Source organism: Paraburkholderia sp. BL25I1N1 (genome assembly GCF_003002025.1).
In the GTDB taxonomy this organism is placed as follows: domain Bacteria; phylum Pseudomonadota; class Gammaproteobacteria; order Burkholderiales; family Burkholderiaceae; genus Paraburkholderia.
In genome coordinates this window covers 1-111518 of the sequence record NZ_PVZB01000029.1, presented here as the reverse complement: position 1 = coordinate 111518, position 111518 = coordinate 1, and the positions used below count along the sequence as shown (strand labels likewise).

Here is a 111518-nt window from a genome sequence, read left to right as displayed (position 1 = left end):
GCCCGGAGGGGTAATCAGGGTTTCGAGATTCTGTTCGTCGGACCAGCGCTTTACTTCCGGCTTCCTTCGGATTCCAGGTTGCCCGCAGCACCGTTACCTTTCGCTAACTTCCCCTTGTCGGGCCCGACGCGGTTTGGCCGAACCCGGAAGTTCGTCGCAAGCCGCACCGCCAACGGCGGCGAACTTCGGCTGTCGACCCAAATTTGCCGTTCGGACCGTCGCGGAACAGACGACCTCTTTCAACCAGCACTGCAACGACTGTCGCCAACAACCGGGAAATGAGCACCTCCGGAAACACCCGCGACTCAATGCGAGCGGGATTGACCTCGTGTACCTGGTCACCTGAACCCACAGTGCGACAGCGCATCGTCTATTGCGGGAAGAGAGTGCAGCGCTCCAAGCCTTCGCGCTTCTTTTTTCAGGCGCAGAAGTTCGTCGAGCAATGCCGCGACCTGGTTTCCCTGCCCGCAGGCGAGTAGCGCGCGCGCCCGTGCGACGACGAATGCGGAAAACGGCGACGGCTCGCGACGGGCGTACGCCTCAAGGGCCGCAGCATGTGCTGCAGCCGCGTCCCACCATCCGCGCTCGAGACAGGCTTCGATCGCGTCACGTCGAAACAGATAGTGATTGTGGCTCACCGCCCCGGCTGCAAGCAGAGCCTCGCCCTCCTCGATAGCCTGCTTGACGATGGCGACATCGTCGGTCGCGCGCGCGAGCGTGCCCAGATACGACGCGCCGAGGTAGGCCATGCCCGTCTCGCGGCTGATCGCCAGCGCCTGTGCGATATCGTCGAGCGCCTCCCGCCGGCGCCCGGCGACCCGATGCAGTTCCGCGCGAAACGCAAGCGCCTCGCCTTCAAAGCGCCTCGATTTCAGTTCGCGCGCACAGTTCAGCGCCGAACCGGCATGCTCCCACGCGCGGTCCCACTGTGCGAGATCGTGCAGGCAATGCCACGCGGCATGATGAGAGACGGCCAGCGCCCGCAGATGCCCGACCTTTTCCGCCGCCGCCACGCTTGCCAGGGCCGCGTCGAGCCCGGTGCTCGCCTTGCCGGCAAACCACGTGGTAATCGCGCGCATCGGCAGATTGGCGACCTCTATTCGTCCGAAGCCGTGGCGCTGACACAGCTCGATGCAAAGGCTAAATGCGTCATGTGCACTGATCATCCGTCCACGCATGTATTCACCGTCGCCAAGCCCGCCGAGCGCGGCCGCCTCCTGTTCGTAGTCGCACGCCTCGCGCGCGAGCGCAAGGCTGCGTTCATGCTCTCGCACGCAGCTGTCGCTGTCGCCGCGCGGAAAACAGAGATTGCCGCGCAGAAAGTGAATGCGTGCCTGTTCGCGCGAGAGCCGCTCGGCTGCGGCCACTGCGGCCGCGCAGTCGAGATCGGTCCACGCGCCGTCGAGATCGTCGATGACCCGCTTCACCGTAGCGCGTCCAATCCATGCGTGACAACGTTCTGCATCGGTCGTCGCCGCCGCGAGCGCCGTTTCGAACGCACCGAGTGCCGACGTCATGGCGCCGATGTCATGCAGGATGTTGCCGCGGAGCAATTCGAGTGCGACGCGGTCGGCACAGGTATCCGCTAATGCAAGCCCGCGTTCGACAAGCTGAAGCGCAAATTCATGGCGATAGCCGGCCGCCTGCGTGCGCGCCGCGTCGCAATAAGCACGAGCAGCGTCACGGTCGCCTGCCCGATCGAGATGTTCAGCGCGCAGTACGGTATCGCGCTGCGCAAACCACTGCGCGGCGCGTCGATGTAACTCGCGGCGTTGGCTCTTCAGCAGCCCATCATAGATGGCGTCGCGAATGAGCGCGTGATGGAATACGAGTCCGCTGCCCTGTCGACGCAGCAGGCGCGCCGTCACTATCGGTTCAAACGTCACATCCGTGCGTTCGAGAATGTGGCTGATGGCCTGCGGCTCGAAGAATTGGCCAAACACCGACGCCGCACGCAAGACGGTCTTGTCGACGGGATCGAGTCCGTCCAGCCGCGCTTGCACCAAACTTTGCACCGAACCTGGCACGCCCGTTTCAGCCGTTTTATCTGTGCTGCTGAGCAGTTGTTCGAGAAAGAGCGGATTACCCGCGGCCCGCTTGATGCAGCGCGCCACCACCTCGGTTGCACAGGAAAACGACTCGGCCATCAGGCGGGAGTCGCCGTCGTTCAAAGGGCCCAGATCGAATAGCGAGCACGGCGCGTTTGCCGCTGCGCCCGATGACGAGTCGAGCGGATCGCCCTGCGGTCGCGTTGTCAGGATCAGCACGGCCGCGCAATCCGCCGCTGCCAAGCTGAGTTCGACGAGGTCCTGCAGCGTCGATGGGTCCGCCCAATGAATGTCTTCAACGATGAGCAATCGAGGCTGCACGCGGCTCGCGCGTTGCACGAGTCTGGCCATCACGTCCTGCCGGCCTCGAACGCGCATCGCGTTGTTCATGGCTTCGTAGACCGCCCGGTGTTCGGGCGGCTGCGGCACCTCGATCAGATCGTTGAGGAAAAGCGCATCACCGGCGTCCGCCAAACCGTCGGCGATGGCTCGCGTCATGGCGGACTTGGCGGCTTCCTCATGGCTCGCGTCGTCGAACGCCAGGAGCCCACGCATAAGTGATCGGATCGCGTCGCGACCGGCTCTAGAACCGAAGTCGAGCACGAACGCCGTGTGACACACGAAGCCTAGTCCGTTTGCCTCGCGCTGAAATTCCTCGACCAAACGCGTCTTTCCGATACCAGGCTCACCCCGCAGACGAACGACGCGGCCGCGTCTCGTCTCCCGGCATGATTCGAGGATCGCCCGAAAATGGCGCAGTTCGTCGCGACGGCCAAAGAGTGGTCGACTGGCAGACGGACGTCGAAGGCCGGTGAGACGCCACACGGGAACGGGCTCGGCGAAGCCTTTCACGGCAAGTGCGCCACGGGCTTCGCACGCGATGCGGTCTGCCAGCGGGCGCCACAAAGTTTCCGAGACCAGGATTTCGCCCGGTCCGGCCGCGTCGGTCAGACGCGACGCGAGGTTGACTGTTTCGCCCGTCACGGTGTACTCGCGATGGGCCGCGCTGCCCGTGTCGCTTGCGACGACCTGGCCGACCGCAATACCGATGTGACTGGAGAGCGGGCGCACCAGCGTTCGAGACAGATTCGGCATCGCGTCGATGATCGCGAGTGCGGCCCGCGCTGCGCGCTCCCGATCGTTTCCGTACGAACGCGGCGCGCCGAACACCGCCATGACGCAATCGCCGACATGCTTGTCGATGTGCCCGCCATGTCGAACGACGATGTCATCTACCTGCTCGAAGTAGCCGCCGAGCACAACGAGCAATTCTTCCGGATCGAGTGCCCGGCTGAGATCCGTATAGCCGCAGATGTCGGCGAAGAGCACTGCGACTTGCCTGCGCTCGTCCGCCCGCGCGACAGGCTGGTCGACAGAAGCCTGTACCGTGGACGACGGTTTCTCCGCTATCGCCGTCAGCAGCCGCTTGCGATGCCCTAGCGAGCGCACGCCGAGCTCCTTCAGGTCCGCATCGCTGAGCTCGCGCAGCATCGCCCCATCGATGTCGTTGTCGGCAAATACCTGCATGTACTGCTCGAGCCCGAGTTCGCGCAGCCACAGTTCGATGTCCATCGCGTCACCGCCGGAACCTGTTTCCCGTTGAGCGCTTAAGAAATACAACGGCGCTCGCCTGTTTCAGTGTAGGCGTTGCGCGCACCGACGGGTGTACGACGGCCGTTTGACACGCGCAAGGACGACGGCGGATACTGGGTCGCGCGGCGCGCTGGCATGTCTCGGCGCCGCGCGTTGCGGGAGAGCGCCGTGAAGGAAGGTGCCACAGGTTCTGCGTCCGGGTCTGCGTCGGAATTCGCGTCGAACGTCGCCGGCCTGCTCGGCGACCTGGCGGCGGGCGCCGTCTCGACACTCGTCATGCTCTGCTACGCAATGAGCCTGGGCACGCTGGTCTTCAGCGCGGACCTCGCGCGCTATGCCCAACTCGGCGTGCCTACAGCGCTCGTCAGTTGTATCGTCACTGCGCTCGTGATCGCGCTGACCAGTTCGATGCGTCTGAATATTGCCGGGCCGGACAGCAACGCGACGGCGTTTCTCGCGGGTGTAGCGGCGGGCGTCGCCAGCAGCGCACGCGCCGACGGCGGCTCGCCACCAACCATTCTGCTGACCGTACTGATTTCGATCGCGCTGTGCTCGGTGCTGACGGGCATTGTGCTGTTCTCAATCGGTTCGTCGAAGCGCAGCCGTTCATTGCAGTTCCTGCCGTACCCCGTGGTCGGAGGGTTTCTCGCTGGCACGGGCTATCTGCTGCTCGCGGGCGCGTTTCGCGTGCTGACGGGCGCGTCGCCTCAATGGCATAGCCTCGGGCTTCTAGCGCATCTGCACTGGCTCGCATGGACACCCGCGCTCTTCATCGGCGTGCTCACAACCGCGCTTACGCGCCGCTGGCAGCACATTGCCGCACTGCCGATCGTACTCCTGTGCGGAATCGCGCTGTTCTATCTGCTGCTGCATCTCGCCGGACTGTCGATCGACGATGCGCGCAATATGGGCCTGCTACTGCCGCATGTGAAACTGCAATTATTCCCCGATCTCCATATCCCTGCGCCGCTCGCGCGCGGCGTGATCGACTGGGCCGCGATCGGCGCACATCTGCCTGAGACGCTCGTCGTGACATCTGCATCGGCGATCACGATCCTGATGAACTCGACGGCCATCGGCGCGGTAACGGGCGAAGACATCGACCTGAACCGCGAAATGCGCGCGGCGGGACTCGCAAACATCGCGAGCGGATTGCTGGGCGGCATGGTCGGCTATCAGTCGTACAACCGCTCGATGCTCAACGCGCGCGCCGGCGCGACGAGCCGGATGGCGGGCGTGTTCGCAGCGATCGCATGCCTCGTTGTGCTCGCTGCGTCACCCGATCTGGTCGCGCTGTTTCCCGTGCCCGTGCTGGTCGGGCTGCAACTCTTCATGGGATTGCGCCTGATGCTGCAATGGCTGGTCGGCGCGTATGCGCGGCTGAACTGGTATGAGTACGCGCTCGTGCCGGGCATACTCGCCGTAGTCGCGTTTTATGGCGTCGTTGCGGGTGTGATTGCGGGCGTGATCGCCGCGTGCGTGATGTTCGCGCTGCTGTATGGACGCGTCAGTTGCGTGCGAATGGAATTCGATGCTACTACGCGTACCTCGACAGTCGAGCGCAGTATCGAAAACGCCGCGCGTCTGCGCGAAGTCGGCGCGCAGCTATTCGGCGTGTGCCTGCAAGGCTTCCTGTTCTTCGGCACCGCCAACTCGATCCTGCAACGGGTGCGCGAACGCCTCGAAGTACTCGACGCATTGCCCGTGCGCTATGTCGTACTCGATTTCGCGTCGACCAATGGCATGGACGCATCGGTATCGATTGCATTCGTGAAGCTGCGGCAACTCTGCGCAACGTCGGGTGCGGATCTCGTGCTGACCGCGTTGCCCGTACGCTCGCGCAATCTGCTCGTGAAGACAGGCACGCTGCACTTACGGATACGCGAGTTCCCAACGCTCGATGCCGGTCTCGAATGGATCGAAGATCAACTGCTCGCATCCGATGCAGACACGGATCGCTCCGGCGAGCACGATTTTTATGCGACGCTCGCGCCGCACTTCACGCCGTGCGCGCTGGAGAAGTTGTGTGCATGTCTCGAACCGTGCGATCTCGATGCCGGGCAGCCGCTGTTCTCGTGTGGCGAGCCGGGCGATGCGATTTATATCGTCGAGCGCGGACGCGTCGCCGTTTCGTTGCCGCTGCTCGATGGCCGGCCGGTGCGGCTGCGCTCGTTCGGTCCGGGCACGATCGTCGGCGAAATGGCCGTGTACACCCAGACGGCGCGAAGCGCCGACGTGATCGCCGAAGCGCCGACACGCGTTCACCGTCTGTCGGTGCCCGCGCTTCTCACGCTCGAACGCGATGACCCGGTCACCGCGCAGCAGTTTCACCGCTTTCTGATCAAGACGATCGCGTCGCGACTCGCAGTCGCCGATGAAGCACTGCGCGCTGCTTGGTGATCGACGCATGAAACGAGGCCTGCCGCCTCGTGCCCGGCCTCGCCACCCACGCCCGCATACTGCGACATCGCGCCCGATGCGGGATGATCGATGCCCATCGGATCGTGCTTTTTCATCTTGCTGCCCTAAGGCATGCACCGGCTCGAAAAGGTGATGGTCGGCGGGTTTTTTTCAGTCCTCGCGCAAAATCCACCCCGCGATACTCCACCGAGTCTGCTCCGTAATTTCGAACTGCACCCGCCGTTGAGTTTTCTGCTGCATGGGCGTCGCACGCGAGACCACGTGGCCTCCTATGCAGATGTCCTGCACTTGCAGCCGCGTCAGGTCGCACGTGCGAAGCTAGCTATCAACCGCCAGGCTGAACAGTGCCAACTCACGAACATTGGACGACATCTGAAGTCTCGTCCGAATCGCCCAGATTTCGCGGAGCTCCAATGGCGGCTTCTGGCCGGTCAAGCTGCCCTTGTTCTATGGCCCAACTGCACCCGCCGGCCGCTGGAAGAAATACGCGTTTCAATATCGAAGGGGAGATTGTTGTGCGCTTTGAAGCCGACCCTCTTCGGCCCACTGCCGCCGCCTGAATCAGTTCCACTTCGGCGAAGCTTTCACATTACAGCAGCCCATCCGCGCAGCCACACGGCCGATGGCTATGCGCCAAGCCGGCAGATTGTGCTCTGCACGTATTCAATCCCTTGGGACCATTTCGTGACTTCACGCACAGTTGCTCGACTCAATGACGTTCTTCCCGTCTTCCAACTCAGTAGCGAGACCAATGCGGTGATCGTCATCACCCGGACGCGATGCGATATGCGCTTGCCCTGCCTTGGACGCCGCGAAGTGGAGTTTCGAATTCGACGACAGTGCGGCCAGCAAGAAGGTCGCGGACGCCAGGTGAGCTATAGAGCGCTTCCGAGATGCAAATCTCTCCGGCCTCAGCGAGAGACTGCACGCGCGCGGCGACGTTGACGGTCTGGCCGAAATAATCGAGATTGTCGTTCAGCGTCACTGCTAACGATGGCCCGCAATGCGCCCCGATCTTCAGAATGATCGCCGGTTCTCCACGCTCGCGATTGAAGCGTCCGATTTCATCGACAATCCTTAACGACGCGGAAACAGCGTCCGTTGGTCGACAGAAGACGGCCATCACAGCATCCCCAATCGTCTTTACTATCGCGCCGGAATACCGTTGTGCGACCATCTCGAGCAATGCGAAATGCTGTCTGACTAGCCCGTACGCATTCAGATCGCCGAGGCGTTCGTACATGGCCGTCGAACCCTTGAGATCGGTGAAAACAAATGTCACTTGCCGAATCCCGAGCCCCTCCTTCTCGTCGACGCGTTCCGAGCGGAACAGGCGCCGGAAGGTTTGTCGCGCCACTAGCGTCCCGCCGGAGAGATACGGTTCGAATTCGAGCGGCGGCTTGATGACTTGGGCGACGACCTCAGGAGGCCAATTGATCAGGAGCAGGGACCCGCGCTTGCTTCCCGTATTCCTCACCTCAACGACTACAGGGCCGGGCGGCACAACGGAGAGCGCCGGGGCAAACCGTTGCCCGTCATATCCCACCTGCAACAGCGTCGGCGACGTGACCGGTTCGCCGGCAATCGCAACCACGAGAGCGGCCTGTGTTTCGACATTCACGCCCGACAAGGCACCGGGGCCAAGGTCCGCCTGTAGAGTCGTCGTCGAGCCTGGCGGCAGAAACGTCAGGCCGCGCACCAGACCCCGCAAAAAGTCGAGAAACCGAACTTGTTGGCCGGCGAAACGACCGTCACCGTTAAATCGTAGCTTCCAATGGAAATCATCCACGGAAAGCGACTCGGGGTCGTGGAAGGTCAGCCTCCGGAGTTCGGGAGATATAGAAAATGTGACTTCGATGAAATCGTCCAGGTCGGTTTCGCCCGTAACGTCGCATAGTCCACAGACATAGTGGGTCTTGAGCGTGCGCAACGATCCGAAGCTATTGAGGACCATTCCTGACTGCGGACAAAGAACGTTCCAGTTCATCCCGAACAGCCCGTATCGCGCCGCATGAAGAAAGAGGTCGATGCATTCAGCCTCGCCTATGCCGCGATCACGCGCAAACGCCAGCGGGTTGACCCGGTAAACGGACAGATCGTCGCCGCTCCTGACCAGAGTCTCGAGCTTGGAAATGACACGCGGACTCCATGACCTCGCCTGCTCGATCTCGGTCATTTTGCGCTCGAGAAACTGATCGTCAATGTGCATCGTCGTGGCCGAGTCAGCGGCAAACAGTCAGACACGATCTCCGTGTCCGTCGCCTGATTTCCGGAGTACTTCCAGAGCGTTACTTCTCCTGCATCCCTTCACCTTGCCTACTTCCTGCGCGAATCGGTATAGCGCGAACAGCGACGAATTCAGTTCATGATCGGCCACCTCTTCCTGGCATCTCTACCTGAAGTCGATCCCTTGGACGGCTTTTTCGAGTATACCGCCAACTGACGCATCGCAATCTACGTGCTTGCACTTGGCTTTTGAATTGACAATATTCGTCAGGCCATTTGCGGAACCCCGGCAGCGCGCCCTGTTACGCCGGCTACCATCCAAGGGTATCGAGGGACAAAAACAAGGCGCCATCGCTCTATGTCAGTCAGGCGTCCGTTCTTCACAAGAACGGCCAGTTCCCGGCGATCGCTCTCTGCAGAATGCCGCAGCTCTGATGGTTGACGGTGCGTCATCGACACGGGTCGGCGGCTTATCGATCTCGCTGAGTGAGTCGGTGTTCAAGGTTCACTGCACGCGAGGGGGCCCGTCATCTCTGTGGATATGACGACATGTCATTCCGATCAAGCGTCTCAGCGAGCGGAATACGGAGGGTTAGCTGTGATCTTTCAAAAAGGATATTCTGTCGAGGTCGAGTCATATCAAAGCGATATCACGTCATGGAATTGCGTCACCTCAGGCACTTTATCGCGGTCGCCGAAACTCAACATTTCGGCCGTGCCGCGGCGCGACTCGGCATGGCGCAACCGCCGCTGAGTCAATCCATCATGCGCCTCGAAGAGTCGCTCGGAACCAGGCTATTGGAACGTACTCCGCGTGGCGTCTCGTTGACGACTGCGGGCGCGGCGCTACTCGCGGAAGCGAAACCTTTGATCGCACAAGCGGAAATGGCGGAGCGCCGCGTGCGCCAGGCTGCGGATGAGTTAGCCAGCCTTAGCATTGCGTTTGTGCCGATGTGCGCGATGCGCATCATGCCGCTCGCCATACAGACGCTGCGCCGGCAGTGGCCCGGCGTCGATGTCCGTTTGATCGAGCGCGGCAGCGCGCTCACGGCGGCCAGCGTGAAGAATGGCAGCATCGATCTTGGCGTGGTCGTCAACAGTGCGGCCGACGTGTCAGGTCTGGAAAGCTCCACAATCGAACGCATGAGGTTGGTTGCTGCCGTTCCAGCAAGCTGGCCATTGGCGCAGCAAGCCAGCATCCGGGTCGCCGACCTCGCGGCGTATCCGCTGATCATGTTTCCGCAACAAATGTCCCAGCCGGTGTTCGCGGCGTTTGAAGCCGCTCGGCGGGAAGCAGGTTTGTCTCCCAAAGTCACTCAGCAGGCACGGCATCCTTACACGATGCTCAATCTCGTAGCAAATGAGCTTGGCATTGGATTAATGCTGGACTCCGCGCGGCACCTTCCGGTGGAGGGCGTTGTTTTCGTCGACATAGACGATATTCCGACATCGTTCGATACTGAAGTTTCCCTCATCTGGACCGATCGGCCCCATAAGGCCTACCACCGGGCCATGCTCGATATCATTCGCGAACTCGCGGCCCCCACGCCCGACTGAGTCGCTCCAACGACAGTCCACTTGCAACTGTCGCTCGCAAGTCGGAGAAGGCTGGCGAACGCTGTTGAGTCATCGCGCGGACTGTTTTACTCGTCTTTTGTCACGCTGCGCTACGCAGCGTGCTCTCCTGTCATTTTTCCCTCCATCTGGCTTCCTGCCACTCATCACCGCCTTGACACTACTTGCCCAAGAGTTTATGTTTCCGAATGACGTTCATAAAATAACTGTTCGTATCGCGAGCAACCGGAGGAGCAATGAGTACATCGAAGTTAGCGAGCCTGTTCGATCTCGATGGGCGGGTCGCAGTCGTTACCGGCGCAGGGTCGGGCATCGGACGCGAGACAGCACTGCTGCTGGCGTCAGCGGGCGCGGTAGTCGTCGCAGCCGATCTTAACGAGGAGGGCGCTCTGCAAACAGTCGCGCAGATTGACGATGCGTCGGGCAAGGCAATCGCGGTCAAAGTCGATATTGGCGACGAAGCTTCGATCACCGGGATGTTCGATACGACGCATGCCAAGTTCGGCCGGCTCGACATCCTCGTCAACAATGCCGGGATCTATCCGAAAACGAGCTTCGTCGATACGTCGGCGGAGAAGTGGGACCGCGTGCTGCGAGTCAATCTGCGCGGAACCTTCCTATGCATGCGCGAAGCCATCAAACGGATGCAAGCCGGCAACGCGGGCGGATCGATCATTAATATTTCTTCAGTGGCGTCGCTGCAGCCCGTGATCTTTGATAACGGTGACTATGGCGCGTCAAAAGCCGGCGTGAACAATCTGACAAAAGTTGTCGCGCTCGAATTCGCTGCGGACCGGATCCGGGTCAATGCAGTGCTCCCCGGCGGCGTTGCGACCGAAGGCGCAGCGGCATCGACGAAAGTCCATCAAGCACACGGACCGATCACCCAGCCGGGACGTATGCCTTTGGGTCGGATCGGGAGCGCTGCGGACATCGCGAGCGCGGTCTTGTTCTTTGCCTCTCCGGCCGCCGACTATGTGACGGGCCAATTGCTCGCTGTCGATGGAGGATTTCAGGTTTCCTGAAGAGTACATAAATTACCAATCATGAACACCGCCGTAGGCCCGGCGGTGCTTACCCGTGTTGTAAGCAGCATGCGAAGCCTATGCATGGTGTCCTTTTGTCCCCGGTGCCGATAACTTGGTGCCGGGGATTTTTTATGCGGGAGCGCCGCGTCGACAGCGCGCTTCTCGAGCGGCCGCGACCCCGAGTCCGCCTGCGTCGTGCATTTGCGGGCTGCACTTACCAGAATTTTCAGGCTATGTTGCAGCGGCAGAAAAAATCGCTGGTAGTGAAAACACCGATCCGAATAATTGAACGGACAGTTGCATAACCGAACGTCCTCGCCTACGATGTTTATCAAGAGGTGTGCACGAGCACCCACCAGGCCTCGGCCGATCGGAGACAAGCTATGTACCTCATCTACAGCGATTTGAACGGTGATCTCGCGGACTATTCACTTCGTTCCGGAGTTCCGTGCGCGGACGTACCTCCTCCGCGTGAGAAAGCGAGCGAGTCGGCTTCTGTCAAAGCTACCGCAGCGCCTTCGCAATGGAGCACGCGGCTTCGCAGGATCGGTTCGTTGTGGCCCGCACACGGTCTGCTGAATCGCGCCGCACTACGTCCGGTCGACATATCCGAGGGAGAGCGTTCATGAGTCGAAGCACGCGCAAACTTTCCGGCGACGAACGCCGGATCATGCTCCCGATCCTGCTGCTGTCGATCATTGCGGTAGCGGCGTATTTTCTGGTACGGGATTGGCGGATGGAAGAACTCGGCCTCTCGGCGATTTTCGACATTGTGATGATTTTCGTCGTGCTCGGTGCTGCCGCGTTCTTCGGCGTCGTAAGTTGCATTGCTCGACGCGGTGGGGCAGGCGAGGATGGGCAGAGCGAGGGGTATTGTTTCCTCGGTGCACTGGTCGGCGCGATCGTGTTTTTTGTGGCCATTCTCAATTGAGCGGGGAAAATGAGACCAGAACTCGAACAACGTCTTGAGGAATTGCTCGATAGACAGGCGATTCTTGACTGCATACATCGCTATTGCCGGGGCGTCGACCGGATGGATCGTGAGTTGACCCTATCGGCCTATCATCCGGACGCAATTGACGACCATGGTACTTTCGTTGGCAATCCAGAAGAATTCGTGAGCTGGGCATTCGACTACCATAGCGAGCACCAACTATCGCATCATCACATGGTGTTCAATCATAGCGTCGATTTGCAGGGCGATGTCGCGCACACTGAAACGTATTGGCTTTTTTTCGGCGAGAATCGGTCCAAGCCTGACACGTTGGCGGTTGGTCGCTATATCGACCGCTTTGAGAAGAGGGAGGGAAAGTGGGCAATCGCTGCGCGGGTATGCATTTCGGAGGCGGTTAACGAGTCGACTCCTGCCAACTTGCCCGACGCGTGGCGCGAGGTGTTGATGAGCAACGGCAACAGAACGCGCGACAGAAGCGACATATCGTTTGACCGGCCTTTGAAGGCGCGTGATCCGGATCGCTTGCGAGAATACAGTTAGGAACAGTAAGGTGGAAATGTACGATGCGGGTTGCTGACCACCTCTCCAATGACAAAGTCGACCCAGTCCGGTCGACTTTGTCGTTCAGGTATTAGGTAGCTGTCCGATCGCGCCGTTGCCGATGATCGACAGGAACTCCCGACGGGTGGATGGATCGTTCCTGAATGAGCCGAGCATCCTGCTCGTGACCAACGACGTTCCAGGTTTGTGTACGCCGCGCGTGCTCATGCACTGATGTGCCGCTTCCAGAATGACGCCCACGCCTTTAGGCTGCAGTACCGTGTTCAATGCGTCGGCGATCTGCACAGTCATCTTCTCCTGAATCTGCAGTCGCTTCGCATACGTGTCGACAAGTCGCGCGAGCTTCGAAATGCCCACCACGCGATGATCTGGAAGATAGGCGACATGGGCACGGCCAATGATGGGCACCATGTGGTGCTCACAATAGCTTTCAAAGCGGATGTCTTTTAACACAATCATTTCGTCGTAGCCATCCACCTCCGAGAAGGTTGTAGCAAGAATCTGCATGGGGTCGGACAAATAACCCGAAAAGAACTCCCTATAGGCGCGCGCAACTCTGGCGGGCGTCTCTGCGAGTCCTTCACGAAGCGGATCATCTCCCGCCCATCTGATTAGCGTTCGAACTGCCTCTTCTGCCTCTGCTTTCGTGGGATGTTCTGTAATGGACAGATTGCCGTTGCTGTCGCGCTGATTCACGTAGCCTCCTTAAAGCCGTGCGCTGCGTTCCGTGTTCTGGTGTGACCTATGCGTCGCATAGACAAAGGTCTAAACCTGATTTAGGGCTGGCTGCCGGGTGGCAGCGTGGCGACCGGTGCGAATGTTGGTGAGACATCAAAAAGTGTATATAATTGTACATCGTTCGTAAATAGGAACGTCGCTGCATGGCCAATGCGACAATTCCCTGTAATCGATTATGGCTACGGCGCGAGCAATGCTTCGCTCCACGGAGGTCAAAGAATGAAGACACGCATCACCGAGCTACTGGGTATCCGCTATCCCATCGTGCAGGGAGGCATGATGTGGGTGGGTCGTGCGGAACTGGCCTCAGCGGTGTCGAATGCCGGCGCGCTTGGCACCATTACCGCATTGACGCAGCCAACGCCCGAAGCGTTGAGCATTGAAATCGATCGCGTGAGGTCAATGACGAACGAACCGTTTGCCGTGAACCTGACCATTCTGCCAACGATCAAGCCGGTTCCTTATCAGGAATACGTGCGGGTCATCATCGAGAGCGGCGTCAAGATTGTCGAAACTGCGGGGCGCAATCCCGAGCCCTATCTGCCCGCTTTCAAGGCAGCGGGTATCAAGGTGATTCACAAGTGCACGTCGGTACGGCATGCATTGAAGGCGGAGGCGATTGGCTGCGACGCGGTCAGCGTCGATGGATTCGAATGTGCCGGCCACCCGGGCGAAGACGATGTGCCCAATCTCATCTTGCTACCGGCTGCCGCCGCGCAATTGCGTATCCCAATGCTGGCATCAGGTGGCATTGCCGACGCGCGCGGCATGGTAGCGGCGCTCGCTCTCGGCGCGGATGGCGTCAATATGGGCACACGCTTCATGGCAACTCGGGAAGCACCCATCCATGAGAACGTCAAGCGCCAATTGCTCGAACACGACGAGCGAAATACGGCGCTGATTTTTCGTACCCTCAAGAATACGTCGCGGATTTTCCGTAATGCGGTGGCGGAGCAAGTACTCGAGTTGGAGCGGCGGGAGGGAACGACATTTGCGGACCTGAAGCCGCTCGTGAGCGGCGAACGTGGAAAGCGCATTTATGAAACCGGTGACACAGACGACGGTACGTTTCCCGCGGGCCTCGCGATCGGCCTGATTCACGATATTCCCACCTGCGATGAGCTTGTGAGCCGCATGGTCGCGGAGGCGCGCGAACTGATTCACCGAAGGCTGGCGACCATGATGGACAAGGCAAGCAACGAAACAGCCTGCGTGCTTTGAATGGCAATTGAGTACAACCGTCGATGACGAACAAGGAGCATACCGTGTCGGAAAGTCGTGAGAAGGGGCGTCAGGTCGTTCGCGAAATGTTGGGTGACGAGTTTCTAGGCGCAATGGACGCAGCGGCGGCATCCGGCGGATTTGGTGCAGATGCGGCTTCGCTCGCCCTCGAGAACGCGTTTGGCGACGCGTGGGCACGTCCGGGCCTCGATCGTCGTTCGAGAAGCCTCGTTACGCTGGGCATGCTGATCGCACAGCGTACGCCGTGGGAATTCAGTAATCATGTCCGCATCGGGCTAGCGAATGGTCTGACCGAGAAGGAACTGGAAGAGGTCGTCCTGCATGCTATTCCGTATGTGGGCTTTCCGGCCGTCAGCATCGCGCTGAAAGCCTGCAAGGAAGTATTAGGCGAGAAGGTTGCCACCGTTCAGGAATAGTCTGTGTCGGCATTGGTCAAGCGGGGGCGGTTGACTCCGCCGCTCCTTTCGATCGGGATCGTTGTCAGCCGGAATCGGTAGTCAACCGCGGCGAAGGCGACGTCGCCTCCTCAGCAAAAGATGCCGGGCAGGCCAGGATGTTCGCGAGCTTCAAGGCGCGCGAGATGAGCGAGCAGAGAACGCGTCGCGGCTGGCCACAACTTGCGCGGCACATCGTCGTACGCGCGTTCTACCCACTCGTCGAGAGTGCCCCGCGGCAAGTTTCTCACTACCGCGGCAATTTTCGCTTCGCGTTCAAGCCGGTGTGTTTTGATGCGTGCGATTTGTGCGCGCGCGGAGCCGAGCACGTGCCCGTGTGCCGGCAAGATGAATTCGACTCCGTACTGGTTGCACAGCATGTAGAGCTGATCGAGGGATTCGAGATATGCGGTCATATTCCCGTCAGGGGGATCGATGATCGTGGTTCGGGACGGGTCACACCACTTTCCCTCATGTGATCAGTATGGGCTAGCCTGCTGGGATCAGATGCGCTCGAAGATGGCCGCGATCCCTTGACCGCCACCAATGCACATCGTTACAAGCGCATATCGGCCGCCTATCCGTTGCAGCTCGTGAAGCGCTTTGACCGTGATGATTGCGCCGGTTGCGCCAATCGGATGACCGAGCGATATGCCGGAGCCATTCGGGTTGACACGCGCAGGATCGAACTGGAGTTCTTTGGTCACGGCGCAAGCCTGTGCAGCGAACGCTTCGTTAGCCTCAATGACATCGAGGTCTGCAATGGTCAGGCCGGCCTTCGCCAGCGCCTTCCGGGTCGCGGGAACGGGCCCGATACCCATGTATTGTGGCTCAACGCCGGCATGAGCGTAGGCAACCAGTCGCGCGAGTGGCCGAATACCTCTAGTTTCGGCCTCACTGCGCTCCATTAGAAGTACGGCCGCCGCGCCGTCGTTCAGGCTCGAGGCGTTGCCTGCTGTCACCGTGCCGTCCTTCTGAAATGCCGGGCGCAACTTGGCCAATTCATCGACTGTGGTGGTGGGACGGACATGTTCGTCCAGTTCGAACATCGTCGCGCCATTTTTGCTGTGCACCGCGACAGGAACAATTTGCTCCTTGAAATACCCTTCCTCGACCGCGCGTCCAGCCCGGCGATGCGACTCCACCGCCAGTGCATCCTGGTCCTCACGCGATACGCCATATTTCGCCGCAACATTTTCGGCTGTCACGCCCATGTGGCACGCGCCGAAGGGATCGGTCAGCGCACCCACCATCATATCGATCAGCCGGATGTCGCCCATTCGCGCGCCCCAGCGTGCGCCTGTGGCCAAATAGGCTGCGCGCGTCATATTCTCGGCGCCGCCGCCGATCGCGATGTCCGTGTCGCCAAGCCAGATCGCCTGCGCTGCCGAAATAATGGCCTGCAGGCCTGAGCCGCACAGGCGGTTCAGCGTCAGCGCCGGCGCATCTGTACCGATACCGCCTTCGATCGCCGCGACGCGGGCGAGATACATATCTTTGGGGTCAGTGTGGATGACATGGCCGAACACGACCTGTCCGACTGCGTCGCCTTTTAACTGCACTCGCGACAGGACTTCCCGGACAACCGTCGCGCCGAGTTGCGTTGGCGGGACGGAGGCAAGCGCGCCTCCGAAATCTCCAATCGCAGTGCGAACGCTGCCGGCAACTACGACTTCTCTTTGCATGACGCTCTCCCACCAAGCTGATGCTGCATGACCAGCGTTTAAAATGACGAACGATGTTCATAAAGTAGCTCAAATTTGATCGGATGTCCATGGACGGTTTTGCTATCGTTTGCATGAGGACGTTCGCCGGCGATGCACGCCCACTCGCGCGGCGGCGGACGCTTCCCGCGCCGCGGTGGTACCCGTTCACATCGGGTGATGCTGGATGGACGCATACGAAATTTCGCGATATTCTTGTTCTTGTTTCTGATCGATGTTCATTTATTGGTTCGCGTGTCTAGCGCGGGGATGGTCGGTAAAGGCGCGCAAAGCGGCAGCTATATGAACGGAAAAAGCTAACGACAGGATGACAGAGATGAACGCAGGTCCGCTTTCGCACGACCCTTTGATGGATGTGCCGTTTCGGCCGCTGCGCCTTGGCGGTATGAAGGCCACTGTTGAACAGCGCCCTGACGGTAGCGTGGTTTATGAGCTGGACGAACCGCTCGGTCCATACCCAGCGCGGCTTACTGAGCGTCTTGTGAAGTGGGCCGCGGTCGCCCCAGATCGGCCGTTGCTCGCACGGCGAACGACCGATGGCGCCAGTTGGGAGCATCTGACATATCGGCAAGCGCTCGACGGCGCTCGTGCGCTAGGCGAGGCTATGCTTGCCCGAGGCCTGTCGCCCGCGAGGCCGCTGATGATCCTCTCCGACCGCAGCTTCGAACATGCGCTGCTGGCGCTTGCGGCGCTGCACGTCGGCGTCCCCTATGTCCCGGTTACCCCTGCGTATTCGTTGCTATCCGAGGACTTTGCGAAGCTGAAACATCTGGCGTCGGTGTGTACGCCAGGGCTCGTGTTCGCGGATGACGGGGTGCTTTACGGTCGCGCGTTGCGCGACGTGTTCGACGATGTCGAATGTGTGGTGAGCGGGAGGTTGCCAGAGGGGCGTATGGCCTCATGGTTTTTCGACTGGCTTGACACGCCGGTCACCGCCGCGGTCGATGAGGCATTCGATAACGTCGGCCCCGATACGATCGGCAAGATCATGTTCACGTCCGGCACGACCGGGGCACCGAAGGGCGTGATTTACTCGCAGCGGATGCTGTGCAGTAACCGGCAACAGGTCGCGCAGACTTTCGCCTTTCTTCAGGACGCACCGCCAGTGCTGGTGGACTGGCTCCCGTGGCATCACACCTTTGGCGGCACACACAACTTCGGCATGGTGCTCTATGGCGGAGGGACGTATTACCTGGATCCGGGTAAGCCCACGCCCGAGCAAATCGGTCCGACACTAGATGCGTTGCGCGAAATCGCACCGGTCATCTACCTGAATACGCCTCAAGGACTGGCGGCGCTGATTCCACATCTCCGCTCGGACGAAGCGCTACGCAAGAATTTCTTCAGTAAGCTGGCACTGATTTACTACGGCGGCGCCAGTCTGCCTGAATACATCTGGGCAGCACTGGACGAGCTCGCGGTCAAGACGATCGGACAGCGCGTGTTGATCATGTCAGGGCTCGGCGGCACCGAAGCCGGGCCGACGCCGATGTCGGCGGCGTGGGATCCGCGACGGCAAGCCATTGCCGGGCTGCCAGTACCCGGCGTGAAGGTCAAGGTCGTGCCGGTTGGAGAGAAGCTGGAGATCCGTTATGCGGGCGACTGCGTGACGCCCGGCTATTGGAAGGACCCGGAGCGCACGCGCGCGTCGTTCGACGAAGAGGGCTATTTCTGCTCTGGCGACGCCGGTGCATTCATCGATCCGGAGCATTGTGAACTCGGGTTGCGCTTCGATGGACGCCTGGCTGAGAACTTCAAATTGTCCTCGGGCACATGGGTAAATGTGGCGGAACTGCGACTCGCGGCGTTGAACGCGTTTTCACCTTATGCACGCGACGTCGTAATCGCCGGCCATGATCAGGGCTTTCTTACTGCGCTGGTTTTTCCTGATCTGCAAGCGTGCCGCGCTTTGTGCGACGACCTGGTTGAGCCCATGCCGCACGCTGACCAGATCGTGGCCAGCGCTGGCGTACGCGAGCACTTCCAGCGCGGGCTCGATCTGCTGGCTACACGCCCCGGCGGTAGTTCGAGCCGAATCGAGCGGATCGTACTGGAAAGCGCGCATCCGACGCTTGACAACGGGGAGTTGAGCGCGAAAGGCGCCATCAGCCAGGCCAACGTTCTCGCGCGAAGAAGCGCTGTGGTCGCGGAACTGTACGAAGCGGTTCCCACGCGTCGCACGCTGCTTGCCCGAAGGGGCTCTCTTGCGAATGCCTCCAGCCCGCTCCGCTGAATTGAAACACAGGAAATTACCCGATGGATTTTCATGTCGATTCCGCGGACAAAGCCTTCCGCAAAGAGGTACGGGATTTTCTTAAGGCGCATCTGCCTGCTGATCTCGCCTGGCGCGGTCAGCAAGGATTTCTCGCGGGCGACGACGATGCGCTGCGCTGGACCCGTATCCTGCACGAAGCGCGCGGCTGGTCCGTGCCGCATTGGCCGGCCGATCTCGGGGGAACGGGATGGACTGCGGCGCAACGGTACATCTTTGAAGAAGAGTGCTACCTGGCGGGTGCGCCCACGCAAAATCAGGCAGGGGTGTCGCTCGTGGGGCCGGTGATTTGTGAATTCGGCAACGACGAGCAGAAGCGCCGCTTTCTGCCGCCTATCCAGCGCGGCGAAGTGTCTGGGCACAGGGCTTCTCCGAGCCCGGAGCGGGCTCCGATCTCGCCTCGCTGCGTACGACGGCGGTCCGCGACGGCGACCATTACATCGTGAACGGCCAGAAAATCTGGACCAGCTTCGGCGGTTATGGACAGTGGAACTTCGTGCTTGTCCGGACCGATGCGGAAGCCAAGCCACAAAAGGGCATTTCCTTCCTTCTGCTCGATATGAAGTCGCCGGGCGTGACGGTGCGGCCGATTGCGACGCTTGACGGTTGCAACCATCTCGCCGAAGTGTTTTACGACAATGTTCGCGTGCCGGTTGAAAATCTGATCGGCGAGGAAAATAAGGGTTGGGGCTACACGAAATTTCTTTTGTTCAACGAGCGAGCGTTCCTTGGTGCGGAAGCCCCGGCGCTAAAACGCTACCTGCGCAAGATTCGTCACTACGCGATGAAGGAACGTGCCGGTGATACGCCCCTGATCGAAGATGCGACGTTTGCCGCAAGGCTTGCCCAATACGAACTCGAAGTGCTCGCCATCGACATGGCAGTGCAGAAAATCCTGCATCAAGGTTTGGACGAGCGCAGTGGTGGCATGGCCGTTGGCTCGATGCTCAAGGTCCGAGGTTCCGAATTGCATCAGAAGCTCACTGAAATGCTGCTCGAAGTGATTGGCGACTACGGCGCTGTATTTTATGGCGATCCGAACGAAGACCACGCGCTCCGGGGCCAGACCTTCGTGGGACCGGATTACGCGCCAGGTCTCGCCGCCGAAGTGTTCTACCGGCGCGCATGCACGATCTACGGCGGCACGGCAGAAATTCAACGGAACATTATCGCCAAGGCGCTGTTCGGACTGTAACGGGCGATATCATCGACGGCGCGAGTCGGTCCAATCGATATGGCATCACTTCTCCGGCGGGCACGAAAGGACGCAGCATGAACTTTGATCTAAGCGACGAACAGCAGATGTTGCAGGACAGCGCGCAGCGCTTCGTCCAGAAAAATTATACGTTCGAGCACCGCCGTACGCTGGTTGCTCGTGGAGACGGCTTTTCGCGCGAGATGTGGCGCATGTTTGGCGAAATGGGATGGCTCGGCGTCGCGGTGCCCGATGCTTTCGGCGGCCCGGGTTTTACTCCGGTTGAAAGCGCGCTGATCGCCGAGCAACTGGGACGGGCACTCGTGCTCGAGCCCTATGTCATGTGCGGCGTGTTTCCAGCCGCGCTGGTTACCTATTGCGCGAGCGGCACACAACGAGACGATTTGCTCGCGCAAATTATCTCGGGTGAGGCGCTGGTTGCCGTCGCGCACAGCGAGCGCGACGCACGAGGCGACGTGTCACATGTGACGGCAACTGCCAGCGAGATGGGAGACGGCAACTGGAGGCTCGACGGTCGCAAGACGCTGGTCGTGGGCGCGCCGGTAGCTGATCGCGTCATTGTCGTTGCGCGCGTGGCCGGCGGTGTACGTGACGATGCGGGGCTCGCGCTCTTTGTAATCGATCCACGCGCACGCGGCGTGATGCTCGAGCCATACAGGTTGCTCGACGGCACGCCCGCGGCGGACCTGGTGCTCGAGGGCCTGACGGTCGATGCGAGCGCGGTGATCGGCACGCCCGGTGAGGCGTTGCAAGGTCTGCAGGCTGCAGTCGACGAAGCCATCGTTGCGAGTTGCGCGGAGTTGTTGGGCGATATCGACGACACAGTCGAACTCACTTCCGAGTACCTGAAGACGCGCAAGCAGTTCGGCGTGCCCATCGGCAGCTTTCAGGCGCTGCAGCACCGCATCGCCGATATGGCAATTGAGGCGATGCAGGCCAGAGCCACGTTGCACCGGGCACTGCGAGCGCTCACCGAAGGCGATGCGACGCGCAGCGTTCAGGTGTCGGGTTGCAAGGCTCAAACCATCCGAAGCAGTAAATTCGTTTCGCAGCAGGGCATCCAGTTGCATGGGGGCTACGGCATCACGGACGAGTATAAGGTCGGTCATCACTACCGGCGCACGTTAATCTCCGATGTGCTGTTTGGCAATATGGAGTACCACCTGAAATGTTACGCGCGGCAGATTCAGGCGGACGCACGCGCTCTGGCTGCATGACTCGAGGACGGAGAACATGGCGCAATCACAGGTACTGCTAACTGATTCCGACAACGGTGTTTTGACACTGACGCTGAACCGGCCCGATGTCCGCAACGCCTTGAACCTTGCATTGACGAGAGCGCTTGTCGATGCATTGACGCACTTTGAGGGCGATGACAGCCTCCGTGTTTTGATCGTCACTGGTGCCGATCCGGCGTTCTGCGCAGGGCTAGACCTTGGTGAATTTTCTGCTCCGGACGCGCCACGCGGCGAAGTCGCCGCGATGATCGACATGTGGCCACGACTGAGCAAGCCAGTCATTGCCGCGTGCAATGGGGCTGCGGTGACTGGCGGCCTCGAACTTGCAATGGGGTGCGATTTCATCATCGCTTCGGAGCGCGCTCGGTTTGCCGACACCCATACAAAGATCGGCGCGCTCGCGGGCGGTGGAATGACTGCGCGCCTGCCTCACATTGTGGGCTCACGCTGGGCCAAGCAGATCAGTTTCACTAGTGAGCCAATCGACGCCGTTACAGCCCTGCGGATCGGTCTTGTCAACGAGGTGACTTCGCATGCGACGTTGCTCGAACGGGCGCGCGCGCTTGCCGCAACGATAGCGAGCCGTTCGCCGGAATTGATCGGTACCGTCAAGCGAGTTATCGACGCCGGAGCGCTCGCTTCGCTGAGCGAAGCGCTGGAGATAGAGAAGGCTGCGCTGGCTGAACGCAAGGCAAAGACGCCCATGGCGTGGCAGACGGAGCGATAGTTTGAAAGAACAGGAGACTTGTCTGTACGCGCCGCGCAGAAAAAGGGAGAGAGGGAGGCGTCGTTGACGCCTCCTTTGTATAAGGCGAGTTACTTAACGTATTTCCGGAATTCCGGTTTCCGTTTTTCACGAAACGCATTACCGCCTTCCTTCGACTCATCCGTTTCGTAGTAGAGCGCGAGCGCCTGCATCGCGAATGCTCCGATGCCCCGGATGTTTTCGCTATCCACGTTGAACGAACGTTTGGCGAGCGCGATCGCGGTCGGGCTCATCTGCAGGATTTCGTCACACCACTTCTTCGTCTCGGCGTCCAACTGGTCGGCCGGGACCGCAGCGTTGATCAAGCCCCACTCGAGCGCTTCTTTGGCCGTGTATTTACGGCACAAATACCAGATCTCCCGGGCACGTTTTTCACCGATGATGCGAGCAAGATATGCCGTGCCGAAACCCGGGTCGACCGAGCCGACTCTCGGGCCGACCTGGCCAAAAATCGCTGTCTCCGAGGCGATGGCAAGGTCACAGAGGGTGACGAGCACGTTGCCGCCACCAATCGCGTAGCCGTTCACCCGAGCGATAACCGGTTTCGGAATGTCACGGATAACGCTCTGCAGTTCTTCGATCGGCAGCCCCACCGTGCCGCGGCCACCGTAGCCGTCGCCGGACTGATCGCCGCCTGTGCAGAACGCCTTCTCGCCAGCGCCCGTCAGCACGACGACGCCGATGTCCTTATTCCAGCCGGCCTTGCTAAACGCCTTGATCAGTTCTTCACAGGTGTTCGCGTTGAATGCGTTGTAGACCTTCGGGCGATTGATCGTGATCGTCGCGACTCCGCCGGCTTCGCTATAAAGAATGTCCTGAAATTCCATGGTTATATTCCAGTTGCGGATTGAATGAGCGGGAGGCGGGCGTTAGCCTGCCATCGTGAGGCCACCGGAGATGCTGATAACCTGACCAGTGATGAACGCGGCGTCGTCGCTTGCAAGGAACGCCACCGTGCCGGCAATGTCATCGGGTTCGCCCATGCGCCCGAACGGCACTGCCTTGACCAGCGCCGCCTTGATACGGTCGCCTTTTTCGCCCTGAGCGAGGTTGTCGAGCAAGGCTGTAGCGGTGGGGCCGGGGCAGACGACATTGATGGGAATCTGCTGCCGCGCCATTTCACGCGCCATGGTCTTCGAGAACGCGATGATGCCGCCTTTGCAGAACGAGTACACCGCTTCCATCGACGAACCGACGCGTCCGGCATCCGACGAAATGTTCACCACTTTTCCGCGGCCGCGTTCGGCCATCCGCTTCAGTACCGCGTGATGCATGTTCAACGGACCATACAGGTTGATGGCGACTACTTTGTCCCAGAACGGTTTCTCGGTCTGAAGGAAAAAGGCCCCCATGTCCCAGCCCGCGTTGTTGACGAGCATCTCGATCGGACCGAGTTCTTCCTCTACTTGCGCGACAGCCTTGTTCACGCCCTCGTGATCGGTGATGTCGACGCGATAGGCTCGAGCCTTGCCGCCCGCGGATTCGATTTCTGCCACCACCCGGGCAGCATTTTCTGTGTTCAGGTCAAATAGCGCGACGGTTGAGCCTTCTTCGCCGAAACGCTTGCTGATGGCCGTGCCGATACCGCCCGCAGCACCCGTAACAACAACGACTTTGTTCTTGAGACCTTTCATTTTTGAATTCCTCGCATGATGTAGTAGGGCGCGGGGACGCCCGTCAAGCTTTGGTGACTGTTTCAGGGGGGCGGATTGTCTGGGACGACGCGTGGCCGCTCAGCTGGGTTGCCTCATGTTCTGTGTATCCAGCCTCAATGAGCACTTCGATGCTGTGTTCGCCGAGATTAGGCGGCAGGTACCGAACATTGCCTGGCGACTCGGAGAAGTGCACCGGAATGGATGTCATGACCATCTCTCCTTCGGTCGGATGCTCATAGTGCTGAAAGAAACGGGTTTCCTTGATGTAGTGGTCTTGCATTAGTTCGTTTAACTCGCGGACAGGACCGTGCGGAACGTCGGCAGCTGCGAAAATGGCGTTCCACTCGGCCGTTGTTCGGGTCTTGATCGCTTCGCTCACGATGCCGTACAGCTCGTTGATGTTGCGCATGCGATCGGCAATGTGGCAGAAGCGTGGGTCGTCGAGCAGATGGGCCGCTTCGATCGCGCACAACACCCGCCGCCATTGTTCGTTGTTGACCGCAAGCAAACAGATGTGGCCGTCCTTTGTCGCGTAGGGGCGGCGGTGGGGCGAAAACATCCGTGTATAACCAAGCCCCGTTCCGTCCGATGAGCCAAGCGCGCCCTCCCACAAATGTTCGAAGAGGTTGAACTGAAGCATGGTTTCGAACATCGGCACCTGCACGCACTGGCCGAGGCCGGTGCGCTCCCGGTGATAGAGCGCCATGCTGACAGACGAGGCAAGCACGTATCCACAGAACTTGTCGACGATGACCGTCGGAAAGTAGCGGGGCGAGCCGTCGGCATCACGATTCATCGCGGCAATCCCGGTCTCGCCCTGGATCACGTCGTCGAAGGCAGGCCGATCCTTGTAGGGGCCGTCCGGGCGATAGCCGGGGCCAGATGCATAAATGATGCGGGGATTGCGGGCCTTGATGCTCTCGTAGTCGATGCCCAGACGCCGTGCCGCGCTGGGGCGCATGCTATGAATGAAGACATCCGCGGTTTCCACCAGTCGCAGAACGGCTTCACGGCATTCGGCCAGTTTCAGGTTCAGCGACACGCTCCGCTTGTTGCGGTTCATGATCGTATAGAACACCGCCATGTCGGGGTTGCGACCGGGGCCGTTCTTCCGGTTCTGGTCACCTTCGGGCGGCTCGATCTTGATAACGTCCGCGCCCATATCGCCGAGAAGTTGCGTGGCGACGGGCCCCAGCACATTGATGGTCAGGTCGATCACGCGCACGCCGGTCAGTGGGCCGGTTGGCTGCTGCAGAGGTTGCTGTGGGGTGTGCATGGTCACGCCTTGTATTTTTTTCCTTTCACCAGCCGCAACGGCGTGTACACCATGACTTCCGAGCCGTCCTGCTTGATCACGCGGTTGCGCGTGCGCACCAGTCCGAGGCCGGGGCGACCGTTGCTGGGACGGCATTCGATGACTTCACATTCGACATGGATGGTGTCCCCGACAAAGGTCGGACCTTTGATGTCGAGTTCCATGTTCAAAAAGGCGAAGCCGACCCCTTGCATCGTTGCCTGGGTCAGCAGGCCTTCCATGAAGGTAAATACGAGGGCGCCTGGTGCGACCCGTCCCTTGATTGCGGACGTCTCTTTCAGAAACTCCGTGTTAGTAAACAGCACCTCGAGCATGCCGGTAACCGAGACGAAATTGACGACATCCGCCTCCGTGACAGTACGTCCAACTGTCTTGAACTTGCGGCCGACCGGCAGGTCTTCCCAATGAACTCCCAGGCCAACTGTTTCGATCTCTTCCATATTTGTTCTCCCTCTCTCGTGGTGTCACGCGTCTGTAGGTCGGGCAGGGCGCTCGGTCTTCTTGACACGTCCGAAGACGCTGTCGGCGACGATGTTCCGCTGGATCTGATTGGTTCCTTCGATGATCTGAACGACCTTGGCATCGCGGAAATAGCGGTTGATCGGATACTCGTTCGAGATACCGGCGGCGCCGAATAGCTGCACTGCGTCGGTGGCCACCTTCATCGCGACGTCCGAGGCGAACATCTTTGCCATCGCCGCCATCGGAGCTAGCTCGCGTCCTGTCGCGCCGGAGTCGACCAGTGACGCGGTGCGATAGACGAGCTGACGCGCGGCCTCCGTCTGCGTGATCATGTCGGCCACCATCCAGCGCACACCTTGAAAATGACTGATCGTCTGCCCAAAGGCGACGCGGTCCTGAATGAAGCGAATGGTGTGGTCGATCGCACCCTGCGCGATGCCGACAGCGCGTGCCGCCACGATCGGGCGGCTGGAATTGAGCGCTTCCATCGCGACTTTGAATCCCTGTCCCCCCTCGGGGCCAAGCCGGTTATCGGCGTTGATCAGTGCGTCGTCGAAAAATAGCGGGCACGACGCCACGCCGCGCGCGCCCATCTTGTCTTCTTCTCGGCCAATGGTGAGCCCCGGCGTTTCACGGTCAACGACGAAGAGGTTTATGCCGAGATGGTTGCCTTCTTCATCAAGCGTTTTAGCGGCGACCAGCATGAAATCAGCAATGTGTGAATTCGTGCACCAGATCTTCGAGCCATTCAACACGTAACCGTCTCCGTGGCGGCGTGCGGTGGTGCGGATTCCGGACACGTCTGAGCCACTTTGCGATTCCGTAATGGAAAGCGCGCCGCGCAAGTCGCCTGACGCAAGCCCTGGCAACAGCCGGGCCTTCTGCTGTTCAGTGCCGCCCGCCAGAATCGCGCCGAACGGCGTCCATTGCACGACCAACAGGTATCCCGTGTTGTAGCAAACGCGCCCCAGTTCCTCGACCGCGATGCAGGCGGACATCACGCTGCCGGCGCCGCCATATGTCTCTGGAAAAGGAAGAGTGAAAAGACCCAGTTCTTTAAGCAACGCGTACATATCGTGCGGATATTCGGCTGTCCGATCGATCTCGTCCGCTCGAGGCGCCACTCTTTCCCTTGCGACACGCCTTACCAGGTCGCGGATCTGGATTTGGTCGTCTGTCAGTTGATAGGTCACGTTGAAAGTCTCTTGCTAATGATCCCGGGCCTGATAGGTAAATGGCGTTCGGACCTACGTAAAGATGCGACGTACGGCCGAGCGGCCCTGGAAAGTTGCTGATCTTCATAAAAATGAACACTGTTCGATAAAGTAAACGATGGCTTTGGGCTCGTCAAGCATGATGTCGGACGAACGGGGGTTTGCCCGTAGTGCGCTCCGCGCACTGTTCGGATGTAGTGAGAGCCTTATCGGGCGGCGCATGAGTACTATTCGCCACGGTTGACATGCCATCTGCTGCGTGTTTAGAATATGGAACGACGTTCGGCTATTTGATTCATATAGGTAAAACTAGCGCGACAGCCGGTTAGGTGCCGAGACCCGTAGGGGAATGCATTGGGAGGAGCGGGAAATGGAGTCTGTTTGTCCTGAAGTCGACTATCAGAAGTTTCTGGCCGAAGGCCGGTTGATGATCCAGCGCAGCCGCAGCAGCGGCCGGCACGTGTTTTATCCGCGGGTGGCCGAGCCGGTAACGGGCGCGCGCGATCTGGAGTGGGTCGAAGCGTGTGGCCGAGGTACGGTTTATTCCACTACCGTGGTGAGGCAGAAAGCGCCCACGCCGAGCTACAACGTGGCGTTGATCGACCTTGACGAAGGAGTGAGGATGATCAGCTGTGTCGAAGGCATAGAGCCGGACGCGGTGCGCATCGGCATGCCCGTGCAGGCAAGGATCGTATTCAGGAACGACGCGCCCTTGCTCGTGTTCGAGCCCGCCTGACGCCAGCTAACCGGCAGCATACGCGGAAGGCATCTGCTGCACCGATAAGAGACATCGCATGGAATTCAACTTACGTGGGCGTACCGCGCTGGTGGCAGGCGCGACATACGGAATTGGCGAAGCGCCGGGAATGTCGTCGCTGGATCTCGCCGCGCGTGCGTCGGTCGACGCGCTGGCACAGGTCGGGTTGTCTCCGGCCGATGTCGACGGCCTGTTCGTCTGCACGCCGGACGACATGTTGTCCGGCCTGACATTCGCAGAGTACCTCGGTATTCACCCGAAGTTCACCGACAACAACCGCAGCGGCGGCTCGGCATTCGAGATCTATGCGCACACAGCGGCGATGGCGCTGGTCACGGGCCAGATCGACGTCGCGCTGATCGCCTATGGCAGCAACCAGCGCAGTGCATCGGGCAAACTCGTGCAGTCGTCGCGGCCTTCTCCGTGGGAAAGCCCTTATAAGCCGATGAATCCCGTGTCGTCGTATGCGTTCGCCGCTGCAAGGCATATGCACCAGTACGGAACGACACGCCGGGATCTTGCCGAAGTCGCGGTGGCGGCCCGCAAGTGGGCCCAGCTCAATCCGGATGCGTACGTGCGTGCGCCGCTAACGGTCGACGACGTGCTGGGTGCGCGTCTGGTATCCGATCCGCTGTCCGTGCGCGACTGTTGTCTCGTGACTGATGGCGCGGCGGCCGTCGTGATGGTGCGCGCGGATCGCGCTCGCGATCTGACGGACAAGCCGGTCTATCTGCTCGGTGCAGCATCGGCCACGTCGCATCGGGAGATTGCGAACATGCCCGATCTTACCGTGACCGCCGCAAAGGAATCAGGGCGGCGCGCCTACGAGATGGCCGGCGTAAGCGCGAGCGACATCGACGTTGCGATGCTGTACGACGCGTTTACGATCAACACGATCCTGTTCCTGGAAGATCTTGGGTTTTGCCCGAAGGGCGAGGGCGGCCGTTTTGTGTCCGACGGCGGGATTGCGCCGGGAGGTCGTCTTGCCGTCAACACTAATGGTGGCGGATTGTCCTGCGTGCATCCGGGCATGTACGGCTTGTTCCTGATGGAGGAAGCGATGCGGCAACTCACAGGACGTGCCGGTGAACGGCAGGTTCCTGATGCGCGGCTTGCCATCGCGCATGGCAATGGCGGCGTATTGTCGAGTCAGGCAACCGTCATTCTCGGCACCGAAGAGACGTTGTGACGTGTGCCGGCCGGCCGGTGCCACGCGGCATGGAAGTCGCGCACCGATCTGGCTGAGCGGGTCAACAGGAGACAGACAGATGAGCGAAGAGACTATCGCCGACGCGACGCAGATCGTGCAGGTCCAACATGAAGGCGCGACCGCAATCGTCACGCTGAATTACCCCGAGCGGCGCAACGCGTTTTCACTGAAGATGCGCGAAACCTTGTATGCGCGTCTGCACCACCTGATGCATCACGACGAAGCTTGCCGGGCAATCGTACTGACGGGCGCCGGCAACACGTTCTGCGCAGGTGGCGACATCTCCGAGATGAAACCGCGCAAGGTGCTCGAGTATCGCGAGCGCAATCAGTTGCCGCTGGAAGTATTCAAGCTGATGGTGTCCGGGCCCAAGGCCATCGTCGCGGCCGTCGAAGGTTTCGCGTTTGGCGCGGGTCTTTCGCTTGCTGCCGCGTGCGACATGGTGGTCACTTCGTCGACGGCACGCTACGCCAGTGCGTTCGTCAAGGTGGGATTGATGCCGGATACAGGCCTTTATTGGTCGCTCGCGCAGCGCGTGGGCGGCGGCCGCGCACGTGAACTGATGCTGAGCGCGCGCGAATTCAATGGTGTCGAAGCGTTGCAGATCGGCTTTGCCAATCAGGTCGTCGAACCTGGTCGAGCGTTGGCCGCAGCGCTGGAAATCGCCAGTCAATATGCGGCGTTGCCAGCGGTCGCTACGGCGCATCTAAAAGCGGCGCTGGCCACCGGCATCCGTACGCTCGACGAAGCGATCGAAACGGAAGTCAACCTGCAGCCCATCCTGCGCCGTAGCCGCGAACACCAGGAGGCGGTCAGCGCCTTCATGGAAAAGCGCAAGCCGGTATTCGTGGCCGACTAGGAAAGCACATCATGAGCGAAAAGCACACGGACGAGAACACCGCGCCTGCATTGATCGAGGTCACTCGGGAAGGCACCGTGGCCGTTGTCACACTGAACAATCCCGGCCGCCGCAACGCGATGGGTAGGCAGATGCGCCAGTTGCTGCGCGACACGATGCACCGCCTGATCTCGGCCGACCCCGAATCGCGTGCGATCGTGCTGACTGGTGCGGGCGAGCACTTCTGCGCCGGCGCCGATATTTCCGAAATGACGAAGCGGACCATCCTGCAAAGCCGCGAGATTCTGGCGGAGTCATGTGTGGTGGTGCGCGACATGCTGGCGGGAGCGAAGCCGGTGGTGGCCGCCGTCGAGGGGATAGCGTTCGGCGCGGGCTTGTCGCTGGCAGTGGCCACTGATTACGTGGTGGCGGCATCGAATGCGCGCTTCTGTGCGGCATTCATGCGTGTTGGGCTGATTCCCGACACCGGCATTCTGTGGACGCTCCCTGAAAAGATCGGCATGGCGCGCGCTAGAGAAATGCTGACGCTCGCGATGGAAATCGATGGCATCAAAGCAGGCGAATTCGGCTTGGCAAACCAGGTGGTCGAGCCGGGCGCTGCGCTCGCTGCTGCTATCGAATTGGCCCGCAACTTGGGTGAACAACCGCCGCTCGGCGTTGCGTTGCTCAAGGCCGCGTTGACCGAGGGTGCCAACACCATGGAGTTGGCACTGCGCGCTGAAATCGATTATCAGCCGGTACTGCGTCTGTCCAAAGATCATCAGGCCGCATGTCGGGCGTTTTTCGACAAGACCACGCCGGTTTTTACGGGTCAATGAACGTTGGGGAATCTCCGATGAGTGTCGAGCGAAATGAAGCGCCGCATGGCGCGGACGACAGGAACGATATCGTGCAGGTGCGCCACGAAGGGGATGTGGCTGTCGTCACGATGAACTACCCCCAACGCCGCAATGCCTTCTCGATGAAGATGCGTGTTGCGCTGACGGACACCTTCCAGCGCCTTTTTCACGAGGACGCGGCTACCCGCGCGATCGTGCTCACCGGCGCGGGCGGCCACTTCTGCGCGGGCGGCGACCTGTCTGAAATGCAGGCAGTCACGCCGCCATTGCTTGAACTGCGTGAACGCATCGCCGTGGGCGTGCGGCTTTTCCGCTTGATCTACACCGGCACCAAGCCGGTCGTTGCTGCGGTCGAGGGAACCTGTTTTGGCGCCGGGCTGTCATTGGCGGCCGCTTGCGATTTCGCGGTGAGCTCCAGTGCAGCGAAATATTGTTGTGCCTTCACCAAGGTCGGTTTGCTGCCTGACACCGGCCTTCTATGGACGCTGCCGCAGAAGGTCGGTGGCGGCAAGGCGCGCGAACTCATGTTGAAAGCGGATGTGATCGACGCCGCTACCGCGCAGCGCATCGGCCTTGTCAGTCAGACTACGGCGGCGGGCGAATCGCTCGATGCCGCTCTGGAGCAGGCGGCCCGTTTCGCCAGCTACCCGCCGGTGACGCTGGCGCTGCTGAAGGCGAGCCTCGTCAACGCAGGCAATTCGATAGAAGACGCATGGCGCCTGGAAGTCGATCTGAATCCGCTAACGCGCCAAACCAGCGACCATGCGGAAGCGGTTGCCGCGTTCATGGAGAAGCGCAAGCCGGTCTTTACCGGCTCCTGAGCAAGTTCGCGCCCAACTCAATTTCGCCGTTTTTTTCAGCCACTGGATTTAAGAACGCACACAGACCATGTTCACGACCGATCTGCTGAAGGATAAAAGGATTCTGATCACCGGCGGCGGCACCGGTCTCGGGAAGAGTATTGGCCGGCGTTATCTGGAACTCGGCGCGGAACTGGTCATTTGCGGCCGTCGCAAGGAAGTGCTCGACGCGACCGCCGACGAATTTCGCGCAGCTATCAACAATGCCCGTGTGACGACGATCACTGCCGACGTGCGCAACGCTGATTCGGTCGAATCGATGATGGACACAATCTGGCGCGATGGTCCGCTTGACGTGCTGCTTAACAATGCCGCGGCCAACTTTATCGCGCGTACCGAAACACTGTCGGCGCGCGCGGTCGATGCGGTGTTGGACATCGTGCTGCACGGCAGCTTCTATTGCACGATCGCCGCGGGCAAGCGGTGGATCGAGGCAGGCCACACAGGCAACGTGATCAGCACCGTGTCGACGCCCACCATGACCGGCTCCGCCTTCACCGCACCGTCGGCGGCGGCGAAGGCCGGCGTGCTTGCGATGACCCGTAGTCTCGCCGTCGAGTGGGGACCGAAAGGCATTCGGCTGAACGCCGTGGCACCAGGTCTGTTTCCGACAGAAGGCGCGTGGGAACAACTTTACCCGCCGGGGTCACAGGTTGAATCGCAGGATCGCAGTGTTCCGTTGCGGCGTTTTGGCGACCATCAGGAACTGGCTGATCTGTACTCGTATCTCGCTTCCGAGGGGTCCGGTTACATCACCGGTGACATGATCGTGATCGACGGTGGCCGCTGGATGCAGGGCGTGGGCGGTCCGACATTTCGCGCGATGCAGGATTGGAGCGACGAACAGTGGGACGCTATGCGTGCCCACGCGCGCAAGGGATGAGCATGGGACCGCTCGCTGGCGTCAAGATCATCGAACTGGCCGGTATCGGCCCCGGTCCGATGTGCGCAATGTTGCTCGCCGACCTTGGTGCAACGGTGCTCCGAATCGACCGGCGGCGACCTGTCAAACTCGGTATCGAGCGACCGTTGCGTTACAACCTGCTACTGCGCAATCGCAGGACGATCGCACTGGATCTCAAGGAGCCGGCCGCGATCGAACTTGTGCTAACCCTCGTGGAGGGCGCCGACGCGTTGATAGAAGGTTTTCGTCCGGGTGTGACCGAACGTCTTGGACTCGGCCCGCAAGCGTGTCTGGCGCGCAATCCGAAGCTCGCCTATGGGCGGATCACCGGGTGGGGGCAGGACGGTCCGCTCGCACAATATGCCGGTCACGATCTGAACTACATTGCGATCACCGGCGTGCTGAATGCGATCGGCCGATTAAACCAGCCGCCGTCGATCCCGCTGAACCTGATCGGCGATTACGCGGGCGGTTCGCTGTACCTGGCAATGGGGCTGCTCTCGGCAATCCTTCATGCTCGCGGTGGCGGCGTGGGGCAGGTGGTTGATGCGGCGATTGTCGACGGCACGGCGAATCTGGCGACGACCTTTTTCGGCATGCAGGCGGCGGGCATCTGGCGCGACGAGCGCGGCACCAATATCACCGATTCGGGTTCGCATTTCTATGACGCCTACGAGTGCGCAGACGGCAACTGGATTACGGTTGGCCCAATCGAGGACAAATTCTATCTGGAGCTCCTTCGACTGCTTGATATATCGCCGGACACGCTTGGCGCCCAGCTCGACCAGCGCAACTGGCCGGCCGCACGAGCCTTGTTCGCGCTCAGGTTCAAGACGCGCAGCCGTGCGCAGTGGACCACGCTGCTGGAACACTCGGACGCGTGCTTCGCTCCTGTCCTGTCGTGGTGTGAAGCGCCAAACCATCCGCATCTGAAAGCGCGCGGGACTTTTGTGGAAATCGATGGGATCGTGCAGCCAGCGCCCGCCCCGCGTTTTTCGTCGACGGTGCCGGCAATGCCGACGCCACCCGAAGCGCCAGATCCGGCGACTATCGAGGCAGCGCTGTCGGTCTGGCTGGATAGGCAAAGTATCGACGAACTGAAACAGGCAGGGACGCTGGCCTGAGAGACCGCTGAGCGGGACAAAAACAATGGACGGCCGTCAGCGCCGCGGTAACGAATCGAGACGAGACACCATGGACCTGCGATATACCGACGAAGAACTGGCGTTCCGCGATGAAGTGCGAGCCTTTTTCAAGGAAGCGTTGCCTGAAGACATCCGCGTCAAGGCGGCGCTGGGACAGCGCTACTCGGCGGATGATCTGCGCCGCTGGCAGCGCATTCTGTACGAACGCGGCTGGGCGACGCCGGCGTGGGATAAGGCGTGGGGTGGAACTGGCTGGAGCGCGGTGCAGCAATACATCTTCAAGGAAGAACTGCACATGGCGCCCGCGCCGGAAACGCTTTCGTTCAATGTCACCATGATCGGCCCGGTGCTGATCGCGTTCGGCAGTGACGACCAGAAACGCGACTTCCTGCCACGTATTGCAAGTCTCGAGTACTGGTTCTGCCAGGGTTTTTCGGAGCCCGGTGCCGGCTCGGACCTGGCGGCGCTGAGGACCCAGGCGGTCCGGGAAGGCGACCACTACGTGATCAACGGGCAGAAGCTGTGGACCTCGACGGCCCATCACGCGGACTGGATGTTCTGCCTCGTGCGTACCGACGCGAGTGGGAAGAAACAGCAGGGCATTACTTATCTGCTGATCGATATGAAAACACCCGGCTTGACGGTGCGGCCGATCATCACTATCGACGGTCATCATGAAACCAATGAGGTGTTTTTCGATAATGTACGTGTGCCTGTCGCAAACCGGATTGGCGAAGAAAACAAGGGGTGGGATTACGCCAAGTATTTGCTCGGCAACGAGCGCAGCGGCATTGCGCGTGTCGGCGTGTCGAAGATGCGTATCCGCCACGCCAAAGATCTCGCGAAGCGCGTTCCGTGCGGCGACGGTGTGCTTTGGGACAACCCTCAATTCCGCGAGCGTGTCGCGTCTATCGAAGTCGAGTTGAAGGCGCTGGAAATCACGCAGATGCGAGTGATTGCGGAAAGCACCGCACGCGGTAGTCACACGCCGGACCCGAAGACGTCGATTCTGAAGATCAAGGGGTCGGAGCTTCAGCAACTCGCGGCAGAACTGCTTCTGGAAGTGGCCGGGCCTGACGCGCTGCCGCTCGATCTGGATTTCCTGCGCGGCGTAGGTAAGCCGATCCGGGACCCAGACTGGGCACTGACTATTGCGCCGAATCACTACTTCGCGCGCCACGTTTCGATTGTGGGCGGATCGAACGAAATTCAGAAAAACATCCTCGCCAAGTCCGTTCTCGGACTTTGAGCAGCAATCGAAACGCGGAGAAGCAAGGGCCATGGACTTTGATTTTACCGACGAGCAACGGATGCTCAAGGATAGCGTCGACCGGCTTGTCAAGGACGAGTACAGCTTCGAGCAGCGTGCGCGCTACCTGGCTGAGCCGGATGGGTTCAGCCGCAAACAGTGGGCCCGCTACGCCAACATGGGCTTACTTGGCCTGAGCTTCGCCGATGACTTCGGCGGCAGCGGCTGCGGTCCGATCGAAACGATGATCGTGATGGAGGCGTTCGGGCGGGGACTCGTCGTCGAACCCTATCTGGCGACCGTGGTGCTCAGCGGTGGCTGCATCCGTCTTGGTGGCAGTATCGCGCAGCGCGAGACAATTCTGCCGCTGATTGCCGATGGTTCGCTACTGATGGCCTTCGCACACGCAGAGCCGCAGTCACGGTACGACCTCGCCGACGTTGCCGCCACCGCGCGACGCGATGGCAATGGTTGGGTGCTGGATGGAGCAAAGCGCGTTGTGATACACGGCGGCGCTGCGGACAGGCTGATCGTGTCGGCGCGCGTTTCAGGCGACCGCCGGGACCGCGACGGCATTGCGCTATTTCTTGTCGATGCGCATGCGCCTGGTCTAACGCGCCGAGAGTATTTGACACAGGATCGGCTGCGCGCAGCGGATGTCGCACTGTCGGGCGTACGCGTGAACAACGCGGATGTGATTGGCGAAGCGGGGAAGGCTCTTCCGCTGATCGAATCGGTTGTCGCGCAGGCCATTGCAGCGCTGTGCGCCGAAGCCGTCGGCTCGATGGCGGCCGCGCACGAAGAAACTGTCGAATACCTCAAGGTGCGCAAGCAATTTGGCGTCGCCATCGGGTCGTTCCAGGCGTTGCAACATCGCGCGGTTGACATGCTGGTGATGGTTGAGCAGGCCCGCAGCATGGCGCTGTTTGCCACCATGATGAGCGAGGAGCCGGACGTGGAAGAACGCGCGCGCAGCATGGCAGCGGCCAAGGTACAGATCGGCCGCGCTGGGCGGTTTGTAGGCCAGCAGGGCGTGCAGCTTCACGGCGGCATTGGTATGACCGAGGAATGCAAGGTCGGCCACTATCTCCGTCGCCTGAGTGTGATCGACATTCTGTTCGGCGCCGCTGAACACCACTTGACCCAGCTCGCCAGTGCGGGCGGATTGATCGATGCGGCGGCGTGAACCCGCGGCTTCTTCATGTGAACGGAACCATTCAGATGAGCAGATTTTCTACCTCGGATTCGTATCAGGAACTGCGCGACGCGTTGCGCGATCTGTCGAAGGAATATCCTGACGAATATTGGCGCCGCATCGACCACGAGCGTGTTTATCCGGAAGCGTTTGTCGACGCGTTGACCCGCGCTGGCTGGATGGCAGCGCTGATTCCCCAGGAATACGGCGGCTCGGGTCTCGGACTGAGCGAAGCTTCCGTCATTATGGAAGAGATCAATCGCAATGGCGGCAACTCCGGGTTTTGCCACGGCCAGATGTACAACATGAATACGCTGTTACGCAACGGCTCAGAGGCTCAAAAGAGGGCCTATCTGCCGAAGATCGCCAGCGGCGAACTGCGTCTTCAGTCAATGGCCGTGACGGAGCCGACCACCGGCACGGACACCACCAAACTGAAAACCATGGCGGTGAAGAAAGATGGCCGCTACGTCGTGAATGGTCAGAAAGTGTGGATCTCCCGTGTGCAGCATTCGGACCTGATGATTCTGCTGGCCCGTACCACACCGCTCGCCGACGTCAAGAAAAAATCCGATGGGCTTTCCTGCTTTCTGGTCGACTTGCATCAGGCGATCGGCAACGGTTTGACCGTGCGTCCGATTCCCAACATGGTCAACCATGAAACCAACGAACTGTTTTTTGACAACCTTGAGATTCCCGAAGAGAACCTGATCGGCGAGGAAGGCAAAGGCTTCAAGTACATCCTCGATGGACTGAACGCCGAGCGCGCATTGATTGCCGCCGAATGTATCGGCGACGGCTACTGGTTCGTCGATCGCGCGCGGAGGTACGCCACCGAACGACAGGTGTTTGACCGCCCCATCGGTATGAACCAGGGCGTGCAGTTTCCTATCGCTGAATCGTATATCGACGTGAGAGCGGCGGATCTGATGCGGTACAGGGCGTGTGAACTGTTCGACGCTCACCAGCCATGTGGTGCCGAAGCGAATATGGCTAAACACTTGGCCGCCACGGCCGCGTGGAAGGCCGCTAATGCCTGTTTGCAGACGCACGGCGGCTTTGGCTTTGCATGCGAATACGATGTGGAGCGGAAATTCCGCGAGACCCGCCTTTATCAGGTGGCACCAATCTCGACCAATCTGATTCTGTCTTACGTGGCCGAGCATGTGCTGGACATGCCACGCTCTTTCTAGACAACGCGGCCACCGACGGAGACATCCATGGGCTACGAGACCATCCTGTACGACGTGAAGGACCGGATCGCCACGATCACGCTGAACCGTCCCGAACACATGAACAGCTGGAACGACAAGGTGGCCACAGAAGTTTATGAGGCCATGCAGGCTGCAGGAGCCGACCGCGGCGTGCGCGTCATCGTGTTCACCGGAGCGGGCAAGGCGTTCTGCGCCGGCGGCGATATTCATAGCTTTGGCGGCGATCCAGCCGCGCTGATGACCAAGCTGCCGCGTCCTTTCGACATGCGCAAGCGCGCCGACTGGCAAACGCGCTGCTCGTACTACCCGGCGATACCGAAGCCGGTCATCGCCATGCTCAACGGCGCGACGGTGGGCATCGGCCTGATTCACGCGTTGTTCTGCGACATCCGCTTCGCTGCCGAGGACGCCACGATTACCACTGCTTTCGCGCGGCGCGGACTCACCGCCGAATACGGCATGGCCTGGATACTCTCGCACCATGTCGGGCATGCAAGAGCGCTCGATCTGCTCCTGTCGGCGCGCAAGATCAAGGGGCTCGAAGCGGAACGAATGGGGCTTGTCAACCGTGCGTTTCCGTCGGGCACGTTGGCCGAAGAGACCTATGCGTATGCGCGCGACCTCGCTGAGAACTGCTCGCCGCGCTCGATGCGCGTGATGAAGGCGCAGCTTTGGGAAGTCCCGTTTCAGACGCCGCATGAGGCCATCATGTCTGCCGGCCTCGATATGCCGATTGCGAATCAGTGCGACGACTACAAGGAAGGCATCGCGAGCTTCCTCGAAAAGCGCAAGCCGAATTTCACCGACGATTGAAATCTTACGGGGCATAGTCATGCTGAAGTACGAAGTCATCAGGAACTGGCCAATTGAAGATGTGACCCAGAGTTACTCTGAGCGCGATGTGATGCTCTACGCGCTCGGTCTCGGCATCGGCGGTGATCCGCTCGACGCGGCGCAATTGCGGTATGTCTACGAGAAGGAGCTGCAGGCGATGCCGACGTGCGCCGCAGCATTCGCCTGGCCGAAATCATGGATGCGTGATCCGCGTGCCGGCGTTGACTATCTGAAGCTGGTGCATGGTGAGCAGGACGTCCGTTTCCTCCGTCCGATGCCGACGGCCGCGACCATCGTCAGCAAGACCCGCGTGAGCCTTGTGTCAGACAAGGGAGCGGGTAAGGGAGCCATCGTCGAACTCAGGCGTGATCTGATCGAGCAGGGCAGTGGCGAACGGCTCGCCGAGGTACGGCAAGTGTCTTTTCTGCGCGGCGACGGTGGCTTTAGCGCGGAAACCGGCATCACCGACCCGCCTCCGGAGGCGCTGCCATCGGTTCCCGAGCGCGCCCCAGACAGTGAATTCGAGTTTGCGACTTCGCCTCAGACTGCGCTGATCTACCGACTTTCGGGCGATTCGAATCCGCTGCATGCCGACCCGGAGGTAGCCACGAAAGCCGGCTTCAAGCAGCCAATTCTGCACGGACTTGCGACGTACGGGATTGCAGGCTATGCCGCGATCCGAACCTGCGCCGGCAACGACGCGTCCCGCCTGAAGCGCCTTGCGCTTCGCCTTACGTCGCCGGTTTATCCCGGCGAAACCATCCGTTTTCAATTGTGGCGCGAGAGTGACGCACGTTTCCATTTGCGGGCTCGAGTGGATGCACGCGACATGGTGGTGCTGAATAACGGCATCGTGGAGATTGGCTGAACTCCGCCCTGGATTGTTGTCCCGGACAAGTGTGGTCAAAGGAGTGTGTTTATGGATTTGCGAGAAAGTCTGGAAGACAAGACCTTTCGCGCATCGGTTCGGGAATTTGTGGCGGCCCGGTTGCCCTCGGATATCCGCGAGCGAGTGCTCAATTTCCGTCATGTGCCGCGCGAAGATTACGTTCGCTGGCAGCGCGTCCTCGCAGCGAACGGCTGGGGCGCGGCTGCGTGGCCGGTCGAATACGGCGGCGCGGGGTGGAACGCTACACAACGCAATATCTTCGACGAAGAGTGCTTTACCGCCGGTGCGCCTCGGCAGATGCCGTTCGGCCTGTCAATGGTCGGACCGGTACTGCAGAAGTTCGGGACGGCGGCACAGCGTGCTTACTTTCTTCCTCGCATCGTGACGATGGAGGACTGGTGGTGTCAAGGCTATTCCGAGCCTGGCGCCGGCTCAGATCTGGCTTCACTCAAAACGCGCGCTGACTGTGCTCCGCGCGACGGCGAACCGTTCTATATCGTCAACGGACAGAAGACATGGACTTCGTTTGCCCAGTGGGCCAACTGGATTTTCTGTCTGGTGCGCACGCACAGCGGCGACCGTCCGCAGGAGGGCATTTCCTTCCTGCTGATCGATATGAAAACGCCCGGCATCACCGTCCGGCCGATCAAGACACTCGATGGCGGACATGACGTCAACGAAGTTTTCTTTGAGAACGTTGAGGTGCCGATCCGAAATCTGGTCGGCGAGGAAAATCATGGTTGGTCGATCGCAAAGTATCTGCTCGGCCATGAACGCACCAATATTGCCGGGCTTGGCAACTGCAAACGCTTCATGCGCCGATTGAAGGAGATTGCACGGACGGAACGGAAACACGGCAAGCCACTGATTGACGATGTCCGCTTCCGCGACAGGATCGCGAAGGTCGAGATCGATCTGATCGCGCACGAGTGGTCGCTGCTGCGTGTGGCCTCCGCTGAATCGGCGGGACGGACGATTGGGCCCGAAGCGTCCGTGCTGAAAATTCGTGGCTCGGAAATCCAGCAGGAATTGACCGAACTCATTATGGAATGCGCCGGTCCTTATGCGGTGCCATTCGTCGCCGACGCACTAGACGGCGAGTGGAGCGGCGAAACTGCGAACGGTGAACTGCTGAACGCGCTCGCCGCGCACTACCTCGACTGGCGCAAGATCTCGATCTATGGCGGTTCGACCGAGGTGCAGAAAAACATTATCGCCAAATTGGCGCTCGGCATCTGAGGAGACGTCATGGACTTTACGCTCGTCGAAGAGCAACAGATGCTGGCCAACGTGGTCGGCCGTTTCATCGACAACGAATATGCTTTCGAAGCGCGGCGGCGACTGGCGACGACAACCCAGGGCTGGTCGTCCACGCACTGGTCCACGCTCGCTGACATGGGGCTGCTGGCGTTGAACGTGCCAGAGGAACACGGTGGTCTTGGTGCTTCGCCGGTGGAAACCATGATCGTCATGGAGGCATTTGGCCGGGGGCTTGTGCTCGAGCCATTTCTTTCGTCGGCGGTGCTGGGCGCAACACTGATCGGGGTTGCAGGCCACGAGGCGCGCAAGGCGTCGTGGCTCACCGGTCTCGCCGGCGGCAACCTGAAGACCGCGCTCGCGACGCTTGAACCGGGCGCGCGCTTTGACCTGTGGAATGTGACCACGACCGCGAAAGCGTCTGATGCAGGCTATGTGCTCAATGGTCGGAAGGGTGTGGTCCTGCATGGTGACAGCGCAGACCTGCTGTTTGTCTCCGCACGAACGTCGGGCGAGCCGACGGACACGGCGGGTATCACGCTCTTCGCTGTAGACGCAAAAACACCTGGCGTCACGGTGAAAGGATTTCCGGCGCTCGATGGCCAGCGCGTCGCGGAGATTACGCTAGATGAGGTGCACGTCAATGCGGACGCTGTGCTCGGTACGGTAGACGAAGGGTTCGCGCTGTTGGAGTGGGTAGTCGATCACGGCATCTTTGCACTTTGCGCGGAGGCGGTGGGGACCATGGAAAAGCTGGCCAATCTGACCTACGACTATTTGCGCACACGCAAGCAGTTCGGCGCGCCGATAGGCAAGTTTCAGGCTTTGCAACATCGCGCCGCCGATATCCTCACCGCTGTCGAACAGGCCCGTTCAATGGTTTACTTCGCCGCCGCAAAACTTGCGGACGACGATAGGCGCGAAAGCCATCGCGCGGTCTGTGCTGCCAAGGCGATGATCGGGCGTAGCGGCCGCTTCGTTGGACAACAGGCTGTGCAATTGCATGGTGGTATGGGAATGACCGACGAACTGTCAGTGGGATGGTACGTGAAACGCCTGACCTGCATCGATATGACCTGGGGCAACACCGAACATCACGTTGAGTTGTACGGGGCCTACCTGTAGGCATCAATCATCTAATAGCCAGTGCGATAACCGCTATGTCGGTGCGCTTGGCCACGTCGCGAAAAGGAGACACCGAATGTCAGCAACCGGTCACGCAGCGCCACCCGAGTCGGCGCCGATTCCCGCACACGTGCCGCCGGAGTTGGTTGTGGATATGGATATCTACAACCCGCCCGGCGCCGAGGACGACTACCATCTCGCGATGAAGAGGCTGCACGACGACGGCGTTCCCGACATCTTCTGGACACCGAGAAACGGCGGTCACTGGATTGCGACGCGCGGAGACGACATCTACCAGATATTCAAAGACTACGAGAATTTTTCGTCGAAGCAGCTGACAGTGCCGCTGGTCGAACATGCGCCGCTGCCGCCGATCTTCTTTGATCCGCCGCTGCATACGGCATATCGTGCGCTGATTGCCCCGGCTTTTATGCCCCAGGCGATCAGCACACTCGAAGAGAAGGCCCGCGAGATGACGATCGAGTTGATTGAGGGCTTTTACGAAAAGGGCGAGGTGGAGTTTGTGTCGGGCTTCGCACAGCACTTGCCAATCGGTATTTTCATGAATATGGTCGCGTTGCCCGCGGAAGATCGCGACTTCCTTCTTGGCCTCGCCGACAAGATGGTTCGGCCTGACTCCGCGGAGCAAAAGCTGGCCGCGCTCGGTGCGATTTTCGAATATCTCGGCGTCAAAATTGCGGAGCGGCGTGCCAACCCGGGCGACGACCTTATCAGCCGGATCGTTCAATCCAGGATCGACGAGCGTGCGCTGACGGATCAGGAACTGAAGGGGCTGTGCGGACTCGTGCTGATCGGCGGGTTAGACACGGTCGCATCGGCGATGGGTTTTATCGCGAATTTTCTCGCGAAAAGCCCGTCGCATCGCAAGGAGTTGATCGAGCACCCGGAGCTCACGCAAAAGGCGGTCGACGAGCTACTGCGGCGCTTTCCGGTGGTCAATCAGGGACGCCGCATCACGCACGACTTTGAATACAAGGGCGTGCAGATGAAGGAAGGTGACATGATCATCATCCCGACCACGCTGCACGGGCTGGACGATCGTAAGTTCAATGATCCGCTTACGGTGGACTTTTCTCGCCCGACGCCTATTCACTCCACTTTCGGCAACGGCGCGCATCGCTGTCCGGGGTCGTTTCTCGCGCGCGTGGAACTCAAGGTGTTCCTGCAGGAATGGCTCAAGCGAATCCCTGACTTCCGGGTCAAACCCGGCGAAAAGGCGGGCGTGCATGGCGGCGTCAACGGCACGCTCTATCATTTGCCGCTGGAGTGGGATGTGCGTTAAGAAGAAAACGGGGCACTTCGGTGCCCTGTGTGCGGCTGGATAAGAGTCAGTGCCCGTCTCTCTGCTCAATCGCAACCTTGATGCTCTTGACGCAACGTACTGATTTGCCGTATGCCGTAGCGTTGTTCATAGGTCTCTCACCACCGTTGATGTCAGGGTCCGCCGCGAACTGCTGGACGCTCTCATGAGCTTGAGAATGCCAAATCTGTTCGCCGCCTTCGGCGGTTTTCTGGAGACGAGTGCAAATAGGCGTTACCTTGACGCCGGCCGCCTGCGTCAGGCGCGTTTGCTTCTCGCGCCTGGCCGCTTGCCGCTGGTCAGCCGCGCGTGGTCTGTTTAGTATTAGCGCCGCCCGTCGCGGCGAGATTCTCGGTGCGCACGGCGGGCACGACCAGCTTGGACACGTCGGCCTTAACTGGCATCCCCGCCGCTTTGCTCGCCGAATCGGAGATGCCACGGAGCAGGAAATGCGACAGTGCGGGGATCAGGATCAGCGCGCCGATCATGTTCCATAAGAACATGAACGTCAGCAAAATGCCCATGTCGGCTTGGAACTTGATTGGTGAAAACGCCCATGTAACAACACCCGCCGCCAGTGTTACCCCAACCAGTGCAACTACCTTGCCGGTGAATTGCACGGCCCGGCGGTACGCTTCTGCCAACGGCAGTCCTGCTCGCTGGTAAAACAACTGGACGCTCAACAGATAGAGTGCGTAATCGACACCGATGCCGACGCCCAGCGCGATCACCGGCAATGTCGAGACTTTCACGCCAATGCCGAGCATTACCATCAACGCTTCGCAGAGAATCGAAGTGACCGCGAGAGGTACGACAGCGACAATCACCGCGCGCCAGCTGCGGAAGGTGATAAAGCACAAAAGGATGACGGCACCGTACACCATGAGCAGCATTAACCGGTTGGCCTTCGCGACGACTACGTTCGTCACCGCATCGATGCCGGCCGAGCCTGCTACCATCAGAAACTGATGGTCCTTGTCATTGTGCGTTTTCGCAAAGTCTTCGGCAGCCGCCATGACGCGCGACAAAGTCGCCGCCTTGTGATCAGTCAGGTACACAATGATCGGCGCGGTCGTGCACGTCGCATTCAACAAGTCCGGATGGTCCAGCACAATCTGCGAAGCGGTCTTGTTCTGGATCGACGGCACGCGGTCGATCGTGTACCACTTCGGGTAGCCTTCGTAGAAGCCTGAGGTGACCCAGCGGGAAAGCGCGCCGATCGAGGTGGTTGTCTGGACGCCGGGCACTGTACGCAGCATGGTCTCGAGTCGATCGGCCTCGACAGCAAGCGGAAAGTTGTTGCCATCACAACTCGTCTGCGAGGACTTGCCGATCACCACGAACAGGTCACTCGAAAGCCCGTAATGCGCATTGATATAAGCGTTGTCGATGTTATAGCGGGAGTCCGGCCGGAGTTCCGGTGCGCCCGCATCGAGGTCGCCGATCTGCAACTTCTGACTGACGCTCCAGCCGCCCACGGCGAGAAGCGCTGCGCAGGCAATTGCAGCCGTAGCCCATCGGCGTTCAGTGAAACGGTCTAGCACGTTCCACACTGAACCCACCGCATTATGTCCGGCGTTTTCTTCTCGCTCGGTCCTGACGCTACGTCGGGCGGCCGACGGGCTGACGCCGATGTACGACAGCAGAACCGGCAGCAGCAGTAAGTTAGTGAACACCAGTACGCCAACGCCGACGCTGGCGGTGAACGCGAGATCCTTGATGACGGGGATGTCGATCACCATCAGCACGGCAAACCCGACTACGTCCGCGAGCAGGGCGGTAAGGCCGGCGAGGAACAACCGCCGGAACGTGTAGCGTGCGGCGACATACTTGTGCGTGCCGCGGCCGACGTCCTGCGTGATACCGTTCATTTTCTGGGCGCCGTGAGACACACCGATCGCGAAGACCAGAAACGGCACCAGAATCGAGTACGGATCAAGCACGAATCCCAGTGTCTTGATGATGCCGAGCTGCCAGATCACGGCAATCAGCGAGCAACTCACGACCAGTAAGGTGCTGCGAATGCAGCGCGTATAGAGAAAGATCACGACGAGGGCGATCAGCGCCGCCATGCCGAAGTACATCGTGATGAGGTTGAGCCCCGAGATCAGATCACCGATCAGCTTGGCAAATCCAACGACGTGTACGCGCACTTCGCCATGCGACTCGCGCTGCAAAACGTCTTCGATCTGGCGAGTAAGCCTGGCGTAATCGAGAGGCTTGCCACTATCAGGATAAGTGTCGAGCAGGGGTATCTGGATCATGCTCGATTTCAGGTCGTTCGCGACAAGGCTGCCAACGATGTTGGCACGCGCGACATTGGTGCGGAGCCGGTCGATCTGCGCCGGTGAGCCGTCGTAGCTTTCGGGCATGACAGGGCCGCCCGCAAAACCGTTTTCAGTCACCGTGTTCCACCGTACGATCGGCATCCACAACGACTTGACGCCGGGACGGTCCACGCCTGGGATCAGGAACAACGCATCGTTGATCCGTTTGAGCGCGTTCAGATACGTAGGATCGTACACGTTGCCATTTTTTGCTTCGACGACGACCCGGATCGAGTTCCCGAGACCCTTGAGATCCGCCTTGTTCGTCAGATAGTTGTGGATATACGGGTGCGACAGCGGGATCATCTTCTCGAAGCTGGCGTTGACTTCGAGACGCGATGCCTGAACACCCAGAATCGCCGTCACTAGTGCGCAGATCAACATAAGCCATGGACGGCGGTTGAATATGAGTCGTTCCAGCATGTTTCCGGATCGCCGATCGAACGTGGTGGGATCAGTCACCACCGGCATTTTGTCGAATTGGGCGTTGCTACCTGCCGCCATGTCTGGCTCCTGGAATGCGATGGATAAACACTGTCACTTTGCGTTGCCCGCGACGGGAAGCTCGATGCGGGAAAGTCCTGCCGCGCCGGTGACGATGGCCTCGCTGCCACGCGTCATCAGGCCGAAGACCGCGCCGGGCACGGGCGTGGCGACGCGGTTGAAGGTCTTGCCGTGATCGCTACTAACCAGCAGTTCGCCTGCCTGTGTGCCGAGCAGCAGCCGGCCGTCGGCAAGTTGCCCGCTCGCCAGCACGCTCGCGCCTGTCGGTAAGGAAATCTTCTGCCACGTCTGGCCGTTGTCGACTGTGCGGAATGCGTTACCCAGCAGACCGTATGCAATCAGCGTCGAGCCGCTCGAGGTCATACCGAAGAAGCTGCTTTTCGACGGCGTCTTGAGTCCGACAAAGCGCTGCGCGCCCTCGTCGAGTTTGAGGAGAAGGCCTTGCTCGCCGGCAATGTACAGCGTCGATCCGATGCGCCGAATGGTGTGAAGGTTCAGCGCATTCGGGTTGTCAACGCGATCGAACCATGGCTCCCAGGTTTTACCGCCGTCCTTCGTATGAAAAATAATATTGAAGGAGCCGACCACCCAGCCGGAATGGTCGTTGTCGAACCATACGTCGAGGAATGGTCGGCCTCCCATGTCAGCCAGAAAGCGTGCGGCTTCGTCCTGTGCTGTCTTTAGATCCGGTGAAGTGCCCGCCTGGTGAGAGTAGAAGCTCTGCATCAGCTTTGCCGCCTGAATGCCGTCGAGCTGCTTATGCCACGTGGCTCCGCCGTCTGCGCTGTGCAGCACCTGGCCATCGTGTCCCACTGCCCAACCTTGCTGCGGCGTTGCAAACATGACTGAGACCAAATCCGAACTCACTGGGCTTGGCGCCTGCCGCCAGTGTGCGGCGTCGTCGTCAGACAGAAGAATCACGCCGCGCGGTCCGACGGCAACAAGCCGCTTGCCTGCCAGCGCCACCGACATCATGGGTTCGTGGGTAGCGTTTGGCGCTGCCGCGGCAGGGGTGTCGATCGGGTCGTGAAAGGCTGCGTTGGCATCGCCGGTTACGATACACGCCGCGGCCACTAGCGCGAGCGTGACCGCCGGGACAACTGGGACAAACGCGCGAGCTGTTCTAGGGCTCATTTAATCTCCTTGCACCGTCGCGGCAAAACAAGGTGCCACGACGGTCTGTCTCATCTTATTTGTTCTGGTGGCGCGCGGTGATGGCGGGCCAATCGTCGCGCGCCGTCCATTGTGCTGCCTTAACGGACACCAGTCGACTGCATACGATCCGGCGTGAAGAAATCCCTGGGGAAGCTCACGTTGAAGAAGATGCCTGGCGACTCCGCGGGATGGCTGCCGAAGATATAGATGCCACTGCCGAAGTCATAGAACCAGTTGCCCAGCGAGTATGGCACTTTGTAATCGTAGGCGGGAACCGTGGTTTCGAATCCGCCGCGGTAGAGCTTTCCGGATTGGTCATACGCATCCATCGCACCGCCGCCGCCATCTTCGTCCATGTACATAACCTTCTTGCTGTACACGTGACGGACATTGGCCTTTAGCGTCAATTCCACGACCCATACCCGGTGCAATTCCCAACGCGTCGTATCGGGATTGACGAACTTTGGCGTGAGAATCTTGCTGGCGGGTGTTTCGTACTGCTGCTTGTAGTCGTTGTACGGAATGTACATCTCCTTCTTGCCAACAAGCTTCATATTCCAACGGTCCAGCTTGCCGTAGAACAACTGGATGTCATCCATGGTGATGGCGCCGGAGTAACCCGGGTTCGGCGTGTCATAGGCGAGATCGGGCGCGACACGCACACGACGCTGGCCAGGGCTGTACATCCACGACTGCTGGTCATGGTCCGCGGTATCCATGAAGTACCAGAAGAGCGTCGTTTCGCCGATCAGTCGTGCGGGAGCGGCATAGTCGTTGAACACCTGGTACCAGATTGCTTCGCCGCCTTTCTTCTTAAAATCATCTTCGTTCTTGATGTCGAAGTAAGGGTAGCTCAATGAGCTTTTAAATTGAGCCGCAAGCGTCGAGTTCCCGGCGGTATCGACCAGGTAAGTCTTAACCGTATTCCTCTGAAAGGTGCCTACATAGCGCAGTTCCCAGTCCCAGATTGCTTCCTGGCCGGTCTTTGGCACAGGGAACGGTTTGCCGCCGAATGCTCCGGTGAGGAACAGGCCGTTTTTCTCCAGCTTCGCGGTCGAGGCGTTCTTCTCCGAATTTGCCAGGTACCAGTCCGGAAAAGACGCGCTGCGATGCGTCGGGTAAATGTCCATCCGATAGGTTGGATAGCGTTTGAAAAGCTCCTGCGCGCTAGCGCTCAGTTTGTCCGCGTACTGCTGATAATTTTGCGCCGTGATTTGCAGTACCGGCTTCTCATCGGGGTAGGGATCGGCCCACTTGCCGCTGTTCGCCTTGAAGCCCGCCGGCATCGTCGTGATGCCACCGGTATAGGCGGGGATGGTGCCGTCCTTGTTACCCGCAATCTCGGCGCCGAATGGCGTAGTACCTGATTCTGCCGCGAGTGCTGTAACGCCAGCGAAGGGAACCGCGCAAAGCGGTACGGCGACCACGAGCGCCTTGACGAGTGTTGATATACGTTTCACAACTGTCTCCATCTGTTTTAGAACGTAGTCTGGTAGGTAATCCCAAGCCACGATTTATCGCTATACGGTGCGCCGACGGCCGCCGCCGCACCGCCGCTCGAGAATCCCTTCTTGTTCGTGTAGTACGTGTACGTGATATCTATCTCATGCTTGTTGTGAATATTGAAGTTCAATCCAATCAGGAACGTATTGAAGCCCTGCGATTCCCCGGCGTTGTTGATTACCGGTGAGTAGCCCTTCAGGTTCAAGTTGATGAAGAGGGGCACGGTGAGGTCGACACCTGGAAACACCTGGTACCACTGCGGGCTCGCACCGATACCCATACCCATCCAGAACCGCGACGCGCAGTTGTTGTACGGATTGTTGCCACTGCCCGAGCATTGTCCTGACGTATCGTAGCCAGACAATGCGAGATTGCCCGGATTCTTCTGTACAGACATCAACCGATTGAACGCGAACTCACCCTGTACAAACATGTTGTCCCAGAAGGGCGTCTTGCCGACAGATTGCGTCAGATTGAACAGCCCGTGCAACGTGCGACCAGTCGGGGCGTTGTTGATCGTTGTCGTACTGGTGGGGCTCAGCGGCATATTCCAGCGATAGGAAATTTCAGCTGCATACGCGGCATTGCCAACAGGACCGTTGATCCCGGCGCCGACCAGGTTGACATCATTACCGTATTGCGCCTGGATACCGGGCAGCGTGACCGGACCTAAGTTCACGCCACGGCCGGGCGCGACCAGCGCGGCCCACGGGAATTTCATGGCGAAATGCCGGAAGGCAACTTCCGCTGTGCTGCCGATCGCATCGATACGCCACTTTCCATCTACGCCTATGTCGCCCTGCTGGCCCTTGATCGGGGCAACCCGGTTCAGCGGCACGGGCCCAAGTCCAGGGATCGCTGTATAAGCGGCCACCGGCGGTCCGTACAAGATAGCGTCCGCGCCACCGAAATAGGTGCCGCCTTCGGGAATGCGGTCGTAGTCCCATTCGAAAGTGTACTGAGCCGCCAAGGTAATGGTGTCGGTCAGCTTGGTCGACACGACCGTTTGAGTGGTTGGCAAAACCACCTCTTTCAGCGACGCGCTCGGGCTGATCGTTGCCTTATATAGATCGATTGGTTGCTGGGCGAATGCAATTGAGTTTGTGCCACCGATCGTTGCGAAAGCGGCCTGGCCCCAGGTGATGGCGGTACGGCCCAGTTTGACGTCGACCGGATGGTCACCGAGATTGAACGAGCCAAAGACAAATGCGTCGCGCAACTCGCCGCTGGGACCCCCGTAGTATTTCTCGATATAACTCGAGTAGGTATTACCCGGGTAGTTCGGCAGATTGTTAGGCGAAGGCAAGGACGTGTTGTTATTAACGTGGCTCCTGTAGCTTGGGTCGTACCACGCGGCCGCACTCACGCGGAAACCCCAGTTGTCCTTGTACTTGAAGTCGAACTCGCTGTATAGGTTCAGTCGAGCTTGAATCGTGCCGAATTTTGATGTCGAGAGGTCGCTTTCGTCGTAGGTCGGGCTATTCGTGTAGAAGCCGTCGCGGCCTTGCAGACGCATGCCGTAATCGCCGCGCACGGTGTTGTCCCAGTGCATATCGATGTCCGGGTTCGGCGTAGTGATCTCGAAAGCCAATCCGCTTGTGCTATATAGCCCGCACACAGCCGCCAGACAGGTGGTCCACACGGCAACGCTGATTTTCGTGGGCCGCGGCCGATAGTGTTTCATGTTGTCTCCTCTACGTTGAATTTTCGGCCTACTACTCAGATGTCCGATTAAGCCTGCGGAACTTCGTCCGCTCTTTTTCAACTTTCGATGGAGTGAGGTCCACCGTTGACCGCTGCCTTTAGCTAACTGCGCCGTCTCTGTTTTCCGGATGCCTATCGACTGTCCTGAATCGAAATATGTGAATACTGTTCGTAAATATAAACACGCATTTTTGGGTTGTCAACGTCGTTCATGACGGTAGTTTCACTACTGCGGGCCACGCCGGCCATCAGATCAGCAGGTAACCGCCGTCCACGGTGACGAACGCGCCAGTCATGTAATCAGCCAGACCGGTGCTAAGGAAGTAGACAACCTTTGCGATGTCGTCGGGTTCGGCGTAACGGCCAAGGGTGGATCGAACGGGAATGTCAGCAATGGCTTCGGGAGCTATGCCCAGCACGGCCATGATCCCCGGCGCTGCTTCGTTTGCGCCCGGAGTGGCAACGCCGCCCGGCGCGACCGCATTCACGGTTATGCCGTATTTGCCGAGTTCCTTTGCGAGTGACTTGGTCATCATCGCGACGCCGCCTTTCGCCGAATCGTAGGGAACCAGGCCGCCGACCGGCAGCACCGCATCGACCGAAGAAATATTAATGATCTTGCCGCCACGTCCGGCGGCGATCATCTGGCGAGCCGCTGCTTGCGCCTGAAAGAACACGCCCTTGAGGTCGATATCGAGCACGGAATTCCACAGCTGTTCATCGATCTCCATGACGGGGCGCGGGGCGACCAGCGCGGCGTTGTTCACGAGGATGTCGAGTGTGCCGAACTGATTTAGTGCGATGTCGACCGCCATCTGAGTGTCTGCAACGTGGGCGACGTCGGCTTTGACAGCCAACGCCCGCGCGCCCGTATCTCGGATCGACTGCGCGGTCTTTTCTGCAAGGTTGCCGTTGATATCGCAGATGACGACGGCAGCGCCGGCTTCGGCGAGACGTCTCGCAATCGCCTCGCCGATGCCCTGTGCGGCGCCGGTAATGAGGGCGGTTTTGCCGTCAAGGTTGAGGAGGGAAGTCAACGTCTTTGTATTCATATACGCGCTCTCTGAAATGCGGATGGCGCGTTCCGCTGCGTGGCTTCGCAAGCGGCTTTCGCGCGAAGGAATGGCTAGATCACTGACATCGGGAAGCAGAGGATCTCCGACACACCGCCGTCGACCATTAGCATTTGGCCGTTCATATAAGAACTGGCTTCGGACGCGAGGAATACGGCCGCGCCGCCAAGTTCTTCTGGGCGTCCCCACCGTCCGACGGAGATGTGCGAACGGACGATTTCTTTCATTTGAGGATTCGACGTGACGGGCTCGGCCATATCGGTCACGAAGTAGCCTGGGCAGATGCCGTTGCAGCGAATGCCGTGGCGACCCAGTTCGGCGCCGAGCGACTTGGTGAGGCCGGCCACTGCGTGCTTGCTTGCCACGTAGGCCTGCAGTTTTTCCCGTCCAAGGACCGAAACGTACGAACCGACATTGATGATGCGCCCGTGGCCGTGCGCGATCATCGGCGGAGATACCTGCTGCGCGAGGAGATAGGCCGCCGTGACATTGGTGTCCATCGTGCGCTGCCACATCGCCGGCGTTGACTGCAGAAAATCGGACCACTCGCAGATACCGGCGTTGTTCAGCAGTATGTCTATCCTTCCGTGACGCGCGAGGACGTTCTGTACGGCAGCCGCGATGCCGGCCTGGTCGGTGAGATCGAACGGCTCGAGGTCGACTTGTTCGCTACCGACCCCAGCGGTGCCGCGAATGGACCCGGCGGCGGTTTCCAGACTGTCGCGCGAGCGGGCGGCAAGCACGACGGTCGCGCCCGCGGACGCGAGTGCGCTCGCCATCGCGAATCCCAGACCACGCGACGCGCCGGTGACGAGTGCAACCTGACCATCGAGAGAGAATATTTTCATTGGCACGTCTTCCCCGGGAACGAGCGCCGATCCGATGGCTGGATTTGCGTCGACATCGATCAACGGCAAATTGGAACATACGAACGATGTTCTACATTATGAACAACTTGGGGCGGTTCACGAAATGGGGTATACGCGGGGGCAACCGGCTCGGACGCGCACGAGACGAGCATGGCGATCCGGTCGCATCCGACCGGCAAGCGCTAGGCGTGCTGAATCACGATTTTGCCGAAGTGGCGCTGGCTCTCCAGGTGACGTAGAGCGTCGGGCACATCGGCAAAGGCAAACGTTGAATCGATCACGGGTTTTAACCGATGGAAATCGATTGCGCGGTTCATGGTCTCGAAATCCTGGCGGGATCCTACATGAATCGGGGCGATAGCAAGGCCGCGCATGAAGAAACCGTCACCGGGCGAGGGGGCGCCGGTAAGCATTCCCACCACACTGATGCGGCCTCCCTTCCGTGCGGCGGCGACCGATTCGGCGAAGGTCGCAGCGCCTCCAACCTCGACGACGAGGTCGGCGCCATCGCCGTCTGTCTGTTCCAGCACGGCATCCGCCCAGCGCGGCGTGCTGCGGTAATTGATGGTCGCATCGGCGCCCAGTTCCGCGAGCCGTGCGAGCTTCGCGTCGCTCGACGAGGTGGCGATGACTCGTGCGCCGAAAAGCTTGGCGAATTGCAGCGCAAAGAGCGAGACGCCGCCGGTTCCCTGGACGACCACGGTTTGCCCAGGCAGCAGCGGCCCATGCTCGCACAGCGCGTTCCAGGCAGTTAGGGCCGCGCATGGCAGCGTTGCCGCTTCTTCGTCCGAGAGGTGCTCCGGTATTGCAACGAGTTCTTCTTCGCCAAGCAGCACCGTGTCGCGCAGCATGCCTTCGACGATTGCGCCGCGTCCCAGCGTGTCCGAATGGTGCGGCAGCGTACCGCCAACCCAATTCTCGTAGAAGGTCGCCGCAACCCGATCTCCGGGCTTCACGCGGCGCACGCCCGGGCCGACGGCGACGACCGTGCCCGCACCGTCAGAGACGGGAATGTAGTTCGGCCGCAGCCAGTCTCCGAGCGCGCCACGCATAAAGAGCAGTTCGCGAAAATTGAGCGAACTGGCATTCACTTTCATCAGCACCTGATGTGGCCCCGGTGGCGGCAGGTCCGGTTCCTCGCAGAATTCCAGCCCCGTAATGCCTTCAATCCGAGCGCAGCGATAAAGCTTCATGGTTGCCTCCATAGCCGTCCATCACGGCTTGGGATTGCCTCGATGGACCTTCGTTGTCGTTGACAGTAGCGAAAGATGTGGTTCAGAATGTAGAACATTGTTCATAAAAGCGTCTGGAGCGTCAATTGAAAATACTTGTCGCGGTGAAGCGGGTGATCGATTACAACGTGAAGCCCCGTGTCAAAACCGACGGTTCTGGCGTGGATCTGGCCAACGTCAAAATGGCCATGAATCCGTTCGATGAAATCGCGGTGGAAGAGGCTGTGCGGCTAAAGGAAACTGGGGCCGCAACCGAGGTGGTGGTGATTTCCGCTGGCACCTCGCAGTCGCAAGACGTCTTGCGCACAGCGCTGGCGATGGGCGCCGATCGGGCAATCCTGGTAGAGACGGCGACGGATCTGCAGCCGCTCGCCGTCGCGAAGCTGATGGCGGGAATCGTTGAACGCGAAGGGCCGCAACTGGTGCTGCTCGGCAAGCAGGCGATCGACAACGACGCCGGCCAAACCGGTCAGAAACTCGCCGGATTGCTTGGCTGGCCGCAAGCCACATTCGCCTTTAAAACGGAAGTCGCGGACGGCGTGCTGACCGTGACACGCGAAATCGACGGTGGGCTCGAGCGAGTCGCTCTCGATCTGCCCGCAGTCGTCACCACGGATTTGCGCCTGAACAGTCCCCGCTATGTGACGTTGCCCAACATCATGAAAGCGAAGAAGAAGCCGCTCGACACGCTGACGCCGGAAGCACTCGGCGTGGACGTGACGCCGCGTCTGACGGTACTCGAAGTGACTGAACCGCCGCCGCGCAAGAGCGGAATCATGGTGTCCGACGTCGAGACGTTGATCGAAAAACTTCGCAATGAAGCCAAGGTGATTTGACCATGTCCATTCTTGTTATTGCAGAACACAACAACGCGTCGCTGCACCGCGCGACGCTCAATGCGGTCGCTGCCGCGACGCAGATCGGCGGCGATGTTCATCTGCTGATTGCCGGCCACGAAGCGTCGGGCGCCGCGGCCGATGCTACGAAAGTAAGCGGCGTGACCAAAGTTTTGTACGTGGACGCCGAAGCCTACGCGCACGCGTTGCCGGAAAACCTTGCGGCGCTGGTGGTGTCGCTCGCGCAGCCGTATAGCCACGTGATCGCCGCATCGACGGCTGTCGGCAAGAATTTCATGCCGCGAGTCGCCGCGCTGCTTGATTGCGCTCAGATCTCCGAAGTCGTTGCCATCAAGGCAGCGGATACATTTGTGCGTCCAATTTACGCCGGCAACGCGCTTGCCACAGTCAGGTCTGTCGACCCGATCAAAGTGTTGACCGTCCGCACGACGGCCTTCGACGCCGCTTCGTTGGAGGGCAGTGCGCCGCTCGAATCCGTGCCGGCGGCAGCGCCCTATGAACGCGCGCGTTTTGTCGACCAGGAACTGACTAAATCAAGCAGGCCCGAACTGGCGGCAGCCAATATCGTCGTGTCCGGCGGGCGCGGCATGCAGAACGGCGATAACTTCAAGCTCCTCGACGCGCTCGCCGACAAACTCGGCGCGGCAGTCGGCGCTTCGCGCGCCGCTGTGGACGCGGGATTCGTGCCGAACGACTACCAGGTCGGGCAAACCGGAAAAATCGTCGCGCCTCAGCTCTACATTGCTGTGGGCATCTCCGGTGCGATCCAGCATCTGGCCGGCATGAAGGATTCAAAGGTCATCGTTGCAATCAACAAGGATAACGAGGCGCCGATTTTCCAGGTCGCCGACTACGGCCTCGCGGCCGATCTTTTCGATGCCGTGCCCGCGCTCACGGAGGCGCTGGACTGACGTTGGACCGGATTGACAATGTTCTTCCCGTCAGCCTAGTATTTTGAACGACGTTCATATATACCCACCGCTGCGCGCTGAAGCCTCAATCGGCCGGTGCGCCAGAAACGAAGAATCCAGGATCGGCATGCAAGCCGGCGACACCATGAAGGAGATATCGATGGGTGACACGAGTACCAGTTCGGTTGAGCATGCTGTCCGCCTCGATTTTGTGCCCAAGGATAGCTACCTCTCGAAGCAGTTCCTCGACGAGGAGACGCGAAATTTGTGGCCGCGCGTGTGGCAGGTGGCCTGTCGGCTTGAAGAGATTCCGGGCGTCGGCGACTACGTCACGTTTGACGTAATCGGTGAGTCGATCATCGTGGTGCGCACTGCTGCCGACCAGATCAAGGCCTATTACAACGTCTGTCAGCATCGCGGCCGGCGTCTGACGAACGGCTGCGGCAAGGCGGCGAAGTTTCATTGCAACTATCACGGGTGGCAATGGAACCTTGACGGAAGCGTCGCACGCGTGCTCGATCGCAGCGATTGGGAGGGCTGCCCGGACATGGCCGACGACGATCTGCGCTTGCAGGAAGTCCAGGTGGATACATGGGGGGGATTCGTGTTCATCAACATGGATACCAACGCCGAGCCGCTTGCAAAATTCCTTGAGCCGGTTCCGGAAATCACGAACTGCTTCGAGTTCGAAAAAATGCGTTACCGCTGGTACAAGTCGATCCGGTTGCCGTGCAACTGGAAGGTCGCGCTAGAGGCGTTCAACGAGGGCTATCACGTCTCGGCAACGCACCCGCAACTGCTCGACGTCGCCGGCGATGATGTCACCCGCAGTTTCGCCTATGGGCGCCACGGCATGTTCGGCTATGCGACAGCGACGCGCTTCATTGGCGCCCCGTCCTCGCGTACCGGCAAACCGATGCCGGAAGACGTGCGGCAAGGGCTGGTCAATTTCTTCAAGGTGATGGAAGACACTCTGAAGGCCATCAATTCCGCGCGTGACTACGAAGCGTCCAAACGTCTGCTGACCGAAATGGCGCCCAGCGGCAACCAGTTTGAAGTTCTGGCGAAAGCCATGGAATTTCAGCGCGAGGCCGCCGTCGCCGAAGGTGCGGGTTGGCCGGACATCTCTTTCGAGCAGATGGGGCGAGCAGGCGCCGACTGGCACGTGTTCCCAAATCTTATTTTCCTGCCTTACCCGGACGGTGCGCTGTTCTATCGTGCGCGTCCCGACGGCGACAATCCCGATTCCTGCATTTACGACATCTGGTCGCTGGTTCGCTACGCGCCGGGCGCTGAGCCGCCTCTCAAGCGAGAGTTTTACTACGGGGTCGACGACTGGAAGCAGAACGCGCTGGAGAATTTCGGTCTGATCCTGTGGCAGGACTTCCAGAACATGACGAACGTGCAGCAAGGGATGAAATCGCGTGGCTTCAAAGGATCGCGCACGAATCCGCTGCAGGAGACCTCGGTGTCCAATTTCCACCGCGCGCTGCGGGAATTCATCGCGCAGGGGAATTGAGCATGAGTGACTGGGATGCAACCTATGACTTCGTCGTTGTCGGCAGCGGCGGCGGTTCGATGTGCGCCGCGCTCGCGTGCAAGACAGCGGGCAAAGAGGCGCTAATCATTGAAAAGCAGTCAAAGGTAGGTGGCTCGACGGGGTATTCCGGCGGTGTCTGGTGGTTGCCGAACAATCATGTGATGCGGCGTCACGGCGTGCGTGACTCGTATGAGCGCGCGCGGCAATACTTCGATGCGGCAGTCACCTATCAAGGGCCCGGAACATCGCCGGCGCGTCGGGAAGCCTATTTGCGCACGGGCCCGAAGATGGCTGAATTCCTCGAACAGCAAGGCATGCAGTTCGTCTATGCGGACGGATGGTCCGACTATTACGACACATTGCCTGGTGGCGAGCCTCGTGGCCGCTCACTGCTCGCAAAGTTGTTCGACGTTAAGGAACTGGGTGAATGGGCGCCGAAGCTTTCACGGTACAAAGGCGTGTCGATTCCCGCCAATTCGAACGAGTTTCCAGAGCTTTTCCTGCTCAAGCGCACATGGGGTGGCAAGCGCAAAGCGATGCAGCTCGCGGGCCGCATGCTGTATCAGAAGCTGACGGGCAAAGAGCTGGTTTCGAACGGCGCGGCGATCCAGGGCCGCATGCTGCAAATAGCGCTGCGTGAAAACATTCCTATCTGGACCGAAACGCCCGTGCGCGATCTCATCGTAGAGAATGGGCGGGTGGCCGGTGTGATTGCAATGCGCGGCGGACGTGAAATGCGTGTGCATGCTCGCGAAGGCGTGCTGTTGAACACTGGCGGGTTTTCACACAACGCTGAAATGCGCCGTAAGTATCAGCCGCAGCCGTCATCGAGCGCGTGGACAAACGCCAATCCGGGCGACACCGGCGAGGTTCTCGAAGCCGCTGTCGCGATTGGCGGTGCGGTGGATTGCATGGAAGAGGCCTGGTGGGTCGTGACATCGCTTGGGCCCAACGAAACGCTGCCCGAAGGCGCGCGCGCCCCCGACGGCTCGCCCCTGCCGTTCATGCACCACCTCGATCTGTCGCTGCCGTTCTCCATCATGGTCGACCAGGATGGCCGCCGTTTTTGCGACGAAGCCGGTGCCTATATGGAGATCGGGCAACGCATGTACCAGCGTCAGAAGGAGACCGGTAAGGCTGTACCGAGCTGGGTGGTGATGGACAGCCGGCAGCGCAAGTACTACCCCTGGGGCACGGCAATGCAAGGCCAGATCCCGCAGCAATGGCTGGACAGTGGCTACATGATCAAGGCTGACTCGATTAGCGAGCTGGCGCAGAAGTGTGGTATCGACACCGCCGGCTTGCAGGACACCGTGACGCGCTTCAACGGCTTTTGCAAATCGGGCGTGGACAGCGACTACGGGCGCGGTTCACGTGCTTTCGATCGGTGCCACGGCGACCCTACGATCAAGCCGAATCCCAACCTCGGACCCATCGAGCAGGCGCCCTTTTACGCAGTGCGTATGTATCCGGGTGATGTTGGTACGGCAGGCGGGCTTGTCACCGATGAATACGCTCGCGTGCTCAAGGAAGACGGTTCGCTGATTCCCGGGCTCTATGCGACGGGCAACTGCACTGCGTCCGTCGTTGGCCGTTGTTATCCTGGCGCGGGCAGCAGTATCGGCGCGTCGTTCGTTTTCGGCTACATCGCCGCGCTGCACGCCAGCGGCGCACAAACGATCTGGTGATCGAAGGAGACCTTCGCATGAAAGTCCATCAGCCGCCCAGCAGTGAAGCACTGGTCGATATCTATCGGCGCATGACGCTAATCAAGCAGAACGACGAGCGGTTTCGCGCAGTTATCAAATCCGGCAAGCTCGTCATGCCGTATTACTCGCCGCGCGGGCAGGAGGCGATTCCATCGGCGGTGTCGGTGTGTCTCACCGACGAGGACTACATCTGCACGATCTATCGCGGCGTGCATGACATGATCGCCAAGGGCGTGCCGCTCAAGGAGCTGTGGGCGGAACTGGGTGGCCGCGTCACTGGCACCTGCAAAGGCAAGGGTGGGCCGATGCACGTTACCCATCCGGCTTCCGGCGTGATGGTGACCACAGGCATTGTCGGCAGCTCGATGCCTATTGCGAATGGTCTCGCGCTGGCTGCGCAGATTCGTGGCGAACGACGCGTGGCAGTCGCCTATTTTGGCGACGGCGCCACCAACATCGGCGCTTTCCACGAATCGCTGAATATGGCGTCGGTCTGGAAACTGCCAGTTGTTTTCGTGTGCCAGAACAACGGCTATGCGGAACACACGAAATATGCGTACGGCACCTCGGTGCCGAACATCGCGCAGCGCGCCGTGGCGTATCAGATGCCGGGCATCACCGTCGACGGTAACGATCCGATCGCGATGCATCGCGCGGCGCGCGAGGCGATCGACAGAGCCCGTGAAGGCGGTGGTCCGACGTTGATCGAAGCCAATACATTCCGCTTTCACGGCCACGTATTTGGCGACCCGGATGCCTATATGGACCAGAACGAAAAGGCGGCGTGGGTGGCAAAAGATCCGGTGCCGCTCTTCCGGGCATGGCTGATCGCCGCGAAGCATGCGACCGAGGCCCAACTGACGGAGATGGAAGCGAACCACAACGCGGAAATCGACGCGGCTGTCGAGTTCGCGCTGTCGAGCGACTATCCGGACGTCGCCGAACTGCGGCGCGATATCTTTAAAGACGAGGTGCTGGCATGAACCAGGCGCAGACTGACATCAATACGATCCAGGCCGTCAATCTTGCGCTTGACGACGCGATGGCCGCTGACGCCAATGTGATCGTGCTCGGCGAAGACGTGGCCGACGGGCAGGAAGGCGGTATTGTCGGCGTGACCAAAGGTCTGTCGACGAAGTACGGCACTTCGCGCGTCCGATCGACGCCCATTTCGGAGCAGGCCATCATCGGCGCGGCGATTGGTGCGTCGATCGTCGGAATGCGTCCGGTCGCCGAAATCATGCTGATGAACTTTACGACGGTGGCGATGGACATGATCGTCAATCACGCTGCCAAGTTGCGCTTCATGTCGGGCGGCCAGACACATGTGCCGCTCGTGATCCGCACGATGACGGGTGCAGGGTTCGGCACGGGCGGCCAGCACGCCGACTATCTGGAAGCGTGGTTCGCGCACGTTGCGGGCATCAAGGTAGTGGCGCCGTCCACACCCGCCGACGCTTACGGCCTGATGCTTTCGTGCATCGAAGACGACGATCCGTGTCTCTTCATCGAGAACATGCCGACCTATTGGAATCCGGGCAAGGCGCCCGAGCGCGGCGTGCGAATTCCGCTCGGCAAAGCCAATGTGGTCCGCAGTGGCACGGATGTGACCGTCATCACCTATAGCCGCAGGGTGCACGACGTGATGGCTGTGGCCGAACAGCTTGGTGCAGCAGGTATTTCGTGTGAGGTGATCGATTTGCGGACGATTTCGCCCCTCGACATGGAAACTATCCTGACCTCGGTAGCTAAAACTGGCCGCGCCGTAGTTGTGCACGAGGCGGTCAAGCCATTTGGAGTGGGCGCGGAAATCGCGTCGCGTATCTATGAATCGCTGTTTCGTGAACTGAAGGCGCCTGTGCAGCGGGTCGGCTCGCAGTTTTGCCCGGTCCCATTTTCCAAGCCGTTGGAAGATGCCTTCGTGCCGGGGGCCGCGGAGATCGAAGCAGCAATCCGCGCGACACTCGATGACACCGGTTCGAAGTCTCCATCCCGGTTTTCCCAATCTTAAAGAGAGCACTTATGTCCACACAGGTTTTGCTTCCGAAACTGGGCTTTTCGATGAACGAAGGCACGCTGACTGAATGGCTGTTGGAAGACGGCGCGAGCGTCACTGAGGGGCAGGCGCTCTATGCGCTGGAAAGCGACAAGTCAGTGCAGGAAGTGGAGTCGCCGGCCTCGGGGACGCTCCGGATCGTTGCGCAGATCGGCGAGGTGTATCCGGTCGGTACGGTACTGGCGGAGATCGTCTGATTCGTCGGTTGTCTTTTATGTTGATTGAACCAGTCTAGCGAGGCATCCGACATGAGCGTCGAATCCGTTTCCGCCGCACCACCCGTGGCTGCGCCCGCAGTTGTCAATGGTTCGGCGCCGACCGGTATCGGCGCGAATCTCCCCCCGTGGCCGCAGGTCGACTTCACCGAGTTTGGCGAAGTCGAGGTCAAGCCAGTCTCACGGATACAGAAGCTGACGGGCGCGTTCCTGTCGCGCAACTGGCTGACGATTCCGCACGTCACACATCAGGACGACGCCGATATTACGACGCTTGAGATCTTCCGCAAGGCGTATAACGATGGTGGACCCGCAATAAAGCTGACACCGCTGGTGTTTCTCATCAAGGCAGCGATCCGTGCGTTGCAGGAGTTCCCGCAATTCAACGCTTCGCTGGACGGTGACGGCAAAAACCTTGTGCTGAAAAAGTATTTTCACATTGGGGTCGCGGTGGACACGCGTTTTGGTCTTCTGGTGCCGGTCTTGCGCGACTGTGAAAAAAAGAGCGTTCTGGAACTGGCGGCTGAGCTAACGGCGGTGTCGCTCAAGGCGCGTGAGAAAGGCCTTTCGATGGCGGAAATGTCGGGCGGCTGTTTCTCGATCAGCTCACTGGGAGGGTTTGGCGGCACCGGCTTCACGCCGATCATCAACGCGCCTGAAGTTGCCATTCTCGGGGTGACGAAAACCCGGCTGACGCCCCAGCCCTCCGACGACGGCGGTGTCGACTGGCGGAAGATGTTGCCGCTTTCACTGAGCTACGATCATCGCGTGATCAACGGCGCGGACGCAGCTCGCTTCACGGCGTTCATAGCTGCGATGCTTGCAGATCCGCACGCGCTTGCGGCCTGACATTCGAGCGTTCAACATACGAAGACAGGATCGAGATGAAAACGATTGGGGAGATGATCGAGCGCAATGCCCGTTTCTACGCGGACAGGGAAGCGCTGGTTTTCGGTAGCCGGCGCGTGACTCATGGCGAGATGGCAGAGCGAGCCCGCCGATTCTCGGCTGCGCTTTACCAGCGGGGGCTTCGGCGTCAGGACCGGGTCGCGGTGCTGGCGATGAATTGCGCGGAATACTACGAGACTTACCGGGCATGCGAATGGGCCGGCTTTCTGCTCGCCACGATCAACTTCCGGCTTGCGCCCACGGAAATTTCGCACATCCTGAAGGATGCGGCGCCGAAAGCCCTTGTCTTCGAGGCGCAATATTCGGAGCTGGTGGACAGTCTGCGCTCGCAAATGCCGGACATCGAACAATATATTTGTATCGGCGACGCACCGTCGTGGGCGATATCTTTCGAGTCCGTCATGGAAGCCGGCTCGCAGGATGGACCGCCGATCCGGTCACAGCCCGACGACTACGCTTATCTAATCTACACCAGCGGCACGACGGGTCGTCCAAAGGGAGTGGTTCGCACCCACCGTGCGATGTGCGCGACCGCGGAGAGTTGTGCGCTCGTGACGGAATTCTCCGGACACTCACGCGTGTTGCAGACCACGCCGGCATTTCACGTGGGCGGTATCGGTTATGTGAACGCGGTCGCGTGGATGGGCGGCACGACCGTGTTGCACCGCGGTTTCGAGCCGAAGGCGATGCTCGAGACGATTCAGGCAGAGCGCATCACGTTCACGTTTCTCGTCTCGGCCATGCTTCAGGCCTTGCTCGATGTGCCCGAACTGGCGTCGTACGATCTGTCGAGTATCGAGAACATTACCACGGCGGCCGCGCCGGTTCCTGTACCACTGCTCCAACGGGGTATCGAAGTGCTGGGTCCCGTGTTCGCGGTCCAGTACGGCATGACTGAGAGTAATGCCTGTTGGCTGCCGGCGCACGAAGTTCGGCCGCATGGCACGTCTGATGAAATTCGGCGTTTGGCGTCGGTGGGTCATCCATGTCCGGGCATTGAATTGCGCATTGTCGACGATAACGGGGTGGACCTTCCGCAGGGACAGACCGGCGAAGTGTGGCTGCGCTCGGCCACCCAGTTGACCGGTTACTGGAACAACAGCGTTGCAACGGTCGAAGCGCTGCGGGATGGCTGGTATCGCAGTGGTGACATGGGCTATCAGGACAGTTGTGGCTACGTGTTTCTGGTCGACCGTAAGAAGGACATGATCATTTCGGGCGGTGAAAACATTTACAGCCGCGAAGTCGAAGACGCGTTGCTTCAGCATCCCGCGGTGATCGACGCAGCTGCGATCGGTGTGCCGCACGAGAAATGGGGCGAATGCGTGAAGGCGATTGTCGTGTTGCGCGCGGGCGAAGCGAGGCAGGAGGCCGAACTGATCGCGTTTTGCCGCGAGCTGATCGCAAGCTACAAATGTCCGAAGTCGATCGAGTTCGTCGACGAACTCCCGCGTCTGCCTACCGGAAAAATCAGCAAGGTCGTGTTGCGCCAGCGTTTCAGCCGCTGAACTGTTGGCGCGCAAGTACCTTCTTCGAATGAGAGTGAATCATGGGCAAATGGCTCAAAAGCACAGAATGCGTTCAGTTCGATGTTGCTGAACGAGTTGCTCGAATCACGCTGAATCGCCCGGACAAGCGGAATGCGATTAACGGTGTTCTTCTGCGTGAACTGAAAGAGGCGCTGCTCGAAGCCGACGATCTGAAGTCGGTCAATGTGATTGTACTGAGTGGAGCTGGTAAAGATTTCTGCGCCGGCTACGACCTCGTCACGACGTATTCGGACCGTGCGGCTGAACAGATCGATCCGGGCGAATACCGCGGCACGGTACGCAGCTTCGATGACGATTGCTGGTCGATGGAGCGGCAGTCGGAAACCGTCAACCTGATGGCCGAAATTCACAAGCCGATCATTGCTCAGGTCCACGGCAACTGCCTCGCGGGTGGCACGGACCTCGCGTTGGCCTGCGATATGGTGCTGGCGGCGGACAACGCGCGGATCGGTTTTCCGGCGACGCGCGCGAACGGCTCGCCACCGGCGCACATGTGGTTCTATCACGTTGGGCCGCAGTGGGCGAAGCGCCTTTTGCTGTCGGGCGACTCGCTGACGGGCCGCGATGCCGCGAAAATCGGTCTGGTGATGGATGCTGTGCCCATCGAAGAGCTCGACGCTGAAGTATCGGAACTGGCGCGGCGGCTGTCTTTTGTCGACGCCGACCTGCTTTCCGCCAACAAGCGGATTGTGAACCTCGGTCTTGAACTCGCGGGTGCGCGCACGCTGCAGCGCCTCGCTGTCGAGAACGATGCGCGCGCGCATCAGGGTCAGGGACCGCGCCGAGCGCAGTTCAAGGCGGACATGGAAGCCGTTGGTCTGAAGGATGCGCTTAAGCGTCGCGATGAGCCGTTCGGCAACGGCATGATCAAACTGCGTGCACGCGGTGAATGACGCTCCCGCGCGTGACGCGGGGAGCTTCGGAGCCGTCCGACTCACCCACTGAAGACCGTTAAACCATGGATGTCGAACTTTCACTACAGGGTGCGATTGCGACCCTATCGCTGAACCGGCCCGAGAAGCTCAACGCGTTGACGCCGGACATGCTGACCATGCTGATCAAACACCTCGATCGTATCGAGCGGGACCCGGCAATCCGTGCGGTGATCCTGACGGGCGCAGGGCGTGCATTTTGCGCGGGCGCCGATATCAAGGGCAGCGGCGCAGCGCCGCCGCAGATGAGCGTGTCGCACGCGCGGCAGTCGACGGCCGTCTACCAGCAGATCGCATTGCGGCTCTATAACCTCAACAAGCCGGTGATCGCGGCGGTACGAGGCGTGGCGGTTGGCATCGCATGGAGCTACGCGCTTTGTGCCGACTTGCTGCTTGTGTCGGACACAGCCCAGTTCATCCCAGCATTTCTTATGCGAGCGACGCTGCCCGAAGGCGGCATGGTGCATCTTCTCGCGCGTCACTGCGGCGAATTCCGCGCAAAAGAGATCATGTACCTCAACCGCAAGTTGACCGGCAAGGAGGCATTTGAGTGCGGTTTGGCGAATCGCGTCGTCGAAGATGAGAAGCTCATGCAAGTCGCCGAGGATCTCGCTGCCGAACTGGCAGCAATGCCGACCTTCTCGATCGGACTGACGAAGCAGCTGTTCCGTTCGAGCGCCGGCACGATGGAAGAGTTTCTCGTTCAGGAGCTGAACGCTGTTGCTCTGGCTGTGAATTCCGAGGATGCGGCCGAGGGACGATTGGCCGCGCGCGAAAAACGCACGCCAGCTTTCAAGGGGCGCTAGTCGATCACCTGTCCGATGCAAGCAGTCGGACAAGCAAGGCAGCGAGCCATATCGGGCGTTCGCTAGCGGGGAAATAGCAGGAGGAGCCAGACATGCATTTCGAGTACAGCCCAGACGACGAAGCGTTTCGTCAAGAAGTGAGACAGTTCTTCACGGAGCAGTTGCCGGCTGGGATCTCCCATCGCTGGACGATTGGCGCTCATCCCCCGGCTAGAGAGGACATCCGCACGTGGCAAGGCATTCTTCATCAGCGCGGGTGGGGTGCGCCGCATTGGCCGGTGGAGTACGGTGGAACGGGGTGGTCCGGCTTTCGCAAGCACATTTTCATGGAAGAGCTGTACAACGCCGATGCGATGGACTACGGCTGGCAGGGAACGCACATGGTTGCGCCCGTCATCATCGCGTTCGGCTCGGACTGGCAGAAGCAGCGCTTTCTGCCCGCCATTCTCTCTGGGGATGAGTTCTGGTGTCAGGGCTTTTCTGAGCCGAATGCGGGCTCGGACCTGGCGGGGCTCAGAACTACTGCCGTGCTCGACGGCGACGAATATGTGATCAACGGTCAGAAGATATGGACCAGCGACGCCACGATCGCTGATTGGGGATTCTTTCTCGTCAAGACGGATACGACGGTTAAACCGCAGCGCGGCATCTCGTTTCTGCTCGTGAAGATGGACACGCCAGGCATCACCGTGCGCCCGATCGTTTCAATCGAAGGTGGAACAGGTCTCAACGAAGTCTTTCTCGAGAACGTCCGCGTGCCGAGCGCGCATCTGGTCGGAGAGGCCGGGATGGGCTGGACCTACGCGAAATATCTGCTGGAAAAGGAGCGCACGACGAGCGCATTTCTTTATTTCAACAAGCGTGAGTTGCAGCGTGCGAGGAGCATCGCCGAGCAGGAAACGATTGACGGGGTTCGTCTGATCGACACCCCGGAATTCGCCCGCAAGGTGGCGGCGGTTGAAGTGGATTTGCTGGCGCTCGAATGGTCGGTGCTGAGAATACTCGCAGAGGAAAAGACCACGCGCAATCTCGATGCGGTGGTTTCGGCGCTAAAGATCAGCGGCTCAGAGATGCAGCAGCGCGTCACGGAGTTGCAGATCGACGCACTCGGTCCTCGCAGCATGCGCTTCCAGGAACACGGCGATTGGAGCGCCGAGAATCCGTTAGCGGACGAGGCATGGCCCGGCTATGTAGCCGGCCGGACGACAGGTTATCTCATCGGCCGCGCTTCGACCATTTACGGCGGCGCGCGGGAAGTGCAGAAAAATATTATTGCCCGGCTCGCCTTTGGACTTTGACCATGGACTTCAATCTTTCCGACGAACAATTGATGCTGAAGGACGGCGTGGAGCGATTCATCCAGCAGGAATATGGATTCGAAACGCGCCGGGAAATTGCCGCGAGCGAAGAAGGTTTTAGCCGTGCACGCTGGCAGTCTTACGCGGAACTCGGCTGGCTCGGTCTGACGCTCCCCGAAGATGTGGGCGGTCTTGCCTGCTCATTTGTCGAAACGGCTGTTGTCATGGAGGCGTTCGGCCGCGGCATGGTGCTCGAGCCTATTGTGCAAACGGCGGTGCTATGCGCGACGATTATCGATCGCAGTGGTTCGGAGGCGCAGCGGCAGGCTCTCCTGCCTGCCGTAATCGAGGGCCGGCTACTTCTTGCACTGGCTGACAGCGAGGCGGGCTCGCGCTTCAAGCTGGGCTGCGACGCGCATACCAGCGCCCGCAGGATGCAAGGCGGCTATTTGCTGAGCGGCGCCAAGACGCTCGTGATTGGAGGCGGATCGGCGGACCAGTTGCTCGTAACCGCGCGGCTCGATGATTCGGCCGAAGGTCCGGCGATATTTGTCGTCGATCGCCTCGCAGCGGGTGTGAGTTGTCGTACGTATCGCCTGCTCGATGGATCTCGCGCCGCGGACATCGAGTTTCGTAACGTCGAACTGGATGAGTCGGCGTTGCTGAGCGCTCCTGAAACTGCGCCACAATTGCTTGAGACAGCGGTGGGGCTCGCCACGCTCGCGAGCGTGGCTGAGATCCTTGGTGTGATGGAAGCCGTGATGGACATCACGGCCGAATATATCAAAGCACGGGTGCAGTTCGGTCAGCCGATCGGCAAGTTCCAGGCGTTGCAACACCGGATGGCCGAAATGTTTGTTGCCGTCCAGGAGACGCGCTCGATGCTTTATTGCGGCATTGCTTATTTAGGGCGGCCGGCAACGGAGCGCAGCCGCATGCTATCGGCCGCGAAGGCGGTCGCCGGACGCGCGAGCCGTTTCGTCTGCGCGCAAGGGATCCAGTTGCACGGCGGCATGGGCATGACCGAGGAATATCAGGTGGGCCACTATTTCCGCAAAATGACGATGATGGAAAAGATGTTCGGAGACATCGACTTCCACCTCGCGCGTTTTGCTGCGACGCACTGATTCGAAGCGGCTGCAATCATGGGGAAATTGGCATATGTCACGACTTAAGGGAAAGATTGCCGTTGTCACGGGCGCCGCATCGGGGATTGGCGCAGCCTGTGCCGCGATGCTCGCCGCTGAAGGCGCACAGGTGGTCGTGGCGGACCGCAATGTCGACGGAGCCAAGGCGCAAGTCCGGCGTATTGAGCAGAACGGCGGTCAGGCGATTGCCGCACAGGTCGATATTGGCGACGAGGCCTCGATCGCTGCGTTGTTCGCGCTGACATACGAAACATGGGGTGGCGTCGACGTGTTGCACAACAACGCGGCGGCAACTTCGATTTCGAGCACCGTCGATGATGCCGTGGAAGCAGTCGAGGTTTCCGTCTGGGATGACACCATGCGCATCAACCTGCGCGGTACCATGCTCGCGTCGCGCTATGCGATCCCGCTTATGCGCGCTCGCGGAGGCGGTTCGATCATCAATACGTCGTCAGGCGCGGCCCAGGCAGGTGCGCTTGGTTATAGCGCTTATGGCGTCTGCAAGGCAGGCATCGAAGCATTGACGCGTTACGTTGCCACGCAGCATGGCAAGGAGGGGATTCGCTGCAATGCAATCGCGCCGGGCCTGATCGTGACGCCGGCGACGGTGGGGCACTACGCGGGACCGGCGGGTGAGATGATGCTCAGCCATCATCTCACGCCGCGGCTCGGGCAGCCCGAAGATGTGGCGCATGCCGTGGTGTATCTGGCGTCCGATGAGGCTGCTTTCGTCACAGGGCAAATCATCAACGTGGACGGCGGTTTGCTGTCTCATCAGCCCTACTATGCGGACGAGATCCGTGCTCGAGCCTCGGCCAGCGAGACGATAGGCGCGGCGAGGACAACGTGATGACGGATACCCATCTCGCCCGAATTGAGCGCGTCGAAGCGCAACTAGCGATCCAGCAGTTGCCGATTCGCTACGCGATTGCAGTCGATTCTCGCGACCTCGACGCCCTCGTTGGGCTCTTCACCGACGACGTCAATTGCGGCCGGTGGGGCACCGGCCGGGCAGCCTTGAAAACGTTTTACGGATCCGGACATATCCTTCGTTCCTTCTACCGTAGCATTCACCAGATATGTGGACACGCTATCGACCTGGTCGACGAGGACCACGCATCCGGTCAGGTGTATTGTCGCGCGGAGCACGAGGATAACGGCAAATGGATAGTCATGGCGATCTGCTATTTCGATCACTATGTGCGCCGTGACGGCGCCTGGTATTTTGAGCGCCGCGACGAGCGCCATTGGTATTCGACCGACTGGCTGGAGCGGCCGGGAACGCCGCGCTTTCAGAACTGGCCCGGAAAGTACGACAGCGATAAATACCAGCCGCGCCTGCCGCAGACGTTCCCGACCTGGACGTCGTTCTGGGAGGCCGGCGAGGCCGTCACGATCGACACGCTCACGCGCTCGCCCTGACTCTTCCCGTGGCGCGACGCCTGCCGGGGAGTCGCGGGCCGGGGCAGCGCAATCCTCTTATGACGCGCTGGGCAGGCGAATCACCAGTCCGTCGAGTTCTGGCGTGACATTGATCTGGCATGTGAGGCGGCTATTTTCCCGCACATCCATGGCGCAGGTCAGCATGTCGGTCTCGTACGACTCAGCCGGCGGCATGTGGTTGACCCATGCATCATCCACATAGGCATGGCAGGTAGCACAACTGCAACTGCCGCCGCAGTCTCCCAGGATGCCCGGCACCTGATTGCTGACGGCGGTCTGCATGACAGATTCGCCAAGCTTGGCGGTCGTGACGGTTTCGGTGCCGTCCGGTTGAATGAATCGAATGATAGGCATGATGTCGTTGGATGTGGAAGGGTGAATCAGACTGCGGGGAGGAGGCTCTTAAGCGGAATCGAATCGTCGGCGAGTTCGGTTGCCTTGACGGGAATCTTTTCGCCGACAAAACGTTTCGCCAGCATGAATTCTTGTGGGCGGCTGACGGTGTCGGCGGCGAGCATCACGCCTTCTTTCAGATAGAAAGCCGAGAACGAACGGCTTTCCGGCGCACCCCGCAGCACGAATTCGTCATATCCCTGCGACAGGCCCACCATCTTCAGCCTGAGATCGTATTGATCGGACCAAAACCATGGCACGCTGTTGTACACCCGTTCCTTCCCGCAAATAGTGGCCGCTGCCGTGCGCGCCTGTTCCATCGCGTTCGGCACCGACTCAAGCCGCAAGCGTCGGCCGAACAGTCCATTGGGATGGTTGGTGCAGTCGCCTATGGCAAAGATGTCGGGATCAGAAGTGCGGGTGTGCTCATCGACAACGATACCGTTGTCCACGGAGAGCCCCGCTGTCTCCGCGAGTTCGGTGGCCGGTTGCAGGCCGACGCCGACGATGACGAGATCTGCCGGAATGCGTGAACCGTCGGCGCATCTAACCGCTGCAACGGCATCGCCGGACGCATCGAGTTCGAAGCCGCTTACCGCCATGCCGGTGCGGACGTCAACGCCGGCTTCACGATGCACCTGCTCATAGAACGCCGAGAGTTCGGGCGCCGTGACTCTCGCGAGTACACGCGGCAATGCTTCCAGAACGGTGACATGCAGGCCTCGCCTGACAGCGATTGCCGCTACTTCCAGGCCGATATACCCGCCGCCTATGATGACAAGACGCACGCCCGGATGAAACTGCGCGCGGATGCGCTCGACGTGAGCGAGCGTGCGCAGATAGTGGAAGTTCGGCTGATTTTCAATCTCCTCGATGCCCGGCAGTTCGAGCCTCCGTGCGTGCCCGCCGGTGGCGATGACAAGCTTCGTATAGCCAGTTTCGCGTCCGTCCGACAGGGTGACCGTGTGAGCGGCGGGGTCGATGCGCTCGACCCGCGTATTCGGAATAAATTCGATCCTGGCCTTGTCGTAAGTGGCTTGGGGCTTGAGGTAAAGCTGCTCGGCCGAGAGCTCGCCAGATAGAAAGGCTTTGGATAATGGCGGCCGCTGATACGGCAGATGGGGCTCCTCGCCAACCAGCACAATGCGGCCGGCCCAGCCTTGGTCACGAATGCTGGTTGCGCATTCGCCGGCTGCGTGGCCGGCGCCGACGATCAATACGGTGTCCTGGGGAGCTGCGATGGTCATGAAGGCGAACTCCTGTCTCGCGTCGCCATTGCGCATTCCATGACGCAACAACAGCGATCCACATTTATGAATATTGTTCTCAATTGTGAACAAGTCGGTGGGTGACTGTCAATGCTCGCTAATCCGGGGACGAATGGGCCGGCCGGGCAAGTGCATCGATGCCACCCGTGGCGAAGCGGACGAGGTACGAATGCATGCTTTCAATCTCCACTGACGACAGTTGCGAAGCGCCGACGGTTGAGCTTGCTTTCGTGATGCGCGCGTATAGCTCGTTCAGCACCAGATGAAATACCGATTCGACGAAGCTCTGCATCAGTCTGATCGTGTCGGGGTCCTCCCTGGGTAGTGCGATCGCGAATGCTTCACGATAACGCGCCGCGGTGGCCGCATATTGGTCGTAGAAAGGTGCCGTCAGATCGGGCCGTTCGAGCAAACAACTATTCTGGGTCAGCAGCCGAAGGTAGTTGTGCCAGCCGCGGTCGCCGCTTTTCAAATGCGCGAATGCCGGTGCCGACAGGGCGGTGACAATCGCGCCGATGCTCGGCGGCGCGTCATGAGTGCTGTCCAGCAATTCATCGAGCGATTCGGTCACCTGCTGGCTGATGACTGCTGCTCGCCGTCCAATCGCTTCGCGGAAAAGGGCATCCTTGCTCCCGAAGTGATAGCGCGCAAGACTGAATTCCAGCTCGCAGGCTTGCATGATGTCGCGGATCGATGTGCCGAAGTAACCATGTAGTGCGAACAATTCTTCGGCGGTGTCGAGGATGCGCTCGGCTGTCGTACGTCGCGTGCTTGCAGCAGGCGCGCTCGCTGCGACAAGCCTGGTCGTGGTTGCGGCAAATACGGAACTGTTGCTGTAACGCGGCATGACTTGCTTCCCTGTAGCAAATCGGCGGGACAGCGACGGTAGCCGATGTCGCTGACTTCAACACGATCCGCAGATAAAAATTCTCTCTTGCACAATCGTGCAAATTCGAACATAGTTCACATATTAGCACTCGGGTAGGGCTCTTGCGCGCGAGTTTTTCGTGCCCTATCACCTCAATAACAGGAGACGGCATCATGGGCAATGACATGAGACTTCAGGATTTCGACGATCCAGCGTTCAATCCCTTCTTCGAAGACTCATTGGCCTACGGCGCAGATACCGATCCTTATCCACGCATCGCGGCATTGCGCGAGCAGGGTTCAGTGCAGAAGGGGGATTATCGTGTGCTCATGGGCGCGCATGCCGACCTGACAATGTCCGACGTCGAGCACTATTGTGTGTTTGGTTATGCCGAGGTTGCGCAAGTGTTGGGCGATCCGGCGACCTTCTCGAACCGGTCCTACGAACGCAACATTGGGATCAGTTTTGGCCGTAGCATTTCGACGATGGATGCGCCAGAGCACCCGATGTATCGGCGGATTTTCCAGAAGGCGTTCTTGCCCAACACGGTGGCCGCATGGGGTGACACGCTGGTCGACCCGGTAGTGAACGACCTGATGGAGAAGTTCGTCGGTCGCGGCCGTGCCGACCTCGTGCACGAATTCACGCTTCATTACCCGTTCAACATCATTTACCGTCAGTTGGCGCTGCCGCCGGAGGACGTTAAGGTATTTCACAAGCTTGCTATCGCGCAGACCCTCGTCTCGGTCGATATCGAGCACGGAGTCGAAGCCTCTGCCAAGCTCGGCAAGTACTTCGCGCAACTCGTCGCGCAACGTCGGGAGAGCCCTGGCGATGACCTCGTCAGTATGCTGGCGACGGCTGAGGTCGACGGCGAACGCTTGCCAGAAGAGGTCGTCATTTCGTTCCTCCGGCAACTGGTGAACGCAGGGGGCGATACGACTTACCGTGCGACGAGCGTATTGCTGCTTGGCTTGTTGCGGAATCCGGATCAACTCGACGCCGTGCGCGCGGACCGCACACTTGTGCCACGTGCCATTGAAGAGGCGCTGCGCTGGGATGGACCGGTGTTGATGCAATCACGCATGGCGGCGCGCGATGTGACACTCGGAGGCGTCGATATTCCCGCAGGGGCGTTCCTCGACGTGGTGGCCGGCGGCGCCAATCGAGATCCCAGCCGTTTCGCGGATCCCGACCGATTCGATATTTTCCGCACCAGCACGCATCGGCATTTCGCTTTCGCGTATGGGCCGCACGTCTGCATTGGCCAGCATTTGGCGCGCGTCGAGATGACACGTGCACTCAACGCGGTCCTTGACCGCTTGCCCAACCTGCGTCTCGATCCGGCGGCACCTGCTCCGCTGATCAATGGAATCATGATGCGCGTCCCGCACTCGATCCCGATTGTATTTGACTGAGCATCAAGGGCGTCAGGCGCCAGCAAGCATTTGCTGCCGGGTCTTGACGCTACAGGTACAACAACACGCGGCCCGGAACGCTGGTAGATCGCCCGAAGCGAGACCGTTCAAAAAGCCGTCGGAGATTGAACTGATGACCGAGTTCGACTATATCGTCGTGGGGGCGGGGGCAGCCGGATGCGTGCTGGCCAACCGCCTGTCAGCGAGCGGGCGCCATGAGGTTTTGCTGATAGAGGCGGGTCCGGAGGATACCGATCCATTGATCAGGATGCCAAAAGGGTTCGGAAAGTTGCTTGGCGATCCCGCCCACGCATGGTTCATTCCTGTTCAGCCGGACAACGGCAATGGACATAGAAATGAGGTCTGGTTGCGCGGCAAGATGCTCGGCGGTTCAAGCAGTATCAATGGCATGGTCTACATGCGCGGCCATCCAGCGGATTATGACGGCTGGGCAGCGCAGGGCGTTGAAGGCTGGAGCTGGGGAGACGTAGCTCCCTGCTTCAGGCGCATCGAAGATCACGCGCTCGGTGCCGATGAACTGCGCGGCGAAGGCGGTCCGCTGAAGGTGTCACTGTACGCGCAACGCAACCGTCTCGGCGAAGCGGTCCTCGAGGCCTGCCGGTCGCTCGGCGTACGGCGCGTTGAGGACATCAACCGGCTCGACCACGAAGGCGTCGCGTACTTGACCTACACGATCCGCAATGGACGGAGGCAGAGTTCGGCTGAAGCGTTTCTCAAGCCCGCGAGGAAGCGCAAGAACCTGACGGTAGTCACGGGTACCGAAGTCAGCCGGATCGTATTCAAGGGCACGCGGGCCGTGGGCGTGCAGTGCCAGCGAGGTGGTGTCGACACCGCGTACCGGGCACGCCGCGAGGTTGTGCTTTCAGCGGGCGCGCTGGAGTCGCCGCGGCTATTGCAGCTGTCGGGCGTGGGTGACCCACAGCATCTGCGGTCGCTGGGTATCCGTGTGGTCGCGGAAAGTCATGGCGTGGGCCAGAACCTGCGCGAACACTTGCTGTATATGGTTCAAGCGCGTCTCAAGCATTGGCGCGATTCGCAGAACCGTGAGTTCGCTGGAGTGCGTTTGTGGCGCAACGCGCTGCGGTATTTTCTGTTCCACAGCGGCGTACTGGCACTGGGTTCGTATCAAGTCGGCGGCTTCGTCAAAACTGCGCCTGATGCAACGCGGCCTGACGTGCAACTGATGATGGCGCCGTATTCATTGGATTTCGATGCGGCCGGCTACGGGTTCGAATCGTTTCCCGGCATGCAGCTGTTCAGCTATCCGCTCAGGCCTGAGAGCCAAGGGCACGTGAGAATTGTTTCCGCTGATCGCGCTACGCCGCCCGAGGTGACCGGCAACTATCTTGCCGATCCATACGATCAGCGCATGGCGGTCAACGCATTCCGGCTGATGCGCAAAATCATTGCCGCAGACCCCTTGGCGAGCCTGCTGGATGGCGAGACGCGACCTGGTTCTGCCATTCAGTCTGACGACGAAATTCTCGAATTGTACCGGCGCGAAGGTCAGTCGGGTTATCACGCTTGCGGTACCTGCAAGATGGGTACGGACAGCCTCGCTGTACTTGATTCCCGGCTGCGCGTTCGCGGCGTTGACGGCCTTCGCGTGATGGATCTGTCGGTTACGCCAACGATGATTTCCGGCAATACCAACGGCCCGATGATGGCAATGGCGTGGCGGGCTGCCGATCTGATTCTGGAGGACGCACGATGACCCAATTTGATCAGTATCGCGACCGATATGCAAACATTCGTTTCGACAGATGCGACGGCATTCTTCTGATCCAGTTGCATACCGATGGCGGACCGCTCAAATGGGGCGCGTTAGATGGAAGCATCCATACGCAGCTCGGCGAGGCGTTCTATCAGGTCGCGCGCGACCTTGAAAACCGGGTCGTCATCCTGACGGGTACGGGCGATGCCTTCTGCGATAGCATGAATTACGCCGAGTTACCGTCAGAGCCGATGGCGAAGATCTGGCCGCGGCTCCAGCGAGAGGGGCTGGACCTCCTTATGCAGCTGCTGGATATTCCGGTTCCGGTGATCGGCGCGATCAACGGCCCAGCGCACATTCACGCGGAACTGCTTGCACTGTCAGATATCGTGCTAGCCGTGGAGCATGCAGACATTGCCGATCAGGCACATTTCGTACATGGCGTCGTACCGGCAGACGGGGTTCAGGTTGTCTGGCCGATGTTGCTCGGTCCCAACCGCAGTCGATATTTCCTGCTTACTGGCCAGCATCTTTCCGCGCTGCAAGCGCTCGAACTCGGTGTCGTCAGCGAAGTGCTTGCTTCCGGACGCCTACTCGAGCGTGCTTGGGAGCTGGCAAGAGAACTGGCTGCGAAGCCCATCGAAACGCTGCGTTACACGCGCACTGTTTTTTCCCATCCCTTCAAGCGCCGCATGGTCGCCGAGCTCGGCTACGGACTCGCGCTGGAGGGATTGGCGGGTATCGCGGCAACGGTTTGAACGTCGCGGCCGGAGGCCGCGAAACCTTTATCGAGGAGACACGGCGTGAACAAATCGGTGCAAGAGTGTAACGGCGCAGAGATCGTTCAGCGGGCGCTGGACTATGCGACTCGCGAAGGCGGCGAGATCGGCGTCCAGGTCGCGGCTTATCTGGACGGCAAGCTGGTGATTGACGCGTGGAGCGGTTTGGCCGATCCGAGCACGGGACGCCTCGTGGACGGCGAAACGCTTTTCAACGTCTATTCCGTCACCAAGGCCGTAGCAGCGACCGCATTGCATATCCTGGTCGATCGCGGCCACATCGATTACGACGCACCCGTTGCGCGCTACTGGCCGGAATATGCCGCACGCGGCAAGGCGCGCACGACGGTTCGAGACGTGTTGACGCATCGTGCCTGCGTGCCGCAGATGCCAGAAGGCGTGACGCCCGAGCTGATGTGCGATTGGAATTGGATGACAGCCGCGATTGCCGACCTGGAGCCTCTAGCGGAACCGGGTACGAAAACGCTCTATCTGTCGATGACGTTCGGATGGATCGTCGGTGAACTGGTTAGACGGGCCGATTCGCAGAAGCGCTCGTTGGGGCGATTCGTGCGCGACGAAATTGCGCAGCCGTTAGGCATCGCCGACTTGTGGATTGGCATCCCGGATGCAGTCGAGTCGCGCATTGCAAAGCTCACGGACGCGATGTTGCCGGTGCCGCCTGAATATCTGCCGCCGCTTTTTCTGGCCTCCATGCCTGAGCAGGTTGCGTTGAACCCAACGGTATTCGAACGGCGCGACGTGCGTCGCGCAGAGGTGGCCGGAGTGGGAGGCATCTTCAACGCGCAAAGCGAAGCGCGCTTCTGGGCGATGCTGGCGGGCGGTGGCGAAATCGATGGCGTACGGCTGCTGTCGAAGGAACTTGTTGCGACCTTGAATACGCCGCGGGCGAACAGCGAGGAACCCGACCCGGTTATGTTCGGATTTCCGATTCCGATCACCATCGGCGGGTTCTGGTTCGGTGGGACGCACCCACCGGTGACGGCCGTTCAGTCGCCGCGCGCGTTGTGTCATCCAGGGCAGGGAAACTCGATCGGCTGGGCCGATCCTGACACCGGCCTTGCGGTCGCGATCTGCCACAACAAACTCTTCAACCCTTCTTCGCCGGACGAAGACCCATTGCTGCCTATCGCACAGGCGATACGTCAGGCGTTAAATCTGAGCTAGGTTCTTGTCATGCCAATTGATCTCGCCTATTTGCAGCAATGGGTCGGCAAGCGCGAGACCGTCTCAGACACGCTTGCTCTCACACCAATGAACGCGCTTGCCGCGGCGCTTGACCACGACCGCCAACCTTTTGCGCCAGGAGACGCGTTGCCGCCTTTGTGGCACTGGCTCTATTTTTTGCCTGTTCACCGACAGTCGCTCGTGGGGCCAGACGGTCATCCTAAGCGTGGTGGATTTCTGCCGCCGGTCCAGTTGCCCCGACGTATGTGGGCAGGCAGTCAGCTTCTCTTTTCGCGGCGCTTGCGAGCAGGGGACAAGATCACTCGATTCTCGACGATCGAGGATGTGACCTACAAAAACGGCCGCAGTGGCGATCTCGTATTCGTTAAGGTGTTGCACGAGGTTCATGATGCCGCGGGCCTGGCGATGACGGAGCGCCAGGATATCGTCTATCGGGATCATCCAGCCGCTAGCGAAGTGCCGCCGATACTGCGAGCGGCACCGGAGAGCGCGCAATGGAAGCGTGAGATTCATCCAGACCCGGTTCTGCTGTTTCGCTATTCAGCGCTGACATTGAACGGCCATCGCATCCACTACGACCGGCCGTATGCGGTGGAGCAGGAAGGCTACCCGGGACTGGTCGTGCACGGCCCGCTGCTAGCCACGTTGCTGCTCGATCTTTTGCATCGTGAATTACCGGAAGAGACGGTCAAGGCTTATTCGTTTCGTGCAAGGAGCCCGGTGATTGATACTGCTGCGTTCTTTGTTTGCGGGCAAACTGATGGAGACCAAGGGAAGACGGTGAGGTTGTGGATCGCCGGCAACGACGGTACGTTGCGGATGGAAGCCGATGCGGTGCTTGCCTAGCCGATCGTTCATACGGCGTACCACGCTATTACTTTGCCAGGTAACCTTTTACTTTCCCGAGGCACTATGCGCTCCTTTCTTTTTGTTCCGGCTATCCGGCCTGAGCGTTTCGTCAAGGCGCTTGCTTCTGGTGCCGATGCAGTGATAGTAGATCTCGAAGATGCGGTTAGTGAAGCCGACAAGGGGCAGGCTCGTCAACATGTCGCCGAGGCGGTGACAACGTTTGGCGCGTCGTCTGCGCGCGTGCTACTGCGCGTCAATGGTTTCGGTACGCCGTGGTTTGAGGATGACCTGGCGTTGCTGGCGCGAGACGGTATCGACGGCGTCGTACTGCCTAAGGCGGAAAGCGCGTCGGCCCTCGAAGCCGTCGCGCGTGTGACCGCGAAACCGATATTGCCAATCATCGAATCGGCTTTGGGCGTGTGGCAGGTACTCGAGGTTGCGAAGATGCCTGGCGTAGAGCGCCTTGTGTTCGGCTCGGTCGATTTCGAACTCGATCTGGATTGCTCCGGCTCCCGGGAGGCGCTGCTCTATGCGCGCTCCCGCGTTGTCCTTGCGGCCCGAGTCGCCGGTTTGTTGCCGCCGGTGGATGGAGTGACCGTCGCACTCGATAACATGGACCAACTTGCCAGCGATTCATTGAATGCGCGAGGTCTCGGTTTCGGCGGCAAGCTCTGCATCCATCCGAAGCAGGTCCCACATGTCAACGCGGCTTTCAGCCCAAGTGAAGAAGATCTCGCGCACGCTCGCGAGGTGGTTGAGGCGTTCGCGCGCGCAGGTGGCGGTGCGGTCTCGGTGAACGGCCGGATGGTGGATTTGCCTGTTCTCCTTAAAGCTCAGCGCCAATTAGCGATGATCCGGAACCAACCAGCAGGCAAGTAGCGCGTACACGCCCGATTCGACGACCGTGAGCGCCGCGCAGGACTGCTTCCTCTTCTGACATGTCATGACAGCCCTTGATGTAGGCCGCGATAATGGCTAGACCAATCGGTACTGACAGAGCGAGGAACAATTCACCGAAACTCCACTTAAAGCCGAGAAGCACAGCACCGATGGACACGCCCAAGATCCCGCCGAAGCGCAGAGCCGCGTTAGCGAGACTGAAGTGGTTGTCTTTCATGATAAGCGGCAACCAACTGTTAAGGAAGTACACCGTCATCAGATTCATGAACATTCCGACCCAAAGAGAGAACGTCGCCGCGGTGTGCGGCTTGCCGACGACGAGTCGGAGTGCCGCTTTGTTGGTCTGCTTATGCTCGTGCACGATGAAGACCGTCGACGCGTCGGCAGTGCCCGCGATAATGGCGTTGACCATGCGGATCAGTTTCTTTTTGTCGTCTTGTTTGCTACGGCCAGCCGCAGGCGCGGCCGGCCGTGGTGATTGCTCCGCCTGGAACGGCCGGGAGCATGAGACTTTAACCTAGACCGGATCCCAAGGCGTCAGTGTGAGCGACGGCACATTCGGGAAGAAGCTCGATTCGAAGGCGGGCATAACCTGATCGGCGATCGATTCCGGTGTCCAGCCGGCGTCGCGGTGCAGAGAGCGGACCATCCGGATCTGATTGAAGAAATAGATCTCGTTCGCTCGAACACCGAAAATCTGCCCTGATACCTTTGCCGCCCGGTCCGACGCCAGGTAGACCGCGAGCGGCGCGACCTTGCGGGACTCCATCTTTTTCATGATCTCAACTCGGGCTTTCTGTTCCGGCGTTTCGCACGGAATCGAAGCGGTCATGGCAGTCCACGCCCACGGTGCAATGCAGTTCGATCGCACATTGAATTTCGCCATGTCGAGCGCTATCGACTTCGATAGACCGACGACCCCCATTTTGGCGGCCGAGTAGTTGGCCTGGCCGATATTGCCAATCAGACCGGAGGTGGATGTCATGTGGATGTAGCTGCCGCCGTTCTGGGCCTTGAAGTGCGGCGCGGCAGCTCTTGCCACAAAAAACGAGCCGTTCAGATGTACGTCGACGACGGCCTTCCATTCTTCCGGGCTCATGTTGAAGAACATCCGGTCGCGCACAATACCAGCGTTGTTCACCACGCAATCGATCCGCCCGAACGTGTCCAGCGCGGCCTGCACGATTTTTTGTGCCGATTCCCATTCGGCGACGCTATCGGTAGCGGCCACGGCCTGGCCACCCGCTTCCTTGATTTCCGCCACGACTCGATCCGCCGCGAACTCACCGCTCTGCGCGTGTCGTCCCAGGTCGTTGACCACCACCTTCGCGCCGGCCGCCGCGAACTGAAGCGCGAAGTCGCGCCCGATGCCGGCTCCGGCTCCCGTTACGACCACAACCTTATCCTTCACGATATCGCTCACCGTCGTCTCCATTCGTTAGGCGTTGATGTAGAAAGTTAGTGTGCCTATAATAGCAAAACTGAACGTCGTTGCATATTATGAACGTAACGCGACTCGGGTTCGAGCCGCAAGGAGACCCGCAAATGAGTTATCCAGAGAACTGGAGCGTGCCGGACCACGTGCCGGATGAGCTGGTGGTGGATTTTGACTACATGAATCCGGTGGGCGCCTCCGATGACGTTCATCTCGCATGGAAGGCTTTGCACCGTGGCCCCGACATAGTCTGGTCTCCATACTATGGTGGGCACTGGATCGCGACGCGGGGGGAAGACATCGAGGCGATGCAGAAGGACCATGCGCATTTCTCGCATCGCAGCGTCAATATTCCGTCTTTGGAGCAGACGCAGCTGGTGCCCCTTGAGCTCGATCCGCCCGAGCATACCGCTTACCGGAATCTGATTTCGCCTTCGTTTCTGCCGAAAGCAATCGCGTCCGTCGAAGAGGACGCGCGAAACCTCGCAGTGGAGTTGATTGACAAGCTGGCGCCACGTGGTGAATGTGAGTTCGTCTCCGAATTCGCCAAGATCTTGCCCATCGTGATTTTCCTGCGTCTTGCCGACCTTCCGCTGGGTGACCGCGAACGGCTGCTGGAATGGGCCGAGATGGCGGTGCGTGGCACGGTCGATGAGCGGCTCGAATCGCAGAATCTGCTCGGCGGCTACATCTCGAAGTGGGTGGCTGAACGCCAGGCCAACCCCGGCGCAGATCTGATCAGTCTGATTGCGAATGGAAAGATCGACGGCGAGCCGATGCGCCCCGAGCGCATGTTCGGCATGTTCATCGTCGTGCTTTTCGGCGGCCTCGATACTGTCGCGTCTCTAATGGGTTTCGTGGCCCGTTTTCTGGCAGAGAATCCGGGCCACCGGCGGCAACTCATCGAGCATCCTGAACTGATGGTTTCATCTGTCGACGAACTGATTCGCCGGTTCGGTGTGGCGAATACGGCGAGGGTCGTCACTGAAGACACGGATTACAAGGGCGTTACGCTGAAGAAGGGTGATCAGATCCAGTTGCCCAATTCGTTGTTCGGCCTGGATGATCGCAAGTTTGCCAATCCGCTGGAGGTCGACCTGACCCGCAAGCCGGTGCTGCACGCGGCATTCGGAAATGGGCCGCATCGGTGTCCCGGATCGTTTCTCGCGCGCACTGAGATCAAGGTATTTTTGCAGGAATGGTTGAAGCGGATTCCCGACTTCAGTATTCGTGACGGTGACAAACCACGGTGTGGCTCGGGCGCGGTAAACGGCATGCTGTACCTGCCGCTGACCTGGAAAGTCGGAACCTGAGTCTCTTCAATCAAATAGCAGATCGACAACTATGAAACAGTGGCAATGCATCTTCTGTGGCTTTTTCTATGACGAAGCGATCGGGCTCCCGGCTGAAGGTTTTCCGCCTGGTACGCGTTGGGCTGACATTCCAGACGACTGGGCTTGCCCGGAATGCGGGGCAGGGAAGGGCGACTTCATCATGATCGAGGTTTGATTCGAGGCCCGGGCTAACCCCAGATGCCGTTGGTAATGGCCGATATCGACACCGATGTGCGCTACGCTTGTGTCGACGGCGTTGCAACCATCACGATCGACTCTGCGCCGGTTAATGCTTTGAGCGTTGCGGTGCGGTCGGGTTTGTTGCGAGCCTTCACACAGGCTCGAGCGGATGAAGATGCGCGAGCTGTCATCCTTACCGGCCGCGGCAAAGGCTTTTGCGCCGGAGGAGATATCCGCGAATTCGGGACTCCTGGGGCGGCGGCATCGCCTGGACTGTCGATGCATGTTCACCCGATGATCGAGTCGATGAACAAGCCTGTCATTGCCGCCATTCATGGCATGGCGGTGGGTGGCGGGCTGGAGACGGCGCTGGTATGTCACTATCGCGTCGTCGAGGCCGATGCCAGGATTGGTCTGCCAGAGGTCGCACTTGGCACCATTCCGCTGTCGGGTACGCAACGCCTGCCACGGGCGTTGGACCTTCGACGCGCAATCGATATGATTCTGTCGGCTCGCATGGAACCGGCGTCGGCGTTTGCGGGAACCGCCTTGTTCGATCGGATCGTCGGACACGGTCAGGCTTTGACCTCGGCTGTGCAGCTGGCGCATGCACTCGTCGAGCGCAATGACATTTCGTTACCGCTGATCCGCCATCTGCCGGTCGTGACAAATCACACTGCAAAGGTGCTTGAAGAGGCACGCGCCTATCTCATCGGGCAAGAGGTCGGAAGCGCCGTGCATGCGCAGGCACTTGTGGCGATCGGCGCCGCCGTCGAATGTGTCGACTTCGAAACGGGGATGAAAACGGCGCGTGCCATTTACGACGCGTTGATGGCTTCAGAAGAAGTGCACATTCGACGCGAGCGCTTTCTCAATCGAAAGTGAGGTGGGCGCCGGTCCGGCGCCGCAGCTCAGGCACGCTCGAACAGAGCGGCCAAACCCTGGCCGCCACCGATGCACATCGCCTCGAGACCATAGCGGGCCTTGCGGCGTTGCAACTCGAAGAGCAGAGTGGTCATCATCCGAACACCTGTCGCGCCGATCGGATGGCCCAGGGAGATGCCAGACCCATTGACGTTCAACCGGTCTGGATCGTTCCATTCCCATCCCTTGAGCACGGCAAGCACCTGGCAGGCGAATGCTTCGTTGAGTTCGACCAGATCCATCCGATCGATCGACAACCCTGTGCGTGTCATCAGTTTCTGAACGGCGGCCACTGGACCAATGCCCATACGTGACGGCTCGCAACCCGCTGCGGCCCAGCCATTGAACCAGGCCATCGGCTCCAGCCCCAGTGCCTCGAGCTTGTCTTCGCTGACCACAAGACAGGCGGCTGCCGCATCGTTTTGCTGGCTGGAATTACCCGCTGTGACGGTGCCTCCGGGTATTTGCGTGCGCAGCTTGCCGAGGCTGTCCATGCTAGCGTCTTCGCGGAATCCTTCGTCTTTGTCGAAGAGCCGGGGGGCGCCTTTTTTTTGCGGGACCAGGACCGGTACGATTTCATCGGCCATGCGACCCGACCCCCACGCTTCGGCCGCGCGCCGATGGCTGCGCACCGCATACTCGTCCGCCTGCTCCCGGCTGATGTGATAGTCGTTTGCGAGATTCTCGGCCGTTTCGATCATGCCCGAGATGTGACCGAAACGCTCCTCTGGCTGTGAGCGTTCGCGGCCGCGCGCGAGCCGATCGTGAAACTGCACCGAACCCGCGCGTGCGCCCCAACGCATGTCGGTGCTGTAGTACTCGATATTGCTCATACTCTCTACCCCGCCTGCGAGCACAACGTCGGCGGCACCTGTCTGGACCATCATCGCTGCCGTAGCGAGTGCCTGGAGTCCGCCGCCGCATCGGCGGTCGAGTTGCATGCCTGGCACCTGCACCGGCAATCCAGCCTGCAATGCGATCCAGCGCCCAACGCAAGGCGTTTCGCTGTTCGCGTAAGACTGCGCGAACACTACGTCATCGATGCGAGCGGGATCGAGCCCGCTACGCTTCAAGATCTCTCTGGTAACCAGAGCGCCGAGCTCTTCGACCGGCACGCTGCGCAAACTGCCGCCGAAAGTGCCGACCGGCGTTCGTACTGGAGAGACAATCGCTGCGCGTTTCATAGGGTTCTCTTCAAATGGGATGGAAGCCGCTGCCCGGCATCACGTCTGGCCGGTGGCTGCGGGTTGGGCAATGGAAGTCAGCCGGAGCCGCTAGTGGCATGTTCAAGGGCGGCCCGGTAGTCAGGATGAGCAATCGCCAGAAGGCGCTCGCGTCGCTGTTTCAGACTGAGCCCCCGCAAGTCGGCTACGCCATATTCGGTCACGATGATGCCGGCGTCGCTTCGCGGCGTGCTGACCGGGCCACTGAGTGCCGACACAATCCGGCTTACGCCTTTGGCTGCTGTCGAAGGCAGGGCGATCACCGGCAGGCCGCCTTTGGCGAGCCGTGCTCCGCGCAGGAAGTCGAGCGCGCCGCCCACGGCGCCGACGTACCTGCCGCCGGCGACTTCCGCATTGATCTGCCCGCTCAGATCAACTTCCAGTGCAGAATTGATCGCAACAAATCGGTCGATGCGGGCGAGCACGTCGACATCGTGCGTATAGCTCGTCGAGCGAAATTGCACCTTGCGGTTGCGATGCGAAAAATCGTGAATGCGGCGGCTGCCCATCATGACGCCCGCAACCGTTACGCCTCTGTCCACGTTCTTTAGCGCATTGTTAATAACGCCAGCCTCCATCAGATCGGCGACCTTGTCGCCTATCGTGCCGGAGTGGACACCCAGGTTTCGCCGGTCCGACAGCTGCCCCAGAACAGCTTCGGGAATCGCGCCGAGACCGAACTGAAGCGTTGAGCCGTCATCAATCCACCCAGCGATATGGCCGGCTATTGCCCGTTCAATATCGCCCGCTTTGGCTGGTGCATTTTCGAGCGGCGCGCGCGAGGTCGGCAGGATGAAGTCGAGGTCGTCATCGCGCAGATAACGCTCGCCGTAGGTCCACGGTGCCCGTTCGTTGATCTCGGCGACAATCACACGCGCGGTATCGAGTGCCGGGATCAGATACTCATGCGCAATCGACAGACTGTATCGGCCCTCGGCGTCGGGCGGCGCGAGTTGCAACAGCAGCACGTCTACCTTGAGCGCGCCCGAGTGGATCATTTGCGGAAACTGCGAGTAGTGGCACGGCAGCACATCGAGTACGTCCGCGTGCGCCAGTACCCGGTTCGCGCCGGCTCCGCAGTACGAAACGAAGTCGATGCAGTCTGCGTGGACCGGCTGGCAGGTGTCGGTGGTGCTCGCCCCCAGGAACACACGGAAGCGACCGATTTGCCGCCGTTGCGCGATGAGAGTCTGCGTCAACGGCACCGGTTCGGCGTTTGCCTGGCCCCACATGACGGTGTCGCCAGGACGAACGATGGACGCGAAATCGATCGAGTCCGGTTGCAGGAGCAAGGGCATGACGTTACGCCTTGGTTCTCGGGTTCCGCGTGCGGACAGCACCGGCTTGATCCAGAGCGGCGATGTATTCGGCGGTATACCCCAGTGTCCCGAGAATCTCTGCCGTATGCTCGCCGATGGCCGGAATAGATAGGTCGGGTTCTGCCGGATCGCGTTGGAATCGAATCGCGCTTCCGATGTGCTGGCGGCCCGTCGCATCCATTCTCACCATCTGACGAGCGCGAGCCTGTGGATGCGAGAGCGCCTCATGCAGCGACAGCACCGGTGCGAAACTGACGCGACGTCCTTCTAACCACTCGAGCCATTCGTTCAACGTGCGCGTCAGGAAAACTTCGGTGAGGAACGCGCGCAGGCCGGCCTGCGCTTCGCCTGTCGGTCCGACTGCGACGGGGATCAGGTCGGGCCGGCCGAGGGGCGTCAGCAGGTTGGTTGCGAAGTCGAGTTCGCGTCCGCCGAGGCAAAGCCATTGCGAATCGGCTGTCCGGTACGCCGCAAGCAGTGCGATCGCATTGTCGCCATGCGGGGCCTCGACATCGTGTCCGTCGACAGGGTTGAGCGCGTGGCCGGTCAGATGGGGTTGTGCGGTCAGCGCCGCGTCGTAAAGCGATATGTCCACGAAGTCCCCATGACCCGTCTCGCGCGCATGTAACAACGCCATCAGCACTGCGGACAAGGCCGTCAATGAACCGGCCAAAGCGGCGAGCGATGCGCCGGACGTGACGGGCGCGCCGCGTTCGTCGCGCGGCAGCGTTCCCGCGATGGCCTGTACGACGGGGTCGTGCGCCGGTACCGACGAAAGCGGGCCGGTTTGACCGAAAGCGGTCAAGGAGCAGTAAACAAGGCGGGGATTTGTGCGGCTAACGGTGTCGTAATCGATGCCAAGACGCGCCGCGACTCCGGGCCGCGACGATTCGATCACGATGTCGGCCTTGTCGATCAGTCTCAGCGCGATAGCGAGTCCGTCGGCATGTTTCAGATCTAGTGCGATGCTCCGCTTGCCGCGATTGAGCGCGACAAAAAACTCACTGTCCGACTCTAACGAACCGCGCGCCGCATCTCCAGTCAGCGGCTCAATCTTGATAACGTCGGCGCCATGATCGGCAAGGTGTGATGCGAGCATCGGCCCGGGCATGAATTGCGAGAGATCGACGACGCGAACCCCGGCAAGCTTCATGCTGAAGGCACCTCGAAGGGGAAGTCACGCTGCGCGATGTCAGCCGCCTGTCGCATGATTCTCGCGATCAGTTCCGCACAGGTCGGCAAATCGTGGATCAGGCCAGTCACCATTCCGGCCGGAAACGCACCGCCTTCGATGTCGCCGCTTGCAAAGGCATCCATCCAACGGTTCGCGCCGGTCAGTGCATACAGATCGGCGTGAGTGATACCACCGGCACGCTCCAGTTCGACCGCGGCGAGGCTGACGCTGTTTTTTATCACGCGGCTCGAGTCGCCAAGCGTGCGTCCGACCAGCAAAGTGTCGCGCTCGGTCGCTTCCAGCAGGCGCTGCTTGATCGCCGCATGGACATGCGATTCCTGCGTGAGCATGAAGCGTGTGCCCATGTTGATGCCGTCCGCGCCGAGTGCGAGCGCGGCCATCAGGCCTCGGCCATCGGCGAATCCGCCCGAGGCGAGCAGGGGGATCTTCAACTTGTCGGCAGCGGCGGGGATCAGGATCAGTCCGGGGATATCATCTTCCCCGGGATGCCCCGCACATTCGAAGCCGTCGATACTGACCACGTCTGCGCCGAGCGACTCGGCTTTCAGCGCGTGCCGCACGGTGACGCACTTGTGGATCACCTTGACACCGCTCGCCTTGAACATGGCGATGTACTTCGCGGGGTTGCTGCCAGCGGTTTCGACGACTGACACGCCTCGCTCGACGATCGTGCGCACATAGCCGTCGTAGTCGAGTCCGGCGTTGCTGCCGAGCACGGTCAGATTCACGCCGAACGGCTTGTCGCTGAGCGCTCGCACCTGGTCGATTTCTCGAGCCAGCGCGTCCGCGTTCGCATGTGTGTGGGCGGAAATGAAACCGAGCCCGCCGGCATTGCCGACTGCCGCCGCGAGTTCCGCACGAGCGACCCAACGCATGCCACCCTGGATGATCGGGTAATCGATGCCAAGCAATTCGGTGATACGATTTTTCTTGGGGTTCATGGTTTTGAGCCGTCTGGGCGATTGACTGGGTGGCAAGGACTCGATCCAGGCACGGGCCTTAGCCGATCCGCACAAAGGTGCGGTTCAGACCCGCGCATCGTTGTCAGCGATTGTCGAACACAGGCTTGCGTTTTTCCGCGAATGCGGCCATGCCTTCCTTGCGGTCTTCGGTTGCGAAGGTTGCATATGCCATGCGTCGTTCGAAGAGGATGCCTTCAGCGAGACTCGATTCATACGCGCGATTTACGCATTCCTTCGCCATCGCAACCACAGGTTGCGAAAATCCGCCGATCGTCTCCGCCGTTTTCAATGCTTCGTCGAGCAACTCTTCGAGAGGCACAACGCGACTGACGAGGCCACAGCGTTCGGCTTCGATGGCGTCCATCTTGCGGCCCGTCAGGACCATCTCCATGGCCTTCGATTTACCGAGTGCACGGGTGAGACGTTGTGTTCCGCCTGCGCCCGGAATGGTCGCCAGCGTAATTTCAGGCAACGCGAAACGGGCGTTGTCGGCAGCGAGAATGAAGTCGCACATCATTGCCAGTTCGCAACCGCCGCCTAATGCGAGGCCGGCCACTGCGGCGATAACCGGCTTCCGGCAGCGCGCGGTGCGCTCCCAGTTGGATGTGATGAACTGTCTTTTGAAGACGTCCATGTAAGTCCAGTCGCTCATCATCTTGATATCGGCGCCCGCGGCAAACGCCTTCTCGTTGCCGGTCAGCACGATCGCACCGATCGCTTCGTCAGCTTCGAATCCATCGAGTGCGGCGGTCAACTCGTCCATCAGGAGGTTGTTCAGCGCGTTGTACGCCTGCGGTCGGTTAAGCTTGATGAAGCCGACTGCGCCGCGCGTTTCAACGAGAATAGTTTCGTAGCCCATAAGTCTTCCTTGCACGAATTCAAACGAACATGTACGCCACCCGGTGACTGTGCGGGACGCGGCGCGATCGCTTTGCGGATCGGCTTGTGCGGCTGCATCGCCGTGCCGGACTGCCGACGCCGAGGTGAATCAGGCTTGTCCGTAAATTGAACGGTGTTTATAATTGTGAATGCGCGACGAAGCTTTGTCAATTGAGCTTCGGGTCGGCGCTCCATCAAAAGACGCAAGGAGGCACAGAGTGACCACACGCCATGAAGACGGGCAAATTCGCGTGGAGCAGCGCGGCCATGTTCTGTTGATCGGCATTGACCGTCCGGAAAAGCGCAATGGCTTTACCCCCAAGATGTTCGAGGAATTGGCCAAGGCGTACACGCTTCTCGAAACGAGTCCCGACATTTTCTGTGGACTGCTCCATGCAGAGGGCGATCACTTCACTGCGGGCCTCGATATGCCGAAGATCGCGCCGCTACGCCGCGAGGGTAAACCGCTACTTCCGGTCGGCGAAGTCGACCCATTCAATCTGCGCGAACCACTGCGCAAGAAGCCCGTCGTGATTGCGCTGAAGGGAATCTGCTTCACGGTGGCAGTTGAGCTGATGCTAGCATCTGAAGTGGCAGTGGCAGCAGACAACTGCCGCTTTTCGCAGCTCGAAGTCAAGCGCGGCATCATGGCTGGCTGCGGCGCGACGATACGGATGGTGGATCGCGCGGGGTGGGGCAACGCGATGAAAATCCTGCTTACGGGTGACGAATTTACGGCACAGGACGCTTATCGTATGAACTTCGTTCAGGAAGTAGTGCCGGCGGGCGAAGAATTTAAGCAGGCACTGGAGATCGCGGAACGCATTGCCGCGCAGGCACCGTTGGCCGTGCAGGCGACCATGGCCAATGCTCGGCTATCGCTTGGTTCAGGCTGGCAAGACGCCTATTCCAGGATCCAGACGACCCAGCAATTTCTTTACAACACGCAAGATGCTAAAGAAGGTGTCCAGTCGTTTGTCGAAAAGCGCGCTGCCAAATTCAGCGGCTGCTAGCGAAACGACCGGCGCGATACATAGCGCGTGGTGAACGGGGTTTCATGCACCACGAGTTCTATCAGGTCACGACTCCCGGCGTCGCGTTTGGAATGAATTCAATGGAACGATTCGATATGAAGCAAGGTGCGTTGTCGGGGATTCGCGTGCTCGATCTGAGCCGCATTCTCGCTGGGCCATGGGGCGCGCAGATGCTGGCGGACCTGGGGGCAGAGGTGATCAAGGTCGAACGACCGGGCAAGGGCGATGACTCACGCCAGTTCGGTCCGCCTTTCCTGAAGGACCGGGACGGTAACGACACGCGTGAATCGACTTTCTTTATCAGCGCGAACCGAGGTAAGAAGTCCATCACCTGCGACATTGCGACCCCTGAAGGGCAGGCACTGATCCGATCGCTTGCGGCTAAATGCGATGTGCTACTGGAGAACTACAAGGTTGGGGACCTGAAACGTTATGGCCTCGATTATGAAAGTCTCAAGGCTGTCAATCCGCGCCTTGTCTACTGTTCGATTACGGGCTTTGGCCAGACGGGGCCCTACAGCCCGCGTCCGGGCTACGATTCGATTTTCCAGGCAATGGGCGGCCTGATGAGCATCACGGGAAATGGCGACGACGTGCCCGGTGGTGGCCCGATGAAGACCGGCCCAAGTCTCGCGGATATCATTTGTGGGCAATACGCAGCGTCAGCGATTGTCGCGGCGCTCTATCGGCGCGACGCCGGAGGCGCGCCAGGTGGAGAAGGGCAATATATCGACCTCTCCCTGCTGGATTCGATGATCGCCGCGACCTCGCACTATGCCAGCCAGTATCTGGTATCCGGCGAAATCCCGATCCGACGCGGAACTGAGGGTAACGGCGGCATGCCCTCACGCATGTTTCGATGCGCGGACCGGGACATCATGATTGTCGCCGGCAATAACGAACAGTATGCGCGGCTATGCCAGGTGTTGGGTCGTCCGGAACTCGCTACCGATCCGCGCTTTGCCGAAATCGCCCTGCGAGTGAGGAACCGCCGGGCACTCGGGGACGTATTCGAGCCGCTGATCGCGCAATGGCAGAGCAACGAGCTGCTGGTTGCGCTGGACGCCGCGGGCGTCCCGGCAGGCCCGATCAACAACCTTCAACAGGTCTTCGCCGATCCGCACGTTCAGGCGCGAGGCATGTGCGTGGAAGCCACGCATCCGCTATCCGACGACGCAGTGAGGATGGTCGCTAATCCGGTGAAGATGTCAGGTACGCCGATCGATTCTTATACCGCTCCTCCTACGCTCGGCCAGCATACCGATTCCGTGCTGAGCGAGCTGTTGGAGATGTCGCCTGCGGATATCGGCTCGTTGCGTGAGCGCAAGATCATTTAGGCCAATGCCTGACGCAGCCATCAGGTGCAGTGGCGGCTCTGAGCAGCTCAAAAATATGGCCCTGACTTCCCGCAAGAAGGCAGGGCCAAACTCATCGCACTCTCGCGAAGTTCGATGGAGGAGAAATCTGTATTACGGAGCAGCTTTGCGCTTCGCTTGAATTCCGCTGCGATTCACCGACTGTTGCTGCGCAAATTAACGATCCTTGCACTTTGCTGTTGCTTCATGTGTGACAAGTTACCTTGCAGCGCATCTAGAGCATTGACTGGCCGCCGTCGACATTGATGGTCTGACCCGTGACATAACCTGCGCTCTCGCTGCACAGAAATGCAACTACACGTCCAATATCTTTCTCGGGATCGCCGAAACGACCCATTGCAATCTCCGACAGATAGCGCGCGCACTCGGTGGGGTTCGCCTCCAGATAGGCATTCGCGGCGGGGGTCAGCGCGGCGGGGCACACCACGTTAATCGTGATGCCATGAACGCCCCATTCGCGGGCGGCAACCCGCGACAAGCCGCGAATGCCTTCTTTGGCAGCGGCGTATGGCGCAAAGCCCTGCGTGCCTTCGATACCGGTGCGCGACGCGAAGTTAACGATCCTGCCACTTTGCTGCTGCTTCATGCGTGGCAAGACAGCCTGCATGAAGTAAAGCGTGCCATAAAGGCCGGATTCGAGCGTGTCGCGCCAGTTTTCATCGGTGACCTGTTCCAGAGGCACGCCAGGAGTGCTGCTTTGCGCATTATTGACAAGCGCATCGATACGCCCGAAATGCTTGATGGCGAGGGCGACGGCATTCTCTGCGTCTGCGCGTCTGCGAGTATCGCCAGGCACCGCGAGCACCCCCACGCCAAGGGCCTCCAGTGTGCTTTGCGCGTCCCGCAGCTTCGTTTCGGTGCGCCCAGTCAGAACAAGGTTCGTGCCTTCCATTGCCAACGCACGCGCTATGCCGAGCCCTAACCCTTGGCCACCACCCGTTACGACGGCAACCCGGTCCTGTAGTCCACTCATGAACGAACTCCTTAGTCTCGTACCGATTGAAGATGCGCTCACGGTGCGGATCGAGCCGGCTGACCAGTCGCAGCACTGTGAAACACATTTCTGAACGTCGTTCGATTATATAATAAGGAGAGCCACGATGACCGCAAAATTATTTCGGATCTTGGGACGAATAACGGTGCTAAACCGGCGTCCGACGTGAGACTATGTGAATGGTTCATTTATAATGAACTCAAATCAAATGGAAGGGGAGTGATATGTCGAAAGAAATCCTGGCGCCAGCGGACAGAGATGTCACCGGACCGCGTTCGCTGACTCGCCTGCTCGGACTGTTCGACGTACTGGCGAAAGCGCCAGATGGGATGTCGCTGGCGGAACTTAACGTTGCCTTGGAGTCGCCGAAAAGCAGCTTGCTCAACTTGCTGCGCCCTCTTGTGGCCGAGGGGTTCCTGATGCACGACGTCGGCCGTTACCGGCTGGGACCGTCCATTTTCCGGCTTTCCGCGAACGTGATGGCGGTATGGAATTTTTCGAAAATGCTGCGCCCGTTTCTTGTCGAGTTGTCGGAGCGCACACGGGAAACGGTCTATATCGGCGTGCTCGATGCGGAGCAAAAGGTCATAACGTATGTCGATGTCATTGAAAGTGCACAATCTGTTCGATATTCGATGATCGTCGGGATGCGTCGCCCGCTGTATTGTACGGCCGCCGGGCGCGTTCTGCTGGCTTACCAATCCGAGGAGTTCCTTGCCGAGTATCTTCGGACGGTCAAGCTTGAGCGGCACACGGAACAAACCACAGTCAACAAGAAGGTTTTACGCGAGGAGCTGCAGAGCATCGTTGAGACGGGGTTGTCGATCAGCCGCGGCGAACTGCTGCCTGACTCGGCAGGGTTGTCGTCACCGATTTTCGGACCCAACGGCAACGTGATTGCGGCAATGGCGGTCGGCGCGCCCCTGGAGCGGTTCGACCGGCAACGAAAGAGCCTGGAGGAACATATGCTCACCGTTGCGCAACGCGCCTCGGCACTGGGCGTAGCGAACGACGACGAGTAACCGGCTCGCGCGAGACGTCTTTGGCGGATTCGCGTTGCGGCCGCCAGTTTCTGTCTGGCAATTACCGAATGCGTGCCGGGCCACTTACCGCTCCGCAGTCGAGGGCGCGGGACTGACGGCCTGGTCCGCGACGGCGCGGCAGCACATACGCAATTGCCAGTCCCGCCAACGCGCTGCCTGCGACGTACCCAAACACTGCAACATAGCTTTGCGCAGCAGGAAACGTCGCACCTCCTTCGTTCACGGATGCACCCTGCAGCAGCGTGAATACGGCCTGCGCACCGACCGCGAAAAAACACGAAAAAAATACGTAGAGCAGACCAGTCACCTCACCGGTCTGTTCGGCTGGAGTCGCTTCAATAATCAGGTTGTAGACAGCGGTGTGCGCGAAGGCCAGGCCAAACGAGCAGAGCATTGCGCCGGGAACGAACAGCAATAAATTGCTGCGAAGCAGGATCAGGCTGGTCCACGTAATCACTAGCATGGTCATGCCGATCAATGCGGCACGACGGGCTTCGTAGCGAGCGGCGATGCGTCCACTCCACGGGCTGGCAATCATCGCGCCAGAGTTGATGGTGAACATCAGTAATCCCGCCTGGGTTGCGGTCATCCCGAAGCCCGCATGCGTCCAGGCCGGTTGCTGTAAGAGCATGGAGAAGACTTGACCCAGTTGCATCGCTCCGATGGCGATGCACATCATGCAGACGTTTGCGAGAATCACCTGGCGTTTTGCCAAAATGCGGACGTCAATAAGTGGATTCGTCACCCTGCGCTGGTCTCTCGCCCAAAGCCACAGCAGCACCAGACTTGCTATCAGGATGCCCCAGATACGCGGATCCATGATTCCCCATGCGTGGACCTGCTGAACAGCGAACAGAATCGCGCATAACGCCGGTGCGAAGGCAAGGCCCCGCACGAAATGAATTCTTTCGCTGACCCTGCGCGACGATTCTGGCACCCATAGACGCACCGCTGCGATCGTAAGCGCACACAAAGCCACTTTGAGCCAGAAGCCACCCTGCCACGAGTAGTGATCGACCACAACACCGGCGCCGATATAGACCAATCCGGCCGACACCATACCTGCGGCGCTGATCAGCCCAACGGCAGACGGTATTTGTCCAGAAGGCAGGTTCTCTCGGACGAGCCCCATGGAAAGTGGCGTGATGCCGGACGCGATCGACTGCATGACGCAGCCGGCGATCAACACGGCAATGCTTTGCGCGCACGCCGCCACCACGCCCCCCGCGGCCGCGACAACCAGCACGGTGAGCAGAACCCGTCGGTAGCCGAGCAGGTCGCCAAGCCGCCCACAGATCGCAGCGAAAACCGCCGCGCCGAGCCAGTAGGCTGTGACGGTCCAGCCCACCGAAGCCGACCCGGGAAAAACCCTGTAGAGCGTGACGAGCATCGTGTAGATCACCGTGATGCCGGACGATGCCGCGACTGCTGACAGCAGCACTGCAACCATGAACCGGCGGCGCGTGCCCTCGGTTAGGGGCGCGCGCGGTAACGATTGCGGCGTTGCATCGGCGTGCATAGGCGTCTACCTGCGATTGAGTTTTACGTATCATCTCATAGTTGAACAGTGTGCGTATAATTGTTATTGCATAGGGCGATCGAGCTGCCTTCGCGCTGATATGGATCGTTTTTTTTCCGATATCAATGCGGTATCACGATCTCTCGTTTCGATATGGAGGTTTGTGGGTCGATTGCGTGCACCGATACTTCATTCAACGGCGCGGCTCTCATCGCTCGTTCCATAAACAGGAGACTTCTTCATGCCGACTTATCAAGGAAAGATCTACGACGCTGATACACACTTCTACGAAGTGGAGGATGCGTTCAGCCGCTATCTGCCGGAAAAATTCAAGAAAGAATGGGGGTTCACAAGCCGCGTTACCCCCGAAGGCAATCGCTGCATGTATGTTGGCGATCGCAAGGTCGAGATCAGCGAAGGCTACACTTCGGCCGAAGGACTTGTACCGCCCCCGGGAAAGCTCCACGAATGGCTGCGGGCCATGAAGGACGGTAAGGATAACGTTGAAATGCGGGTTCAGCCCACGCCGGACATGTTCAATCGCGACGCGCGTCTGAAAAAGATGGATGAGTTCGGTGTTGAGGCCTGCACGATGTATGTCGGAGAAATGGTTGCATGCATCTCGTACCTGAGCGAACCGGCCGCAGCCAATGCCGTCTTGCACGCATACAACCGCTGGATGCTCGACGATTGGGGCTTCAGCTATAAAGAGCGTATCTACAGCACTCCGATCGTCACGCTCGACGATCTCGACGCGGCTGTTGCCGAGGCGAAATGGCTCGTGGCAAACGGCGTGCGCGTGATCCTGATGCCGATGGGGCCGTTCGGTGGGCGCGCACCCGCCGATCCCTATTTCGATCCGTACTGGGCGATTCTTAACGAAGCAGGCGTGCGCGTCACGTTCCACGTTTCCGAAGCGATTTACATGAAGGACCACATGGCCGTGTGGGGCGAGCCGGTGCAGCAATCGCGCCAGCGCCAGACGGCATTCGTGTGGATGCACGGTTATGGCGAGCGCCCGGTGGTGGAAACGCTGTCGTCGTTCATCTTCTACAATTTCTTCGAGCGTTTTCCTAACGTAAAGCTGTGCAGCGCGGAAAATGGCGCCGAATGGGTGCCGTCCATGCTGGTGAAGATGGACAAATGCCGCGGAATGTCGAAAAACGGTTACTGGCCTTGCGGTCAACTGAAGACCCGGCCGAGCCAGATATTCAAGGAGCACGTCTTCGTGGTAGCGTATCCGGAAGATGATCTCGCGCAGATCGTCGCCCAAACTGGGTCGGCGGACTATTTGCTGATGGGTTCCGACTATCCGCACGCAGAAGGCGTACCCGAACCGAAAGATTTCGCGCGTGAGGCTTGCGAGCCGTTGTCCGCAACGGACACTCAAAAAATCATGTACGACAACGGACGCCGGTTCATCCCGGCCCGGGCCTGACCGTTCGGATGTTTCAGTAGTGAAGAGGCGCGTGTCAGATGTGCCTCGAGCGGTTTTTTGTTCGACCCATAACGATAGAAGCGACAGCGGGGGAGCTTGCGACATCCCGCGCGTTCGCGTCACTCTGGACAGGCTAGCCATGAACTTACTGAATTATCAGGCGTTGCTGCTCGAGCGCGACGGTGGGGTTCTTACCGTCACGCTCAACCGGCCCGACACTTTGAACGCCTTCGACGAACAGATGGATATCGAAATGTCGCGGCTCTTCGGGGATGTCGCCGACGATCCGCAAACGCGGGTGGTCGTGCTCACCGGCGCGGGCCGCGCATTCAGTGCGGGCGGCGATATCGAACACATGCAGCAAGTCATTGACGATCAGTCGTTGTTTCTCGCCGGCATGCAGCGCGCCAAGAAAATTATCTTTTCGATGCTCGACTGTCCGAAACCGGTCATCGCGAAGATCAATGGCCATGCAGTTGGACTCGGGGCGACCATCGCGCTGTTCTCTGACCTGAGTTATGCAGCGAACCACGCGAAAATCGGCGATCCGCATGTGAAGGTCGGTTTCGTTGCCGGAGACGGCGGCGCTGTCATCTGGCCGCAACTGATTGGCTACGCGAAGGCCAAGGAGTACCTGCTGACCGGTGATCTTCTCGGAGCTGAAGAGGCGGCTCGTCTCGGATTGATCAATCGTGCCGTTCCCGCGGACGAACTCGATGCGGTCGTCGATGCAATGGCGAAGCGCCTGGCGACGGGTGCTTCGCAAGCCATTCAGTGGACCAAGACGTCGATCAATATCGGTCTGAAACAGCTTGCACATTCGATACTCGACGCGTCGATTGCGTACGAGGCCTTGTCGAATCAGACCGAAGACCACCAGGAAGCGGTGAATGCGTTTCGCGAGAAGCGTGATCCGGTATTCAAGGGCCGCTAAGTCGCGCTCGCCTGGCTGTCGCCCGCAGCTTGTTGAAAGAGGAGTGCTGAGATGCAACGTGTAGTTGTGGTTAGTGGAGGGTTCGGAACGCTCGGTCGGGCCGTCGGCAACGCATTTGCAGCCGATGGCTGGAGTGTTGCACTGTTGGATCGGGCGCCGGCGCCTGACGCATCCACTCAGGACGGGCAATGGCTGCTCGGAGATGTCGATCTGACCGATCTGGGCAGTGCACGAAAGGCCATGTTGTCGGTGGTCGAACGTGTCGGACCTTTGAACGCATTGATCAACGTGGCCGGCGGTTTTCGCTGGGAAACATTGGCGGACAGCAACCTGGAGACATGGGATGTGATGTATCAGATGAATGTGCGTACGGCTGTGACCGCGTCCAGGGCGGCTTTGGAGCATTTCGCGAACGGAGCGGAGGGCGCACGCATCGTCAATGTTGGTGCCGGCGCCGCACTGCGGGCCAGCACGGGCATGGGCGCCTATGCGGCGTCGAAGGCTGGCGTGCTGCGCTTCACCGAGGCACTCGCCGACGAAGTTAAGGATCGCGGTATGACTGTGAATGCAGTCCTTCCCGGTGTCATCGATACGCCGCAAAATCGCAAGGACATGCCCGATGCGGATTTCTCGCGCTGGGTGCAGCCGGCCGATATCGCAGCCGTCATTCTCTTCCTCACAACGCCTTGCGCATCCGCTGTGACGGGCGCATCGATCCCGATTACCGGGCGTTTGTAGGTGAGTCGCCGCTGAACCGCCTTTGCTGCGGCATGTTTTTTCGTTGCAGCAAAGGCGCGTTCTATTGTCATCCGCCAGTGACTGCCCGACACACTCGACGGGCCGCGGCCTCGCGAGGCAGTCAGTCAACCGGGCGCACTGCCGGAGCCTTCTGGGCGCCAGCAGATTTGCGTCGGAGAACTGCTCGGATCAGGTCAGGCGAACCAGTGAATCCGTGCTGAACCCGAGGAAGGGTTCACCCAGACGTGCGCGACGGGCCCAGTTAGCATCATGTAGCAATGACCGCCCCACGCCGACCAGGTCGAACTCGTTGCGCATGAAGCGATCGAGCAATGGCTTAAGGTCGGGCTGCGCCACCGTTTGCGCGCCGGCCATGGAATCATAGTAGCCCTTATTGATCCCAATGCCGCCTACGGTCATCGAGAGCTTGCCAGTCACCTTCTTTGCCCAGCCGGCAAGATTCATATCAGAGCCTTCGAACTCTGGGCGGTTGAAATACCGGGTGCTCGCTTCGAAAATATCGACGCCGGCCTCCGCGAGCGGCGTGAGAATCTGTTCGAGTTCTTCGGGCGTGCTAGCGAGACGCGCCTTAAAATCCTGCTGTTTCCACTGCGAAAAGCGGAAACTTATAGGCATTGTTTCGCCAAGCTCCGCGCGGATTTCGCGGACAACCTCCGCAGCGAAGCGGCTCCTCGCGACCAGGTCCTTACCCCACGCATCTGCGCGTATATTGGTCTCGCTCCACAGGAACGAATCGATCAGGTAACCGTGACCGCCGTGAAGGGCTATTCCGTCGAATCCGGCGGTTTTTGCATGCGACGCGCTTCGGCGATAGGCTGCAATGACGTCGGCGATCTCCTCATCGGTCATTGGGCGGGTGGCAGGCTGCACTCGATCGAGATAGCCCGCGTCGAGTGACGTCAGGCCTCCCCGTGGTCCCCATAGGCCGGACGGCCGCATTGGGGCAGCAGAGGGGACTGGGCCGGTATGAGCTTCTTTCATCGGACCCATGTGCCACAGTTGAGGAAAAATCACACCGCCGCTTGCGTGAACCGCATCGGTCACGAGGCGCCATGCTTCGACCGATTCAGGCCCCGTCAGTGTGGGAATTGAATTCTCGCCGAGTCCGGCTTCGCCAAGCGCCGACGGATGATCGATCCCGACACCTTCAGTAATGATGAGCCCAGTCTCGCCCTCAGCACGCCTCTGATAGTACGAAGCGACATCGGGCCCTGGCAGTCCGTCGGGAGAAAAGCCCCGCGTCATCGGTGACATGACGACGCGATTTGCCAGCGTGATTCCGCGGACCGCGAGTGGCGCAAACAGTGGTGCTGTGATCACCTTTGTCTCCGTGCGTATAGTTGACTTGCATGCGAATAATGATACGCTACATTTTTATGGTGAAACAGCGTCTCGTGCCATGCACAAGACATGAAAAGACGACGCGTATAGAGGACTATGTCAATGCAAACCCACGTCACCGCGGTTGCCCACGTCGAGCAGGATGACGACGATCAGATTCCCGAAGGGTTCCAGCTGATGCCGATGTTCGGCCCGTTCCATGAACTCGTCGGCGCGATCTGGTACAGGAAAAGCGAGCGTGGGCACGTCGTCGGGATGCGCATGCGGGAGAAACATCGCAACCTTGGGCAGATGATGCATGGCGGGATGGTCTGCATGTTGGCGGACACCGCCATCACATGGGCGAGCAAGTATTCGCGCCAACCCCCGGTCAAGGTGTTGACGACCAATCTGACGGTCAATTTTTTGGGTGGCGCTCAGCCCGGCGACTGGGTCGAGGCGCATGTGGATGTGCTTCGGTCCGGTAAGCGCGTGGTCTTTTCAGACTGTCTGATCTGGGCGAACGGACTGCGTATCGCTCAGGCGTCAGCACAATTCCAGGTAATAGGGCAGATGGATGGGTAGAGCGGCTGTCAGTCTCTAGGCCTGTGGCCGGTGGATCTCGCCGGACCCTGTGTACCGCCAGGCCGACAGCAGCAGTTGCTGGATGTGTGCGGCGCGTTGTTCGCGGTGTGCGCGCGTAGTCGGAATGCCCATCAACACTTCCGTGCTGCCGGCAACTAGCGTAAGCAGGTCACGGGCAGCCGCGGGTGCGTCCTGAACGCTGATCGTGCCACGGCGGGCGGCGGAGGCGATGAAGTCCGCTACCGGTTCGAGCATCTCGTTCACGTATCGAACGAACCCATTCGCCACATCCGGAAAGCGATTCGATTCTCCAACTACGACACGAGTGATTTCAATCGTGTCCGTGGTCGCCATATGCTCAGTCAATGTGCGCAAAAGGAGCGACAGCGTCTTCTCGAACTCGCGAGGCGGTTTCAGCAACTGCTCGATCCTGCCTCGTAAATCCTCCATGCCATGCGAGATCGCGGCGCGAAACAGATCCTCTTTCGTGCCGAATTGCCGGTAGACCGTAGTTTTGCTGATTCCCGCGCGAGCGGCTATTTCTTCCACTCTGGCTGCACCAAATCCTTCTGCGCGAAAAATCTGCGTCGCTGCGCTCAGCAGTCTTTCGCGCAGTTCGGCTGCGGCGTCCTGGGTAGGCCGGCCTGCAGCCCGTGGAGTGGCTGTAGCAGCCGCGGCGTCGACTGAAGGTGCGGGTGCAGCGCGGAGCGCCGGAGATTTAGCCATGGGCAGCTGGCGACCAGGGAGAAAGTGAAAGTGTACTCACCTCCCTGCCAGTTCGCCAGTAGGGCCGACCTAAGGCTATTCGAGCGCCACGTGCGGCATCTCCCCGGAGATGCGCCGGTGCGTCGGGCGAATCAGGACAAGCAGCGGAATGACAGCCAGCGTCGCCCATAGCATTAGCTTGAACGCATCGATGTGCGCGATCATCGAAGCCTGTTGCGTGATGACTGCATCAAGCGTCGCCATCGAGGCTTGAGAAGAAACGTCGAACTGTTGCCGCAGCACGGGATTAAATGCCGTCACTTGTTCCGCGAGCGCAGCATGAGAAACCTGAGTATTGCGAGTCACGACCGACTGCACAAGGGAGATGCCGATGCTGCTGCCGAGGTTACGCATCAGGCTGTAAATTGCCGTGCCGTCGGCACGGAGTTGCGGCGCCAATGTCGAGAACGATGCCGCACTCAGCGGCACAAACACCAGACCCAAACCGAAGCCTTGAATCAGCCCGGGCCAAACAATGTCGGAGCGTGCAAGCACAATGGTGTACTGCGTCATCTGCCATAGCGAAAACGCGGATACCGCGAAGCCACATAGCAATGAAAGCCGCAGATCGACTTTGCCGACGAGGCGGCCGGCGATGAGCATCGCGATCATCGTACCGAAACCGCTTGGCGCGGTGACGAGACCAGTCGTCGCGACAGGATAGTTCATCAGATTTTGCAGCATGGGCGGGATCAGCGCACGGGTGGCGTAGAGCACCGCACCGATTACGAATATGAAGCCGATGCCGGTGGCAAAGTTGCGATCCCACAGCAATTGGTAGCGGAAGAACGATCGCGGACCGGCGGTCGCAGTGTGCACGATGAAAAAGGCAAATGCGATCGCTGCAATCAGGGCTTCGATACGAATTTCCAGCGAGCCGAACCAGTCGAGCTGATCGCCGCGATCGAGCATCGCCTGGAAAGCGCCAATCGCCACCCCCAGCGTGATGAAACCGACGAAATCGAAGCTGCGCTTCCGGCGATCATCGCGAGCCGGAAGCGAGACCAGAATGCCGGCTAGAGCGAGTAAGCCAACCGGAAGGTTGATGAAGAATACCCAGCGCCAGTTATAGCTGTCGGTGAGCCATCCGCCGAGAGTCGGACCGATGATTGGGCCGATCATCACCCCCATGCCCCACACGGACATCGCCTGACCCTGCTTTTCGCGTGGATTGATATCGAGCAGGATCGACTGCGCGAGGGGCACCAGCGCAGCCCCAAACACGCCTTGCAGCACGCGTGACAGGACGATCTGCTGAAGCGAAGCGGAAATGCCGCATAATCCCGAAGCGATCGTGAACCCGGCAATGGAAACGACGAGCAGACGCTTCAAACCAAGGCGGTCGGTGAACCAGCCGGTGAGCGGGGTGGCGATCGCCGCCGCGACGATGTACGACGTAAGGACCCAGACGATTTCGTCCTGCGACGCTGCCAGTGCACCCTGCATGTGCGGCAGGGCGACGTTGGCAATCGTGCTGTCGAGCGTTTGCATCAGTGTGGCCAGCATGATCGACACCGTGATAATGCGGCGATTTTTAACGGGTCCTTTTTCAACGTTCACGGTGTCTGCTGGTAGCGCGTCTATCGAAGGGTTGTGCATTGAGCGCGGCGCGGCCGGTGTTGAGATAGGTGAGTGCACAGGCTGAACCGTCAGACCTCGATCATGCCGCGAACGTATGATTCCATCGTGCCCGCACACGAAAGTTTGTCCTCACCCTCTTCGAGATCCGCATAACGGCCGACCTGCCTGACGAGTGGTCCTCGCAAGCCATCTGTGTCGCCTTGGGGGGAGAAGTCAACTGTCACCTTGTCGCCCGTGATGAACCCGCCCCAGTACCCTTCGGCAAGCAGATCGAAGAATGCAAAACGACCTTCGACAGCGCCGGTCCCATCGGCGGGGTTGAGTAATTTTTCGCCTGCCTTATCGAGCACGAATGGAACGATCCACGGACAGATCGCGAAGCCCTGCGCCACGTCCGACCACGGGCCGGTGCCGATCATTTCCGACATGCCATAGCTGTTCTGGACGTTCTCCGACTTGATGCCGTAAAAGTCGATGATCTGCTGGCGGAAATCGGCGGGGGCTTGTGTGCCTTTCAATCCGCCGCCGGTGGTGATGACTGTCTCCGGATGACAGATACCGTCCGCAACGCCACGGCGGCGCGCGAAATCGACCAGCGTCCAGTGCAGCGACCAGTTGCCCTGCACAAGCACAGGTGAATCGCGGTGAGCGAGTAGTTTGTCCAGAAAGCGGTCGATCATCGCTCCTGTGTGTCGCTGACGCTTTGCAGCCTGCTCCTGAAACGCCGCGATCGCACTCGGCTTCGTGCTGCCATCTGCGAGCGCGCGACGCATGCGGCCCATCTCGATCGTCGAGGATGCCAGCACGGGATCGTCAAACATCAACGTACTTTCGCTGCCTAGTTGCGTAGCCGCGCTCAGGACTGGTCCGATATGACGATGGGCACCACTGGGCGGCATCATCAGAAACACTGGGCGCTTGCCAAAATCCCGCTCGATCAGCTTGTTGCCGTACAAGCCAAGCTTCACGCACGTCGCCGTCACGCGGTCCATGTCGGCGCGCGTCTGGCTGATAAAACTGCATTTGCCGGAGGTGCCGCTCGAACTGAACACGTAGTGACCAGCGCCGCGCAGGCGCTCCATCCAGCTATCGACGTTGTCGACGCCATCCACATCGACGTCGACAACGGGACGGCTCGTCAGTGTTTGCAGCCACGTATTCAAATGTTTCCATCGGCCGCTCTCAACGAACTGCTCCGGGTAGCTCTTGTAAATCTGGTGTGCGAACAGTAGCGGCACCATATCCGCCTCTGTGCGAACGTCATCGATGCCCATGTCGGCTGCTCGACGGTTCAGGAGCTTGATCTGTTGGCGGCGCTCGGCAAAGCGCTCGCGCATGGCCGCCAGTTGAAGAGCTCGCAGACTTTCGGGGTGGTGGCGAAACGGATCGATATCCTGTTCAAGAAGGTCGTAAAAGCAGTCGACGGTTGACATGGCGTTTCCTGAGGATGTGGCGCTATTGGGCGAAATCCGTGGCGATCGAGACGTCGAGCCACGCGTCGAGGTTTTTCTGCAGCGCCGCAAGTTTGTTGCGCACGACGCCGACCGCATCGGGTCCTAGAGGCAACCTCAACGGCGGCTCGTCGGCATAGACCGCCTGGATGATCGCCGCAGCCGCCTTGGTCGGATCCCCCGACTGTGTGCCGTGATAGTGCGTCATCTGCTCACGCATTTTGCCGACTGTTTCCGCATAGGCGGATGCCGCGACTTCGCTCCATCGCAGCGAGCCACCTGCAAAATTCGTGCGGAAACCGCCGGGTTCGACCAGCGTGACGCGCAGGCCGAATGGCTTGAGTTCTTGCGAAAGAGACTCGGATAAGCCTTCGATTGCATGCTTGGAAGCGCAATAGAAACTGCAGCCAGTGATGCCGATCAACCCTGCGACCGAGGACAGGTTGACGATGTGTCCAGAGCCGCGCTCGCGCAAGTGCGGCAACACTGCCCGGATGGTGTTCACAGTGCCGAAGAAATTGGTGTCGAACACTTGCCTGGCTTCGGCATCGGACACCTCTTCGAGGGCGCCGAACAAACCGTATCCTGCGTTGTTGACGAGCACGTCGATGCGCCCGGCGCGGGCGAGCGCCTGCTCGATTGCTTGCGGGACGGCTGACGCGTCGGTCACGTCGAGCACCATCCCGTACGCCAGACCGACAGGAGACAACTGCTCGAACGCCGCAATCTGCGATGGGTTGCGCACGGTGCCGACGACCTGGTCGCCGCGCGCGAGCACTGCTTCAGCGAGGGCCCGGCCGAGACCGGACGACACGCCGGTGATCAGCCAGACAGCGGCCGATGTCGATTTGGCTGTCATCAAAACTCTCTCTAAGGAAATTAAAGAAGCAAGATCAGGCGGCGGGGCCTGCTTCGACCATGTCGCCCAACTCGCCGCGCACATAGGCATCGATGGTGCCGGCACACGATAGCTTGTCGTCGCCGCCCGTCAGATCCTTGTAGCGCACGACATCGCGAATGACAGGTGTGCGCACACCATCGATGCCGTGCCCGAACTCCATCACGACCTTGTCGCCGCTGATTACGCCACCCCAGCGTCCATCGGCCAGCAAATCGATAATCGCCAGGCGGCCCTCGACGATTCCTTTTCCATTGGATGGATTTAGCAACTGTTCGCCCGTCGGGTCGAGTACGAGCGGCACAAGCCATGGCGGAACGGCCCACGCGTTTGCCGCGTGGAACCATGGGCAGAATCCGGATACCTCGCCCATGCCATAGCCATCATTGAAGTTGTTCGCGTTGAAATTGAAGAAGCGCGCACACTGTTGCTGGAAGTCGTGGGGAAGATTCGCCCCTTTTTTGCCACCACCGATGCTGACGACCGTGTCCGGATGGAAGTCGCCATCGGGTATGCCGCGTTCGCGCGCGGTTGCCACAATCTGGTACAGCATGCCCAGCATGCCCATGATGAACATCGGCTCGCGGCGCCGTTCCAGCAGCAGATCGATGAAGTGCCGGAAGTCGGCCTGCACGAGTTCGGCGCGTGCGCGGCTTTCGATCTGGAATTTAGCGATCTCGCTGGGCATGGCCGTACCGTCAGCAATAGCGCGACGCATGCGTGCCATACGGGTGGTCTGCTCCGCGCTTTGCGGCACATCGGACATGTAGTGGATGTCGCCCGGAATAGCGATCGTTTCCGCGAACCTGGACATTCGCTCGGTGCCGGTATACGAACCGGAAGAGGGCGTCAGCAGGAAGACCGGAACGCGGCGCGATGGATCGCGCATAGCGCTTGCCGCCCAACGAATGCCTTGGCCCATCAGCCGCCAGGCGAGTTCCCGGTCGACGCCGCTTTGATAGATGAAGGATTGTTTGCCCGATGTGCCACTGGAACTCATCACGTAATGGCCGTGTCGGCGCAGTTCGTTGATCCAGTCGTCCATGTTCGCAACGTCGGCGTAGTTGGGTCCTTCGATCTTCTGCGCCGTAATCGTTTGCAGCCACGCGGTCAGTCGCGCCCACTTTCCCTGTTCGATAAAGGAGTCGGGATAGCTCTTGTAGACAGCGTCCGCAAACAGCAGGGGCACCGCGTCATGGAGGCTTGATAGTTCGCCTACGCCCGCATCCGTTGCACGCTTGTCGAGAATGCGGATTTGTTGACGCCGCTGCGCGAACCGCTCGCGCAGGGCCTGCAACTGGACGGCCTGAAGATCGCTGGGAGCGTGGCGAAAAGGGTCCGGATGATCGGTCAGTCGCAGCAGGGTATCGAGAGCCAACATCATGCTGTCTCCGTCGCGTTATCAATGCCCGCTTCTTCGGATATCCACTTCATGAAGCGGTGAATCGGGAACATGCCGTCATGCGGATAGCCGCCGACGCCGTCTGAAATTGATTCGCCAAGCGTCACCATGCGCTGAACCCCGGCACACGCGAGCGCGTCACGAACCTCGACGACGCGGTGCGGGGGGTAGATGCCAACGGTCTGGGTGGCCACGGTTGCAAAGCGGGTTGCATCACGCAGGCTTTTCACCGGGATGACGTTCACCGTCTTGCAGATTGGATGAAAGTCGACCAGTTCGTCCGACCGGATCACAAGGCCCTTTCCGTCATACCCACCGAACACGCGATAAATCGGCTCCATTTCGCGTAGCACGTCGACCGCCTCGCGGATGTCGCCTGGCACCACTGGGCCTTGCCCGTCGCCATAGCGGAAGTCTTCGCCGAGTGCTGTCGCAAGCTTTTCGCAATAGCGGTCAGCATCGTCCTCGTCTCCCTCAATGAACTGATAACGGCTCGCATTACACGCGTCCTGATTGAACGACTGGACATCGGCCGCGCCGGCGCGCGCAACTTCTCGAAGCAGTTCGTCCGAAGCAAATGCTTCCCGGCCAATCAGCGAGATCGACACCTTCGGGTCGAAAGCCACGAGTTCGAGGCCAGGACCCGCATAACGCATCGCATGGCGCACGGCGCTTTCACCACCCCACACGACGAGCTTGTCGAAATATTGCGGGCGATACAGGATCGACTCGACGTTCTCGTCTCCGCCGCGCCAATAAGCAGCCGAAAACGACTGCGTCAGCGGATGCTCCGGGTCCATTTCGGCCATCGTGCGCAAAATTGCCGTCGCGGTAAAAAGGTCGTTGGAAGGCAACTTCAGCAGATGCACACCTTTGGTTAGCGCGGCGCGCATCACTGTCATGGCGGCGACCATCGGCGAATTTCCGGCGAGTATATGAACGAGGCGCGGTGGAAACGCGCGTAGGCGGCTGGGGCGCCCGCGCAAAATGCGTGGCATCCAGCCGTCGATCACTCTGGTGTCGCCGAGGCTGATGCGCAACTCATCTTCGATCACGCTGCGTGCGAACAGATTCGGAATGTCCCGATAGCAGTTTTCCAGAATGCGGCGACCGAGCGGACTCACTTCGACCATTGATTCAAGCGCCTGCTGCATCAGCGGATTTGCGTCCAGATGCAGACGCGGACCGAGGTCCACGAGGAAGTCGATAACCTGGGCAATCGGCAAGTCGAACGCTGGGCCTGCTTGCTTGCGGGACCAGATCAGGTCGTCAAGTCCTATCGCCGGCGTGCTGAATTCCTTGCCAAGATCGCGCGAGATATGCTTGACGGCCTCGCCCGAAACGGTGCGCCCGCGATAGACATGCGGCACGAGAAGTTGCGCGGGGGAACCGCCATGCAGTGATTGCGGGCTCTTTTGGGCGGGGGTGTCGACATGATCCATAAGTAATCCTTCTCGATTCGGTAAGGGCGCGACACTCGCGCCCGGATGAATGCGCGCGTGGGAATAACATTTCTCAGCCTAGGTTGACAATCATGCGATCCATGAAAAGCTTTAGCGCTGTCACTTCGTCTTGTGTGAAACCGCGCAATTGCCGATCGTGCGTCTCGACGATCAGGGGAAGGGTTTCGCAAATCGTGATGCGACCAGTGTCGGTCAGCACCAGGTACACGCTACGTCTGTCCGATTCATTGCGAACGCGACGGAGAAATCCACGTCTTTCAAGGAAGTCGAGTTGGCGGGTCATTGCCCCGCTATCGGACAACAGGATGCGATATAGCTCGGACGGCGTTCTGGCGCGGCCGTCGAACAGTGCTTTCAAGACGCCCCATTGCAACGCGGATAGGCCATACGACGAGAGCTGTGCGTCTACCGCGTTGCACAACAAAATACGTATCTGGTTCATCCCGTAGGCGACACTTTCCTCCGAGCGATAGGTATTCGCGCCTTTTACAGGCATGAGTTCGCGGTCCGACGAAGCGGACTCAAACTGAAGCTCTGACAAGTTGTCCACTGGATTTCTGCCAAAAAAGTATCTGCTGTTGAATGCAACTATATGCACGACATTCAAAAATCGCAACATTTTTCGTCGTGTGGTTTTCCCCATGTTGTCAACCATAGACGCGGTGCGCGACGATGCAGCGACATGTTCAGGAATGTCCAGTCTGAGGAAGGCTTGCGGGTCTCCAACTAGAGGACTGCGCGAACGCCTTGGACAATGCAATCTGTTTCAACTGCTGCAGGCGGTCGCGCGTGCGGGACGGCTACGAGATAAATACATTCAGGAAAGCAAATGGAATGCGAAGACGACGTGAAGCTGTCGCCGTTACCCGTGGACGTTAGCGAAGTGACTGCGAAATGGCTGACGCAGGCACTTCAGACCTATTGCGAAGGTGTCGAGATCACATCGCTGAAACTGGTGGATGTCATCTACGGGACAGCAACAAAGCTTCGTGTTCACCTTGAATACAATGCGCGTGGAAATGAATCCGGCTTGCCGCGGTCTCTGATCGTCAAGGGCGGGTTTGTCCCCGAATATCGGCATCTGAATGCCTATATTTACGAATACGAGGCGCGCTTTTTCGAGGGGGTGCAGCCGGAATTGCCGGTGCGCGTTCCTCGCGCATTCTTCTCGGCGACCGATCATTCGAACGGACAATCGATTGTCATTCTGGAAGATCTTGCGGAACGCGACGTGACGTTTTGCCGTGTACAGAGCACGTTGTCGTACACGCAGGCTGCCGCAAATCTCGACGCCCAAGCCCGATTGCACGCGCAATACTGGGCTGCGCCCGCTCTCGCTGCAGACGGCAAGCTTGCCTGGCTTGCGGAACAGGACCCATTGCCGGACGGGGAGGCCGGCACCTATCACTGGGGGCAGCTAAAAGCCGATGTATTCGCCCACTATACCCAGTTGCCGCGAGGGGCTGCGATCCCCAAGCAGTTCCATGACCGGGACTGGATGGAGCGAGCGCTGCTGAATCTGCGTTGGTTCGATCGACTGGGCCCGATGACGTTTTTGCACGGCGATGTGCACTTGGGAAATCTCTATTTCGAGCGCGATGGCACGCCGGGTTTTCTCGATTGGCAATCCTATCGGCGCGGACCATGGGCGCACGATTTCACATACTTTCTTGTGTCCGCACTTGATATCGCCGATCGTCCCAAATGGGAGCGCTCGCTGCTTACGCACTACCTCGAGCGACTCGCCGCATATGGGGTTGCGACACCGCCGTCCTTCGGCGAAGCATGGGATGCGTATCGACGGCATCTCGTCTACGGGCTTTACTTCTGGTTGGTGAATCCCGTTGAATGGCAGGCCGAGGTCAATAACTGCGCGGTCGTACCTCGTTTCGCGATGGCCGCCCTCGACCACGACGTGTTCGACTTGATGGGTTGACTACTGAAAATTCTAAACGGGGTAAACCTTGTCCACGCTAATTGTTGCAAGCGACATGAGACTGCCGGTGACGGTCGATGAAATTTCCGCGAAGTGGCTGACGGCAGCGCTGCGGTTTCGATATCCCGGTGTCGAGGTCACCAGCTTGATATGCGAGGACATCTTGTCGGGAACCTCGACGAAGGTACGTGTTCTGCTCGAGTACAACGGTACGGGAGACGACCTCGGTCTGCCTGCGCGGATGATCGTCAAGGGGGGATTTGAAGAGCACAGCCCGTTGATGAAAGATATGTACCACAACGAGATGCGTTTCTATCGCGACGTACTGCCATTCATCGATATGAACACGCCTCGGTGCTTCTATGCGGGCACGGATCCTTCTGGCTGGCAATCGATTGTCGTGTTGGAGGATCTGCGAGCGAGCGGAGTCACGTTTTGTCACGCACAGCGTTCGGCAGGCTATGACGACGTCGCCGCGCGGCTTGTCGCGATGGCGCGTTATCACGCTCAAACGTGGGACAGTCCGGAATTCGCCGAAAGCGGGCGATACGGTTGGGTCGGGGACCGTTTCTCGGGGTGGTCGCTCGACTATATGCGTCGCTATCTTGTGCCTGAAGTATGGCGGCACTATGCTGGACTACCGCGTGGAGCGGCGGTCAGTCGGCTTCTTCACGACCGTGACTGGATGGAGGCGGCGCTAACGCACCTTGGCGAGTCGCATCGAGGCAAGCCGGAGTGTCTGATTCACGGTGACACACACTTGGGCAATCTCTACGTGACAGCGGATGGAAAGCCGGGGTTTTTTGATGCGCAGGTCAGCCGTGCGCCGTGGAGTCTCGAAGTTTCCTACCATATCTGCTCCGCGCTCGATATTGCCGAACGGCGCAAGTGGGAGCGCCCACTGCTCGCGCATTACCTGACCCATCTTGTCGCAAACGGCGTGGAAACGCCGGCGTTCGACGTGGCGTGGGAGGACTACCGCCGAGACCTGGTCTACGGCTACTTCATCTTTGCCATAAACGAGACGCGCTTTCAAACCGAGGCAGCGAACACAGCTTACGCTGCGCGTTTCGGGGCGGCTTTACTCGATCACGGGACAGTCTCGCTGGCGCTGTGATGTTCGACTGAAGAGTTCAATACACATCCGACTGGTGCCCACGCAATAATGGAACTACTAGTTGCATTATTGCGCAGTGAGGCTTAAGCTGAATCTCCAATCCACGAGTGGAAAGGCCGACCGCGCGAACGAACTGCGGCGAACAGTAGGGAGACGAGATGAACGCGACATTGGATGCTGGCGTATTGGCGGCAATGCAGGAACTCCACGTATCGAACGATATTCTTGATGATCGCACGGCGCTCCTGGCGGCGTGGGACCGCGATGGCTATTGGTTCTTCAGGGATGTGCTCGACACCGAAGCAGTTGGCCGGTTGCGCAGGGTATTTCTCGATGAGCTTTCGCAGCTTGGCGTGATAGCCCCAGACGATCCCGCTGCTCGATACAACGGTAAGAGCCTGGAAGATTTTCCATTTCGTATGGAGTCGCTCGCGTCGCGCAAGACGTGGAAACCCTTCGTCGCCGAGCCGCCAATTCATCGTTTCTTCAGCCGCCTACTTGCTGACGAGCCGTTCTGGATTCCGACAGTCGAGTATCGAGCCACGCCCCCGGCGCAAGATCGCGCCCGAGCTCGCTTCGACTACGTCCATCAAGACGGTTTCTACAACGCGGGAATTCCGTTCTCTATCTGCTGGGTTCCGCTGGTCGAGATCGACCCGGAGGTCGGAGGGCTGGTCCTCGCCGAAGGGATGCACAAAGGCCCCTATTTGCACGATCTCGCGCAACCGCCGCTTTTTCCGATTCCTGATGGCGCGGTGCCAGCGCATGCATGGCGCCGCACTACGTATCGCCCCGGCGATGTTGTCATCATGCATCTGAACACCCCGCATACGGGGGTGGCGAATTACTCGGACCGCTTTCGGCTTTCGATGGACATCCGCGTGATGGCAGCGTCCGGCGACACACCGATTATCGGCAATATCACCTCGCTCACGTCTCGTGAGGTGGCCGTGCAGGACGGTCATGGCCGCAGTGGGACATTCGCGTTCGATGAATACACGTACTGCCGGGGGATCGATGGCAGGAAGGTGCCGCTCGACGAGATTCCATCGCACTTTCACGAAGGAGATGAGGTGATTCTGGCGGCGCGTGATGGCCGGGTAACGGTGTTGCGTCCACCGCACTGACAGTTCGTCGAATACACACACCGGGTAAAGCATGCCTTTTCCAAAGATTTTCCATCAGCGTCTCGCACGCAAGGTTGCGATCGTGACTGGCGCGGGTTCGCAAGGCAATGGTGTCGGCACCGGCAAGGCCATCGCTTGCCTTTTCGCGCGCGAAGGCGCGTCGATCTGCCTGGTCGATCATGACGAGGATCGGGCAGCCGAAACGCTTGCAATGATCGTTGAAGCGGGGGGTAGTGGGTTCGTGTGCGCTGCCAATGTCACCGACAGCGATGCATGCGCACGCGTCGTTGCCGCTACGGTCGAGCGTTATGGCGCGTTACACATCCTGGTCAACAATGTCGGTGTGGCAGGGGCTGGCGGCCGCTTCGAGAATATTGATGAAGCCTCGTGGGATCACATTATCAACGTCAATCTCAAGAGTGCCTTTTTGATGAGCCGAGCGGCGGCACCTCATCTGGTTGCGGGAGGGAGTGGCGCAGTGGTCAACGTCAGTTCGACTGCGGGTATCCGGAGTCACGGCGCGGCGGCATATGGGTCGTCGAAGGCGGGCATGATCGCGTTGACGCGTGAACTGGCCGTCGTGTACGGCCGCGATGGGGTCCGTGCCAATGCAATCGCGCCGGGACATATTTTTACCCCAATGGTCGAGAGCATGCTGGACCAGCAGGCAAAAGAGCGCCGCCGCAAGGTCGCACCGCTCGGTATTGAAGGGGACGCATGGGACGTTGCGGCGGCTGCGTTGTTCCTCGCAAGCGATGAGGCACGCTTCATTACCGGCGTCTGTCTGCCGGTGGACGGCGGCGTGACGGAGGTTGCGGCACTCTGCGCTTACGATCTGGTACAGCAATAGCGTTGTTGTGGAGCAGATCAAGTTCATCTTCACAATCGCGACCGCTCCGCTGTCGCGCGCTGTGCAATCGATCGACATCATGCTGCGGACATCATTCGCAAGATGCTGCAGGCTCCGAGATCCGATCCACGGGGCCGCATGATCGTTTACAACAGCGGTGTATTCAAGGAACACCGGCCACCGCAGATCTGGCAAACATTCTTATCTCTCCACGCTGAGAAATGCTGGAGCGAACGGGCCGTCACCGTTTCTTCGTTTTCTTGATTGGCATCAGCTACGTGATTACCCCGTCCAGGCCAGTGTCTCGTCTACCGGCATCTAGCTGGCAGAGAAATGTCGATTGACGCAATGTCAATACCTCCAGCGACCGCACGAGGAGCTTGCGAATCAAGCAGTCACGCTAACGTTCGCGTCTCGCGCGCTGATGTGATCTTCGAAGCAGGCAATCCCGCTCAGATGGCCGGCTAATTCAAAATGAACGTGATGGATGAGAGATCAGTCGATCCTTGTTGGGGATCGATGACGCTAGGGGAAGGACCGCGTGACGGTAAATGTTGCGTTCATATTGTAAAATGACATTCACAAAATTATACTTCCTTCATGATGATTGGGTGCGCTTTTGGGAAGGGAGTCCTAGGCGCGTCTTTCCGCGCTTTTCATGCGGGTTAAAAAACTTTAATTGCGGAAAAATGCATCCGCGAGACCGGCAGGGAGACTTTTTGCATGACCGCAGCATTGCTAGAACAGTACGGTCCACGCGAGTCGATGGAATACGACGTCGTGATCGTCGGCGGCGGCCCAGCCGGGCTGTCCGCGGCGATCCGCCTGAAACAGCTGGCAGCGGAAAAAGGCGTCGAGCTTGGCGTGTGCGTACTGGAGAAAGGCTCGGAGATCGGGGCGCATATCCTGTCGGGCGCGGTGATGGATCCGCGCGCGATCACCGAACTGATTCCGGACTGGAAAGAAAAAGGCGC

Annotated in this window: 97 protein-coding genes and 3 pseudogenes; 62 read left to right on the top strand and 38 right to left on the bottom strand. The window is 59.8% G+C overall.

All coding sequences use genetic code 11. The features are described 5' to 3' along the window. Positions 1–338 precede the first annotated feature (338 nt). On the bottom strand, positions 339–3620 hold the full coding sequence (locus B0G73_RS33085; protein ID WP_106285335.1) for an adenylate/guanylate cyclase domain-containing protein: 3282 nt from the start codon (positions 3618–3620) through the stop codon (positions 339–341). 189 nt (positions 3621–3809) lie between these two features. Here B0G73_RS33085 and B0G73_RS33080 point away from each other — a divergent pair, with 189 nt between their 5' ends. Next, positions 3810–6041, top strand: coding sequence for a SulP family inorganic anion transporter (locus B0G73_RS33080; protein ID WP_258194060.1), 2232 nt, complete (start codon positions 3810–3812; stop codon positions 6039–6041). A 169-nt stretch (positions 6042–6210) separates the two neighbouring features. Here B0G73_RS33080 and B0G73_RS41465 read toward each other — a convergent pair. Further along, positions 6211–6497 (bottom strand): annotated as a pseudogene (locus B0G73_RS41465) (integrase); the annotation flags it as partial. Positions 6498–6828: 331 nt separating this feature from the next. Continuing rightward, positions 6829–8238: an adenylate/guanylate cyclase domain-containing protein gene (locus tag B0G73_RS33070; protein WP_258194058.1), complete on the bottom strand. Its 1410-nt coding sequence runs from the start codon at positions 8236–8238 to the stop codon at positions 6829–6831. Between the two features lie 707 nt (positions 8239–8945). Here B0G73_RS33070 and B0G73_RS33065 point away from each other — a divergent pair. The 4 genes from B0G73_RS33065 to B0G73_RS33050 all read left to right on the top strand — a co-directional run bounded on the left by B0G73_RS33065 (position 8946) and on the right by B0G73_RS33050 (position 12386). Beyond that, positions 8946–9845: a LysR family transcriptional regulator gene (locus tag B0G73_RS33065; protein WP_106285333.1), complete on the top strand. Its 900-nt coding sequence runs from the start codon at positions 8946–8948 to the stop codon at positions 9843–9845. Positions 9846–10099: 254 nt separating this feature from the next. Then, on the top strand, positions 10100–10888 hold the full coding sequence (locus B0G73_RS33060; RefSeq protein ID WP_106285332.1) for an SDR family NAD(P)-dependent oxidoreductase: 789 nt from the start codon (positions 10100–10102) through the stop codon (positions 10886–10888). Between the two features lie 673 nt (positions 10889–11561). Next, positions 11562–11822: a hypothetical protein gene (locus tag B0G73_RS33055; protein WP_243856729.1), complete on the top strand. Its 261-nt coding sequence runs from the start codon at positions 11562–11564 to the stop codon at positions 11820–11822. Positions 11823–11831: 9 nt separating this feature from the next. Continuing rightward, positions 11832–12386: a nuclear transport factor 2 family protein gene (locus B0G73_RS33050; RefSeq protein ID WP_106285330.1), complete on the top strand. Its 555-nt coding sequence runs from the start codon at positions 11832–11834 to the stop codon at positions 12384–12386. Positions 12387–12470: 84 nt separating this feature from the next. Here B0G73_RS33050 and folE read toward each other — a convergent pair whose 3' ends face one another. Further along, positions 12471–13103 (bottom strand): GTP cyclohydrolase I FolE, encoded by a 633-nt coding sequence (folE, locus tag B0G73_RS33045; protein ID WP_106285329.1) that lies wholly within the window; start codon positions 13101–13103, stop codon positions 12471–12473. A 261-nt stretch (positions 13104–13364) separates the two neighbouring features. Between folE and B0G73_RS33040 the strand changes: the two genes are divergently transcribed. Then, positions 13365–14366: a nitronate monooxygenase family protein gene (locus B0G73_RS33040; RefSeq protein ID WP_106285328.1), complete on the top strand. Its 1002-nt coding sequence runs from the start codon at positions 13365–13367 to the stop codon at positions 14364–14366. 44 nt (positions 14367–14410) lie between these two features. Then, positions 14411–14803, top strand: coding sequence for a carboxymuconolactone decarboxylase family protein (locus tag B0G73_RS33035; protein ID WP_219907304.1), 393 nt, complete (start codon positions 14411–14413; stop codon positions 14801–14803). A 110-nt stretch (positions 14804–14913) separates the two neighbouring features. Here the strand turns inward: B0G73_RS33035 and B0G73_RS40720 are convergent. Both B0G73_RS40720 and bktB read right to left on the bottom strand, forming a co-directional pair. Beyond that, a pseudogene (locus B0G73_RS40720) lies at positions 14914–15267 on the bottom strand (MBL fold metallo-hydrolase); the annotation flags it as partial. A 57-nt stretch (positions 15268–15324) separates the two neighbouring features. Beyond that, positions 15325–16506: a beta-ketothiolase BktB gene (gene bktB / locus B0G73_RS33025; protein WP_106285325.1), complete on the bottom strand. Its 1182-nt coding sequence runs from the start codon at positions 16504–16506 to the stop codon at positions 15325–15327. Between the two features lie 346 nt (positions 16507–16852). On the opposite strand from bktB, the gene B0G73_RS33020 reads away from it, so the two are divergent. From B0G73_RS33020 to B0G73_RS33005, 4 genes and pseudogenes are all read left to right on the top strand, one after another. Further along, positions 16853–18778, top strand: coding sequence for an AMP-binding protein (locus tag B0G73_RS33020; protein ID WP_308706157.1), 1926 nt, complete (start codon positions 16853–16855; stop codon positions 18776–18778). Positions 18779–18801: 23 nt separating this feature from the next. Further along, positions 18802–20012: pseudogene (locus tag B0G73_RS33015) on the top strand (acyl-CoA dehydrogenase family protein). A gap of 77 nt (positions 20013–20089) precedes the next feature. Next, the gene (locus B0G73_RS33010; protein WP_106285323.1) at positions 20090–21250 is read left to right on the top strand and encodes an acyl-CoA dehydrogenase family protein; all 1161 of its coding nucleotides are present in this window, start codon (positions 20090–20092) and stop codon (positions 21248–21250) included. 16 nt (positions 21251–21266) lie between these two features. After that, positions 21267–21998 carry an enoyl-CoA hydratase gene (locus tag B0G73_RS33005; protein WP_106285322.1) on the top strand — a complete coding sequence of 244 codons (732 nt, stop codon included), beginning with the start codon at positions 21267–21269 and terminating at the stop codon, positions 21996–21998. A gap of 89 nt (positions 21999–22087) precedes the next feature. Here the strand turns inward: B0G73_RS33005 and B0G73_RS33000 are convergent, their stop codons facing one another. Genes B0G73_RS33000 through B0G73_RS32980 form a run of 5 tightly spaced genes read right to left on the bottom strand, consistent with a single transcriptional unit; the run spans position 22088 to position 26662 of the window. Next, positions 22088–22864, bottom strand: coding sequence for an enoyl-CoA hydratase-related protein (locus tag B0G73_RS33000; protein WP_106285321.1), 777 nt, complete (start codon positions 22862–22864; stop codon positions 22088–22090). 42 nt (positions 22865–22906) lie between these two features. Beyond that, positions 22907–23671 carry a glucose 1-dehydrogenase gene (locus B0G73_RS32995; RefSeq protein ID WP_106285320.1) on the bottom strand — a complete coding sequence of 255 codons (765 nt, stop codon included), beginning with the start codon at positions 23669–23671 and terminating at the stop codon, positions 22907–22909. A 43-nt stretch (positions 23672–23714) separates the two neighbouring features. Then, positions 23715–24968: a CaiB/BaiF CoA-transferase family protein gene (locus B0G73_RS32990; RefSeq protein WP_106285319.1), complete on the bottom strand. Its 1254-nt coding sequence runs from the start codon at positions 24966–24968 to the stop codon at positions 23715–23717. Positions 24969–24970: 2 nt separating this feature from the next. Continuing rightward, on the bottom strand, positions 24971–25447 hold the full coding sequence (locus B0G73_RS32985; protein ID WP_106285318.1) for a MaoC/PaaZ C-terminal domain-containing protein: 477 nt from the start codon (positions 25445–25447) through the stop codon (positions 24971–24973). A 24-nt stretch (positions 25448–25471) separates the two neighbouring features. Next, positions 25472–26662 carry an acyl-CoA dehydrogenase family protein gene (locus tag B0G73_RS32980; protein WP_106285317.1) on the bottom strand — a complete coding sequence of 397 codons (1191 nt, stop codon included), beginning with the start codon at positions 26660–26662 and terminating at the stop codon, positions 25472–25474. 391 nt (positions 26663–27053) lie between these two features. Between B0G73_RS32980 and B0G73_RS32975 the strand changes: the two genes are divergently transcribed. From B0G73_RS32975 to B0G73_RS32905, 15 genes are all read left to right on the top strand, one after another. Further along, positions 27054–27419, top strand: a complete 366-nt coding sequence (locus B0G73_RS32975) for a Zn-ribbon domain-containing OB-fold protein (protein WP_106285316.1) — start codon at positions 27054–27056, stop codon at positions 27417–27419. 58 nt (positions 27420–27477) lie between these two features. Continuing rightward, on the top strand, positions 27478–28629 hold the full coding sequence (locus B0G73_RS32970; protein ID WP_106285315.1) for a thiolase: 1152 nt from the start codon (positions 27478–27480) through the stop codon (positions 28627–28629). Between the two features lie 79 nt (positions 28630–28708). Beyond that, complete coding sequence (locus B0G73_RS32965; protein ID WP_106285314.1) at positions 28709–29509, top strand: enoyl-CoA hydratase/isomerase family protein; 801 nt, start codon at positions 28709–28711, stop codon at positions 29507–29509. Positions 29510–29520: 11 nt separating this feature from the next. Further along, positions 29521–30327, top strand: a complete 807-nt coding sequence (locus B0G73_RS32960) for an enoyl-CoA hydratase/isomerase family protein (protein ID WP_106285313.1) — start codon at positions 29521–29523, stop codon at positions 30325–30327. A gap of 17 nt (positions 30328–30344) precedes the next feature. Next, positions 30345–31169 carry an enoyl-CoA hydratase/isomerase family protein gene (locus B0G73_RS32955; protein ID WP_243856727.1) on the top strand — a complete coding sequence of 275 codons (825 nt, stop codon included), beginning with the start codon at positions 30345–30347 and terminating at the stop codon, positions 31167–31169. Positions 31170–31236: 67 nt separating this feature from the next. After that, complete coding sequence (locus B0G73_RS32950) at positions 31237–32091, top strand: SDR family oxidoreductase (protein WP_106285311.1); 855 nt, start codon at positions 31237–31239, stop codon at positions 32089–32091. A 2-nt stretch (positions 32092–32093) separates the two neighbouring features. Continuing rightward, positions 32094–33236, top strand: a complete 1143-nt coding sequence (locus B0G73_RS32945) for a CaiB/BaiF CoA-transferase family protein (protein WP_106285345.1) — start codon at positions 32094–32096, stop codon at positions 33234–33236. A gap of 70 nt (positions 33237–33306) precedes the next feature. Beyond that, positions 33307–34506 (top strand): acyl-CoA dehydrogenase family protein, encoded by a 1200-nt coding sequence (locus B0G73_RS32940; RefSeq protein ID WP_106285310.1) that lies wholly within the window; start codon positions 33307–33309, stop codon positions 34504–34506. Positions 34507–34537: 31 nt separating this feature from the next. Continuing rightward, a complete protein-coding gene (locus tag B0G73_RS32935) occupies positions 34538–35692 on the top strand; it encodes an acyl-CoA dehydrogenase family protein (protein WP_106285309.1) in 1155 nt (384 codons plus the stop codon). Positions 35693–35727: 35 nt separating this feature from the next. Continuing rightward, positions 35728–36894, top strand: a complete 1167-nt coding sequence (locus tag B0G73_RS32930; protein WP_106285308.1) for an acyl-CoA dehydrogenase family protein — start codon at positions 35728–35730, stop codon at positions 36892–36894. 27 nt (positions 36895–36921) lie between these two features. Beyond that, positions 36922–37728, top strand: a complete 807-nt coding sequence (locus B0G73_RS32925; RefSeq protein WP_106285307.1) for an enoyl-CoA hydratase — start codon at positions 36922–36924, stop codon at positions 37726–37728. A 19-nt stretch (positions 37729–37747) separates the two neighbouring features. Next, on the top strand, positions 37748–38617 hold the full coding sequence (locus tag B0G73_RS32920; protein WP_106285306.1) for a MaoC/PaaZ C-terminal domain-containing protein: 870 nt from the start codon (positions 37748–37750) through the stop codon (positions 38615–38617). A 51-nt stretch (positions 38618–38668) separates the two neighbouring features. Next, positions 38669–39877, top strand: coding sequence for an acyl-CoA dehydrogenase family protein (locus B0G73_RS32915; protein WP_106285305.1), 1209 nt, complete (start codon positions 38669–38671; stop codon positions 39875–39877). 9 nt (positions 39878–39886) lie between these two features. Beyond that, complete coding sequence (locus tag B0G73_RS32910) at positions 39887–41020, top strand: acyl-CoA dehydrogenase family protein (protein WP_106285304.1); 1134 nt, start codon at positions 39887–39889, stop codon at positions 41018–41020. Between the two features lie 76 nt (positions 41021–41096). Then, the gene (locus B0G73_RS32905) at positions 41097–42323 is read left to right on the top strand and encodes a cytochrome P450 (RefSeq protein ID WP_106285303.1); all 1227 of its coding nucleotides are present in this window, start codon (positions 41097–41099) and stop codon (positions 42321–42323) included. A 317-nt stretch (positions 42324–42640) separates the two neighbouring features. Here B0G73_RS32905 and B0G73_RS32900 read toward each other — a convergent pair whose 3' ends face one another. The 7 genes from B0G73_RS32900 to B0G73_RS32870 all read right to left on the bottom strand — a co-directional run bounded on the left by B0G73_RS32900 (position 42641) and on the right by B0G73_RS32870 (position 52669). Beyond that, positions 42641–45172: an RND family transporter gene (locus B0G73_RS32900; protein ID WP_106285302.1), complete on the bottom strand. Its 2532-nt coding sequence runs from the start codon at positions 45170–45172 to the stop codon at positions 42641–42643. Positions 45173–45205: 33 nt separating this feature from the next. Then, entirely contained in the window at positions 45206–46306 is a 1101-nt protein-coding gene (locus B0G73_RS32895; protein ID WP_106285301.1) for a YCF48-related protein, read from the bottom strand. A gap of 119 nt (positions 46307–46425) precedes the next feature. Beyond that, complete coding sequence (locus B0G73_RS32890; RefSeq protein WP_106285300.1) at positions 46426–47787, bottom strand: DUF1329 domain-containing protein; 1362 nt, start codon at positions 47785–47787, stop codon at positions 46426–46428. A 17-nt stretch (positions 47788–47804) separates the two neighbouring features. Beyond that, positions 47805–49514 carry a DUF1302 domain-containing protein gene (locus tag B0G73_RS32885; protein ID WP_106285299.1) on the bottom strand — a complete coding sequence of 570 codons (1710 nt, stop codon included), beginning with the start codon at positions 49512–49514 and terminating at the stop codon, positions 47805–47807. A 268-nt stretch (positions 49515–49782) separates the two neighbouring features. Then, on the bottom strand, positions 49783–50586 hold the full coding sequence (locus B0G73_RS32880) for an SDR family NAD(P)-dependent oxidoreductase (RefSeq protein ID WP_106285298.1): 804 nt from the start codon (positions 50584–50586) through the stop codon (positions 49783–49785). Between the two features lie 74 nt (positions 50587–50660). After that, positions 50661–51518 (bottom strand): glucose 1-dehydrogenase, encoded by an 858-nt coding sequence (locus B0G73_RS32875; protein ID WP_258194054.1) that lies wholly within the window; start codon positions 51516–51518, stop codon positions 50661–50663. Between the two features lie 140 nt (positions 51519–51658). Further along, the gene (locus B0G73_RS32870) at positions 51659–52669 is read right to left on the bottom strand and encodes an NAD(P)-dependent alcohol dehydrogenase (RefSeq protein WP_106285296.1); all 1011 of its coding nucleotides are present in this window, start codon (positions 52667–52669) and stop codon (positions 51659–51661) included. A gap of 125 nt (positions 52670–52794) precedes the next feature. Here B0G73_RS32870 and B0G73_RS32865 point away from each other — a divergent pair, with 125 nt between their 5' ends. The 15 genes from B0G73_RS32865 to B0G73_RS32795 all read left to right on the top strand — a co-directional run bounded on the left by B0G73_RS32865 (position 52795) and on the right by B0G73_RS32795 (position 68061). After that, the gene (locus B0G73_RS32865) at positions 52795–53544 is read left to right on the top strand and encodes an electron transfer flavoprotein subunit beta/FixA family protein (protein WP_106285295.1); all 750 of its coding nucleotides are present in this window, start codon (positions 52795–52797) and stop codon (positions 53542–53544) included. A 2-nt stretch (positions 53545–53546) separates the two neighbouring features. After that, on the top strand, positions 53547–54476 hold the full coding sequence (locus B0G73_RS32860) for an electron transfer flavoprotein subunit alpha/FixB family protein (protein WP_106285294.1): 930 nt from the start codon (positions 53547–53549) through the stop codon (positions 54474–54476). A 160-nt stretch (positions 54477–54636) separates the two neighbouring features. Further along, a complete protein-coding gene (locus tag B0G73_RS32855; RefSeq protein ID WP_106285344.1) occupies positions 54637–55995 on the top strand; it encodes an SRPBCC family protein in 1359 nt (452 codons plus the stop codon). Positions 55996–55997: 2 nt separating this feature from the next. Beyond that, positions 55998–57704: an FAD-binding protein gene (locus tag B0G73_RS32850; RefSeq protein ID WP_106285293.1), complete on the top strand. Its 1707-nt coding sequence runs from the start codon at positions 55998–56000 to the stop codon at positions 57702–57704. A gap of 17 nt (positions 57705–57721) precedes the next feature. Further along, on the top strand, positions 57722–58708 hold the full coding sequence (locus B0G73_RS32845; protein ID WP_106285292.1) for a thiamine pyrophosphate-dependent dehydrogenase E1 component subunit alpha: 987 nt from the start codon (positions 57722–57724) through the stop codon (positions 58706–58708). Then, positions 58705–59736, top strand: coding sequence for an alpha-ketoacid dehydrogenase subunit beta (locus B0G73_RS32840; protein WP_106285291.1), 1032 nt, complete (start codon positions 58705–58707; stop codon positions 59734–59736). Before B0G73_RS32845 ends, B0G73_RS32840 begins: the two co-directional genes overlap by 4 nt. 11 nt (positions 59737–59747) lie before the next feature. Further along, positions 59748–59978: a biotin/lipoyl-containing protein gene (locus B0G73_RS32835; RefSeq protein ID WP_106285290.1), complete on the top strand. Its 231-nt coding sequence runs from the start codon at positions 59748–59750 to the stop codon at positions 59976–59978. A gap of 51 nt (positions 59979–60029) precedes the next feature. After that, positions 60030–60845, top strand: a complete 816-nt coding sequence (locus B0G73_RS32830) for a 2-oxo acid dehydrogenase subunit E2 (RefSeq protein WP_106285289.1) — start codon at positions 60030–60032, stop codon at positions 60843–60845. A gap of 35 nt (positions 60846–60880) precedes the next feature. Beyond that, complete coding sequence (locus tag B0G73_RS32825; RefSeq protein ID WP_106285288.1) at positions 60881–62413, top strand: class I adenylate-forming enzyme family protein; 1533 nt, start codon at positions 60881–60883, stop codon at positions 62411–62413. Between the two features lie 41 nt (positions 62414–62454). Further along, a complete protein-coding gene (locus B0G73_RS32820; protein WP_106285287.1) occupies positions 62455–63348 on the top strand; it encodes a crotonase/enoyl-CoA hydratase family protein in 894 nt (297 codons plus the stop codon). A gap of 65 nt (positions 63349–63413) precedes the next feature. Beyond that, complete coding sequence (locus tag B0G73_RS32815; protein WP_106285286.1) at positions 63414–64193, top strand: enoyl-CoA hydratase/isomerase family protein; 780 nt, start codon at positions 63414–63416, stop codon at positions 64191–64193. A gap of 92 nt (positions 64194–64285) precedes the next feature. Beyond that, complete coding sequence (locus B0G73_RS32810) at positions 64286–65491, top strand: acyl-CoA dehydrogenase family protein (protein WP_106285285.1); 1206 nt, start codon at positions 64286–64288, stop codon at positions 65489–65491. Between the two features lie 2 nt (positions 65492–65493). After that, complete coding sequence (locus B0G73_RS32805; protein ID WP_106285284.1) at positions 65494–66618, top strand: acyl-CoA dehydrogenase family protein; 1125 nt, start codon at positions 65494–65496, stop codon at positions 66616–66618. A gap of 34 nt (positions 66619–66652) precedes the next feature. Continuing rightward, positions 66653–67489, top strand: coding sequence for an SDR family oxidoreductase (locus B0G73_RS32800; protein WP_106285283.1), 837 nt, complete (start codon positions 66653–66655; stop codon positions 67487–67489). Then, positions 67489–68061, top strand: a complete 573-nt coding sequence (locus B0G73_RS32795; protein WP_106285282.1) for a nuclear transport factor 2 family protein — start codon at positions 67489–67491, stop codon at positions 68059–68061. Before B0G73_RS32800 ends, B0G73_RS32795 begins: the two co-directional genes overlap by 1 nt. 57 nt (positions 68062–68118) lie before the next feature. On the opposite strand, the gene B0G73_RS32790 is transcribed toward B0G73_RS32795, so the two are convergent. The 3 genes from B0G73_RS32790 to B0G73_RS32780 form a co-directional block, all read right to left on the bottom strand. Further along, positions 68119–68436: a 2Fe-2S iron-sulfur cluster-binding protein gene (locus B0G73_RS32790; RefSeq protein WP_106285281.1), complete on the bottom strand. Its 318-nt coding sequence runs from the start codon at positions 68434–68436 to the stop codon at positions 68119–68121. Between the two features lie 26 nt (positions 68437–68462). Beyond that, positions 68463–69722 (bottom strand): NAD(P)/FAD-dependent oxidoreductase, encoded by a 1260-nt coding sequence (locus B0G73_RS32785; RefSeq protein WP_106285343.1) that lies wholly within the window; start codon positions 69720–69722, stop codon positions 68463–68465. A gap of 118 nt (positions 69723–69840) precedes the next feature. Next, positions 69841–70590, bottom strand: a complete 750-nt coding sequence (locus B0G73_RS32780; protein ID WP_106285280.1) for a TetR/AcrR family transcriptional regulator — start codon at positions 70588–70590, stop codon at positions 69841–69843. A gap of 194 nt (positions 70591–70784) precedes the next feature. On the opposite strand from B0G73_RS32780, the gene B0G73_RS32775 reads away from it, so the two are divergent. From B0G73_RS32775 to B0G73_RS32750, 6 genes are all read left to right on the top strand, one after another. Continuing rightward, a complete protein-coding gene (locus tag B0G73_RS32775; RefSeq protein ID WP_106285279.1) occupies positions 70785–72029 on the top strand; it encodes a cytochrome P450 in 1245 nt (414 codons plus the stop codon). Positions 72030–72162: 133 nt separating this feature from the next. Next, positions 72163–73764 carry a GMC family oxidoreductase gene (locus tag B0G73_RS32770; protein WP_106285278.1) on the top strand — a complete coding sequence of 534 codons (1602 nt, stop codon included), beginning with the start codon at positions 72163–72165 and terminating at the stop codon, positions 73762–73764. Continuing rightward, positions 73761–74522, top strand: a complete 762-nt coding sequence (locus B0G73_RS32765) for an enoyl-CoA hydratase/isomerase family protein (RefSeq protein ID WP_106285277.1) — start codon at positions 73761–73763, stop codon at positions 74520–74522. Before B0G73_RS32770 ends, B0G73_RS32765 begins: the two co-directional genes overlap by 4 nt. A gap of 45 nt (positions 74523–74567) precedes the next feature. Further along, on the top strand, positions 74568–75731 hold the full coding sequence (locus B0G73_RS32760; RefSeq protein ID WP_219907302.1) for a serine hydrolase: 1164 nt from the start codon (positions 74568–74570) through the stop codon (positions 75729–75731). A 9-nt stretch (positions 75732–75740) separates the two neighbouring features. Further along, complete coding sequence (locus B0G73_RS32755; RefSeq protein WP_106285276.1) at positions 75741–76598, top strand: MaoC family dehydratase N-terminal domain-containing protein; 858 nt, start codon at positions 75741–75743, stop codon at positions 76596–76598. Positions 76599–76664: 66 nt separating this feature from the next. After that, positions 76665–77480 carry a CoA ester lyase gene (locus tag B0G73_RS32750; RefSeq protein WP_106285275.1) on the top strand — a complete coding sequence of 272 codons (816 nt, stop codon included), beginning with the start codon at positions 76665–76667 and terminating at the stop codon, positions 77478–77480. Here B0G73_RS32750 and B0G73_RS32745 read toward each other — a convergent pair. Together B0G73_RS32745 and B0G73_RS32740 are read right to left on the bottom strand one after the other, a co-directional pair. Further along, positions 77428–77913 carry a hypothetical protein gene (locus B0G73_RS32745; protein WP_106285274.1) on the bottom strand — a complete coding sequence of 162 codons (486 nt, stop codon included), beginning with the start codon at positions 77911–77913 and terminating at the stop codon, positions 77428–77430. The genes B0G73_RS32750 and B0G73_RS32745 overlap by 53 nt on opposite strands. A gap of 105 nt (positions 77914–78018) precedes the next feature. Then, complete coding sequence (locus B0G73_RS32740; RefSeq protein ID WP_106285341.1) at positions 78019–78924, bottom strand: SDR family NAD(P)-dependent oxidoreductase; 906 nt, start codon at positions 78922–78924, stop codon at positions 78019–78021. 122 nt (positions 78925–79046) lie between these two features. Here B0G73_RS32740 and B0G73_RS32735 point away from each other — a divergent pair, with 122 nt between their 5' ends. From B0G73_RS32735 to B0G73_RS32725, 3 genes are read left to right on the top strand one after another with little or no spacing between them, the layout of a single operon-like run. Continuing rightward, entirely contained in the window at positions 79047–80249 is a 1203-nt protein-coding gene (locus tag B0G73_RS32735; protein ID WP_106285273.1) for a cytochrome P450, read from the top strand. Positions 80250–80280: 31 nt separating this feature from the next. Next, entirely contained in the window at positions 80281–80445 is a 165-nt protein-coding gene (locus tag B0G73_RS32730) for a rubredoxin (RefSeq protein WP_106285272.1), read from the top strand. Between the two features lie 35 nt (positions 80446–80480). Next, positions 80481–81335 (top strand): enoyl-CoA hydratase/isomerase family protein, encoded by an 855-nt coding sequence (locus tag B0G73_RS32725; protein WP_106285271.1) that lies wholly within the window; start codon positions 80481–80483, stop codon positions 81333–81335. A 26-nt stretch (positions 81336–81361) separates the two neighbouring features. Here the strand turns inward: B0G73_RS32725 and B0G73_RS32720 are convergent, their stop codons facing one another. From B0G73_RS32720 to B0G73_RS32700, 5 genes are all read right to left on the bottom strand, one after another. Next, the gene (locus B0G73_RS32720; RefSeq protein ID WP_106285270.1) at positions 81362–82558 is read right to left on the bottom strand and encodes an acetyl-CoA C-acetyltransferase; all 1197 of its coding nucleotides are present in this window, start codon (positions 82556–82558) and stop codon (positions 81362–81364) included. A gap of 77 nt (positions 82559–82635) precedes the next feature. Further along, positions 82636–83895 carry an acetyl-CoA hydrolase/transferase family protein gene (locus B0G73_RS32715; RefSeq protein WP_106285269.1) on the bottom strand — a complete coding sequence of 420 codons (1260 nt, stop codon included), beginning with the start codon at positions 83893–83895 and terminating at the stop codon, positions 82636–82638. 4 nt (positions 83896–83899) lie between these two features. After that, the gene (locus B0G73_RS32710; protein WP_106285268.1) at positions 83900–85069 is read right to left on the bottom strand and encodes a CaiB/BaiF CoA-transferase family protein; all 1170 of its coding nucleotides are present in this window, start codon (positions 85067–85069) and stop codon (positions 83900–83902) included. Further along, positions 85066–86052: a nitronate monooxygenase family protein gene (locus tag B0G73_RS32705; RefSeq protein ID WP_106285267.1), complete on the bottom strand. Its 987-nt coding sequence runs from the start codon at positions 86050–86052 to the stop codon at positions 85066–85068. Before B0G73_RS32705 ends, B0G73_RS32710 begins: the two co-directional genes overlap by 4 nt. A 103-nt stretch (positions 86053–86155) precedes the next feature. Next, entirely contained in the window at positions 86156–86932 is a 777-nt protein-coding gene (locus tag B0G73_RS32700; protein WP_106285266.1) for an enoyl-CoA hydratase, read from the bottom strand. A 238-nt stretch (positions 86933–87170) separates the two neighbouring features. On the opposite strand from B0G73_RS32700, the gene B0G73_RS32695 reads away from it, so the two are divergent. Next, positions 87171–87965, top strand: coding sequence for a crotonase/enoyl-CoA hydratase family protein (locus B0G73_RS32695; RefSeq protein WP_106285265.1), 795 nt, complete (start codon positions 87171–87173; stop codon positions 87963–87965). Positions 87966–88081: 116 nt separating this feature from the next. After that, complete coding sequence (locus tag B0G73_RS32690) at positions 88082–89323, top strand: CaiB/BaiF CoA-transferase family protein (RefSeq protein WP_106285340.1); 1242 nt, start codon at positions 88082–88084, stop codon at positions 89321–89323. Between the two features lie 253 nt (positions 89324–89576). Here B0G73_RS32690 and B0G73_RS32685 read toward each other — a convergent pair whose 3' ends face one another. Then, entirely contained in the window at positions 89577–90335 is a 759-nt protein-coding gene (locus B0G73_RS32685; protein ID WP_106285264.1) for an SDR family NAD(P)-dependent oxidoreductase, read from the bottom strand. 245 nt (positions 90336–90580) lie between these two features. Here B0G73_RS32685 and B0G73_RS32680 point away from each other — a divergent pair, with 245 nt between their 5' ends. Then, positions 90581–91378 (top strand): IclR family transcriptional regulator, encoded by a 798-nt coding sequence (locus B0G73_RS32680; RefSeq protein ID WP_106285263.1) that lies wholly within the window; start codon positions 90581–90583, stop codon positions 91376–91378. 61 nt (positions 91379–91439) lie between these two features. Here the strand turns inward: B0G73_RS32680 and B0G73_RS32675 are convergent, their stop codons facing one another. Further along, the gene (locus B0G73_RS32675) at positions 91440–92918 is read right to left on the bottom strand and encodes an MFS transporter (RefSeq protein WP_258194053.1); all 1479 of its coding nucleotides are present in this window, start codon (positions 92916–92918) and stop codon (positions 91440–91442) included. 241 nt (positions 92919–93159) lie between these two features. Between B0G73_RS32675 and B0G73_RS32670 the strand changes: the two genes are divergently transcribed. From B0G73_RS32670 to B0G73_RS32660, 3 genes are all read left to right on the top strand, one after another. Then, entirely contained in the window at positions 93160–94356 is a 1197-nt protein-coding gene (locus tag B0G73_RS32670; RefSeq protein ID WP_106285262.1) for an amidohydrolase family protein, read from the top strand. Positions 94357–94495: 139 nt separating this feature from the next. Beyond that, positions 94496–95290, top strand: coding sequence for an enoyl-CoA hydratase/isomerase family protein (locus B0G73_RS32665; RefSeq protein WP_106285261.1), 795 nt, complete (start codon positions 94496–94498; stop codon positions 95288–95290). Between the two features lie 51 nt (positions 95291–95341). Beyond that, positions 95342–96028 carry an SDR family NAD(P)-dependent oxidoreductase gene (locus B0G73_RS32660; protein WP_106285260.1) on the top strand — a complete coding sequence of 229 codons (687 nt, stop codon included), beginning with the start codon at positions 95342–95344 and terminating at the stop codon, positions 96026–96028. A 189-nt stretch (positions 96029–96217) separates the two neighbouring features. On the opposite strand, the gene B0G73_RS32655 is transcribed toward B0G73_RS32660, so the two are convergent. After that, complete coding sequence (locus B0G73_RS32655; protein WP_106285259.1) at positions 96218–97369, bottom strand: NADH:flavin oxidoreductase; 1152 nt, start codon at positions 97367–97369, stop codon at positions 96218–96220. A gap of 123 nt (positions 97370–97492) precedes the next feature. Between B0G73_RS32655 and B0G73_RS32650 the strand changes: the two genes are divergently transcribed. Next, a complete protein-coding gene (locus B0G73_RS32650; RefSeq protein ID WP_106285258.1) occupies positions 97493–97954 on the top strand; it encodes a PaaI family thioesterase in 462 nt (153 codons plus the stop codon). 15 nt (positions 97955–97969) lie between these two features. Here B0G73_RS32650 and B0G73_RS32645 read toward each other — a convergent pair whose 3' ends face one another. The 7 genes from B0G73_RS32645 to B0G73_RS32615 form a co-directional block, all read right to left on the bottom strand. Next, on the bottom strand, positions 97970–98554 hold the full coding sequence (locus tag B0G73_RS32645; protein ID WP_258194063.1) for a TetR/AcrR family transcriptional regulator: 585 nt from the start codon (positions 98552–98554) through the stop codon (positions 97970–97972). Between the two features lie 201 nt (positions 98555–98755). Continuing rightward, the gene (locus B0G73_RS32640) at positions 98756–100318 is read right to left on the bottom strand and encodes an MDR family MFS transporter (protein ID WP_374957043.1); all 1563 of its coding nucleotides are present in this window, start codon (positions 100316–100318) and stop codon (positions 98756–98758) included. A gap of 50 nt (positions 100319–100368) precedes the next feature. Beyond that, positions 100369–101850: a hypothetical protein gene (locus B0G73_RS32635; protein WP_258194052.1), complete on the bottom strand. Its 1482-nt coding sequence runs from the start codon at positions 101848–101850 to the stop codon at positions 100369–100371. Beyond that, positions 101756–102610, bottom strand: a complete 855-nt coding sequence (locus B0G73_RS32630) for an oxidoreductase (protein ID WP_106285255.1) — start codon at positions 102608–102610, stop codon at positions 101756–101758. The genes B0G73_RS32635 and B0G73_RS32630 overlap by 95 nt, the downstream gene beginning before the upstream one ends. 34 nt (positions 102611–102644) lie before the next feature. After that, positions 102645–104033 carry a hypothetical protein gene (locus B0G73_RS32625; protein ID WP_258194051.1) on the bottom strand — a complete coding sequence of 463 codons (1389 nt, stop codon included), beginning with the start codon at positions 104031–104033 and terminating at the stop codon, positions 102645–102647. Continuing rightward, positions 104030–105493 (bottom strand): acyl-CoA reductase, encoded by a 1464-nt coding sequence (locus B0G73_RS32620; RefSeq protein WP_106285254.1) that lies wholly within the window; start codon positions 105491–105493, stop codon positions 104030–104032. The genes B0G73_RS32625 and B0G73_RS32620 overlap by 4 nt, the downstream gene beginning before the upstream one ends. Before the next feature lie 73 nt (positions 105494–105566). After that, entirely contained in the window at positions 105567–106157 is a 591-nt protein-coding gene (locus tag B0G73_RS32615) for a MarR family winged helix-turn-helix transcriptional regulator (RefSeq protein ID WP_258194050.1), read from the bottom strand. A 186-nt stretch (positions 106158–106343) separates the two neighbouring features. Between B0G73_RS32615 and B0G73_RS32610 the strand changes: the two genes are divergently transcribed. The 5 genes from B0G73_RS32610 to B0G73_RS32590 all read left to right on the top strand — a co-directional run. Then, entirely contained in the window at positions 106344–107450 is a 1107-nt protein-coding gene (locus B0G73_RS32610) for a phosphotransferase family protein (RefSeq protein ID WP_106285253.1), read from the top strand. Positions 107451–107478: 28 nt separating this feature from the next. Next, entirely contained in the window at positions 107479–108567 is a 1089-nt protein-coding gene (locus tag B0G73_RS32605; RefSeq protein WP_258194049.1) for an ecdysteroid 22-kinase family protein, read from the top strand. 158 nt (positions 108568–108725) lie between these two features. Continuing rightward, the gene (locus B0G73_RS32600; RefSeq protein WP_106285251.1) at positions 108726–109694 is read left to right on the top strand and encodes a phytanoyl-CoA dioxygenase family protein; all 969 of its coding nucleotides are present in this window, start codon (positions 108726–108728) and stop codon (positions 109692–109694) included. Between the two features lie 31 nt (positions 109695–109725). Further along, positions 109726–110544 carry an SDR family NAD(P)-dependent oxidoreductase gene (locus tag B0G73_RS32595; protein WP_106285250.1) on the top strand — a complete coding sequence of 273 codons (819 nt, stop codon included), beginning with the start codon at positions 109726–109728 and terminating at the stop codon, positions 110542–110544. Between the two features lie 723 nt (positions 110545–111267). Next, a partial coding sequence (locus tag B0G73_RS32590) for an NAD(P)/FAD-dependent oxidoreductase (protein ID WP_146144258.1) occupies positions 111268–111518 on the top strand: 251 nt, incomplete at its 3' end.

Excerpts from the sequence above, each read along its gene's own strand:
- B0G73_RS32960 (WP_106285313.1), top strand. The coding sequence starts at position 29,521 with ATGAGCGAAAAGCACACGGACGAGAACACCGCGCCTGCATTGATCGAG.
- B0G73_RS32600 (WP_106285251.1), top strand. The coding sequence starts at position 108,726 with ATGAACGCGACATTGGATGCTGGCGTATTGGCGGCAATGCAGGAACTC.
- B0G73_RS32775 (WP_106285279.1), top strand. The coding sequence starts at position 70,785 with ATGGGCAATGACATGAGACTTCAGGATTTCGACGATCCAGCGTTCAAT.
- B0G73_RS32990 (WP_106285319.1), bottom strand. The coding sequence starts at position 24,968 with ATGCACACCCCACAGCAACCTCTGCAGCAGCCAACCGGCCCACTGACC.
- B0G73_RS32725 (WP_106285271.1), top strand. The coding sequence starts at position 80,481 with ATGGCCGATATCGACACCGATGTGCGCTACGCTTGTGTCGACGGCGTT.
- B0G73_RS32615 (WP_258194050.1), bottom strand. The coding sequence starts at position 106,157 with ATGGGGAAAACCACACGACGAAAAATGTTGCGATTTTTGAATGTCGTG.
- B0G73_RS32670 (WP_106285262.1), top strand. The coding sequence starts at position 93,160 with ATGCCGACTTATCAAGGAAAGATCTACGACGCTGATACACACTTCTAC.
- B0G73_RS33000 (WP_106285321.1), bottom strand. The coding sequence starts at position 22,864 with ATGGAATTTCAGGACATTCTTTATAGCGAAGCCGGCGGAGTCGCGACG.
- B0G73_RS32755 (WP_106285276.1), top strand. The coding sequence starts at position 75,741 with ATGCCAATTGATCTCGCCTATTTGCAGCAATGGGTCGGCAAGCGCGAG.
- B0G73_RS32860 (WP_106285294.1), top strand. The coding sequence starts at position 53,547 with ATGTCCATTCTTGTTATTGCAGAACACAACAACGCGTCGCTGCACCGC.
- B0G73_RS32735 (WP_106285273.1), top strand. The coding sequence starts at position 79,047 with ATGAGTTATCCAGAGAACTGGAGCGTGCCGGACCACGTGCCGGATGAG.
- B0G73_RS32885 (WP_106285299.1), bottom strand. The coding sequence starts at position 49,514 with ATGAAACACTATCGGCCGCGGCCCACGAAAATCAGCGTTGCCGTGTGG.
- B0G73_RS32795 (WP_106285282.1), top strand. The coding sequence starts at position 67,489 with ATGACGGATACCCATCTCGCCCGAATTGAGCGCGTCGAAGCGCAACTA.
- B0G73_RS32715 (WP_106285269.1), bottom strand. The coding sequence starts at position 83,895 with ATGCCCTTGCTCCTGCAACCGGACTCGATCGATTTCGCGTCCATCGTT.
- B0G73_RS32610 (WP_106285253.1), top strand. The coding sequence starts at position 106,344 with ATGGAATGCGAAGACGACGTGAAGCTGTCGCCGTTACCCGTGGACGTT.
- B0G73_RS32870 (WP_106285296.1), bottom strand. The coding sequence starts at position 52,669 with ATGAAGCTTTATCGCTGCGCTCGGATTGAAGGCATTACGGGGCTGGAA.
- B0G73_RS32630 (WP_106285255.1), bottom strand. The coding sequence starts at position 102,610 with ATGACAGCCAAATCGACATCGGCCGCTGTCTGGCTGATCACCGGCGTG.
- B0G73_RS32640 (WP_374957043.1), bottom strand. The coding sequence starts at position 100,318 with ATGCACAACCCTTCGATAGACGCGCTACCAGCAGACACCGTGAACGTT.
- B0G73_RS32850 (WP_106285293.1), top strand. The coding sequence starts at position 55,998 with ATGAGTGACTGGGATGCAACCTATGACTTCGTCGTTGTCGGCAGCGGC.
- B0G73_RS32915 (WP_106285305.1), top strand. The coding sequence starts at position 38,669 with ATGGATTTGCGAGAAAGTCTGGAAGACAAGACCTTTCGCGCATCGGTT.
- B0G73_RS32970 (WP_106285315.1), top strand. The coding sequence starts at position 27,478 with ATGGAATTCAACTTACGTGGGCGTACCGCGCTGGTGGCAGGCGCGACA.
- B0G73_RS33070 (WP_258194058.1), bottom strand. The coding sequence starts at position 8,238 with ATGACCGAGATCGAGCAGGCGAGGTCATGGAGTCCGCGTGTCATTTCC.
- B0G73_RS32965 (WP_106285314.1), top strand. The coding sequence starts at position 28,709 with ATGAGCGAAGAGACTATCGCCGACGCGACGCAGATCGTGCAGGTCCAA.
- B0G73_RS32835 (WP_106285290.1), top strand. The coding sequence starts at position 59,748 with ATGTCCACACAGGTTTTGCTTCCGAAACTGGGCTTTTCGATGAACGAA.
- B0G73_RS32770 (WP_106285278.1), top strand. The coding sequence starts at position 72,163 with ATGACCGAGTTCGACTATATCGTCGTGGGGGCGGGGGCAGCCGGATGC.
- B0G73_RS32745 (WP_106285274.1), bottom strand. The coding sequence starts at position 77,913 with ATGGTCAACGCCATTATCGCGGGCACTGCCGACGCGTCGACGGTCTTC.
- B0G73_RS32845 (WP_106285292.1), top strand. The coding sequence starts at position 57,722 with ATGAAAGTCCATCAGCCGCCCAGCAGTGAAGCACTGGTCGATATCTAT.
- B0G73_RS32635 (WP_258194052.1), bottom strand. The coding sequence starts at position 101,850 with ATGCGGTCGGCGTCGTGCGCAACAAACTTGCGGCGCTGCAGAAAAACC.
- B0G73_RS32820 (WP_106285287.1), top strand. The coding sequence starts at position 62,455 with ATGGGCAAATGGCTCAAAAGCACAGAATGCGTTCAGTTCGATGTTGCT.
- B0G73_RS32895 (WP_106285301.1), bottom strand. The coding sequence starts at position 46,306 with ATGAGCCCTAGAACAGCTCGCGCGTTTGTCCCAGTTGTCCCGGCGGTC.
- B0G73_RS32975 (WP_106285316.1), top strand. The coding sequence starts at position 27,054 with ATGGAGTCTGTTTGTCCTGAAGTCGACTATCAGAAGTTTCTGGCCGAA.
- B0G73_RS32940 (WP_106285310.1), top strand. The coding sequence starts at position 33,307 with ATGGACCTGCGATATACCGACGAAGAACTGGCGTTCCGCGATGAAGTG.
- B0G73_RS32950 (WP_106285311.1), top strand. The coding sequence starts at position 31,237 with ATGTTCACGACCGATCTGCTGAAGGATAAAAGGATTCTGATCACCGGC.
- B0G73_RS32935 (WP_106285309.1), top strand. The coding sequence starts at position 34,538 with ATGGACTTTGATTTTACCGACGAGCAACGGATGCTCAAGGATAGCGTC.
- B0G73_RS33005 (WP_106285322.1), top strand. The coding sequence starts at position 21,267 with ATGGCGCAATCACAGGTACTGCTAACTGATTCCGACAACGGTGTTTTG.
- B0G73_RS32620 (WP_106285254.1), bottom strand. The coding sequence starts at position 105,493 with ATGGATCATGTCGACACCCCCGCCCAAAAGAGCCCGCAATCACTGCAT.
- B0G73_RS32930 (WP_106285308.1), top strand. The coding sequence starts at position 35,728 with ATGAGCAGATTTTCTACCTCGGATTCGTATCAGGAACTGCGCGACGCG.
- B0G73_RS33050 (WP_106285330.1), top strand. The coding sequence starts at position 11,832 with ATGAGACCAGAACTCGAACAACGTCTTGAGGAATTGCTCGATAGACAG.
- B0G73_RS33010 (WP_106285323.1), top strand. The coding sequence starts at position 20,090 with ATGAACTTTGATCTAAGCGACGAACAGCAGATGTTGCAGGACAGCGCG.
- B0G73_RS33060 (WP_106285332.1), top strand. The coding sequence starts at position 10,100 with ATGAGTACATCGAAGTTAGCGAGCCTGTTCGATCTCGATGGGCGGGTC.
- bktB (WP_106285325.1), bottom strand. The coding sequence starts at position 16,506 with ATGCAAAGAGAAGTCGTAGTTGCCGGCAGCGTTCGCACTGCGATTGGA.
- B0G73_RS32690 (WP_106285340.1), top strand. The coding sequence starts at position 88,082 with ATGAAGCAAGGTGCGTTGTCGGGGATTCGCGTGCTCGATCTGAGCCGC.
- B0G73_RS32720 (WP_106285270.1), bottom strand. The coding sequence starts at position 82,558 with ATGAAACGCGCAGCGATTGTCTCTCCAGTACGAACGCCGGTCGGCACT.
- B0G73_RS32625 (WP_258194051.1), bottom strand. The coding sequence starts at position 104,033 with ATGATGTTGGCTCTCGATACCCTGCTGCGACTGACCGATCATCCGGAC.
- B0G73_RS32855 (WP_106285344.1), top strand. The coding sequence starts at position 54,637 with ATGGGTGACACGAGTACCAGTTCGGTTGAGCATGCTGTCCGCCTCGAT.
- B0G73_RS32800 (WP_106285283.1), top strand. The coding sequence starts at position 66,653 with ATGTCACGACTTAAGGGAAAGATTGCCGTTGTCACGGGCGCCGCATCG.
- B0G73_RS32920 (WP_106285306.1), top strand. The coding sequence starts at position 37,748 with ATGCTGAAGTACGAAGTCATCAGGAACTGGCCAATTGAAGATGTGACC.
- B0G73_RS32750 (WP_106285275.1), top strand. The coding sequence starts at position 76,665 with ATGCGCTCCTTTCTTTTTGTTCCGGCTATCCGGCCTGAGCGTTTCGTC.
- B0G73_RS32675 (WP_258194053.1), bottom strand. The coding sequence starts at position 92,918 with ATGCACGCCGATGCAACGCCGCAATCGTTACCGCGCGCGCCCCTAACC.
- B0G73_RS32945 (WP_106285345.1), top strand. The coding sequence starts at position 32,094 with ATGGGACCGCTCGCTGGCGTCAAGATCATCGAACTGGCCGGTATCGGC.
- B0G73_RS32710 (WP_106285268.1), bottom strand. The coding sequence starts at position 85,069 with ATGAAGCTTGCCGGGGTTCGCGTCGTCGATCTCTCGCAATTCATGCCC.
- B0G73_RS32880 (WP_106285298.1), bottom strand. The coding sequence starts at position 50,586 with ATGAATACAAAGACGTTGACTTCCCTCCTCAACCTTGACGGCAAAACC.
- B0G73_RS33055 (WP_243856729.1), top strand. The coding sequence starts at position 11,562 with ATGCTCCCGATCCTGCTGCTGTCGATCATTGCGGTAGCGGCGTATTTT.
- B0G73_RS32790 (WP_106285281.1), bottom strand. The coding sequence starts at position 68,436 with ATGCCTATCATTCGATTCATTCAACCGGACGGCACCGAAACCGTCACG.
- B0G73_RS33040 (WP_106285328.1), top strand. The coding sequence starts at position 13,365 with ATGAAGACACGCATCACCGAGCTACTGGGTATCCGCTATCCCATCGTG.
- B0G73_RS32805 (WP_106285284.1), top strand. The coding sequence starts at position 65,494 with ATGGACTTCAATCTTTCCGACGAACAATTGATGCTGAAGGACGGCGTG.
- B0G73_RS32910 (WP_106285304.1), top strand. The coding sequence starts at position 39,887 with ATGGACTTTACGCTCGTCGAAGAGCAACAGATGCTGGCCAACGTGGTC.
- B0G73_RS32955 (WP_243856727.1), top strand. The coding sequence starts at position 30,345 with ATGAGTGTCGAGCGAAATGAAGCGCCGCATGGCGCGGACGACAGGAAC.
- B0G73_RS32650 (WP_106285258.1), top strand. The coding sequence starts at position 97,493 with ATGCAAACCCACGTCACCGCGGTTGCCCACGTCGAGCAGGATGACGAC.
- B0G73_RS32985 (WP_106285318.1), bottom strand. The coding sequence starts at position 25,447 with ATGGAAGAGATCGAAACAGTTGGCCTGGGAGTTCATTGGGAAGACCTG.
- B0G73_RS32780 (WP_106285280.1), bottom strand. The coding sequence starts at position 70,590 with ATGCCGCGTTACAGCAACAGTTCCGTATTTGCCGCAACCACGACCAGG.
- B0G73_RS33065 (WP_106285333.1), top strand. The coding sequence starts at position 8,946 with ATGGAATTGCGTCACCTCAGGCACTTTATCGCGGTCGCCGAAACTCAA.
- B0G73_RS32840 (WP_106285291.1), top strand. The coding sequence starts at position 58,705 with ATGAACCAGGCGCAGACTGACATCAATACGATCCAGGCCGTCAATCTT.
- B0G73_RS33085 (WP_106285335.1), bottom strand. The coding sequence starts at position 3,620 with ATGGACATCGAACTGTGGCTGCGCGAACTCGGGCTCGAGCAGTACATG.
- B0G73_RS32660 (WP_106285260.1), top strand. The coding sequence starts at position 95,342 with ATGCAACGTGTAGTTGTGGTTAGTGGAGGGTTCGGAACGCTCGGTCGG.
- B0G73_RS32815 (WP_106285286.1), top strand. The coding sequence starts at position 63,414 with ATGGATGTCGAACTTTCACTACAGGGTGCGATTGCGACCCTATCGCTG.
- B0G73_RS32700 (WP_106285266.1), bottom strand. The coding sequence starts at position 86,932 with ATGGGCTACGAAACTATTCTCGTTGAAACGCGCGGCGCAGTCGGCTTC.
- B0G73_RS32705 (WP_106285267.1), bottom strand. The coding sequence starts at position 86,052 with ATGAACCCCAAGAAAAATCGTATCACCGAATTGCTTGGCATCGATTAC.
- B0G73_RS32765 (WP_106285277.1), top strand. The coding sequence starts at position 73,761 with ATGACCCAATTTGATCAGTATCGCGACCGATATGCAAACATTCGTTTC.
- B0G73_RS32680 (WP_106285263.1), top strand. The coding sequence starts at position 90,581 with ATGTCGAAAGAAATCCTGGCGCCAGCGGACAGAGATGTCACCGGACCG.
- B0G73_RS32925 (WP_106285307.1), top strand. The coding sequence starts at position 36,922 with ATGGGCTACGAGACCATCCTGTACGACGTGAAGGACCGGATCGCCACG.
- B0G73_RS32905 (WP_106285303.1), top strand. The coding sequence starts at position 41,097 with ATGTCAGCAACCGGTCACGCAGCGCCACCCGAGTCGGCGCCGATTCCC.
- B0G73_RS32830 (WP_106285289.1), top strand. The coding sequence starts at position 60,030 with ATGAGCGTCGAATCCGTTTCCGCCGCACCACCCGTGGCTGCGCCCGCA.
- B0G73_RS32665 (WP_106285261.1), top strand. The coding sequence starts at position 94,496 with ATGAACTTACTGAATTATCAGGCGTTGCTGCTCGAGCGCGACGGTGGG.
- B0G73_RS32825 (WP_106285288.1), top strand. The coding sequence starts at position 60,881 with ATGAAAACGATTGGGGAGATGATCGAGCGCAATGCCCGTTTCTACGCG.
- B0G73_RS32900 (WP_106285302.1), bottom strand. The coding sequence starts at position 45,172 with ATGGCGGCAGGTAGCAACGCCCAATTCGACAAAATGCCGGTGGTGACT.
- B0G73_RS32685 (WP_106285264.1), bottom strand. The coding sequence starts at position 90,335 with ATGAGTGGACTACAGGACCGGGTTGCCGTCGTAACGGGTGGTGGCCAA.
- B0G73_RS33020 (WP_308706157.1), top strand. The coding sequence starts at position 16,853 with ATGACAGAGATGAACGCAGGTCCGCTTTCGCACGACCCTTTGATGGAT.
- B0G73_RS32595 (WP_106285250.1), top strand. The coding sequence starts at position 109,726 with ATGCCTTTTCCAAAGATTTTCCATCAGCGTCTCGCACGCAAGGTTGCG.
- B0G73_RS32730 (WP_106285272.1), top strand. The coding sequence starts at position 80,281 with ATGAAACAGTGGCAATGCATCTTCTGTGGCTTTTTCTATGACGAAGCG.
- B0G73_RS32785 (WP_106285343.1), bottom strand. The coding sequence starts at position 69,722 with ATGACCATCGCAGCTCCCCAGGACACCGTATTGATCGTCGGCGCCGGC.
- B0G73_RS32810 (WP_106285285.1), top strand. The coding sequence starts at position 64,286 with ATGCATTTCGAGTACAGCCCAGACGACGAAGCGTTTCGTCAAGAAGTG.
- B0G73_RS32995 (WP_106285320.1), bottom strand. The coding sequence starts at position 23,671 with ATGAAAGGTCTCAAGAACAAAGTCGTTGTTGTTACGGGTGCTGCGGGC.